This is a genomic window from Pseudomonas sp. 43(2021) (genome assembly GCF_017490805.1).
Classification (GTDB): domain Bacteria; phylum Pseudomonadota; class Gammaproteobacteria; order Pseudomonadales; family Pseudomonadaceae; genus Aquipseudomonas.
In genome coordinates this window covers 54980-167389 of the sequence record NZ_JAFGYJ010000007.1, presented here as the reverse complement: position 1 = coordinate 167389, position 112410 = coordinate 54980, and the positions used below count along the sequence as shown (strand labels likewise).

110 protein-coding genes and 2 pseudogenes (2 of these 112 only partly in view) are annotated in these 112410 nt (G+C 62.0%); 64 read left to right on the top strand and 48 right to left on the bottom strand.

The window, feature by feature from the left end:
• The 5 genes from J5M71_RS08595 to prlC all read right to left on the bottom strand — a co-directional run.
• A protein-coding gene (locus tag J5M71_RS08595) for a carbonic anhydrase (RefSeq protein ID WP_063912352.1) crosses the window boundary here: on the bottom strand, positions 1-71 show its start. It extends 649 nt beyond the left edge of the window; the window shows 71 of its 720 coding nt (coding positions 1-71); the start codon lies at positions 69-71; its stop codon lies off the left edge, out of view.
• A 325-nt stretch (positions 72-396) separates the two neighbouring features.
• Complete coding sequence (locus J5M71_RS08590) at positions 397-1455, bottom strand: PA0069 family radical SAM protein (protein ID WP_207831474.1); 1059 nt, start codon at positions 1453-1455, stop codon at positions 397-399.
• Positions 1456-1532: 77 nt separating this feature from the next.
• Positions 1533-3527, bottom strand: coding sequence for a M3 family metallopeptidase (locus J5M71_RS08585; protein WP_207831472.1), 1995 nt, complete (start codon positions 3525-3527; stop codon positions 1533-1535).
• Positions 3528-3651: 124 nt separating this feature from the next.
• Entirely contained in the window at positions 3652-3933 is a 282-nt protein-coding gene (locus tag J5M71_RS08580; RefSeq protein ID WP_207831470.1) for a YheV family putative zinc ribbon protein, read from the bottom strand.
• Positions 3930-6017, bottom strand: a complete 2088-nt coding sequence (gene prlC, locus J5M71_RS08575) for an oligopeptidase A (RefSeq protein WP_207831467.1) — start codon at positions 6015-6017, stop codon at positions 3930-3932. Before prlC ends, J5M71_RS08580 begins: the two co-directional genes overlap by 4 nt.
• Positions 6018-6083: 66 nt before the next feature.
• Here prlC and J5M71_RS08570 point away from each other — a divergent pair, with 66 nt between their 5' ends.
• Entirely contained in the window at positions 6084-6632 is a 549-nt protein-coding gene (locus tag J5M71_RS08570) for a gamma carbonic anhydrase family protein (RefSeq protein ID WP_207831465.1), read from the top strand.
• A gap of 121 nt (positions 6633-6753) precedes the next feature.
• Positions 6754-7404, top strand: a complete 651-nt coding sequence (locus J5M71_RS08565) for an HAD family hydrolase (RefSeq protein WP_207831463.1) — start codon at positions 6754-6756, stop codon at positions 7402-7404.
• Between the two features lie 52 nt (positions 7405-7456).
• On the opposite strand, the gene J5M71_RS08560 is transcribed toward J5M71_RS08565, so the two are convergent.
• The gene (locus tag J5M71_RS08560) at positions 7457-8530 is read right to left on the bottom strand and encodes an aminopeptidase (protein WP_207831461.1); all 1074 of its coding nucleotides are present in this window, start codon (positions 8528-8530) and stop codon (positions 7457-7459) included.
• Positions 8531-8615: 85 nt separating this feature from the next.
• On the opposite strand from J5M71_RS08560, the gene J5M71_RS08555 reads away from it, so the two are divergent.
• A complete protein-coding gene (locus J5M71_RS08555; RefSeq protein WP_063912324.1) occupies positions 8616-9029 on the top strand; it encodes a hypothetical protein in 414 nt (137 codons plus the stop codon).
• Between the two features lie 54 nt (positions 9030-9083).
• On the top strand, positions 9084-9497 hold the full coding sequence (locus J5M71_RS08550) for a hypothetical protein (RefSeq protein ID WP_063912323.1): 414 nt from the start codon (positions 9084-9086) through the stop codon (positions 9495-9497).
• 34 nt (positions 9498-9531) lie between these two features.
• Here J5M71_RS08550 and J5M71_RS08545 read toward each other — a convergent pair whose 3' ends face one another.
• Positions 9532-9765 (bottom strand): DUF1161 domain-containing protein, encoded by a 234-nt coding sequence (locus tag J5M71_RS08545; protein ID WP_207831459.1) that lies wholly within the window; start codon positions 9763-9765, stop codon positions 9532-9534.
• A gap of 194 nt (positions 9766-9959) precedes the next feature.
• Here J5M71_RS08545 and J5M71_RS08540 point away from each other — a divergent pair, with 194 nt between their 5' ends.
• Positions 9960-10964, top strand: coding sequence for an LLM class flavin-dependent oxidoreductase (locus J5M71_RS08540; RefSeq protein ID WP_207831457.1), 1005 nt, complete (start codon positions 9960-9962; stop codon positions 10962-10964).
• Positions 10965-11063: 99 nt separating this feature from the next.
• On the opposite strand, the gene J5M71_RS08535 is transcribed toward J5M71_RS08540, so the two are convergent.
• Both J5M71_RS08535 and J5M71_RS08530 read right to left on the bottom strand, forming a co-directional pair.
• On the bottom strand, positions 11064-11285 hold the full coding sequence (locus J5M71_RS08535) for a DUF1161 domain-containing protein (RefSeq protein ID WP_003261041.1): 222 nt from the start codon (positions 11283-11285) through the stop codon (positions 11064-11066).
• Between the two features lie 101 nt (positions 11286-11386).
• Entirely contained in the window at positions 11387-11602 is a 216-nt protein-coding gene (locus tag J5M71_RS08530; protein ID WP_013970282.1) for a dodecin, read from the bottom strand.
• A gap of 150 nt (positions 11603-11752) precedes the next feature.
• On the opposite strand from J5M71_RS08530, the gene J5M71_RS08525 reads away from it, so the two are divergent.
• Positions 11753-12076: a DUF883 family protein gene (locus J5M71_RS08525; protein ID WP_063912320.1), complete on the top strand. Its 324-nt coding sequence runs from the start codon at positions 11753-11755 to the stop codon at positions 12074-12076.
• A gap of 1 nt (position 12077) precedes the next feature.
• Here the strand turns inward: J5M71_RS08525 and J5M71_RS08520 are convergent, their stop codons facing one another.
• The gene (locus J5M71_RS08520) at positions 12078-12974 is read right to left on the bottom strand and encodes a LysR family transcriptional regulator (protein WP_063912319.1); all 897 of its coding nucleotides are present in this window, start codon (positions 12972-12974) and stop codon (positions 12078-12080) included.
• A gap of 110 nt (positions 12975-13084) precedes the next feature.
• On the opposite strand from J5M71_RS08520, the gene trpB reads away from it, so the two are divergent.
• Positions 13085-14302 carry a tryptophan synthase subunit beta gene (trpB, locus tag J5M71_RS08515; RefSeq protein ID WP_015268451.1) on the top strand — a complete coding sequence of 406 codons (1218 nt, stop codon included), beginning with the start codon at positions 13085-13087 and terminating at the stop codon, positions 14300-14302.
• On the top strand, positions 14299-15108 hold the full coding sequence (gene trpA / locus J5M71_RS08510) for a tryptophan synthase subunit alpha (RefSeq protein ID WP_207831455.1): 810 nt from the start codon (positions 14299-14301) through the stop codon (positions 15106-15108). The genes trpB and trpA overlap by 4 nt, the downstream gene beginning before the upstream one ends.
• A 120-nt stretch (positions 15109-15228) precedes the next feature.
• Here the strand turns inward: trpA and J5M71_RS08505 are convergent, their stop codons facing one another.
• Entirely contained in the window at positions 15229-15561 is a 333-nt protein-coding gene (locus J5M71_RS08505) for a DOPA 4,5-dioxygenase family protein (RefSeq protein WP_207831453.1), read from the bottom strand.
• Positions 15562-15613: 52 nt separating this feature from the next.
• Here J5M71_RS08505 and J5M71_RS08500 point away from each other — a divergent pair, with 52 nt between their 5' ends.
• Positions 15614-16231 carry an NAD(P)H-binding protein gene (locus tag J5M71_RS08500; protein ID WP_207831451.1) on the top strand — a complete coding sequence of 206 codons (618 nt, stop codon included), beginning with the start codon at positions 15614-15616 and terminating at the stop codon, positions 16229-16231.
• A gap of 37 nt (positions 16232-16268) precedes the next feature.
• Here J5M71_RS08500 and J5M71_RS08495 read toward each other — a convergent pair whose 3' ends face one another.
• A complete protein-coding gene (locus J5M71_RS08495) occupies positions 16269-17168 on the bottom strand; it encodes a LysR family transcriptional regulator (protein WP_207831449.1) in 900 nt (299 codons plus the stop codon).
• Positions 17169-17276: 108 nt separating this feature from the next.
• Here J5M71_RS08495 and betC point away from each other — a divergent pair, with 108 nt between their 5' ends.
• The 3 genes from betC to J5M71_RS08480 all read left to right on the top strand — a co-directional run bounded on the left by betC (position 17277) and on the right by J5M71_RS08480 (position 21433).
• Positions 17277-18794: a choline-sulfatase gene (betC, locus tag J5M71_RS08490; protein WP_207831447.1), complete on the top strand. Its 1518-nt coding sequence runs from the start codon at positions 17277-17279 to the stop codon at positions 18792-18794.
• Positions 18795-18808: 14 nt separating this feature from the next.
• Positions 18809-19738 carry a choline ABC transporter substrate-binding protein gene (gene choX / locus J5M71_RS08485; protein WP_207831444.1) on the top strand — a complete coding sequence of 310 codons (930 nt, stop codon included), beginning with the start codon at positions 18809-18811 and terminating at the stop codon, positions 19736-19738.
• 129 nt (positions 19739-19867) lie between these two features.
• A complete protein-coding gene (locus J5M71_RS08480; protein WP_207831442.1) occupies positions 19868-21433 on the top strand; it encodes a SulP family inorganic anion transporter in 1566 nt (521 codons plus the stop codon).
• A gap of 114 nt (positions 21434-21547) precedes the next feature.
• Here J5M71_RS08480 and aroE read toward each other — a convergent pair whose 3' ends face one another.
• Complete coding sequence (gene aroE, locus J5M71_RS08475; protein ID WP_207831440.1) at positions 21548-22372, bottom strand: shikimate dehydrogenase; 825 nt, start codon at positions 22370-22372, stop codon at positions 21548-21550.
• A 25-nt stretch (positions 22373-22397) separates the two neighbouring features.
• A complete protein-coding gene (gene hemF / locus J5M71_RS08470; RefSeq protein WP_014754944.1) occupies positions 22398-23309 on the bottom strand; it encodes an oxygen-dependent coproporphyrinogen oxidase in 912 nt (303 codons plus the stop codon).
• Between the two features lie 134 nt (positions 23310-23443).
• On the opposite strand from hemF, the gene J5M71_RS08465 reads away from it, so the two are divergent.
• Complete coding sequence (locus J5M71_RS08465; RefSeq protein WP_207831438.1) at positions 23444-24421, top strand: NADPH:quinone reductase; 978 nt, start codon at positions 23444-23446, stop codon at positions 24419-24421.
• Positions 24422-24582: 161 nt separating this feature from the next.
• On the opposite strand, the gene J5M71_RS08460 is transcribed toward J5M71_RS08465, so the two are convergent.
• From J5M71_RS08460 to dprA, 5 genes and pseudogenes are all read right to left on the bottom strand, one after another.
• Complete coding sequence (locus tag J5M71_RS08460) at positions 24583-24789, bottom strand: hypothetical protein (RefSeq protein ID WP_207831436.1); 207 nt, start codon at positions 24787-24789, stop codon at positions 24583-24585.
• A gap of 135 nt (positions 24790-24924) precedes the next feature.
• Positions 24925-25032 (bottom strand): annotated as a pseudogene (locus J5M71_RS08455) (IS5/IS1182 family transposase); the annotation flags it as partial.
• Between the two features lie 226 nt (positions 25033-25258).
• Positions 25259-25537, bottom strand: a pseudogene (locus J5M71_RS29240) (hypothetical protein).
• Positions 25538-25756: 219 nt separating this feature from the next.
• Entirely contained in the window at positions 25757-26314 is a 558-nt protein-coding gene (locus tag J5M71_RS08450) for an L-threonylcarbamoyladenylate synthase (RefSeq protein ID WP_023660948.1), read from the bottom strand.
• A gap of 42 nt (positions 26315-26356) precedes the next feature.
• The gene (gene dprA / locus J5M71_RS08445) at positions 26357-27454 is read right to left on the bottom strand and encodes a DNA-processing protein DprA (protein WP_207831433.1); all 1098 of its coding nucleotides are present in this window, start codon (positions 27452-27454) and stop codon (positions 26357-26359) included.
• Between the two features lie 207 nt (positions 27455-27661).
• Here dprA and def point away from each other — a divergent pair, with 207 nt between their 5' ends.
• Genes def through J5M71_RS08420 form a run of 5 tightly spaced genes read left to right on the top strand, consistent with a single transcriptional unit; the run spans position 27662 to position 32191 of the window.
• Positions 27662-28168 (top strand): peptide deformylase, encoded by a 507-nt coding sequence (gene def / locus J5M71_RS08440; RefSeq protein ID WP_051097836.1) that lies wholly within the window; start codon positions 27662-27664, stop codon positions 28166-28168.
• Between the two features lie 60 nt (positions 28169-28228).
• On the top strand, positions 28229-29161 hold the full coding sequence (gene fmt / locus J5M71_RS08435; protein ID WP_063912308.1) for a methionyl-tRNA formyltransferase: 933 nt from the start codon (positions 28229-28231) through the stop codon (positions 29159-29161).
• Positions 29158-30468, top strand: a complete 1311-nt coding sequence (gene rsmB, locus J5M71_RS08430) for a 16S rRNA (cytosine(967)-C(5))-methyltransferase RsmB (protein WP_207831431.1) — start codon at positions 29158-29160, stop codon at positions 30466-30468. The genes fmt and rsmB overlap by 4 nt, the downstream gene beginning before the upstream one ends.
• 23 nt (positions 30469-30491) lie before the next feature.
• Entirely contained in the window at positions 30492-31865 is a 1374-nt protein-coding gene (trkA, locus tag J5M71_RS08425; RefSeq protein WP_013970264.1) for a Trk system potassium transporter TrkA, read from the top strand.
• Between the two features lie 11 nt (positions 31866-31876).
• Positions 31877-32191 (top strand): tetratricopeptide repeat protein, encoded by a 315-nt coding sequence (locus J5M71_RS08420; protein WP_061550195.1) that lies wholly within the window; start codon positions 31877-31879, stop codon positions 32189-32191.
• A gap of 98 nt (positions 32192-32289) precedes the next feature.
• Here J5M71_RS08420 and J5M71_RS08415 read toward each other — a convergent pair whose 3' ends face one another.
• Together J5M71_RS08415 and J5M71_RS08410 are read right to left on the bottom strand one after the other, a co-directional pair.
• Positions 32290-33177: a lysophospholipid acyltransferase gene (locus tag J5M71_RS08415; RefSeq protein WP_063912307.1), complete on the bottom strand. Its 888-nt coding sequence runs from the start codon at positions 33175-33177 to the stop codon at positions 32290-32292.
• Between the two features lie 41 nt (positions 33178-33218).
• Positions 33219-33770: a DNA-3-methyladenine glycosylase I gene (locus J5M71_RS08410; protein ID WP_207831429.1), complete on the bottom strand. Its 552-nt coding sequence runs from the start codon at positions 33768-33770 to the stop codon at positions 33219-33221.
• A gap of 83 nt (positions 33771-33853) precedes the next feature.
• Here J5M71_RS08410 and glyQ point away from each other — a divergent pair, with 83 nt between their 5' ends.
• Genes glyQ through J5M71_RS08390 form a run of 4 tightly spaced genes read left to right on the top strand, consistent with a single transcriptional unit; the run spans position 33854 to position 38212 of the window.
• Positions 33854-34801: a glycine--tRNA ligase subunit alpha gene (gene glyQ / locus J5M71_RS08405; protein WP_023377955.1), complete on the top strand. Its 948-nt coding sequence runs from the start codon at positions 33854-33856 to the stop codon at positions 34799-34801.
• Positions 34798-36849, top strand: coding sequence for a glycine--tRNA ligase subunit beta (gene glyS, locus J5M71_RS08400; protein ID WP_063912305.1), 2052 nt, complete (start codon positions 34798-34800; stop codon positions 36847-36849). Before glyQ ends, glyS begins: the two co-directional genes overlap by 4 nt.
• A gap of 3 nt (positions 36850-36852) precedes the next feature.
• A complete protein-coding gene (gene gmhB / locus J5M71_RS08395) occupies positions 36853-37380 on the top strand; it encodes a D-glycero-beta-D-manno-heptose 1,7-bisphosphate 7-phosphatase (protein ID WP_085601056.1) in 528 nt (175 codons plus the stop codon).
• Positions 37381-37426: 46 nt separating this feature from the next.
• Complete coding sequence (locus J5M71_RS08390; RefSeq protein WP_207831427.1) at positions 37427-38212, top strand: lysophospholipid acyltransferase family protein; 786 nt, start codon at positions 37427-37429, stop codon at positions 38210-38212.
• A 364-nt stretch (positions 38213-38576) separates the two neighbouring features.
• On the opposite strand, the gene J5M71_RS08385 is transcribed toward J5M71_RS08390, so the two are convergent.
• The gene (locus tag J5M71_RS08385) at positions 38577-40196 is read right to left on the bottom strand and encodes an MFS transporter (RefSeq protein ID WP_207831426.1); all 1620 of its coding nucleotides are present in this window, start codon (positions 40194-40196) and stop codon (positions 38577-38579) included.
• A gap of 99 nt (positions 40197-40295) precedes the next feature.
• Entirely contained in the window at positions 40296-41942 is a 1647-nt protein-coding gene (locus J5M71_RS08380) for a GMC family oxidoreductase N-terminal domain-containing protein (RefSeq protein ID WP_207831424.1), read from the bottom strand.
• Between the two features lie 221 nt (positions 41943-42163).
• Between J5M71_RS08380 and J5M71_RS08375 the strand changes: the two genes are divergently transcribed.
• Positions 42164-43051, top strand: a complete 888-nt coding sequence (locus tag J5M71_RS08375) for a LysR family transcriptional regulator (RefSeq protein ID WP_063912301.1) — start codon at positions 42164-42166, stop codon at positions 43049-43051.
• Here J5M71_RS08375 and J5M71_RS08370 read toward each other — a convergent pair.
• From J5M71_RS08370 to J5M71_RS08360, 3 genes are read right to left on the bottom strand one after another with little or no spacing between them, the layout of a single operon-like run.
• Positions 43040-43858 (bottom strand): sulfite exporter TauE/SafE family protein, encoded by an 819-nt coding sequence (locus J5M71_RS08370; RefSeq protein ID WP_207831422.1) that lies wholly within the window; start codon positions 43856-43858, stop codon positions 43040-43042. The two genes, J5M71_RS08375 and J5M71_RS08370, sit on opposite strands and share 12 nt — an antisense overlap.
• Positions 43855-45123 carry an FAD/NAD(P)-binding oxidoreductase gene (locus J5M71_RS08365; protein ID WP_207831420.1) on the bottom strand — a complete coding sequence of 423 codons (1269 nt, stop codon included), beginning with the start codon at positions 45121-45123 and terminating at the stop codon, positions 43855-43857. The genes J5M71_RS08370 and J5M71_RS08365 overlap by 4 nt, the downstream gene beginning before the upstream one ends.
• A 39-nt stretch (positions 45124-45162) precedes the next feature.
• Positions 45163-46047: an MBL fold metallo-hydrolase gene (locus J5M71_RS08360; RefSeq protein WP_207831419.1), complete on the bottom strand. Its 885-nt coding sequence runs from the start codon at positions 46045-46047 to the stop codon at positions 45163-45165.
• Positions 46048-46269: 222 nt separating this feature from the next.
• Between J5M71_RS08360 and J5M71_RS08355 the strand changes: the two genes are divergently transcribed.
• Positions 46270-47562 (top strand): sigma 54-interacting transcriptional regulator, encoded by a 1293-nt coding sequence (locus tag J5M71_RS08355; protein ID WP_207831416.1) that lies wholly within the window; start codon positions 46270-46272, stop codon positions 47560-47562.
• A gap of 229 nt (positions 47563-47791) precedes the next feature.
• Positions 47792-48199: an RcnB family protein gene (locus J5M71_RS08350; RefSeq protein ID WP_207831414.1), complete on the top strand. Its 408-nt coding sequence runs from the start codon at positions 47792-47794 to the stop codon at positions 48197-48199.
• A 62-nt stretch (positions 48200-48261) separates the two neighbouring features.
• Here the strand turns inward: J5M71_RS08350 and gyrB are convergent, their stop codons facing one another.
• From gyrB to dnaA, 4 genes are read right to left on the bottom strand one after another with little or no spacing between them, the layout of a single operon-like run.
• A complete protein-coding gene (gene gyrB / locus J5M71_RS08345; protein WP_063912295.1) occupies positions 48262-50682 on the bottom strand; it encodes a DNA topoisomerase (ATP-hydrolyzing) subunit B in 2421 nt (806 codons plus the stop codon).
• Between the two features lie 4 nt (positions 50683-50686).
• Complete coding sequence (gene recF / locus J5M71_RS08340) at positions 50687-51790, bottom strand: DNA replication/repair protein RecF (RefSeq protein WP_112251663.1); 1104 nt, start codon at positions 51788-51790, stop codon at positions 50687-50689.
• Between the two features lie 14 nt (positions 51791-51804).
• Positions 51805-52908 (bottom strand): DNA polymerase III subunit beta, encoded by a 1104-nt coding sequence (gene dnaN / locus J5M71_RS08335; RefSeq protein ID WP_003260019.1) that lies wholly within the window; start codon positions 52906-52908, stop codon positions 51805-51807.
• 40 nt (positions 52909-52948) lie between these two features.
• Complete coding sequence (gene dnaA, locus J5M71_RS08330) at positions 52949-54487, bottom strand: chromosomal replication initiator protein DnaA (protein WP_207831412.1); 1539 nt, start codon at positions 54485-54487, stop codon at positions 52949-52951.
• 168 nt (positions 54488-54655) lie between these two features.
• Between dnaA and J5M71_RS08325 the strand changes: the two genes are divergently transcribed.
• The 22 genes from J5M71_RS08325 (at position 54656) to glmS (ending at position 75443) form a co-directional block, all read left to right on the top strand.
• Positions 54656-54997 carry a hypothetical protein gene (locus J5M71_RS08325; protein ID WP_207831410.1) on the top strand — a complete coding sequence of 114 codons (342 nt, stop codon included), beginning with the start codon at positions 54656-54658 and terminating at the stop codon, positions 54995-54997.
• Positions 54998-55082: 85 nt separating this feature from the next.
• On the top strand, positions 55083-55217 hold the full coding sequence (rpmH, locus tag J5M71_RS08320; protein WP_003253163.1) for a 50S ribosomal protein L34: 135 nt from the start codon (positions 55083-55085) through the stop codon (positions 55215-55217).
• 13 nt (positions 55218-55230) lie between these two features.
• The gene (gene rnpA / locus J5M71_RS08315) at positions 55231-55635 is read left to right on the top strand and encodes a ribonuclease P protein component (RefSeq protein WP_082888282.1); all 405 of its coding nucleotides are present in this window, start codon (positions 55231-55233) and stop codon (positions 55633-55635) included.
• Positions 55628-55873 carry a membrane protein insertion efficiency factor YidD gene (yidD, locus tag J5M71_RS08310; RefSeq protein ID WP_015268406.1) on the top strand — a complete coding sequence of 82 codons (246 nt, stop codon included), beginning with the start codon at positions 55628-55630 and terminating at the stop codon, positions 55871-55873. The genes rnpA and yidD overlap by 8 nt, the downstream gene beginning before the upstream one ends.
• A 2-nt stretch (positions 55874-55875) precedes the next feature.
• On the top strand, positions 55876-57558 hold the full coding sequence (gene yidC, locus J5M71_RS08305; protein ID WP_207831407.1) for a membrane protein insertase YidC: 1683 nt from the start codon (positions 55876-55878) through the stop codon (positions 57556-57558).
• Positions 57559-57645: 87 nt separating this feature from the next.
• Positions 57646-59016 (top strand): tRNA uridine-5-carboxymethylaminomethyl(34) synthesis GTPase MnmE, encoded by a 1371-nt coding sequence (gene mnmE / locus J5M71_RS08300; protein ID WP_207831405.1) that lies wholly within the window; start codon positions 57646-57648, stop codon positions 59014-59016.
• Positions 59017-59585: 569 nt separating this feature from the next.
• Positions 59586-61478 carry a tRNA uridine-5-carboxymethylaminomethyl(34) synthesis enzyme MnmG gene (gene mnmG, locus J5M71_RS08295; protein WP_207831403.1) on the top strand — a complete coding sequence of 631 codons (1893 nt, stop codon included), beginning with the start codon at positions 59586-59588 and terminating at the stop codon, positions 61476-61478.
• Positions 61475-62125, top strand: coding sequence for a 16S rRNA (guanine(527)-N(7))-methyltransferase RsmG (gene rsmG / locus J5M71_RS08290; protein WP_003260025.1), 651 nt, complete (start codon positions 61475-61477; stop codon positions 62123-62125). Before mnmG ends, rsmG begins: the two co-directional genes overlap by 4 nt.
• A gap of 18 nt (positions 62126-62143) precedes the next feature.
• Positions 62144-62935, top strand: a complete 792-nt coding sequence (locus J5M71_RS08285; protein WP_012274913.1) for a ParA family protein — start codon at positions 62144-62146, stop codon at positions 62933-62935.
• Between the two features lie 9 nt (positions 62936-62944).
• A complete protein-coding gene (locus tag J5M71_RS08280) occupies positions 62945-63817 on the top strand; it encodes a ParB/RepB/Spo0J family partition protein (protein WP_207831401.1) in 873 nt (290 codons plus the stop codon).
• 148 nt (positions 63818-63965) lie between these two features.
• A complete protein-coding gene (locus J5M71_RS08275) occupies positions 63966-64373 on the top strand; it encodes a F0F1 ATP synthase subunit I (RefSeq protein WP_008092225.1) in 408 nt (135 codons plus the stop codon).
• 16 nt (positions 64374-64389) lie between these two features.
• A complete protein-coding gene (atpB, locus tag J5M71_RS08270) occupies positions 64390-65259 on the top strand; it encodes a F0F1 ATP synthase subunit A (protein WP_023383137.1) in 870 nt (289 codons plus the stop codon).
• A 144-nt stretch (positions 65260-65403) separates the two neighbouring features.
• Complete coding sequence (atpE, locus tag J5M71_RS08265; RefSeq protein WP_003097235.1) at positions 65404-65661, top strand: F0F1 ATP synthase subunit C; 258 nt, start codon at positions 65404-65406, stop codon at positions 65659-65661.
• A gap of 57 nt (positions 65662-65718) precedes the next feature.
• Positions 65719-66189: a F0F1 ATP synthase subunit B gene (locus J5M71_RS08260; RefSeq protein WP_023383136.1), complete on the top strand. Its 471-nt coding sequence runs from the start codon at positions 65719-65721 to the stop codon at positions 66187-66189.
• A 12-nt stretch (positions 66190-66201) separates the two neighbouring features.
• A complete protein-coding gene (locus tag J5M71_RS08255; protein ID WP_043214190.1) occupies positions 66202-66738 on the top strand; it encodes a F0F1 ATP synthase subunit delta in 537 nt (178 codons plus the stop codon).
• Between the two features lie 21 nt (positions 66739-66759).
• Positions 66760-68304 carry a F0F1 ATP synthase subunit alpha gene (atpA, locus tag J5M71_RS08250; RefSeq protein WP_046615332.1) on the top strand — a complete coding sequence of 515 codons (1545 nt, stop codon included), beginning with the start codon at positions 66760-66762 and terminating at the stop codon, positions 68302-68304.
• Between the two features lie 48 nt (positions 68305-68352).
• Complete coding sequence (gene atpG / locus J5M71_RS08245) at positions 68353-69213, top strand: F0F1 ATP synthase subunit gamma (protein WP_023383133.1); 861 nt, start codon at positions 68353-68355, stop codon at positions 69211-69213.
• Between the two features lie 27 nt (positions 69214-69240).
• Positions 69241-70617, top strand: a complete 1377-nt coding sequence (atpD, locus tag J5M71_RS08240; protein ID WP_023383132.1) for a F0F1 ATP synthase subunit beta — start codon at positions 69241-69243, stop codon at positions 70615-70617.
• Positions 70618-70661: 44 nt separating this feature from the next.
• A complete protein-coding gene (locus J5M71_RS08235; RefSeq protein WP_023383131.1) occupies positions 70662-71087 on the top strand; it encodes a F0F1 ATP synthase subunit epsilon in 426 nt (141 codons plus the stop codon).
• Positions 71088-71201: 114 nt separating this feature from the next.
• Positions 71202-72569, top strand: coding sequence for a bifunctional UDP-N-acetylglucosamine diphosphorylase/glucosamine-1-phosphate N-acetyltransferase GlmU (glmU, locus tag J5M71_RS08230; RefSeq protein WP_207831400.1), 1368 nt, complete (start codon positions 71202-71204; stop codon positions 72567-72569).
• A gap of 258 nt (positions 72570-72827) precedes the next feature.
• Positions 72828-73604 (top strand): DeoR family transcriptional regulator, encoded by a 777-nt coding sequence (locus J5M71_RS08225; RefSeq protein WP_207831397.1) that lies wholly within the window; start codon positions 72828-72830, stop codon positions 73602-73604.
• A 3-nt stretch (positions 73605-73607) separates the two neighbouring features.
• The gene (gene glmS, locus J5M71_RS08220) at positions 73608-75443 is read left to right on the top strand and encodes a glutamine--fructose-6-phosphate transaminase (isomerizing) (protein ID WP_207831395.1); all 1836 of its coding nucleotides are present in this window, start codon (positions 73608-73610) and stop codon (positions 75441-75443) included.
• 124 nt (positions 75444-75567) lie between these two features.
• Here the strand turns inward: glmS and lpdA are convergent, their stop codons facing one another.
• Positions 75568-76968, bottom strand: a complete 1401-nt coding sequence (lpdA, locus tag J5M71_RS08215; RefSeq protein WP_207831393.1) for a dihydrolipoyl dehydrogenase — start codon at positions 76966-76968, stop codon at positions 75568-75570.
• Positions 76969-77175: 207 nt separating this feature from the next.
• Here lpdA and cfaB point away from each other — a divergent pair, with 207 nt between their 5' ends.
• Positions 77176-78360, top strand: coding sequence for a C17 cyclopropane fatty acid synthase CfaB (gene cfaB / locus J5M71_RS08210; protein ID WP_207831391.1), 1185 nt, complete (start codon positions 77176-77178; stop codon positions 78358-78360).
• Between the two features lie 141 nt (positions 78361-78501).
• Here the strand turns inward: cfaB and cls are convergent, their stop codons facing one another.
• On the bottom strand, positions 78502-79941 hold the full coding sequence (cls, locus tag J5M71_RS08205; protein ID WP_207831389.1) for a cardiolipin synthase: 1440 nt from the start codon (positions 79939-79941) through the stop codon (positions 78502-78504).
• 132 nt (positions 79942-80073) lie between these two features.
• Here cls and J5M71_RS08200 point away from each other — a divergent pair, with 132 nt between their 5' ends.
• Positions 80074-80601, top strand: coding sequence for a DUF3617 domain-containing protein (locus tag J5M71_RS08200; protein WP_015272374.1), 528 nt, complete (start codon positions 80074-80076; stop codon positions 80599-80601).
• Here J5M71_RS08200 and folE2 read toward each other — a convergent pair.
• Positions 80585-81490, bottom strand: coding sequence for a GTP cyclohydrolase FolE2 (gene folE2 / locus J5M71_RS08195; protein ID WP_207831387.1), 906 nt, complete (start codon positions 81488-81490; stop codon positions 80585-80587). The genes J5M71_RS08200 and folE2 overlap by 17 nt on opposite strands.
• A gap of 123 nt (positions 81491-81613) precedes the next feature.
• Here folE2 and zigA point away from each other — a divergent pair, with 123 nt between their 5' ends.
• The 3 genes from zigA to J5M71_RS08180 are packed head-to-tail and all read left to right on the top strand — an operon-like array spanning position 81614 to position 84456.
• Positions 81614-82822, top strand: coding sequence for a zinc metallochaperone GTPase ZigA (zigA, locus tag J5M71_RS08190; RefSeq protein WP_207831385.1), 1209 nt, complete (start codon positions 81614-81616; stop codon positions 82820-82822).
• Positions 82819-83445 (top strand): DUF1826 domain-containing protein, encoded by a 627-nt coding sequence (locus tag J5M71_RS08185; protein WP_207831383.1) that lies wholly within the window; start codon positions 82819-82821, stop codon positions 83443-83445. Before zigA ends, J5M71_RS08185 begins: the two co-directional genes overlap by 4 nt.
• Positions 83446-83484: 39 nt before the next feature.
• Positions 83485-84456, top strand: a complete 972-nt coding sequence (locus J5M71_RS08180; RefSeq protein WP_207831381.1) for a CobW family GTP-binding protein — start codon at positions 83485-83487, stop codon at positions 84454-84456.
• Here the strand turns inward: J5M71_RS08180 and J5M71_RS08175 are convergent, their stop codons facing one another.
• Entirely contained in the window at positions 84457-84849 is a 393-nt protein-coding gene (locus J5M71_RS08175; protein WP_013974846.1) for a DUF3301 domain-containing protein, read from the bottom strand. It lies immediately after the preceding gene.
• A gap of 120 nt (positions 84850-84969) precedes the next feature.
• Here J5M71_RS08175 and pdxY point away from each other — a divergent pair, with 120 nt between their 5' ends.
• Entirely contained in the window at positions 84970-85842 is an 873-nt protein-coding gene (gene pdxY, locus J5M71_RS08170; RefSeq protein WP_207831378.1) for a pyridoxal kinase PdxY, read from the top strand.
• On the opposite strand, the gene J5M71_RS08165 is transcribed toward pdxY, so the two are convergent.
• Positions 85839-86324 carry an acyl-CoA thioesterase gene (locus J5M71_RS08165; protein ID WP_009683536.1) on the bottom strand — a complete coding sequence of 162 codons (486 nt, stop codon included), beginning with the start codon at positions 86322-86324 and terminating at the stop codon, positions 85839-85841. The genes pdxY and J5M71_RS08165 overlap by 4 nt on opposite strands.
• A 344-nt stretch (positions 86325-86668) precedes the next feature.
• On the opposite strand from J5M71_RS08165, the gene J5M71_RS08160 reads away from it, so the two are divergent.
• Positions 86669-88429 carry a cation:proton antiporter gene (locus J5M71_RS08160; RefSeq protein WP_063912277.1) on the top strand — a complete coding sequence of 587 codons (1761 nt, stop codon included), beginning with the start codon at positions 86669-86671 and terminating at the stop codon, positions 88427-88429.
• Between the two features lie 249 nt (positions 88430-88678).
• On the opposite strand, the gene J5M71_RS08155 is transcribed toward J5M71_RS08160, so the two are convergent.
• From J5M71_RS08155 to zwf, 5 genes are all read right to left on the bottom strand, one after another.
• Positions 88679-89086, bottom strand: coding sequence for an SMI1/KNR4 family protein (locus J5M71_RS08155; protein ID WP_013974843.1), 408 nt, complete (start codon positions 89084-89086; stop codon positions 88679-88681).
• Positions 89087-89199: 113 nt separating this feature from the next.
• Positions 89200-90054 carry a TIM44-like domain-containing protein gene (locus J5M71_RS08150; protein WP_207831376.1) on the bottom strand — a complete coding sequence of 285 codons (855 nt, stop codon included), beginning with the start codon at positions 90052-90054 and terminating at the stop codon, positions 89200-89202.
• A 287-nt stretch (positions 90055-90341) separates the two neighbouring features.
• Positions 90342-92528, bottom strand: coding sequence for a DNA helicase II (gene uvrD / locus J5M71_RS08145; RefSeq protein ID WP_207831373.1), 2187 nt, complete (start codon positions 92526-92528; stop codon positions 90342-90344).
• A 130-nt stretch (positions 92529-92658) separates the two neighbouring features.
• Entirely contained in the window at positions 92659-92973 is a 315-nt protein-coding gene (locus tag J5M71_RS08140; RefSeq protein ID WP_063912274.1) for a hypothetical protein, read from the bottom strand.
• A gap of 88 nt (positions 92974-93061) precedes the next feature.
• Positions 93062-94504: a glucose-6-phosphate dehydrogenase gene (zwf, locus tag J5M71_RS08135; protein WP_207831372.1), complete on the bottom strand. Its 1443-nt coding sequence runs from the start codon at positions 94502-94504 to the stop codon at positions 93062-93064.
• Between the two features lie 103 nt (positions 94505-94607).
• Here zwf and hexR point away from each other — a divergent pair, with 103 nt between their 5' ends.
• A complete protein-coding gene (hexR, locus tag J5M71_RS08130; protein ID WP_011536461.1) occupies positions 94608-95474 on the top strand; it encodes a transcriptional regulator HexR in 867 nt (288 codons plus the stop codon).
• Between the two features lie 213 nt (positions 95475-95687).
• Positions 95688-95906, top strand: coding sequence for a hypothetical protein (locus J5M71_RS08125; RefSeq protein ID WP_082888281.1), 219 nt, complete (start codon positions 95688-95690; stop codon positions 95904-95906).
• Here J5M71_RS08125 and J5M71_RS08120 read toward each other — a convergent pair.
• Positions 95848-96810 (bottom strand): LysR family transcriptional regulator, encoded by a 963-nt coding sequence (locus tag J5M71_RS08120; RefSeq protein WP_272493160.1) that lies wholly within the window; start codon positions 96808-96810, stop codon positions 95848-95850. The two genes, J5M71_RS08125 and J5M71_RS08120, sit on opposite strands and share 59 nt — an antisense overlap.
• 189 nt (positions 96811-96999) lie before the next feature.
• Between J5M71_RS08120 and J5M71_RS08115 the strand changes: the two genes are divergently transcribed.
• The 4 genes from J5M71_RS08115 (at position 97000) to J5M71_RS08100 (ending at position 102052) form a co-directional block, all read left to right on the top strand.
• Positions 97000-98415: an acetyl-CoA carboxylase biotin carboxylase subunit gene (locus J5M71_RS08115; RefSeq protein ID WP_016712746.1), complete on the top strand. Its 1416-nt coding sequence runs from the start codon at positions 97000-97002 to the stop codon at positions 98413-98415.
• An 11-nt stretch (positions 98416-98426) separates the two neighbouring features.
• Positions 98427-100235: a sodium-extruding oxaloacetate decarboxylase subunit alpha gene (oadA, locus tag J5M71_RS08110; RefSeq protein ID WP_207831370.1), complete on the top strand. Its 1809-nt coding sequence runs from the start codon at positions 98427-98429 to the stop codon at positions 100233-100235.
• Between the two features lie 216 nt (positions 100236-100451).
• Positions 100452-101777: a HipA domain-containing protein gene (locus J5M71_RS08105; protein ID WP_207831368.1), complete on the top strand. Its 1326-nt coding sequence runs from the start codon at positions 100452-100454 to the stop codon at positions 101775-101777.
• Entirely contained in the window at positions 101774-102052 is a 279-nt protein-coding gene (locus J5M71_RS08100) for a helix-turn-helix transcriptional regulator (RefSeq protein WP_063912269.1), read from the top strand. The genes J5M71_RS08105 and J5M71_RS08100 overlap by 4 nt, the downstream gene beginning before the upstream one ends.
• 41 nt (positions 102053-102093) lie before the next feature.
• Here the strand turns inward: J5M71_RS08100 and J5M71_RS08095 are convergent, their stop codons facing one another.
• Genes J5M71_RS08095 through J5M71_RS08085 form a run of 3 tightly spaced genes read right to left on the bottom strand, consistent with a single transcriptional unit; the run spans position 102094 to position 103869 of the window.
• A complete protein-coding gene (locus tag J5M71_RS08095; RefSeq protein ID WP_207831366.1) occupies positions 102094-102774 on the bottom strand; it encodes a GNAT family protein in 681 nt (226 codons plus the stop codon).
• Between the two features lie 7 nt (positions 102775-102781).
• Positions 102782-103228 carry a GNAT family N-acetyltransferase gene (locus J5M71_RS08090; protein WP_063912267.1) on the bottom strand — a complete coding sequence of 149 codons (447 nt, stop codon included), beginning with the start codon at positions 103226-103228 and terminating at the stop codon, positions 102782-102784.
• Between the two features lie 11 nt (positions 103229-103239).
• The gene (locus J5M71_RS08085; RefSeq protein WP_207831363.1) at positions 103240-103869 is read right to left on the bottom strand and encodes an FMN-binding negative transcriptional regulator; all 630 of its coding nucleotides are present in this window, start codon (positions 103867-103869) and stop codon (positions 103240-103242) included.
• 90 nt (positions 103870-103959) lie between these two features.
• Here J5M71_RS08085 and J5M71_RS08080 point away from each other — a divergent pair, with 90 nt between their 5' ends.
• Positions 103960-105513, top strand: coding sequence for a PLP-dependent aminotransferase family protein (locus tag J5M71_RS08080; protein WP_207831361.1), 1554 nt, complete (start codon positions 103960-103962; stop codon positions 105511-105513).
• A gap of 80 nt (positions 105514-105593) precedes the next feature.
• On the opposite strand, the gene J5M71_RS08075 is transcribed toward J5M71_RS08080, so the two are convergent.
• The 4 genes from J5M71_RS08075 to aspA all read right to left on the bottom strand — a co-directional run bounded on the left by J5M71_RS08075 (position 105594) and on the right by aspA (position 110541).
• On the bottom strand, positions 105594-106697 hold the full coding sequence (locus J5M71_RS08075) for a polyamine ABC transporter substrate-binding protein (RefSeq protein ID WP_207831359.1): 1104 nt from the start codon (positions 106695-106697) through the stop codon (positions 105594-105596).
• On the bottom strand, positions 106697-107740 hold the full coding sequence (locus J5M71_RS08070) for a histone deacetylase family protein (protein WP_063912263.1): 1044 nt from the start codon (positions 107738-107740) through the stop codon (positions 106697-106699). Before J5M71_RS08070 ends, J5M71_RS08075 begins: the two co-directional genes overlap by 1 nt.
• A gap of 206 nt (positions 107741-107946) precedes the next feature.
• Positions 107947-108939, bottom strand: coding sequence for an AraC family transcriptional regulator (locus J5M71_RS08065; RefSeq protein WP_207831356.1), 993 nt, complete (start codon positions 108937-108939; stop codon positions 107947-107949).
• A 177-nt stretch (positions 108940-109116) separates the two neighbouring features.
• The gene (gene aspA / locus J5M71_RS08060) at positions 109117-110541 is read right to left on the bottom strand and encodes an aspartate ammonia-lyase (protein ID WP_207831354.1); all 1425 of its coding nucleotides are present in this window, start codon (positions 110539-110541) and stop codon (positions 109117-109119) included.
• A gap of 182 nt (positions 110542-110723) precedes the next feature.
• On the opposite strand from aspA, the gene J5M71_RS08055 reads away from it, so the two are divergent.
• From J5M71_RS08055 to J5M71_RS08045, 3 genes are all read left to right on the top strand, one after another.
• A complete protein-coding gene (locus tag J5M71_RS08055) occupies positions 110724-111656 on the top strand; it encodes a LysR substrate-binding domain-containing protein (protein ID WP_161797629.1) in 933 nt (310 codons plus the stop codon).
• 171 nt (positions 111657-111827) lie between these two features.
• Positions 111828-112319 carry a 5-(carboxyamino)imidazole ribonucleotide mutase gene (gene purE / locus J5M71_RS08050; protein WP_003253304.1) on the top strand — a complete coding sequence of 164 codons (492 nt, stop codon included), beginning with the start codon at positions 111828-111830 and terminating at the stop codon, positions 112317-112319.
• 10 nt (positions 112320-112329) lie between these two features.
• Positions 112330-112410, top strand: partial view of a 5-(carboxyamino)imidazole ribonucleotide synthase gene (locus J5M71_RS08045; RefSeq protein ID WP_025341133.1) — the beginning only. The gene runs 1002 nt beyond the window's last position; 81 of the gene's 1083 nt are visible here — the first part of the coding sequence; the start codon lies at positions 112330-112332; its stop codon lies off the right edge, out of view.

The window sequence follows — 112410 nt, the reverse complement described above, 5'->3', positions numbered from 1 at the left end:
TGCTTAAGGGCGGCATCGGCGCTCTCCGCGGGGACCTGCGGTACGACCTTGGATGGGTCCTTGATGGGCATGATTCATCCTCTTGACGGTGTATAGGTAAATCCATTTTACCGGTGAAAGATTCTGGCTATGCAGGGATTTAGATGACACGCACGGGCCATAGATCACAGTCGGTGTGGACTGATTTCCTACGCTAGCGAGGAAAACTTAACTGAAGCTTAATTCGAAGGCTCTAGAACGGGGGTTCCAGATGAAAGAGGCGGGAACTGGATAATAGCAAAAAAACATCAACTGCCAAGAGCCATTAGTCCAATTATCAACTTGGATTAGTTGTATTGATGGCTGGCATTGCGCCCCATGCAGGAACCCGGAACCTGGCCGTGCTCTGCTCAAGCATCAGAACAGCGCCATCTGCCCACCCGGCGGGCAAAACGCCGAACAATCCAGCGCCTGCGCTTCTCGCCCTTCGAAATCCAACCGCTTCATGGCCTTGGCAAAGCGCTGCGCCAGCAACTCGGCAAACACGCCTTCACCGCGCATGCGCACACCAAACCGGCTGTCATACAGCTCGCCACCGCGGCTCTGGCGGATCAGGCTCAACACATGCGCCGCCCGCTGCGGGTAATGGTCCTGCAGCCATTGCTCGAACAACGGCGCCACCTCCAGCGGCAGGCGCAACATCATGTAGGCCGCGCTCTGCGCGCCAGCCTCCCTGGCCGCCTCCAGCAGGCGCTCCAGTTCACTGTCGTTGATCATTGGAATCATCGGCGAACACAACACGCCCACTGGCACCCCCGCCTCGCGCAACACGCGGATCGCTCGCAAGCGCGCCTTGGGTGACGCCGCACGCGGTTCCAGCACCCGTTTCAGGTCATCGTCCAGCGTGGTCAGGCTGATCATCACCCGCGCCAGGCGCTGGCGGGCCATCTCGGCCAGCAGGTCAAGGTCGCGCAATACCAGCGAACCCTTGGTGACGATGGTCACCGGGTGGCGAAAACGCAGCAGCACTTCGAGCAGGCGCCGGGTCAGCAGTTGCTCCCGCTCGATCGGCTGGTACGGGTCGGTATTGGAGCCCAGGTTGATCGGTGCGCACACGTAACCCGGTTTGCTCAGTTGTTGCGCGAGCACCTCGGCGGCATTGGTCTTGGCTATCAGCTTGGTCTCGAAATCCAGGCCGGGGGAAAGGTCCCAGTAGGCGTGGGAAGGGCGGGCATAGCAGTAAATGCAACCATGCTCGCAGCCACGGTAAGGGTTGATGGAGCGGTCGAAGGGCAGGTCGGGCGAAGTGTTGCGGCTGATCACCGACTTGGCCGTCTCGACTCGCACCTCGGTGCCCTGGGTTTGCGGCACCTCCTGGCACCAGCCATCATCCTCCGCCACCGAATGGCTGGGGGCAAAGCGATTGTGCGGATTATGTGCCGTGCCACGGCCCTTTTGCGGTGCTGGAGGAATCATGGCCCACCCCGTATACTGTATTCATATACAGTATCGTGCGCGCCATAATCTTTCCAGCACCTCCGGTCAGCGTCCCCTCACTTCAGGCCATGCCAACGCAGGTAGGGCAGCTGGCTCGGCTGCCGGCCAAGGAACAGCTCGATGCCTTCCCGCAACGGGCGCGATGCCCCCGGGGCAAGCAATGTCTCCTGCAGCGCCCGGCCTGTGGCCCGATCCAGCAGGCCTTGGGCCTCGAAGCGGGTGAACAGGTCAAAGGCGTGCACATCCGACCACAGATAGGCGTAATAGCCGGCATCATAGCCGTTCACCAGATGGTCGAAGGCGTGCGCCGGGTGCTCGAAATCGGCAAGGGGCCAGTAGCCAGAATGCTCACGGGCATCGCTCAGGCGCTGTTCGAGGGACCGGCCATCGTTCGGCGTACCATGCAGGTCCAGGTCGAACAGCGCCAGGCTCAGATCGCGCGCGGTTTCCTCCACGCCTTGCTGCCGCATGCGGCGCAGGCACTCATCGACCCGCGCCCGGTCAAGCTGGCTGCCATCGTGCTGGTGCGACGAGATCGCCACCAGGTAATCAGCGTCCCAGACCCAGCGCTCGAACAGCTTGCCGAACAGCTCCACGCCATCGGTCCCGAGTTCGGTGACGTTGGACATCACGTGGTTGGTCGTGCGCACCAGCAAGTGGTGCAAGGCATGGCCAAACTCGTGGAACAGCTTGCGCAGTGACAGATGGCCCAGCAACGGCTGGCTACCCGGCAGCGCTGCTGGCACGTCGCTGTAGACCACCACCGAGGCCGCCTGGTAGATCCCCTCGGCATCGACCCGGCGGTTGCGAATGTAGGTGGTGAACACCGAGTCAGGCTGCTTGCCGGCATGCTGTACGGCGTCCAGGTAGAAGAAGCCGATCAAGGCGTTGTCCTGCCACACCTCGAACGGTTGCACGCTGTCATCCCAGGTTGCCAGCGGCCTGGCCTGCAGCGTCACGTCAAACAGCTTTTCCGCCAGTTGCTGCAATGCGCTGACCACAGCATTCAGCGGGAAGTATTCGCGCAAGGCTTCGGTGGGCAGCACCGTGCGCGACGAGGCCTGCAGGTAGGCAATGTCCCAGGGTTGAATATTCCCCAGCCCCTTGGCTGCGGCCTGGCGCTGCATGTCTGCGCGCCACTGCAGCATGGCCGGCCGCACATGCTCGGCCAGGTCATGAAGAAAGCCGCGCACATGGGTAACCGAACCCGCGCTCTTCACATGCAGGCTCTGCTCCAGATGGCTGGCAAAGCCGAGCAGGTGAGCCTTTTCTTCCAGCAGCCTCGCCAGTTGCTCCAGGAGCGAGCGATTGTCCTGCTGCAGGCCAAGGCCGACGCCTCGGGTGTTGTAAGCCCGGTACACGCGCTCACGCAGCTGCCGGTTGTCAGCATGTTTGAGCACGGCATCGGTGGTCACGCTTTCGCACGCAATCAACCAGCCTGGCTCTCCCGCCTCCTGTGCCCTTGTAGCCAGCTCATCACGGATGCGTTGAGGTATACCGCTCAGTTCGGATTCATCCGTGACGCTCAGCCCTGGCCGGTTGATGTTGCTGCGAAACGCCTCCCGCGCAGCGCTAATCTGTTTCAGGAGTTCGGCCAGGCGTACCTTGCCTGCAGGGGCGAGCGATGCACCACTGGCGCTGAACTTGTCCAGATGCCAGCGCAATGTGGCGCGTTTCTGGGCATCCAGCTGCTTGCCGATGTCGCTGTTGGCCAAGCGCTCATACAGGGCCTGCAGTGCGGCGTTGGTGAATTTCTGGTCGAACCGCTCCGTGGTCTTGGCAAAGAAGTCGATAATGGCCGCGGCCCAGGCTTCATCCCGGTCAACCAATGGCGAGGCAGCATACAACACCGCCAGCAGCTGGCTATCCAGCCCGTCAACCGCCAGCACCATGTCATCCCAGGTTGGCATGGCCTGCTGATCGAGGAGGATGCGTTCGATGCCTTGCTCGTGCGCCAACAGCACGTGTTCAAAGGCGACTTGCATGTTTTCGATGGTGATCGCCGGATAATCGACGGGGATATGGCTATTTTGCAGAAGTGGGTTGTCCATGGTGCAACACCTTGCTCGTAGAAAAGAGCAGGCGAGCTTGCATGGCCAGCGTACAGCAGGTGGCCTGACTATCTACCACCTGGGCATACCGGCCCGGGCACGGCGCCCGGGCGGCACGAAGGCTTTATTCAGCCGGTTTCTTCAGCTTCGGGTTGGGGAAGAACTGCACCGTCTGTACCTTGGCCGGCGCGGCTTTCGGTTGCAGATGGTTGACCCGGGTGCCGAGTTCCTTCGGCACCGACATGCCCTGCTCGTTGAGGGTGTCGGTAAAGCCGCAGGCCACGCACTCGCGGTGTGGTACGCCGTCTTCGTTCCACATCATCAACTTGTCGGTCTCGCTGCACGCCGGGCATACCGCCCCGGCAATGAAGCGTTTCTTGGTCTTGTTCACGCCTACCTCGCTCATGCTGCAGCGTCCTCGCTCAGGCCACTGTGGCGCAGCAAGGCATCGATGGAAGGCTCACGGCCACGGAAGTCGACGAACAGCTCCATCGGCTCGCGAGAGCCACCGCGTGCCAGTATCGCCTCGCGGAAGGCGCGACCGGTCTCGGCGTTCAGCACGCCTTCTTCCTCGAAGCGCGAGAAGGCGTCAGCCGACAGCACCTCGGCCCATTTGTAGCTGTAGTAGCCCGCCGCGTAACCACCCGCGAAGATGTGCGCAAAGCTGTTGGGGAAGCGGTTGTACGCCGGTGGGCGCATGACCGACACCTCGTCGCGTACGCCTTCGAGCACCTGCAGCACGCTGCGGCCGTCACCATGGGTGGCATGCAGCTCGAAGTCGAACAGCGAGAACTCCAGCTGACGCACCATCATCATGCCCGACTGGAAGTTCTTCGCCGCCAGCATCTTGTCCAGCAGGTCCTGGGGCAGGGGTGCACCGGTTTCGTAGTGGGCGGAGATCAGTGCCAGGCCTTCCGGCTCCCAGCACCAGTTTTCCATGAACTGGCTCGGCAGTTCGACCGCGTCCCAGGCCACGCCGTTGATGCCGGATACGCCGGCATGCTCGATGCGGGTCAGCATGTGGTGCAGGCCATGGCCGAACTCATGGAACAAGGTGGTGACTTCATCGTGGGTCAACAGCGCCGGCTTGCCAGGGGCGGCCGGGGTGAAGTTGCACACCAGGTTGGCCACCGGGCTCTGCAGCTGGCCAGCGGCGGTGCGGCGACGGTCACGCGCACCATCCATCCAGGCGCCGCCACGCTTGTTGGCGCGGGCATAGAGATCGAAGAAGAAGCGGCCGACGTGCTGGCCGTTTTCCTTGATCTCGAACAGGCGAACGTCCGGGTGCCAACTGTCGAAGCCCTTGAGTTCGGCGATTTCGATGCCGTACAGGCGCTGCACGATGCTGAACAGGCCGCCCAATACCTTGTCGATCGGGAAGTAGGCGCGCAGGGCTTCCTGCGAAACACTGTAACGCTGCTCGCGCAGCTTCTCGCCGAAGTAGCCGGCGTCCCAGCTGGCCAGCTCAGGGCAGCCCTGCTCAGCGGCGTAGGCCTTGAGCTGCTCCAGATCCTGGGCGGCGAACGGCTTGGAACGCTTGGCCAGGTCACGCAGGAAGCTCAGCACCTGGTCGCTGGACTCGGCCATCTTGGTGGCCAGGCTCAGCTCGGCGTAGTTCTTGTAGCCCAGCAGTTCGGCCAGCTCCTGGCGCAGGCCGAGGATTTCCTGCATCACCGGGCCGTTGTCGAACTGGCCAGCATTCGGGCCCTGGTCCGAAGCACGGGTGCAGTAGGCGGCGTACAACTCTTCGCGCAGGGCACGGTCGCTGGCGTAGGTCATTACCGCGTAGTAGCTGGGGAATTCCAGGGTGATCAGCCAGCCGTCGAGGCCCTTGGCCTGGGCGGCGGCGGCCATCTGCGCCTTGGCCGAATCGGTCAGGCCGGCCAGCGCGGCTTCGTCGGTAACGTGCTTGGTCCAGGCCTGGGTGGCGTCGAGCAGCTGGTTGGAGAAACGGCTGCCCAGCTCGCTGAGCTTGCTCTGCACTTCGGCGTAGCGCTGCTGTTTATCAGCAGGCAGGTCGATACCCGACAGGCGGAAGTCACGCAGGGCATGCTCGAGGATAGTCTTTTGCGCCACGTCGAAGCCGGCGGCCTCCGGGCTATCGATCAGCGCCTGGTAGGCTTCGAACAGCGCACGGTTCTGGCCCAGTTCGGTAGAGTAGGCGCTCAGCGCCGGCAGGCACGACTCGTAGGCTTCGCGCAGTTCCGCGCTGTTGCACACCGCATTGAGGTGGCTGACCGGGCTCCAGGCGGCGCCCAGGCGGTCGTTCAGTTCGTCCATGGCCAGCACCAGGCCGGCCCAGGTCGGGTTCTTGCCCTGCTTTTCGAGGATCTCGGCAATGGCTTTACGGTTGTCGGCCAGGATCGCTTCGATCGCCGGCAACACGTGTTCGGCACGGATTTGCGAGAAGGGCGGCAGATCGTAGGACTGCAGAAGCGGGTTGTTCGCACTCACGGTTTGGATACCTTGGCAGAAGAAACACTGCCCCATCTTAATTACAATCGACGCCGACCGCAGCAGGCAGCCTGCCTATCGGCACAGATGAGAGACGCTATCATGGCCATCCGAAGCTTCCAGCAACACACTCCGAAAGTTGGGCCCAGGGCCTTCGTCGACCGGTCGGCGGTAGTGCTGGGCGACGTGGAAATCGGTGAAGACAGCTCGGTCTGGCCGTTGACCGTGGTACGCGGCGACATGCACCGCATCCGCATCGGCGCTCGCACCAGCGTGCAGGACGGCAGCGTGCTGCACATCACCCACGCAGGTCCCTTCAACCCGGACGGTTTCCCGCTGATCATCGGCGACGAAGTGACCATCGGCCACAAGGTCATGCTGCATGGCTGCACCCTGGGCAACCGCATCCTGGTCGGCATGGGCAGCACCATCATGGACGGCGCCATCGTCGAGGACGAAGTGATCATTGGCGCCGGTAGCCTGGTGCCACCAGGCAAACGCCTGGTCAGTGGCTACCTGTACATGGGCAGCCCGGTGAAACAGGCCCGGCTGCTGAACGACCAGGAACACGCATTCTTCGCCTACAGCGCCAACAACTACGTGAAGCTCAAGGACCAGCACCTGGCCGAAGGCTACGACCAACCTGAATGACCGCATTCGCGGGTAAACCCGCTCCCACAGGTACGGCGCCGGCCTCAGGCCCTGTGATATCCCTGTGGGAGCGGGTTTACCCGCGAAGAAGACCACGCAGCACTCAAGTGGAACTCAGTAAATGCACCAGCAAAACATCCTGTTCGACCTCGACGGCACCCTGACCGACCCTCGCCTGGGCATCACCCGCTCGATCCAGTACGCACTGGCCAAACTGGGCATCGACGAGCCGGACCTCACCCGCCTCGAGCACTTCATCGGCCCACCCCTGCTGCAGGCCTTCATGCAGTTCTACAGCTTCGACAAAGCCAAGGCCTGGGATGCGGTGAACTTCTATAGGGAACGCTTCAGCGTCACCGGCCTGTACGAAAACCTGGTGTTCGACGGTGTACCGGAGCTGCTCGAGGCCCTGAACGGCCAGGGCCGCACGCTGTACATCGCCACCTCCAAGCCGTGGGAGTTCGCCCGTGAAATCGCCCGGCACTTCGCCTTTGACCACCACTTCAAGGTGATCTACGGCAGTGAGCTGGACGGCACGCGCACCAACAAGGTCGAGCTGATTCGCCATCTGCTTGATGAAGAAGGGCTGGACCCGGCGCAGACCCTGATGATCGGCGACCGCAAGCATGACCTGATCGGTGCGCGCAGCAATGGGTTGCAGGCAGTGGCGGTGGGGTATGGGTTTGGTAGCCAGGAGGAGTTGATGGCGGAAGAACCGGCATTCCACTTTGCTACCTTGGCCGAGATGCATCAGGCATTTCTCAAGGCTTGATGGCCATTGGGGCTGCCTTGCCGGCGATGGGCCGCAACGCGGCCCCAGAATCTCACCGGCTAACCATCAACCGCCGCAACGCCGCCTTCCGCTCTTCAATCGGCAACCGCCCCAACTGCTCCACCCTCTGATAAAACCGCGCCCAATCCCCACCCACTTCGCGGAACACCGCCGCAAACGCCGGCACCCACTGGTCATACAGCCCGAACGGCAACAACTTGGCATTGTTCATCGGCCCATACATCCAGGCGTCATAACGCTTGTCGCCACCCCACTGGCCATCCCGCAGCTGCCGGTATTCACGCCGCAAGCGCTCAAACTCCGCCTGCTTGGCCGCCCGCTTCTGCACATCATCCAGAGGCCCGGCATATATCGCCTGCAGCCGCTCGCGGCTGGCCAGCACCAAGCGGGTGAACTGCTCACGCTGCTGCCCCTGCTTCCCCCCAACCGCAGCAAGCCCACGCGCCATGCGCCATTGCCGCGTGCCTTCCTGCTCGACGAAGGAGGCAAACGACTCGTTGAACTCGGTATCGTCCTGCACATAGAAGCGCTGGTGGGCGAGCTCATGGAAGATCAGCGTGGCCAGGCGCTCTTCGCTCCAGCCCACCATCGACGACAGGATCGGGTCGTCGAACCAGCCCAGGGTCGAATAGGCCTCCACGCCACCCACGTATGCATCCATGCCTTCCTGGCGCATCAACGCCGCCGCCCCACGCGCCGCGCCTTGCTGGTAATAGCCGCGATAGGCCACACACCCCGCGATCGGGAAACAGTGAGTCACCGGCTGCAACGACAGCTCGGGGGTGGCGAACACATTCCACACCACGTAGGGCCGGCCAATGTCGGCATATACCCGGTAGCTGCGGTTGTCCGGCAGCTTCAGCTGCTGGCTGGCAAATACCCGTGCCTGACTGGCATGTTCCAGGCGCGCGCGCAGTTGCGCGGAGGTGGCCGGGTCGGCCACTACCTGCTCCACCGGCTGCCGTGCACGCAGCAACTGCCACTGGCCCTCGGCCAACTGCCCATAGTAGGCGGCACTGCTGCAACCGTTCAGCAGGAGCACCGCCAGCAGCGGAACCAAACGGGTGAAAAGAAGGTCGAGTGGCCCAGGACCTGAGCGCTGCATAAGAATAAGTCGAAGCATCCGGGACTGTCTGACTCGCTCAAGGCCGATTCACTCCAAGACTATCTCGCCAAGGGGGCGTTTCGCCATGCGTGCACTATTGGTCATCGGCTCACTGCTGCTGATATCCGCCTGTTCGACCTTGCCAGACCCAGACCCGAACCAGGCCTGGATCGACCTCACGCCCTACGACAACACCTCGCTGCACGCCGTGCAGGTAGATGAACGCGACTGGGCCGACAGCCGCTATTTCGAAGTACAGCCCGGCAGCCACGAGCTGACGGTGCGCTACCAGTTTCCGGTTACCCCCAGCAATATCGGCCCGGTCAAGGAGCCGTTGTGGCGTGATTGCCAGGTCAAGCTGACCTTCAAGGATTTCAGTGCCGGCCAGCGCTACCAGATGCAGGCTGGCAGCATCGGTTTCCGCCCCTGGATCAAACTCTACGACCATCAGCAGAAACTGGTTGGCCAGGGCTTGCCTGCAGGCTGCCAGCGCACCTGAACCGTACAAACGGCGCTATGCTTGTAGCGTGTAAACCGCAAGTGGAGACTTGCCATGCGCCAGCCCATGATGCTGATTGCCCTCAGTGCACTGGGGGCCTGCGCTAGCCCCTTGCCCCCCGTCGACCCCAAACAGGCCTGGGTCGACCTGTACACCATGACTCCCGGCAGGACGATCATGGCCGACCGCCTCGATGGCCAGCGCCTGGAGGATGGCCGTTACTTCCAGGTGACACCGGGCAAGCACGAACTGGTAGTGCGCTTCGATTATGAGATCTACGGGGGCGGCCCCATGACCCAACCCAGGGACCGTACCTGCTACCTGACCGTACGCTTTGACAACTTCCGGGCCGGTGAACGCTACCGCCTGGAGGCTCGGGCGCCGGTGATGGAGCCGCAGGTGCTGCTGTATGACGGCAGCCGCAAGGTAGTGGTGAACGAGCCTAGCGAGGTGTTCTGCATTCCGTGACCTGGGGCTGCCTTGCAGCCCCGGGCTCTAGAACTTACTGATCATTCTTCTGATAAATGATCTTCTTGGTTCCACCATCGCAGGTCCCGACGACCATGTTCTGGTCCTTGACCTCGCTGTTGGGCACGATTTCCAGGGTATAGGACGAAACCCCTTGGGCCTGGATCTTGGCCTCGATCTCGGCTTTGAGCTCCTCGCACGGCTTGACCGCCGCCAGCGCAGATGTGGCGACCAGGGAAGCCAACACGGCGAATGCTACGCGAATCATGAAACGGCTCCTGAAAGGGCAGCGTGCTGCCGACGCTGTTTAGACTACAGCAAACCGCTCTCATTGCACCGTTTCCCCAATAAGAGCCCAGCCGCCAACGGCAAGCTCATAATCGCAAGGCAAGCATTGAATCCATCGAATGTGCCCATACAGAGTTGAAAAGGCCTGTGGCCAAACACCTTTGCGGAGGCTCCATGACGCAGCTGCGTGACCTGAAGATTTCCACCCTCGACCTGGTACCGGTACGCGCCGACGCCGGCCCGGCGCAGTCGCTGCGCAACTCGCTGGACCTGGCGCAGCACGTCGAGCGCTTTGGCTACAACCGCTTCTGGGTGGCCGAGCACCACAACATGGACGGCATCGCCAGTTCGGCGACTGCGGTGCTGATCGGCTACCTGGCCGGTGGTACCTCGAGCATTCGCGTGGGCTCTGGCGGGGTCATGCTGCCCAACCATGCGCCGCTGGTGATCGCCGAGCAGTTCGGCACCCTGGCCAGCCTGTACCCGGGGCGCATCGACCTGGGCCTGGGCCGCGCGCCGGGTTCCGACCAGATGACCGCCTACGCCCTGCGCCGCGACCGCGCCGGCGGCCCGGATGACTTCCCGGACGATGTCGAGGAACTGTCACGCTACCTCGGCCCGCGTACTGATGACCAAAAAGTGATCGCAGTGCCAGGGCACGACACCGAGGTGCCGATGTGGCTGCTCGGCTCCAGCCTGTTCAGCGCCCAGCTGGCCGGCATGCGCGGCATGCCTTACGCCTTCGCCTCGCACTTTGCGCCGCGCTACATGCACGAGGCGATCCGCGTATACCGCAACCACTTCAAGCCCTCGACCACGCTGGACAAGCCGTATGTAATGCTGGGCATCCCCATGGTGGTGGCGCAAACCGATGAAAAGGCCGAGTACCTGGCCACTTCGGTGTACCAGCGCATCCTCGCGCTGATTCGCGGGCAGAGCCTGATGCAGAAGCCGCCGGTGGAAAGCATGGATGGGCTGTGGCTACCCCATGAGCGGGATGCGGTGGGCAGCTTCCTCGGCCTGGCGATGATCGGCAGCCCGCAGAAGGTGCGGGCCAAGGTGGAAGTGCTGCTGGAGCAGACCGGCGCCGATGAGCTGATCTTTACCTGTGATCTGTATGAGCATGCGGACCGGATCCGGTCCTATGAACTGATGGCGCAGGCTCTCAAGACTGAGTGACCTTCTTCGCGGGTAAACCCGCTCCCACAGGGGTATCACAGGGCCTGAGACCGGCACCGTACCTGTGGGAGCGGGTTTACCCGCGAAGAATCCAACCCGTTAACCGCGACGGTACACAATTTCCTTGGTACCAGCCTCGCAACTACCAATCACCTTGCCAGCCGGGTCGCCCTTGTCGACGATCTCCAGCTTGTAGCCGGTAACCCCCTTGGCATCCAGCTTCGCCGCAATCTCCGCCTTGAGCTCCTCGCACGGCTTGCCCGCTGCCAGTGCACCACCCGCCAGGGTCATAAGGCCCAGCGCCAGAATCAGTTTGTTCATCACTCGCTTTCCTTGTGCAGATGAAATCAGAAAGGGCGCCCGCCAAGGCGCCCCCTTCCTGAATACCCCATCATGCCGGGCTCATCCAGCCCGACGGTGTTTCAGCTGTTGGCAATACGGAAGCCGACCTTCAGCGTGACCTGGAAGTGCGCCGCCTTGTTGTCACGGATATGACCACGGGTATCTATCACCTCGAACCACTCCAGGTGCTTGATGCTCTTGCCGGCTTCGGCCAGGGCATTGTTGATCGCCTCTTCGATGCTGGTGGTCGACGACCCCACCAGTTCGATCTTCTTGTAAGTGTGATGGTCGGTCATGAGCGCTCTCCTTGGATAACGGTGAGATTCAGCCTAGCAGCGCAGGCCGGGTTTACCTGCGAGCTGTCACCGCAGGTGAAAGTTCGATCGCACTTTCGCTTCGCCAGGCAGTCGCAACTTCTACAGCCCACAACGCGAAGGAGAGTCAACATGCACCGCAATTCGCTGCGTAAAACGTCCCTGGAAAGCATGGAAGCCGAAATCGAGAGCCTTCTGAAGACCCTGGAGAACCTCAAGCATGATGCTTCCGAGGAATCCCAGAAGTCGGTGAAGGCCATCCGCAGCAACGCCGAAAGCGCCCTCCGCCATTCCCGTAGCCTGCTGAGCGATGCCTACGAAGAAGTGAAACACCGTACCCGCCAGACTGGCATCGCCACACGCGATTACGCTCAGGAACACCCCTACACCACGGCGGGCGTTGCTATTGGTGCACTGGGCCTGCTGGCAGCCTACCTGCTGTGCAAGCGCAACTAGACTAGGCGCCCTGCCGCGCCAGCTCCGCCCGTAACCACTGCGCCAGCTGCTCGGCGCGCCCGTCCGCGGCGCGCCGGGGCACCCACAATGCCAGCGCTGCAGGGGTTGGTGAAAAGCCCCACGGCGCACTCAAACGGCCCGCCCGCAGGTCATCGGCGACCAGCGGCTGCGGTGCAATCGCCACACCCAGCCCGGCCACGGCCGCTTCCAGCAGGTAATACAGGTGCTCGAAAGCCTGGCCATAGTGGAGGGCCGCCGGCTCCAGCCCCTGCTCCAGCGCCCAGGTCGGCCAGGCCTGCGGGCGCGAGGTGGTGTGTAGCAAGGCCTCGCCCAGCAAGGCCTTGGCCGGCGCACCCTGCAAGCGCTCGAAACCGGCGAAATGCGGGCTGAGCACCGGCCCGATGCGTTCCTCGGCCAGCACATGCACCTGCATGTCCGCCGGCCACGGTGGCTCGGCATATACCAGCAGCGCATCCAGCCCCGGCCGCCGCGGGTCGAGGTCGCCTTCGCCCGCCGACAGGTGCAGGCGCAGCTCTGGCAAGTCCGCCTGCAGCCGCCCCAACCGCGGGATGAACCAGCGCGCCAGCAGGCTGCCCGAGCAGCCCAGCACGAACGGCGCCTCGCTGACATCGTGGCTGAGCTCGGCACACACGCTGCGCAGCCGGTCGAAGGCTTCGCCACTGGCATCGCGCAGACGCACACCGGCATCTGTGAGTTTGATGCCGCGCCCGTCCTTGACAAACAGCGCTACGCCCAAGTGTTCCTCGAGCACCTTGATCTGCCGGCTGACGGCGCCATGGGTGACGTGCAGCGCTTCGGCCGCCTGGCTGACGCTATTGAGCCGTGCGGTGGCCTCAAAAGCCCGCAGGGCGTTGAGGGGAGGGAGGTCGTGGGCCATTTTACCTGTGAGTTTTTCTGACAAGTTTGCGCAATCTTATCGGTTTTCAGCCGGGCTTGCCGTGGTTAGAGTAAAGCCCATCACTCATTCATTACGCCCTGGAGCGCCCCATGACCCAGTCCCAATACCGCCCCGGCCCCGACGCCAACGGCCTGTTCGGCTCGTTCGGCGGCCGCTACGTGGCCGAAACCCTGATGCCACTGGTGCTGGACCTGGCCCGCGAATACGAAGCGGCCAAGGCGGACCCCAAGTTCCTCGAAGAGCTGGCCTACTTCCAGCGCGACTACATCGGCCGCCCCAACCCACTGTACTTCGCCGAGCGCCTGACCGAGCACTGCGGTGGCGCGAAGATCTTCTTCAAGCGTGAAGAGCTCAACCACACCGGCGCGCACAAGGTGAACAACTGCATCGGCCAGGTGCTGCTGGCCAAGCGCATGGGCAAGAAGCGCCTGATCGCCGAAACCGGCGCCGGCATGCACGGTGTGGCCACTGCCACCGTTGCCGCGCGCTTCGGCCTGCCTTGCGTGATCTACATGGGCGCCACCGACATCGAGCGCCAGCAGGCCAACGTGTTCCGCATGAAGCTGCTGGGCGCCGAGATCGTCCCGGTCACCGCCGGCACCGGCACCCTGAAGGACGCCATGAACGAAGCCCTGCGCGACTGGGTCACCAACGTCGAAGACACCTTCTACCTGATCGGCACCGTGGCCGGCCCGCACCCGTACCCGGCCATGGTCCGCGACTTCCAGTCGATCATCGGCAAGGAAACCCGCGCCCAGCTGCAGGAGAAGGAAGGCCGCCTGCCAGACAGCCTGGTTGCCTGCGTCGGTGGTGGCTCCAACGCCATGGGCCTGTTCCATGAGTTCCTCGAAGAGCCAAGCGTGCAGATCATCGGCGTCGAAGCCGGTGGCCACGGCGTGCACACCGACAAGCACGCCGCCAGCCTGAACGGCGGCGTGCCGGGCGTGCTGCACGGCAACCGCACCTACCTGCTGCAGGACGAAGACGGCCAGATCACCGACGCCCACTCGATTTCCGCCGGCCTGGACTACCCGGGCATCGGCCCGGAGCACGCCTACCTGCACGAAGTGAAGCGTGTCGAGTACGTCAGCATCACCGACGACGAAGCGCTGGATGCGTTCCACGCCACCTGCCGCCTGGAAGGCATCATCCCGGCCCTGGAAAGCTCCCACGCCCTAGCCGAGGCAATCAAGCGCGCACCGAAGCTGCCCAAGGACCACCTGATGGTCGTGTGCCTGTCGGGCCGCGGCGACAAAGACATGCAAACCGTCATGAACCACATGGCCGCCCAGGAGAAACAGGCATGAGCCGTCTTGAACAACGCTTCGCCGAGCTGAAGGCCGAAGGCCGCTCGGCACTGGTCACCTTCGTCACCGCGGGCGACCCGGGCTATGACGCCTCGCTGCAGATCCTCAAGGGCCTGCCGGCAGCCGGTGCCGACGTGATCGAACTGGGCATGCCGTTCACCGACCCGATGGCCGACGGCGTGGCCATCCAGCTGGCCACCCTGCGCGCCCTGGAAGCTGGCCAGACGCTGGCCAAGACCCTGCAGATGGTTCGCGAATTCCGTGTGGAAAACCAGACCACACCGATCGTACTGATGGGCTACTACAACCCGATCCACCGCTTTGGCGTGGAAAAGTTCGTGGCCGAAGCCAAGCAAGCCGGCGTCGATGGCCTGATCATCGTCGACCTGCCGCCCGAGCATGATGCCGAGCTGGCGGCCCCGGCCCAGGCCGCGGGTATCGACTTCATCCGCCTGACCACCCCGACCACCGACGACGCGCGCCTGCCGCGCGTGCTGGAGCGCAGCTCCGGGTTCGTCTACTACGTGTCGGTGGCCGGTGTGACCGGTGCTGGCTCGGCGACCACCGAGCACGTGACCGAAGCCATTGCCCGCCTGCGTCGGCATACCGACCTGCCGATCAGCGTTGGCTTTGGCATTCGTACGCCGGAGCAGGCTGCGGCCATTGCCCGCCTGTCGGACGGCGTGGTGGTGGGCTCGGCGCTGGTCGACAAGATTGCCCAGGCCAAAGATGCCGATCAGGCCGTGAACGATGTATTGAGCCTGTGCTCGGCACTGGCTGAAGGGGTGCGCGGCGCCCGCCGTTGAACCGCGTCGCCATCTTCGCGGGCACGCCCGCTCCCACAGGTCCTCCACAGTTTTCAGCATCTGTGTGGTCCCTGTGGGAGCGGGCGTGCCCGCGAAGAGGCCGGCACAGGCTATAGCGGCCTATCCCCCAAAAATCGACAGGTCCAAAGGCCGCACAGCCCCCATCCAGATCGCATGGTCCCGGTGGTCTGCCAGTTCATCCCCGGTCAGCGGGTGCATGAACACCACCAGCCCCTTGCGATACAACGCCAACCAAGGCAACACCACCCCCACCACCTCCGGCCCGAACGCCAGCTGGCAGCTCCAGTCCGGGTGCGGCCCGACCGGTTGCTGGTGCATGCGCCCCATGGTCACGGGGAATAACCGCGAGGCCTCCTCGCACAGTTCGCGGGCCTGCTCCATGGTCGCTGCGTCATAGTAGACGTGGGCGTGGTAACCCTTGATCCTCTGCACGATAACTCCTGATTGTGGTCCAATCATCACCACCAGCAAGGGGAGTGATGCCGTGAAAAACGCCGAAACCCCAGTGTTCAAACTGGTCCTGTTCGGGCCTGAAAGCAGCCTGGGTAATGCCCTGATGGTAGAGCTGCTGTCACGCCAGCACGAAGTCACCGCCGTGGTAGACGACCTGAACCGCCATGCGCCGCGCCCCGGCCTGCACTTCAAGATAGGCGGGCTGGGCGATGCCGACCAGGCGGAGCAGGGCGCGGCAGGCGGTTCGGCGGTCATTGCCCTGTTATCGACGCTGGCGCCGGGCGATCTGCCCGGGCAAGCCCGCATGAGCGAAGCGCTGGTGGCAGGGCTGAAGCGTACGACTATACGCCGGCTGTTGCTGGTGGGCGATTTCGATGTGCTGGATGAGCCAGGCAAATACAGCGAGGTAGAGCGGGAATGTGTGGATCAGGTGGTCGACGGGTTACAGCGCAGTGCGTTGCGCTGGACCCTGATCAATGCACCACACGAGGTCCCTGGGTTGGGGATGGAGCATTTTCGCAGCACCGAAGGTACGCTGGAGCCGGGGTTGGCTGAGCCGTTGCGGCGCCTGGCCAGGGTCGCGGCGGGGATGGTGGATATGCTGGAGCTGGATTTGCACCGGGGCGAGCATCTGACCTTCGTGGTCTAGATTGCCGGCGATGGGCCGCAAAGCGGCCCCGGGGATGTCACAGGCTGCGCTCGCGCTCCAGCCAATCCACAAACCGCTGGATCAACGCCCCACGCCGCTTGCGTGGCGGCAACACCGCGTAATACCCGCGCGCCGAACGCAAACTCCCCTCCAACGGCCGGCACAACAACCCTTGCTCCACCAACCCATCCACCAGGTGCCCCCAGCCAATCGCCACCCCTTGCCCGGCAATCGCCGCCTGGATCAGCAACGTATAATTATCGAACCGCAACTGCCCCGCCGGCGGCGGGCTGGCCACGCCAAACCCGCGGAACACCCCCGCCCAGTCAAACCAGCGGCTAGCCTGCTCGCCCTTCAAATGCAGCAAGGGCAATCGTTGCAAAGCCACGGCTGACAAGGGTTTGCCATGAATCAGCCGGGGGCTGCATACCGGGAAAACTTCCTCATCGAACAGCCAGCGACTCTCGCCCTGGTGAAAGCGCCCGTCGCCAAACAGCACCGCCACGTCGATGTCCGGGCGCAACATGCCCTGGCTGCGCTCACCGGTCACCAGGCTCACGTCCACTTGTGGATAAGCCTCGTGAAAACGCTGTAGCCGTGGCATCAGCCAGAACGCCGCAAAGGCGAAGTCGGTAGCCACCTGCAGCACTTCGCGCTGGCCACGCCCACTGACCTGGGCAATGCCGTCCTCCATGGCCTGCAAGCCCTGATGCACCTGTTCGAACAGCACCTGGCCAGCCTCGGTCAGTTCGATACCCCGGTAGATGCGGTCGAACAGGCGCGTGCCCAGCTGTGACTCCAGCCGTTTGACCTGCTGGCTCACCGCCGGCTGCGTGGTACCCAGCTCCAACGCCGCAGCGGTAAAACCACGCAGGCGTGCGGCGGCCTCGAACACGCGCAAGGTATCCAGCGACAGCTCGGCAAGGTGCTCAAACATAAGCTTGGCTAATCCCAGTCATTGCCCGCCATGGGCTTTACCCATGTTATCCACAGTCGCATCTTGATAGGCAAGCGGTTCGCATAACCCTCAACGATGGAAGCTACCATGACGCGCCCGAATATCCTGTTCATCATGGCCGACCAGATGGCAGCACCCTTGCTGCCGATCTACGCCCCTTCGCCGATCCAGATGCCGTACCTGAGCCGCCTTGCCGAACAGGCGGTGGTGTTCGACTCGGCCTACTGCAACAGCCCGTTGTGCGCGCCGTCGCGCTTCACCCTGGTCAGCGGCCAGCTGCCCAGCCGCATCGGCGCCTACGACAACGCCGCCGACTTCCCCGCCGACGTACCGACCTACGCCCATTACCTGCGCCGCCTGGGCTACCGCACCGCGCTGTCGGGCAAGATGCATTTCTGCGGCCCGGACCAGCTGCATGGCTACGAAGAACGCCTGACCAGCGACATCTACCCGGCCGACTACGGCTGGGCGGTGAACTGGGATGAGCCAGACGTGCGCCCTAGCTGGTACCACAACATGTCCTCGGTGCTGCAGGCCGGCCCGTGCGTACGCACCAACCAGCTGGATTTCGACGAGGAAGTGGTGTTCAAGGCGCGCCAGTACCTGTACGACCATGTGCGCGAAAACGATGGCCGGCCGTTCTGCCTGACCGTGTCGATGACCCACCCGCACGACCCGTACACCATCCCCAGGCGCTATTGGGATCGCTACGAGGGTGTGGATATCCCCATGCCCCGCGCCGAACCCGGCCAGGCAGAACTCGACCCGCACTCGCAGCGTCTGCTGAAGGTTTACGACCTGTGGGACAAGCCGCTGCCTGTGGACAAGGTCCGTGACGCCCGCCGTGCCTACTTCGGCGCCTGCAGCTACATCGACGACAACATCGGCCTGCTGCTGCAGACCCTGGAGGAATGCAACCTGGCCGAAGACACCCTGATCGTGTTCTCCGGTGACCACGGTGACATGCTTGGCGAGCGCGGCCTCTGGTACAAGATGCACTGGTTCGAGATGTCGGCACGGGTGCCGCTGCTGGTGCACGCGCCGAAGCGCTTCGTGCCAGCCCGGGTCAGCGCCTCGGTGTCGACCTGCGACCTGCTGCCAACCCTGGTCGAGCTGGCTGGCGGCGCTGTGGATAACCACCTGCACCTGGATGGCCGCTCACTGGTCGGCCACCTGCAAGGGCAGGGCGGCCATGACGAAGTGATCGGCGAGTACATGGCCGAAGGCACCGTCGGCCCGCTGATGATGATCCGCCGCGGGCCTTACAAGTTCGTGTACAGCGAAGACGACCCGTGCCTACTCTACGACCTGAGCCGCGACCCGCACGAGCGGGAGAACCTCACCGACAGCCCGGAGCACCAGGCGCTGCTGCAGGCATTTGTCGATGAAGCACAGCAGCGCTGGGATATCCCCAGCTTGCGCCAGCAGGTACTGACCAGCCAGCGGCGCCGCCGCCTGGTGGCCGAGGCGCTGGCCATCGGCAAGCTGAAAAGCTGGGACCACCAACCGCTGGTGGACGCCAGCCAACAGTACATGCGCAACCATATCGATCTCGACGACCTCGAGCGCAAGGCACGTTATCCACAGCCCGCCCCCCTGGATTGAGAAGAGAGGCCGCCATGCACAAGTTCTCCGCCGCCGTGTTCGCCCTGGCCCTGAGCCTGGGTACCGCCACGGCCCACGCCGCCGACAGCGACGCGCAATGCAGTACCGTGAAGATGGCCGACCCCGGCTGGAGCGATATCGCTTCCACCAACGCCGTGACCCGCCTGCTTCTGGAAAGCCTGGGTTACCAGGTAAAAATCGATAGCCTGGCCGTGCCGATCATCTACGGCGGCCTCAAGGATGGCCGGGTCGATGCCTTCCTCGGCAACTGGATGCCGGCGCAGCAGGGCTTTCATGACAAGTTCATCGCCAATGGCGATGTGCAGCAACTGGCGCGCAACCTGGAAGGAACCGAATTCACCCTGGCAGTGCCCGACTATGTGTGGAATGCCGGGGTGAAGGACTTCGCCGACCTGCAGAAACACGCCGATCAGTTCGACAAGAAGCTGTACGGGATTGGCTCCGGGGCACCCGCCAACCTGTCGTTGAAGGAAATCATCGACAAGAATGAGTTCAACCTTGGCCAGTGGAAGCTGGTGGAGTCCAGCGAGCAGGCGATGCTGGCGCAGGTCGACCGTGCGGTGAAGAAACAGCAGTTCATCACCTTCCTCGGCTGGACCCCGCACCCGATGAACGTAAAGCTGAAGATGCACTACCTGAGCGGCGGGGAGCAGTGGTTTGGCAGCAAGGGCGAGGTGTATACCCTGACCCGCAAGGGTTATCCACAAGCCTGCCCGAATGCGGCCAGGCTGCTAGGTAACCTGAAGTTCACGCTGGACATGGAAAACAGCATCATGGCCGAGGTTGTGGACAAGAAGATCAGCTTCGATGATGCGGCCAAGGCCTGGGTGAAGGCACATCCCGAGTTGCTGGAAGGGTGGCTGGCCGGGGTGACTACCAAGGCCGATGGCAATGCCCTGGAGGCTGTCAAAGCCAAACTGTAACCTGACAAGCAAACCTCTATCCCTGTGGGAGCGGGTTCACCCGCGAATGCGTCGGTAGATTCACTGCAGCATTCGCGGGTAAACCCGCTCCCACAGGGGACAGTGCAATTTCAGGATTGTGGATAACCCATGCATCGCCTCACTCACCTGCTGCCCTTCCTCACCTGGCTGCCCCGCCAATCGGGCCGTAGCCTGCGCCAGGACCTGCTGGTGGGCCTGAGCGGCGCAATCCTCGCCCTGCCGCAATCCATTGCCTACGCCCTGATCGCCGGCCTGCCCGCCGAATACGGCCTGTACGCCGCCATCGTGCCAGTGCTGATCGCCTGCCTGTGGGGCTCGTCCTGGCACCTGATCTGCGGCCCGACCGCTGCCATCTCCATCGTCCTCTATGCCAGCATCAGCCCGCTGGCCGTGGCCGGTAGCGCCGACTACGTCACCCTGGTGCTGCTGCTGACCTTCCTCGGCGGCATCTTCCAGTTGCTGCTGGGGCTTTTGCGCTTCGGTGCACTGGTCAATTTCGTCTCCCATTCCGTGGTGCTCGGCTTCACCTTGGGCGCCGCTGTCGTCATTGCCCTGGGCCAGCTGCCCAACCTGCTGGGCATGGACCTGCCCAGCCAGGCCACGGCGCTGAAGACCGTGCAGGACCTGGCCAGCCATGCCGGCGAGGTCGACCTGCCTTCCTTGATTCTGGGCCTGGCCACAGTAGCGATCGGCGTGGCCTTCAAAGCCTGGCGCCCACGCTGGCCCAGCCTGTTGATAAGTCTGATTTTGGTAAGCCTGCTGGCCTGGTTGCTGCCCGGGTTCTTTGGCCATGTGCCGCGTGTGCCGGCATTCACCGGGCAGCTGCCACCCTTCAGCCCGCTGCCCTTGCTGGATGTGGAACTGATCCTGCGCCTGCTGCCCAGCGCCGTGGCGGTGGGCATGCTCGGGCTGGTCACCAGTCTGTCGATCGCCCGCTCGTTGTCGGCACGTTCGGAGCAGTTGATCGACGCAGACCAGGAAATACGCGCACAGGGCCTGTCGAACATCGTCGGTGCGTTTTTCTCCGGTTACCTGTCTTCCGGCTCCTTCACCCGCTCCGGGCTGAGCTACGACGCCGGCGCCCGCTCGCCCATGGCCGGGGTATTCTCGGCGCTGTGGGTGGCGGTGTTCGCCGTTGCCGGGGCCGGGCTGATCGCGCACCTGCCAATTCCGGCCATGGCCGGCAGCATCCTGTTGATCTGCTGGGGATTGGTGGACCACCGGGGAATTCGCGCGCTGTTCCGGGTGAGCCGCTCGGAGTTTCTGGTAATGGCACTGACGGCGGCGGCGACCTTGTTGCTGGAATTGCAGACGGCGATCTATGCCGGGGTGCTGGCGTCGCTGTTCTTCTATCTGAAGCGAACGTCACGGCCACGGGTACAGCAGAGCCGTGAAGGTGATGCGGATGTATTGCGGGTGGGCGGTTCGATCTTCTTTGGTGCGGCGCATTACCTGCAGGTGCGCTTGCAGCGCTGCCAGGGGCCGCATGTGGTGATCGATGCGCGGCAGGTGAACTTCATCGATTACTCGGGTGTGGATATGTTGCACCGCGAGGCGCGGCGGTTGCGGCGGGCGGGGGGGAGTCTGACCCTGCATCGGGCCAGGCCGCAGGTGATCGAGGAATTGCAGAAGCTGGAAGGGGTGGAGATGTGTCCGATCCGGTTTGAGGAGTGATAGCTGAGATCCTGGGGCTGCTTTGCAGCCCATCGCGACACAAGGCCGCTCCCACAGATCCAATGTGGGAGCGGCCTTGTGTCGCGAAAGGGCCGCAAAGCGGCCCCGACAATCTCAGCCCCGAGCCAGCTGCCGGCGCAACTCTGCCAAAACCGGCGCCGTATCCGGCCGCACCCCACGCCAGATAAAGAAAGCCTCAGCCGCCTGCTCAGCCAGCATCCCCAGCCCATCCAGCACCTTGGCCGCCCCCAGCTTCTCTGCCCACTGGCAAAACGGCGTAGGCTCCTTGCCATACATCATGTCGTAGCAAACCGTGCGCCCGGCCTCGACCAGGCTGTCGGCAATCGGCGGCAACTCACCGGCCAGGCTCGCCGAAGTGGCATTGATGATCACATCCACCGGCTCTTGCAACCAGGCAAACCCGCTGGCCACCACCGGCCCCAGTTCATCGAACTCACGCGCCAGCTGCTCGGCCTTTTCCACGGTACGGTTGGCAATCACCAGCGACTGCGGCTTGTGCGACAGGATCGGCTCCAGCACGCCACGCACCGCACCACCAGCACCCAGGATCAGAATGCGTTTGCCCGCCAGCTCGACCCCGGCATTCACCGTCAGGTCGCGCACCAGGCCAGCGCCATCGGTATTGTCGCCCTGCAGGGTGCCGTCGGCCAGCTTGCTGAGTGTGTTCACCGCGCCAGCGCGCCGGGCACGCGGAGTCAGGCTGTCGCACAGGCGATAGGCCTCTTCCTTGAACGGCACGGTGACGTTGCCGCCGCGGCCTTGCTTGAAGAAGCCGCGTGCGCAGTCGCTGAACTCGTCCAGTGGCGCCAGCAGCGTGGCGTACTCCAGGTCCTGCCCGGTCTGTTCGGCGAACAGGCGATGGATCAGCGGCGACTTGCTGTGGCCGATGGGGTTACCAAAAACGACGTACTGGTCCATGACGGCTCCTAGGTTATCCACAGGCTTACTGACCGAGCCAGTCGCGGTCCTGCAGGAAGTATTCGGTCAGGCGCGCTTCTTCGCTGCCGGGCGCGGCCTTCCAGTCGTAGCCCCAGCGCACCTGCGGCGGCAGCGACATGAGGATGGACTCGGTGCGGCCACCGGACTGCAGGCCGAACAGGGTGCCACGGTCATAGACCAGATTGAACTCCACATAGCGGCCACGGCGGTATTCCTGGAACTCGCGCTGCTGCGGCGTGTAGGGCGTGTCCTTGCGGCGCTGGACAATTGGCAGGTAGGCATTGATGTAGGCATCGCCGATGGCGCGGATGAAGGCGAAGCAGGTGTCGAAGTCCCACTCGTTCAGGTCATCGAAGAACAGGCCACCAATGCCGCGTGGCTCGCCACGGTGCTTGAGGTGGAAGTAGCGGTCGCACCAGGCCTTGTAGCGCGGGTACACGTCGGCGCCGAACGGCGCGCAGGCCTGCTCGGCCACGCGGTGCCAGTGGATGCAGTCTTCTTCATTGCCGTAGTACGGGGTCAGGTCGAAGCCGCCGCCGAACCACCAGACAGCCTCTTCACCTTCCTTTTCGGCGATGAAGAAACGCACGTTGGCGTGGGAGGTGGGCACATGCGGGTTGTGCGGATGGATCACCAGCGACACGCCCAGGGCCTCGAAGCCACGGCCCGCCAGCTCGGGGCGGTGGGCACTGGCCGACGGCGGCAGGCCGGCGCCGAACACATGGGAGAAGTTGACCCCGCCTTTCTCGATCACCTTGCCGTCGCCGATCACCCGCGTGCGGCCCCCGCCACCGGCTTCGCGCACCCAGGCGTCCTCGACGAAGCGGGCGCCGCCGTCTTCTGTTTCGAGGGCAGAGCAGATGCGATCTTGCAGGTCGAGCAGGTAGGCTTTCACGGCCTCGGTGCGGCTAGTCATCGGGTCACCAGGAACGGGCAGGGAAGAATTCGCCGCGTAGCATACCACCGCCAACCCACGCGCCGCAGTTGACGGCGATCATGCAAAGGCGTCCGATAGAAGGCCTTTCCCGATCCCGACGACAGGAGTGCGAGATGGCCAAGCGTATCCAGTTCAGCCAGCATGGCGGCCCGGAAGTGCTGCAGTTTGTGGAATTCGAACCAGCCCCACCCGGGCCACAGCAGGTACGTGTGCGTAACCATGCGATCGGCCTGAACTTCATCGATACCTACTTCCGCAGCGGGCTGTATGCGCCGCCGTCCCTGCCTTCGGGGCTAGGCACTGAAGCGGCTGGCGTGGTCGAGGCCGTGGGCGAGGGCGTGACCCGGTTGAAAGTGGGTGACCGCGTGGCCCATGCCGGCGGCCCGCTGGGCGCGTACAGCGAAGTGCATACGCTGCCGGAAGCCAACCTGGTCAAGTTGCCCGACAACATCAGCTTCGAGCAGGCGGCGGCGGTGATGCTCAAGGGTTTGACCGTGCAGTACCTGCTGAAGCAGACCTATGAGGTGAAGGCGGGTGACGTGATCCTGTTCCACGCAGCAGCTGGCGGCGTGGGTTCGTTGGCGTGCCAGTGGGCCAAGGCCTTGGGCGCCAAGCTGATCGGGACCGTGAGTTCTGCCGAGAAGGCCGAGCGGGCCATGGCGCTAGGGGCGTGGGCGACCATCGACTACAGCCATGAGGACGTGGTCAAGCGGGTGCTGGAGCTGACCGACGGCAAGAAATGCCCGGTGGTGTATGACGGTGTGGGTGCCGATACCTGGCTGACCTCGCTGGACTGCCTGCAGCCTCGTGGGTTGATGGTGAGCTTTGGCAATGCCTCAGGCGCGGTGAGCGGGGTGAACCTGGGAATTCTGGCGCAGAAGGGTTCGCTGTATGTGACCCGGCCGACCCTGGCGAGCTATGCCAACAATGCCGAGAATACCCAGGCCATGGCCGATGACCTGTTTGCGATGATTGGTAGTGGGAAACTGGTAGTGGATATCCAGCAGCGGTATCCGCTGAGTGAGGCGGCCAAGGCACAGAGCGAGTTGTCGGCACGGCGTACGGTGGGGTCGACGGTTCTCTTACCTTGAGAGAAGTAGATCAAGCCTATACATAGAATAAGAATTTTGGCAGTGGTATTGCTGCGTTAGATCGTTAAAACAGGCGAGCGCAGCAATACCATTGCCATAATTCTTTGACAAGAAAACTTCATATCGATAATCAGGCGAAAGCAAATTTCAGATAATTGCCTTCAGACCTCTTTTACACCCAGGGCGCACTTATAAGTACTTCTCTCCCCAATCATTACAGTCTTACCAGAAACTACGTAATTTTTTCCAGAAACATGTAAGTTAGAGTCTTTCTCTAGATGCTTGAACAGGAATTCCGCATCATTGACCGGAAGCGGCGTTCCTGGTACTCCACCACTCAACACCAGCACACTATATTCATAATTCATTTCAAAACACCTCAGTTGTAAGTGCAGGTCAACGGTGCCTAATAAAACAAGACAAAACAACTGGTATTTCTAATAGTTTTGTATTTTCAAGTATTGTGTTAGCGCAGAGTCAATACAGTTGGCCGAAAACAGCTAGGGAGTCGGCGCGCGGTGCGTGAGTCGAGCAAATTGGCGCATAGGGGTGAACTCGTACAATGATTTTTCCATCGCCGGATCGGTCAGCGAAAACCAGTTCAAAGGATGTCTCCGGTCGTACACCGCGGTGAATGGTACGCGCAGGACTGTGGGGTCGACTGTACTGATCCCCTGAGCCTACTCCCACAGGTTTCCTATGAACTGGGGTCAACCACTATAACTGTGGGAGCGGGTTTACCCGCGAAGAAGACAACGCGGTTGATGGCACCGGCTTCGCCGGTGTTCGCGGGTAAACCCGCTCCCACAGGGATTTGCGTCGGCCTTGAGGGCAGCGCTATGCCTGTGAGGGTCGGCTTGTCGGTGGTAGGGCCGACTCGATGCCATCGAGTATCGCCTCCACCACACCCTCTGCCATTTCAATCGCATGCAGGTTCGACCAGAACATGCCACGGCCTTCTTCACGCATGTAGTCCAGGGCTTTGTAGCCGGTCTAGTAGGCGCTGCGCAGGTACAGGGCCACGTGGACCAGAGCGTCTTCGGCGGAAATGTTCGGGTTTACGGTGAACAGCGGTTCATGGCCGCGCCCATTCGTTACCACGCGAATAGGTGGCAGCTGTACGCGGGGTGGTGACGCGGCTCGTAGGATATTTCCCAATCCTCAAACCGGACAGCCATTCCGGACAAAATCAGAAAAATCTGGGGGGCTTGGCCCTGACCTGTGGGAGCGGGCATGCCCGCGAACACGGGCGCAGCCCGTGCCAGGCACCGCGTTGGATTCTTCGCGGGCTCGCCCGCTCCCACAGGAGGTCGCGACCAGGCCAGTGGATATGTATCAGCCTGGCCGAACGACTTCGCCAGTGGCCAGGTTGCGAATCACACTCGGGTTCTTCCTTCCACCCAACGCCCCGCCCAGCACCAGATCCAGCTGCCCATGGAAGTACTGCTCCACCCGCAACCGGGTCTTCGCCGCCGGGCGCCCGCCCGGGTTGCATGAAGTGGAAATCAACGGCCCCACCAGCGCGCACAGCTCACGCACCACCGGATGGTCGCTGACCCGCAACGCCACGGTGTCATGCTCCCCGGTCACCCACTCGGGCAACAGGTCCTGGTGCGGCACCAGCCAGGTATTCGGCCCCGGCCAGGTGCTGCCCATGCGATCAATCCAGTCCTCGGGGAAATCCTCGAACAAAAAGTCGAACTGGCGGATGTTGTCGGCGACCAGGATCAGGCCTTTATCCACAGGCCGGGACTTCAGCGCCAGCAGGCGATACACCGCGTCCTCGTTCCACGGGTCGCAGCCCAGGCCCCAGACCGCTTCCGTCGGGTAGGCAATCACTGCGCCCGCCCGGATCTCACGTGCGGCTTGTTGCACACGAAAACTGCTCACCATTTCTGTTACTCCGCCTAAATACCTTGCTGGTGAGCAGTGTACTTAGCCCGCGCGGGCAAACCAACGCCCGGCTTCATTGCTGACCCGGCCTTCCAGTTCAAGCTCGGTCAGCTGTGCCAGCACATCGGCCAACGGCTGCTCGCTGCAGTGGGCCAGGCTTTCGCTGGTCTGCGGCGCGGCATGCAGCAGGGCAAGCAGGGGATGGTCGAATTTGTCCACAACCGCAGGCGGCAGGTTCTGCCAGCCCTGCAGGCTTTCCAGGATCTGTTCCACGCTCTCCACCAGCAGCGCACCGTCACGAATCAACTGGTGGCAGCCCTTGGCCCCGGGGTGGTGAATGGAGCCCGGTATGGCATACACCTCACGGCCTTGCTCGGCGGCCAGGCGTGCGGTGATCAGCGAACCACTGGCCAGGCTGGCCTCGACCACCAGCACGCCCAGCGACAGGCCACTGATGATGCGATTGCGCCGCGGGAAGTTGCCGGGCAGTGGCCCGGCATCCAGCGGGTACTCGGAAACCAGCGCGCCGCCATTGTCGATCATCGCTTGCGCAAGCGACTTGTGGCGCTGTGGATAAAGTTTTTGCAACCCCGTGCCGAGCACGCCAATCGTGCCGCCACCCGCCTGCAGTGCGGCCCGATGAGCGGCACCGTCGATGCCCACGGCCAAGCCGCTGGTAATGGTGAAACCGGCCTGCGCCAGGTAACGGGAAAATGCCGCAGCGGTGTCGAGCGCCGGGGGTGAAGCACGTCTGCTGCCCACAATTGCCAGCTGTGGGCGCTCGAGCAAGGCCGGCTCGCCAGCGATGAAAAGCAGCGGTGGGGCATCGTCGATTTCCGCCAATAGTGGCGGGTAGCCAGGGTCGTCCCACATCAGTAAATGCTGGCCCGGGCGCTCTAGCCAGGCCATTGCGGCCAGTGCACCTTCACGTACTTCGGCACTGCGGCGGGCATCGATGGTGGCCTGTGGTATGCCCAATGCGCGCCAGGCGCCGGCCGGTGCGCACAGTGCCGACGAAGCACTGCCAAAGGCTTCCAGCAAGGTGTTAAAGCGACGCAATCCTGTTTCCGGCAGCCGGTGCAGGCGCAATCGCGCCTCCAGTTCGGCAGGCGGAAGAGGCGACAAATGGTAGCTCTGCATATGGATCATCCTTGATCGAAATAGGGCCATCGACGTGGCACAAGCTGTGGATAACTTTGTTGATAACGCTTTGACAACCTGTCCATCGAATGGGCTATAAGCAGCCCTTGGAAACCCTAGCCGAGCTTTGCCAGGTGCTGAAATCCCCGTTTCCCTTTATTATGTGTGCTCAGTTTTCAACCGAACGCACAGTGACTGCCTGACCTTATGGCCATCTTGAACATTCTCGAATTCCCGGACCCGCGCCTGCGCACCATCGCCAAACCGGTGACGGAGTTCGACGACGCCCTGCGTCAGCTGATCGACGACATGTTTGAAACCATGTACGAAGCCCCTGGCATCGGCCTGGCTGCCACCCAGGTCAACGTGCACAAGCAGGTCGTGGTCATGGACCTCAGTGAAGACCGCAGCGAGCCGCGCGTCTTCATCAACCCCACGGTCGAAGAGCTGACCCACGACATGGGCCAGTACCAGGAAGGCTGCCTGTCGGTACCTGGCTTCTACGAGAACGTCGACCGCCCGCTGCGTGTGCGGGTCAAGGCCCAGGACCGCGACGGCAAGCCGTACGAGCTGGAATGCGAAGGCCTGCTGGCGGTGTGCGTGCAGCACGAATTCGATCACCTCAACGGCAAGCTGTTCGTCGACTACCTGTCGCAACTCAAGCGCGACCGGATCAAGAAGAAGCTGGAAAAGCAGCACCGCCAGCAAGCCTGATCCCCACCTTCCAGAAGGCTTGCTCCGGCAAGCCTTTTTCTTTTTTGAAGCGAGAACTCCATGCGCATCGTCTTTGCAGGCACTCCAGAGTTTGCCGCCGAACACCTCAAGGCCTTGCTCGACAGCCCCTACGAGATCGTGGCCGTCTACACCCAGCCCGACCGCCCAGCCGGCCGCGGCCAAAAGCTGATGCCGAGCCCGGTCAAGCAACTGGCTGTGGCCCATGACATCCCGGTGTTCCAGCCGCCGACCCTGCGCAACGCCGAAGCCCAGGCCGAACTGGCCGCGCTGCAGCCGGACCTGATGGTGGTGGTCGCCTATGGCCTGATCCTGCCGCAAGTGGTGCTGGATATCCCGCGCCTGGGCTGCATCAACAGCCACGCCTCGCTGCTGCCACGCTGGCGCGGTGCCGCACCGATCCAGCGCGCCGTGGAAGCCGGCGACGCCGAGAGCGGTGTGACCGTGATGCGCATGGAAGCAGGCCTGGACACCGGCCCGATGCTGCTCAAGGTAGCCACCCCGATCAGCGCCGAAGACACCGGCGGCAGCCTGCACGACCGCCTCGCACAAATGGGCCCGCCGGCTGTAGTCCAGGCCATCGCCGGCCTGGCCGACGGTTCGCTGCACGGTGAAGTGCAGGACGATACCCTGGCCACCTATGCGCACAAGCTGAACAAGGACGAGGCGCGTATCGACTGGAGCCGCCCGGCCGTCGAACTGGAGCGCTTGATCCGTGCCTTCAACCCGTGGCCGGTGTGCCACAGCACCCTCGATGGCGAAAGCGTGAAAGTGCTGGCCGCCAACTTGTCCACAGCGGCAGGGGCCCCTGGCGAGATCCTCTCCGCCAGCAAGGACGGCCTGGTGGTCGCCTGCGGTGACCAGGCGCTGAGCCTGACCCGCCTGCAACTGCCTGGCGGCAAGGCGCTGAACTTCAGTGACCTGTTCAACAGCCGCCGCGAGAAATTCGCCAGCGGCAAGGTGCTGGGCCAATGAACCCTCGCCTCGCCGCCGCCCGTGCCCTTGCCGCTGTGCTCAGCGGCAAGGCCTCGCTGAACAGCTCGCTGCCGGCGCAACTGGACAAGGTCGATGAACGCGACCGCGGCCTGACCCAGGACCTGGCGTTCGGCACCGCGCGCTGGCAACCCCGCCTCGACCTGCTGGCCGCGCAACTGCTGCAGAAGCCGTTCAAGGCCGCCGATGCCGATGTGCAGGCGCTGCTGCTGGTCGGCCTGTACCAGCTGTTCTACAGCCGTATCCCGGCCCACGCCGCCATCGGCGAGACCGTTGGCTGCGCCGACAAGCTGAAGAAACCATGGGCCAAGGGCCTGCTCAATGCCGTGCTGCGTCGCGCCCAACGCGAGGGCGAAGAGTTGCTGGCCGGCATGGAGCGCGACCCGGTGGTACGCACTGCCCACCCGCGCTGGCTACAGAAGTCGCTCAAAGCCTTCTGGCCGGAGCAATGGGAGGCCATCTGCGCCGCCAACAATGCCCACCCGCCGATGATCCTGCGGGTCAACCGCCGCCACCACAGTCGCGACGCCTACCTGGCACTGCTGACCGAAGCGGGCGTTGGCGCCAGCGCCTGCCAGTACAGCCGTGACGGCATCGTGCTGGCCGAAGCCTGCGACGTGCGCGGCCTGCCAGGCTTTGCCGAAGGCTGGGTGAGCGTGCAGGACGAAGCCGCGCAGCTGTCCGCCGACCTGCTGGAACTGGCCCCCGGCCAGCGCGTGCTCGACGCCTGCTGTGCACCGGGCGGCAAGACCTGCCACCTGCTGGAAGCCGAAGCCGGCCTGGCCCACGTGGTGGCCATCGACCTCGAAGCCAAGCGCCTGACCCGTGTGCGCGAGAACCTCGACCGCCTGCGGCTGGACGCCGAGCTGATTGCCTGCGATGCCCGTGACACCGCCAGCTGGTGGGACGGCAAGCCGTTCCAGCGCATCCTCCTCGACGCACCATGCTCGGCCACTGGCGTGATCCGCCGCCACCCGGACATCAAGCTGACCCGTCAGGCCGACGACATCCCGGCCCTGGCCACGCTGCAAGGCGAGCTGCTCGATGCCCTGTGGCCGACCCTGGAAGTGGGCGGCATGCTGCTGTATGCCACCTGCTCCAGCCTGCCGACCGAGAACACCGAAGTGATCGACGCTTTCCTCGCCCGCACCCCGGGCGCCCGTGAGCTGGACCTGGCCACCGAAGCCGGCCTGCGCCAGCCCCACGGCCGCCAGTTGCTGGCCCAGGAGGGCGGCCACGACGGTTTCTACTATGCCAAGCTGATCAAGATCGCCGCCTCGCGCGGATAAGAACAAAAGGTAGGGAGTAGCGGATGAAGATCATCATCCTCGGCGCAGGCCAGGTAGGCGGTACGCTGGCTGAGCACCTGGCCAGCGAAGCCAACGACATCACCGTGGTCGACACTGATGGCGACCGCCTGCGCGACCTGGGCGACCGCCTGGACATTCGCACCGTGCAAGGCCGCGGCTCGCTGCCTACGGTGCTGCGCCAGGCCGGTGCCGACGACGCCGACATGCTGGTGGCAGTAACCAACAGTGACGAGACCAACATGGTCGCCTGCCAGGTGGCCTATTCGCTGTTCCACACCCCGACCAAGATCGCCCGGGTGCGCGAGTCGGCCTACCTGACCCGCGAAGAGCTGTTCGACAACGACCATATCCCGGTCGATGTGCTGATCAGCCCCGAGCAGGTGGTGACCAACTACATCAAGCGCCTGATCGAGCACCCGGGCTCGCTGCAGGTGATCGACTTCGCCGAAGGCAAGGCCCAGCTGGTGGCAGTGAAGGCGTACTACGGTGGCCCGCTGGTGGGCCAGCAACTTCGCCAGATCCGCGCGCACATGCCCAACGTCGACACCCGCGTGGCGGCCATCTTCCGCCGCGACCGTCCCATCACCCCGCGGGGCGACACGGTGATCGAAGCCGACGACGAAGTGTTCTTCATCGCCGCGAAGAAGGACATCCGCGCGGTGATGGGCGAGCTGCGCCGTATCGACGAAACCAACAAGCGTGTGGTCATCGCCGGTGGCGGGCAGATCGGCGAACGCCTGGCCGAGGCCATCGAAAGCCGTTACCAGGTGAAGATCATCGAGATGAGCCCGGCCCGTTGCCGACACCTCTCCGACACCCTGGAAAGCACCGTGGTGCTGCAGGGCAGCGCCTCGGACAAGGACCTGATGCTCGAGGAGAACATCGCCGACGCCGACATCTTCCTGGCCCTGACCAACGACGACGAAGCCAACATCATGTCGTCGCTGCTGGCCAAGCGCCTGGGTGCGCGCAAGGTGATGACCATCATCAACAACCCGGCCTATGTCGACCTGGTGCAGGGTGGTGACATCGACATCGCCATCAGCCCGCAGCTGGCGACCATCGGCACCCTGCTGGCGCACGTACGCCGTGGCGACATCGTCAGCGTGCACTCGCTGCGCCGCGGCGCGGCCGAGGCTATCGAAGCGGTGGCGCACGGCGATTCGAAATCGAGCAAGGTGGTCGGCAAGGCGATCGAAGACATCGCCCTGCCGCCAGGCACTACCATCGGCGCGATCATCCGTGATGAAGAGGTGATGATCGCCCACGATGACACCATGATCGAGTCGGGCGACCATGTGATCCTGTTCGTTGTGGATAAAAAGCATATTCGGGATGTGGAGAAGCTGTTCCACGTCGGCTTGAGTTTCTTCTAGGAGCACAGGGCATGCGCGAATCGCTGGAGAAAATGCTGGCCAAGGGTGTGGATAACCCGTTGCTGAGGTTCGGGCTGGGCAAGGCCTGGCTGGATGAAGGCAATGGCGCTGAAGCGGCGGTACACCTGGCGCGCTGCGTGGAACAGGACCCGAAGTACTCGGCGGCGTGGAAGCTGCTGGGCAAGGCGCATCAGCTGCAGGGTGACCTGGCGGCGGCGCGCAAGGCCTGGGAGGAGGGGATCGTCGCGGCGCAGGCCCATGGCGACAAGCAGGCCGAGAAAGAGATGACCGTGTTCCTGAAGAAACTCAACAAGACATCAGGTTGACGCGATCCCTGTGGGAGCGGGTTCACCCGCGAATGCGATGCTGGATTCACCGACGCATTCGCGGGTAAACCCGCTCCCACAGGGGGACAGTGAAACAATCAATACCAGCGTGGCTCGCCGGCCGGGCGCTTCTTGAAGCGCTTCATGCTCCACATGTACTGGCTGGGGTACTCGCGCACATAGCGCTCGACCACCTTGCTCATTGCCGCCGCCGACACCGTCACGTCGGTGCTGTACATCTCTTCCGGCGCCGCCTCCAGGAACACCTTGAAGCCCGAACCATCCGGCAGCCGCAGGGCATGCAGGAACACCCCCACCGCCTTGCCCCCGGCCAGCATGTTCGGCACGAACTTGCTGGTCAGCGCCTGGGTGCCCAGGAACGGTACGAACACCCCCGCCGACTCCGCCGGCTCCGGGTCGGCAGGAATACCCACCTGGCCACCACGGCGCACTTCCTTGATCACGCTGAGGATGCCTTCCTTGGTCGAAGGCGCCACGCGGTTGCCCATCTGCACGCGCTGCTCGCGCAGCAGGTCATCCACCGCCTTCAGCTTCGGCGGGCGGTAGAAGATGATCGGTTTGCACTGGTTGCAGTAGAAGTGGTTCAGCACCTCCCAGTTGCCCAGGTGGCTGGTGATACCGACCACACCCTTGCCCGAAGCCAGGGCCTGCTCCAGCACTTCCAGGCCGTGCACTTCCTTGACCAGCTCCAGCGAGCGCTGCGGCGGCCAGATCCAGGCACAGGCACTTTCGACGAAGGATTTACCGATATCCTTCAACGCGCGACCCACCAGTTGCTCGCGTTCGACCGGGTCCATCTCCGGGAAGCATTTGGCCAGGTTGATACGCACGACATTGCGCGAGCCGTTGGGGATCTTCCACATCAGCCAGCCGATACCGGCGCCAACGCGCTGCACAGCGCCCCAGGGCAGCTTGGCAAACAGACGCAGCACCCCGACCATCAGGGCGCCCTTGAACTTTTCCACAGGCGAATTCCTTATTTCAGCAAGGCGCGCATTGTAACCCCTCAACGCAACAAGGCGGCGTAGCGATCGCAATCGGTGGTGTGGTCCATGACCATGCCGGTGGCCTGCATGAAGGCATAGCAGATGGTCGGGCCAACGAAGGTGAAGCCGGCTTTCTGCAGGGCTTTGCTCATTACCTTGGCTTCATCGGTAACCGCTGGTACCTCGCTGCGCCCCGTGAAGTGGTTGATCTTCGGCGCCCCACCAACAAACGACCACAGCCATTCGGCGGGGTTATCCACAGCCAGCCAGGCCTGCGCGTTACGCCTGGCAGCCTTGAGCTTGAGGCGGTTGCGGATGATACCGGCATCCTGCATCAGCTCCTCGATGCGTTCGTCGCTCATGACGGCGAGTTTCACCGGATCGAAGCCGTGCATCACCTCGCGATAACGCTCGCGTTTGCGCAATACGGTGATCCACGACAGCCCCGCCTGGAACCCTTCGAGCAAAAGCATCTCGAACAGCAACGCCGGGTCACGCTGTGGCGTTCCCCATTCCTGGTCATGGTAGGCCTGGTACAACGGATCGTCGGTACACCAAAAGCAGCGTGGCATAAGGCTCCAATGAGTAGAGGGCGAGGCGAATCAGGTTATACTCCCGCTCTTTACATCCGCATCCCCAGATACAGGTGAATTTCGTGAGCCAGCCTACGCCAGCCGTGCGTACCTTCCAAGACCTGATCCTCGCCCTGCAGAACTACTGGGCCGAGCAAGGTTGTGTGGTGCTTCAGCCCTACGATATGGAAGTAGGCGCCGGCACTTTCCACACCGCTACATTCCTGCGCGCCGTGGGTCCAGAAACCTGGAACGCCGCCTATGTGCAGCCTAGCCGTCGCCCTGCCGACGGGCGGTATGGCGAAAACCCCAACCGCCTGCAGCACTACTACCAGTTCCAGGTGGTACTCAAGCCCAACCCGGCCAACTTCCAGGAGCTGTACCTCGGCTCGCTGAAAGCCATCGGCCTGGACCCGCTGGTCCACGACATTCGCTTCGTCGAAGACAACTGGGAATCGCCGACCCTCGGCGCCTGGGGCCTGGGTTGGGAAATCTGGCTCAACGGCATGGAAGTCACCCAGTTCACCTACTTCCAGCAGGTAGGCGGCATCGAGTGCTACCCGGTCACCGGTGAAATCACCTACGGCCTCGAGCGCCTGGCCATGTACATCCAGGGCGTCGACTCGGTGTACGACCTGGTGTGGGCCGACGGCCCGTTCGGCAAGGTCACCTACGGTGACGTGTTCCACCAGAACGAAGTGGAGCAGTCGACCTACAACTTCGAACACGCCAACGTCGAGAAGCTGTTCGAACTGTTCGACTTCTACGAAAGCGAAGCCAACCGCCTGATCAAGCTTGAGCTGCCGCTGCCGACTTATGAAATGGTCCTGAAGGCCTCGCACACCTTCAACCTGCTGGACGCCCGCCGCGCCATCTCGGTAACCGAGCGCCAGCGCTACATCCTGCGTGTACGTACCCTGGCCCGGGACGTGGCGCAAAGCTATCTGCAAGCCCGTGCACGCCTGGGCTTCCCGATGGCTACCCCTGAACTGCGTGACGAAGTGTTGGCTAAGCTGGAGGCTGCACAATGAGTGCTCAAGATTTCCTGGTAGAACTGGGCACCGAAGAGCTGCCGCCGAAGGCCCTCGCCAGCCTCGGCGAAGCTTTCCTGGCCGGTATCGAGAAAGGCCTGCAGGCCGCTGGCCTGAACTACACCGGCAAGCAGGTATACGCCGCGCCGCGTCGCCTGGCCGTGCTGATCCGCCAGCTGGACGTGCAGCAGCCTGACCGCAGCATCAACATCGACGGCCCGCCCCTGCAGGCTGCTTTCAAAGACGGCGAGCCGACCCAGGCTGCCTTGGGCTTTGCCAAGAAATGCGGTGTGGAGCTGTCGGAAATCGACCAGAGCGGCCCCAAGCTGCGCTTCTCCCAGCACATCCCGGGCAAGGCCACCGCTGGCCTGCTGCCGACCATCGTCGAAGATTCGCTCAACGACCTGCCGATCCCCAAGCGCATGCGCTGGGCGGCCAGCCGTGAAGAGTTCGTGCGCCCGACCCAATGGCTGGTGATGCTGCTGGGCGACCAGGTGGTCGACTGCACCATCCTGTCGCAGAAGGCCGGCCGTGAATCCCGTGGCCATCGCTTCCACCACCCGGAAAACGTGGTCATCACCACCCCGGCCAACTACGTCGAAGACCTGCGCAAAGCGTACGTGCTGGCCGACTTCGCCGAGCGCCGCGAGCTGATCAGCAAGCGTACCGCCGAGCTGGCCATGCAGCAGGAAGGCACAGCCATCGTGCCACCGGCGCTGCTGGACGAAGTGACCGCTCTGGTGGAGTGGCCAGTGCCGCTGGTGTGCTCGTTCGAGGAGCGTTTCCTCGAAGTGCCGCAGGAAGCCCTGATCACCACCATGCAGGACAACCAGAAGTACTTCTGCCTGCTGGACAGCGAAGGCAAGCTGCTGCCGCGCTTCATCACCGTGGCCAACGTCGAAAGCCGTGACCCGAAGCAGATCGTGCAAGGCAACGAGAAGGTCGTGCGCCCACGCCTGACCGATGCCGAGTTCTTCTTCAAGCAGGACAAGAAGCAGCCGCTGGAAACCTTCAACGAGCGCCTGAAGAACGTGGTGTTCCAGGCTCAGCTGGGCACCGTGTACGACAAGGCCGAGCGCGTTTCCCGGCTGGCCGCCTTCATCGCCCCGCTGATTGGCGGCGACGCCCAGCGCGCCGGCCGTGCCGGCCTGCTGTCGAAGTGCGACCTGGCCACCGAGATGGTCGGCGAATTCCCTGAGATGCAGGGGGTTGCCGGTTACTACTACGCGCTCAACGACGGTGAGCCGGAAGACGTGGCCCTGGCCCTGAACGAGCAGTACATGCCGCGCGGTGCTGGCGCCGAGCTGCCGCAGACCCTCACCGGTGCTGCCGTGGCCATCGCCGACAAGCTCGACACCCTGGTCGGCATCTTCGGCATCGGCATGCTGCCGACCGGCAGCAAGGACCCGTACGCCCTGCGCCGTGCTGCCCTGGGCGTGCTGCGTATCCTGATCGAGAAGCAGCTGGACCTGGACCTGACCGGCGCGGTCGAGTTCGCAGTCAAGCAGTTCGGCGCCAAGGTCAAGGCCGCCGGCCTGGCCGAGCAGGTACTGGAGTTCATTTTCGACCGCCTGCGTGCACGCTACGAAGACGAAGGCATCGACGTGGCCACCTACCTGTCGGTACGTGCCCTGCAGCCAGGTTCTGCCCTGGACTTCGACCAGCGTGTGCAGGCTGTACAAGCCTTCCGCAAGCTGCCGGAAGCCGAGGCCCTGGCGGCGGTGAACAAGCGCGTGTCGAACCTGCTGAGCAAGGCCGAAGGCGCCATCGCCGATCACGTCGAGCCGAAGTACTTCGACAATGCCAACGAGTTCTCCCTGTACTCGGCCATCCAGCAGGCCGACCAGGCCGTGCAACCGATGGCAGCTGCACGCCAGTACAGCGAATCGCTGGCCCGCCTGGCGGCCCTGCGTGACCCGGTCGACGCCTTCTTCGAGGCAGTGATGGTCAACGCCGAGGACGCCAAGGTACGCGCCAACCGTTATGCCCTGCTCAGCCGCCTGCGCGGCCTGTTCCTGGGCGTGGCCGACATTTCGCTGCTGGGGTAAGCCTTGAAACTGCTGATTCTCGACCGTGACGGAGTCATCAACCACGACTCCGACGCCTACATCAAGACGCTGGACGAGTGGGTGCCGATCCCTGGCTCGGTCGAAGCGATCGCGCAGTTGAGCAAGGCGGGCTGGACGGTGGCCGTTGCCACCAACCAGTCCGGCATTGCCCGTGGCTACTATGCGCTGGCAACCCTCGAGGCCATGCACGCGCGCCTGCGCGCGCTGGTGGCCGAGCAGGGTGGCGAGGTGGGCCACATCGTGTATTGCCCGCACGGGCCGGACGAAGGCTGCGATTGCCGCAAGCCCAAGCCTGGCATGCTGCGGGCGATCGCCGAGCATTACCAGGTCGGCCTGGAAGGCGTCTGGTTCGTTGGCGACAGCAAAGGTGACCTGGAGGCCGCCCTGGCCGTCGGTGCACAACCCGTGCTGGTGAAAACCGGCAAGGGCGAGCGGACCCTGGAAAAAGGCGTCCCGGAAACTACACTGATTTTCGACGATCTGGCAGCTATCGCCAGAGAACTAATTTAAACAGTGCGCCTTCGGGCGCATTTTTCTCAGGCGGGCATGCCCCGCAATGGTACAAGCCACTATGTCGATCCTGCAGGCGATCAGAATCTTTCTTTTTTACCTGCTGCTGGGCACCAGTTCGCTGCTGTGGTGCTCGCTGAGCTTCTTCGTCGCGCCGTTCCTGTCGTTCCCCAAGCGCTACAAGTTCATCAACGTGTACTGGTGCCGTTGCGCGTTGTTCCTGGTGCGCACCATCCTGGGTATCGACTACAAGGTCACTGGCGCCGAGAACGTGCCTGATGAGCCTTGCGTGATCCTGTCCAACCACCAGAGCACCTGGGAAACCTTCTTCCTTTCCCAGTACTTTTCGCCGCTGAGCCAGGTGCTCAAGCGCGAGTTGCTGTACGTGCCGTTCTTCGGTTGGGCCATGGCCATGCTGCGGCCGATCGCGATCAACCGTGACAACCCCAAGGAAGCCCTGCGCCAGGTAGCCAGCAAGGGTGATGAGTTGCTCAAGCAGAAGATCTGGGTGCTGATCTTCCCGGAAGGGACCCGTGTGCCGTTCGGCACCATGGGCAAGTTCTCCCGTGGCGGTACCGCGCTGGCGGTGAATGCCGGGCTGCCAGTGCTGCCGATTGCCCACAACGCCGGCAAGTTCTGGCCGAAAACCGGTTGGGGCAAGCGCGCTGGCACCATCGAGGTGGTGATTGGCAAGCCGATGTACGCCAACGGCACCGGGCCACGGGCCATTGCCGAGCTCAACGACCGCGCCGCGGCGTGGAACGAAGCGACCCAGCGGGCCATGGGTTCGCTGCCGCCAGCAGAGGAAAAACCCCAGGAGCAGATGGCCTGACCATCTGTGGATAACTTGTGAACTGTTTTTGGATTAAATGCCTGAAGTGATAGCTAAGTGTTTGAATTAGCTGTTTATTTCTGTGTATGACATTTTTCTGAAAATCGTGCATAAGTTTTTTTGGGGCATAAGAAAACCGGCTTTTACAGCCGGTTTTTTTATGGGCTCGGTAGCAGGATTGCACCCTCTGTGGGAGAAGACTGTGGGAGCGGCCTTGCGTCGCGAAAGGGCCGCAAGGCGGCCCCGGCAATTCATGCATCACAGCTGAAATCCTGGGGCCGCTGGGCAGCCCAATCGCGACACAAGGCCGCTCCCACAACAAGCGCTTCAGCGCCTGAGCATTTGGTGCAGGCCTTGAGCTGCGTCAGATCTTGTCGATATCCACATCCTTGGTTTCTTTCAGGCAGAAGATCCCCACCACCAGGCTGACCCCGGTCACCAGCACCGGGTACCACAGCCCGTAGAAGATATCCCCCGTATACACCACCAGCGCGAACGACACCGTTGGCAGGAAGCCACCGAACCAGCCGTTGCCAATGTGGTAGGGCAGCGACATCGAGGTGTAGCGGATACGGGTCGGGAACAGCTCGACCATTACCGCCGCCAGCGGCCCATAGGTCATCGTCGCGATCAGGATCATCGCCACGATCAGCACCACCACCATCACCTGGTTGACCTGAGCAGGGTCGGCCTTGGCCGGGTAGCCGGCCTGTTCCACCGCTGCACGCATGGCCGCTTCGTCGAAGCCGTTGATGGTCTTGTCACCGATGTTCACCACCACATCGCTACCGGCCACATCCACCGAGCTATAGGGCAGGCCCTGCTTGACCAGGAAAGTCTTGACCTTGTCGCACGGGCTGTCGAAACGCGCCTTGCCCACCGGGTCGAACTGGAAGGTACAGCCTTGTGGGTCGGCAGTGACCACGATCGGCGCCTGGCGGCTGGCCGCGTCGATCTGTGGGTTGGCGTAGTGGCTCAGCGCCTTGAACAGCGGGAAGTACAGCAACGTGGCCAGCAGCAGGCCGAGCATCAGGATCGGCTTGCGGCCAATACGGTCGGACAACCAGCCGAAGAACACAAAGAACGGCGCACCAATGACCACGCTGATGATCAGCAAGGTATTGGCCTGTGCCGGGTCCATCTTCAGCATCTGGGTCATGAAGAACAGCACGTAGAACTGCGCCGTGTAGAAGGTCACGGCTTGCCCGGCGTTAATGCTGAACAAGGCGGTAAGCACCACTTTCAGGTTCGGCCAGGAGGTGAACGACTCACGGATCGGCGACTTGCTGACCTTGCCTTGGGCCTTCATTTTCACGAAGGCCGGCGACTCGTGCATGCTCATGCGGATCCAGGTGGAAATCGCCAGCAGCACGATCGACAGCAGGAACGGCAGGCGCCAGCCCCAGGTTTCGAACTGGTCACCACTGATATAGCGGCTGCCCAGCACCACTACCAGAGACAGCAGCAGGCCGAGGGTGGCGGTGGACTGAATGAAGCCCGTGTGGAAGCCGCGCTTGCCGGGCGGCGCATGCTCTGCCACATAGGTGGCCGCACCGCCGTACTCACCGCCCAGCGCCAGCCCCTGCAGCATGCGCAGGACCACCAGAATGATCGGTGCTGCGATGCCAATGCTGGCGTAGGTGGGCAACAGCCCCACCGCGAAGGTGGACAGGCCCATCAGCACGATGGTGACCAGGAAGGTGTACTTGCGCCCGATCATGTCGCCCAGGCGGCCGAACACCAGCGCGCCGAACGGCCGCACCAGAAAGCCGGCGGCAAAGGCCATGAGGGCGAAGATGAAGGCGGTGGTATCGTTCACGCCAGCGAAGAACTGCTTGCTGATGACCGCTGCCAACGCACCATAGAGAAAAAAGTCATACCACTCGAAAACTGTCCCGAGGGATGACGCGAAAATGATCTTGCGTTCTTCACGGCCGCTGGCGCTGCTGGCCGCCGCACCCTGCTCTTGGATGTAATCCGACATCGTTGCTGTCCTCGGCCCGCAGGCCACAGTGATTATTCTTGTTGTTCCACTGTCGGCAGCTTCTGACCGCTAGCTGCCGGTACTGCACGCACCCCGGGGTCAGGGCGTCGGTATCGCGTCTTCGTTCAGATAGGTCTGGGTAGCAGCTCCTTTGAGAATCAGTTGCGCCGCTTTCTCGGCGATCATCAGGGTGGGTGAACAGGTATTGCCGGAGGTGATCTGCGGCATGATCGAGGCGTCAGCCACGCGCAGGCCGGGGATGCCGTGCACGCGCAACTGGTTATCCACAACGTCCAGTTCGCCATTGCCCATGCGACAGGTGCCGACCGGGTGAAAGATGGTGGTGCCGATCTTGCCGGCGGCTTCGAACAGCTCTTCCTCGGTTTGCAGGGCTGGGCCCGGCAGGTATTCCCTTGGGTCGAACGCAGCGAGGGCAGGGGCCTGGACGATGCGCCGGGTAAGGCGAATGGCATCGGCGGCGACGCGCAGGTCCTGGGGGTCGCTGAGGTAGTTGGGGTCGATCAGCGGCGTGCTGTTCATGTCGCTGCTGCGGATATCGATACGCCCGCGGCTGGCCGGGCGCAGGTTGCACACCGAAGCAGTAAAGGCCGGGAACCTGTGCAGTGGCTCGCCGAAGCGTTCAAGTGACAGCGGCTGCACGTGGTACTGCAGGTTGGCGGTGGCCTGCTCCGGGCTGGAACGCACGAACGCGCCCAGTTGGCTCGGCGCCATGGCCAGCGGGCCACTGCGGTCATAGAGGTAGCGCAGGCCCATGCCCATCTTGCCCCACAGGCTGTTGGCCATCTGGTTCAAGGTGCGGGTATTGCGGATCTGGTAGATCAGGCGCAGTTGCAGGTGATCCTGCAGGTTGCCGCCAACGCCTGGCATGTCGTGACGCACGCCAATGCCCAGGCTTTCCAGCAACTGGCGCGGGCCGATGCCGGAGCGCTGCAGGATACCGGGTGAGCCCACCGCACCCGCACAGAGGATGATCTCGCGACGCGCCGCAAACTCGTGCCAGGCACCTTGCCAGAACGCCTTCACCGCCCGTGCTCGGGTGTTGTTGAGCAGCACCTGGTCAACCTGGACGCTGGTCAGCACAGTGAGGTTGGGGCGGTCCTTGATCGGCCTCAGGAAGGCCTTGGAGGCGTTCCAGCGCACACCACCGCGCTGGTTGACCTGGAAATATCCACAACCCTGGTTGTCGCCGGTATTGAAGTCATCGACCTTGCCGATACCACTTTGTTCGGCGGCATCGCGGAAAGCATCGAGGATCGGCCAACTGTAACGCTGGCGCTCGACCCGCCATTCGCCGTCACCGCCGTGGTGCTCACTGGCGCCGGCAAAGTGGCTTTCGCTGGCCTTGAACAGTGGCAGGACATCCTTCCAGGCCCAGCCGTCGTTGCCTTGCTCGGCCCAACGGTCATAGTCGGCGGCCTGGCCGCGCATGTAGATCATGCCGTTGATCGAGGAGCAGCCACCCAGCACCTTGCCCCGTGGATAGCCCAGCGCACGACCGCCCAGGCCAGGCTGCGCCTCGGTCTTGAAGCACCAGTCGGTGCGCGGGTTGCCGATGCAATAGAGATAACCGACGGGGATATGGATCCAGGGATAGTTGTCACGGCCACCCGCTTCCAGCAGCAGCACGCGGCAGGAAGGGTCGGCGGACAAACGATTGGCCAGCAGGCAACCGGCGGGACCGGCCCCTACGACCACGTAGTCGAAGACAGAATCGGCTGATGGCATGTGCAACCTCGGGCCTGATTATTATTCTTGTCCCGATCCATCTTAGTGAGTAATTTCGTGGAGGAAACACGAGATTTCGCGCAGCCGCTGTGCGTTTTAGCACAGGGGTAAGCCTGTACCGCCCTCTTCGCGGGCACGCCCGCTCCCACAGGGATCGCGTTACCTTGTGGGAGCGGGCGTGCCCGCGAAGAGGCCGGAACGAACTGCCAAAAAGGATCAGCATGTTCGACTGGAACGATCTGCGGTTTTTCCTCGAGTTGCAGCGCAGCGGCCGCTTGCTTACCGCCGCCAAGCGCCTCAACACCACCCACAGCACCGTGGCCCGGCACATCGAGAGCATCGAGCAAAGCCTGGGTACTGCGCTGTTCGTGCAGCATGCCCAGGGCTATGAACTGACCCCCTCGGGCCAGGCTCTGCTCAAGCACGCCGAGGCCATGGAAAACGTCGCCCTGCTGGCGCAGGAAGAAATCACCCAGGCCATCACGCCGCTGGGCAAGATTCGCCTGGGGGTGACCGAAGGCATCGGCATCATGTTCTTCACCCCGCGCATGAATGCGCTGTTCGACCGCTACCCCGGCCTGGAAGTGGAGCTGGTGGCGGTGCCGCGCTTCGTCAGCATCCTCAACCGCGAGGCAGAGATCAGCATCCACCTGGAACGGCCCAACGCCGACCTGCTGATCACCCGCAAGCTCACCGACTATCGCCTGGCCCTGTACGCCAGCCAGGCCTACCTGGACCGCGCGCCACCGCTGCGCAACCGCGAGGACCTGGCCCGGCACAGCTGGATCGGCTACGTCGACGACTTGCTGTTCAGCCAGGAACTGCTGTTTCTCAACAGCTTCTGCCGGGCCCCCAACGTGGTGTTTCGCAGTACCAGCGTAATCGCCCAGCAAACCGCCGCCCGCGCCGGGCTGGGCATTGCCGTACTGCCCAACTACATGGCCCGCCACGACCCGACGCTGGTGCGCGTGCTGCCTGGCGAAACCATCCAGCGTAGCTACTGGATCTGCACCCGCCGCGAACTGCACAAGTCGGTGCGCCTGCGGGTAGTGTGGGACTACCTGCTGGCGCTGTGTGCGGCAGAACAGGGCGAGCTGTTAGCCCAGTAGCGCCTTGCCGGCCAGCAGCAAGGCCGCAGCCCAACCGGCCACGGCAAACATCTGCTGCAAGCGCGGCCCGGCCAGCCTGGCCGCCAATGGCCGCGCCAGCAGCAGGCCGAGCACCGCGCCGCCGGCGAACGGGGCGCCAACCTGCCAGTGCATCACCCCTGCCAGGCTGGCGCTGACCACACTGCCGGTGGACACCAGGGCGATCACCGCCAGCGAGGTGGAGACGATGCTGGTCATGCGCAGGTTGGTGTAGCGGTTCAGGGCCGGGATGATGACAAAACCACCACCCACGCCCAGCAAGCCGGACAGCAGCCCGGACAATGCGCCGGTGAAGGCCAGGGCGCGCGCGCAGGGCAGGGTCCAGCGCAAACGGCCCTGCAGCGGGTTCAACACACAGGGCTCGATGTAGCGATGGGCGTCATTGCCTGCGCCGCGCAGTTCCTTGGCCGCCTTGCGCCAGATACGCACGCAGGCGTACACCAGCACCCCGGCGAACACCAATTGCAGTGGCGTGTTCGGCAGGCGGTGCGCCAGCATCAGCCCGAACGGCGCCGCTGCCACACCGATCAATGCGATGAACAGCGCCGCCCGGTAGCGCACCAGCCCCTGACGCAAGCCCAGCACAGCCCCCACCGCCGCTGCCATGCCTACGGCCAGCAGGCCGACCGGTGCCGCCTCGACCATCGACAGGCCCAGGCCGAACACCAGCAAAGGGACAGCGAGAATGCCACCGCCGGCACCGGTCAACGCCAGCACGGCACCGATGATCGCGCCCAGGCCCGCGCCTAATAATTGATGTTCGATCACTGCCCACCCTCGGCGACCAACTGCGGGCGCGCCAGCCACTCGCGGCCCTTGAGCATGCCTTTCCAGTACAAGGGTGGCAGCGCCTGTGCCTTGAGCAACCAGGCCAGACGCGTCGGTTTACGGCCATCCAGCAACCAGCTGGGGAAGCTCGGTGCCAGCTTGCCGCCATAGGTGAATTCGGCCAGGACAATCTTGCCGCGCTCGACGGTGAGCGGGCACGAGCCATAGCCATCGTATCGGGCCAGGGTGGGTAGCCTGCCCAGGGCCACCAGCACATTGTTGGCCACGACCGGCGCCTGCTTGCGGGCAGCGGCGGCGGTCTTGGCATTGCTGGTGTTGGCCACGTCCCCCAAGGCATGGACATTGGTGAAGTGGCGATGGCGCAGGGTGTGCGGATCGACATCGACCCAGCCGGCGCTGTCGGCCAATGGGCTTTCACGAATGAAGTCCGGTGCCACCTGCGGCGGTACCACGTGCAGCATGTCGAACGCCTCGATACGGGTTTCGCTGCTGCCATCGGCCAAGGTACGCGCGAAGGTGGCGCGCTTGTTCGGGCCATCCACGGCTACCAGGCGGTGGGAAAAATTGAGGTCCACAGCGTACTTCTCGATGTACTTCATCAAGGCGGGCACGTAGTCCGCCACACCGAACAACACCGCGCCGGCATTGAAGAAGCTGGCTTTTACGGCCCCCAGGTGACCGTGCCGCAGCCAGTGGTCGCAAGACAGGTACAGCGCCTTCTGCGGCGCGCCCGCGCACTTGATCGGCATGGGTGGCTGGCAGAACAGGGCGCGACCTTGCTTGAGCTTCTGCACCAGCTCCCAGGTATAGGGCGCCAGGTCGTAGCGGTAGTTGGAGGTGACGCCGTTGCGGCCCAAGGTCTCGCTGAGGCCATCAATGGCCGCCCAATCCAGCTTGAGGCCAGGGCAGACCACCAGCTGTTCATAACTGATGGCGCGGCCGCCTTCGAGGAGGACCAGTTGGCCCAGCGGGTCGAACCCCTGCACCCGTGCCTTTATCCAGCGCACACCCCGCGGGATGATCGAGGCCATGGTACGAGCAGTGCTGGGTGCCTTGAACACGCCGGCACCGACCATGGTCCAACCAGGCTGGTAGTAGTGCACCTCGGCGGGGTCGATCAAGGTCACATCCAGCGACGGGTCACGGCTGATCAGGCTGGAAGCAGTGGCGATGCCGGCGGCACCGGCACCGACGATGACCACTTTGTGGTGGTCGGTATTGGCAGGGGACAACAAGGCAGACATGGCGGTAAATCCTGGAAATCTGGTTATGGGGCAGGGCGGTCACAGCTTGTTCAGCGGAATCTTCAGGTAGCTCACACCGTTCTCTTCCGGCGCGGGGAACTGGCCGCTGCGCATGTTCACCTGCACCGAAGGCAGGATCAGCACGGGCATGTCGAGAGTCTTGTCGCGGGCTTCACGCATGGCGACGAAGCTGTCCTCATCGACACCCTGATGGATATGAATATTGCTGGCGCGCTGCTCGGCCACGGTGGTGACGTACTGCATGTCGCGGCCACCTGGCAGGTAGTCGTGGCACATGAACAGCCGGGTCTGGTCGGGGAAGGCCAGCAAGCGACGGATCGAGCGGTACAGGGTGCGAGCATCGGCCCCCGGGAAGTCACAGCGAGCAGTACCGTAATCGGGCATGAACAAGGTGTCGCCGACGAACACCGCGGTCTCGCCGGCGTCCTCGATCATGAAGCTCATGCACGCAGGCGTGTGCCCTGGGGTGTGCAGCGCGCGGGCATGCAGGTTGCCAATGCGAAAACCTTCCTCGTCTTCGAACAGCACATCGAACTGGCTGCCATCGCGGGCGAAGCCAGGCTCGGCATTGAACAAGGCGCCGAACACTTTCTGTACCTGGGTGATGTGGGCGCCGATGGCGGTATGGCCGCCGAGCTTTTCCTTCAAATAAGCCGCTGCCGAAAGGTGGTCGGCATGCACATGGGTTTCCAGCACCCACTGCACGCTGGCTTCAAGCTCGGCCACTCGCTGGATCAGGCGGTCGGCCGAGGCAGTGCAGGTGCGCCCGGACTTGGGGTCGTAATCCAGCACACTGTCAATCAATGCGCACTGGTGGGTTTCAAGGTCCATGACCAGGTAGCTGATGGTCGAGGTCGCCTGGTCGTAAAAGGCGTCCACGTGCAGGTTGTTGCCGATGATCATCACGTTCTCCAATTTATCCACCCGGCCTTGTACAGGCGCAGGCAGTGCCAGGAGGTTTATCAAGATGCATGCCAGGCATTTTCTCGCGAGCGGGCCAATGAAACCGGCCCGTTGCTGACAGTTGCCGATGACAGTGGCAGCGCGGCTGGCAGTCGACTGTCAGCCAATGGCAGTGTTTGGCAGTCCTTGTTACCCTGCGCCGGTCATCCAATCGGTGCCGTCATGCCTGAAGCCCATCCCCTCATCCTAGCCCTGGTTTCCTACCTTGAGCACGATGCCCTGCCAACCATCGTGCTGGATACCGACTACAACATCCTGGCCGCCAACGCTGCCTATCGCCGCCAGTTCGGTCGCCATGAGCAGGCGCCGCTGGGCGAAAAATGCCACAGGGTCTCGCACCACTATGCCGTACCTTGCGACCAGGCCGGCGAGCATTGCCCGATGCGCAAGGCATGGCACAGCAAGATACCGGAGCGGGTGCTGCACATTCATCACACGCCACGCGGCCCCGAGCATGTGGATGTCGAGCTGCGGCCGATCCTGGATGAACAGGGCAGGGTGGTGGCCTTTGTCGAACGCCTGACCAGCATCACCCTCGCATCGGCGCAGCCCCAGGAGCAAGGGCTGGTCGGCCGGGCGCCAGCGTTCAAGGCGGCCCTGGCCAGCCTGCAGCGTGCTGCGCCGGCGCAGATCCCGGTGTTGCTGCAGGGTGAGTCGGGTACCGGCAAGGAACTGTTCGCCCGCGCGGTGCACATGGGCAGCCCAAGGGCCAACGGCCCATTGGTGGTGGTCGACTGTACCGGCCTGACCGAGTCGTTGTTCGAGAGCGAGCTGTTCGGCTACGAGAAGGGCGCGTTCACTGGCGCCAACCAGCGCAAGATCGGCCTCGCCGAAGCGGCGCATGGCGGCACCCTGTTCCTCGATGAAATTGGCGAAGTACCGCTGGCGATGCAGGTGAAGCTGCTGCGCCTGATCGAGTCCGGCAGCTTCCGCCCGGTGGGTAGCCTGCGCACGGTGCATTCGGATTTTCGTCTTGTTTCAGCGACGCACAAACCCCTCCGGCAAATGGTGGCGGATGGTACCTTCCGCGAAGACCTGTATTACCGCATCAGCGGCTTCCCGATCCGCCTGCCGGCATTGCGCGAACGTGTGGAAGATTTACCCCTGCTAGCGCAGAGCCTGTTGCAACGCATGGCAGGCAAGCCGACGCCCAGGCTGAGCGACGATGCCTTGCAGCAGCTTGGCCTGCATCCATTCCCGGGCAACATTCGCGAGCTGCGCAACATTCTGGAAAGGGCACGCCTGTTTGCCGATGACGGGCTGATCCGGCCGGAGCATTTGCCGGAGGATATCGGACCGGCGGGGGCGATCAAGGCAGGTGGCCGGCGCAATCACCTGGGTGAACTGGCGCAGGCACTGGAACAGTTCAAGGGCTCGCGCAGTGAACTGGCCCGTCACCTTGGCCTGAGTGAGCGCACGCTGTATCGCCGGTTGAAGGAACTTGGCCTGAATTGACGCGTGGGCTGCGCCGGCCCTATCGCCGGCAAGCCGGCTCCCACAGGTACGTCACAGGACCTGAATACAGCACCACACCCGCTCCCATAGGGATGGCGCTTCACGGACCTTTACCGGACCTTTACCTCTGCACTGACATTAAGCGGGAAGGATTGTGGTCTGATCAGTTAACCGAACCTGGCAACCTGTCAGCTCCCGCCAGGCGTTAACATGCAGAGGACCGCATCAAATGAAAAAGACCCTAACCGTGATCTGCGCCGCGCTCATGCTCAGCGCCCCCTTGGCCAGCTTCGCGCAGCCGGGCCCACCTGATCGGCATGATGGCGGCCCTGCACACCAAGGCAACCCGCCCCATGGTCAGCCACAGCACCAAGGCCGCCATGACAATGGCCGCGGTCCCGCCTACCGCGACCCGAACTTCCGCCCACAACCGGGCATGCCGGTTCCGCATCAACAGTGGCATCGCGGTCATGTGGTTGACCCGCATTACCGTGGCGACCGTTACTGGGTGACCGACTGGAAAGCACGCCACCTGTATGCTCCACCCCGTGATCACCGCTGGTTGTATGTGAACGGGGACTATGTGCTGGTGGCTATTGCCAGTGGTGTGATCGTCAACGTCCTAAGCGGTTACTGATTTCTACAGGCACTAAAAAGCCCGCTTTCGCGGGCTTTTTAGTGCCTGTAGATCTACGCGAATCAGAAGTCCAGGTTCGACACCGACAACGCGTTGCTTTCAATGAAGTCACGACGCGGCTCGACTGCATCACCCATCAGGGTGTTGAAGATCTGGTCGGCAGCGATCGCATCCTCGATGGTGACCTTGAGCATACGGCGAACGGTCGGGTCCATGGTGGTTTCCCACAGCTGGTCCGGGTTCATCTCACCCAGCCCTTTGTATCGCTGAATCGTGTGTCGCTTGGTGGTCTCGTTCATCAGCCAATCCAGGCCTTCCTTGAACTCGACGATTGCCTTGCGGCGCTCACCGCGCTGCACGTAAGCACCTTCGCCCAACAAGCTGGAAAGCTTGGCACCAATGTTGACTACGGTACGGTAGTCATTGCTGCCGAAGAAGTCCCGGTTGAAGGTGACATAGCTGGCCAGGCCGTGGGAGGTAATTTCCACTTCTGGCAACCATACGTTGCGCTCTTTGTCTTCGCGCAGGCTGGCTTTGTAAACCAGGCCGGACTTCTGGCTGTTGTTCAGACGCTCCTGGAACTGGGCCAACCAGGCTTGCATCACAGCGTGGTCACCCAGCTGCTCCAGGCTCACCTCCGGCAGGTAGATGAAGTGCTCGGTCAGCTCTTCCGGGTACAAGCGCGACAGGCGCTTGAGGGTCTTCATGACGCTACGGAATTCATTCACCAGTGCTTCCAGCTGCACACCGGAAACCGCTGGCGCCGACTCGTCCAGGTGCAGGCTGGCATCTTCCAGGGCCGACTGGGTCATGTACTCTTCCATGGCCTCGTCGTCCTTGATGTACTGCTCCTGCTTGCCTTTCTTCACCTTGTACAGCGGTGGCTGGGCAATGTAGATGTAGCCACGCTCGACCAGCTCCGGCAGCTGACGGAAGAAGAAGGTCAGCAGCAGTGTACGGATGTGCGAACCGTCAACGTCAGCATCGGTCATGATGATGATGTTGTGATAACGCAGCTTGTCGATGTTGTACTCTTCGCGGCCGATACCACAGCCCAGCGCAGTGATCAGCGTGCCCACTTCCTGGGACGAGATCATCTTGTCGAAGCGCGCTTTCTCGACGTTGAGGATTTTACCCTTCAACGGCAGGATCGCCTGAGTACGACGGTTGCGGCCTTGCTTCGCCGAGCCACCCGCGGAGTCACCCTCCACCAGGTACAGTTCGGAAAGGGCAGGGTCCTTTTCCTGGCAGTCCGCCAGTTTGCCTGGCAAGCCGGCGATATCCAGCGCACCTTTGCGGCGAGTCATCTCACGAGCTTTACGTGCCGCTTCACGGGCACGTGCCGCGTCGATCATCTTGCCAACGACGGCCTTGGCCTCGTTCGGGTTTTCCAGCAGGAAGTCGGCGAAGTACTTGTTCATCTCCTGTTCCACGGCGGTTTTCACCTCCGAGGAGACCAGCTTGTCTTTGGTCTGCGAGCTGAACTTAGGGTCCGGTACCTTCACCGAGATGATCGCGGTCAGGCCTTCACGGGCGTCGTCGCCAGTAGTCGCGACCTTGTTTTTCTTGGCCAGGCCTTCCTGTTCGATGTAGCTGTTCAGGCTACGGGTCAGCGAGGAACGGAAGCCCACCAGGTGAGTACCGCCGTCGCGCTGCGGAATGTTGTTGGTGAAACACAGCAGGTTTTCGTTGAAGCTGTCGTTCCACTGTAGGGCGACTTCAACACCCACGCCATCGTCACGCTGGACGTTGAAGTGGAATACCTGGGAGTTGACCGGGGTCTTGTTGGTGTTCAGGTATTCGACGAATGCACGCAGGCCGCCTTCGTACTTGAAGAATTCTTCTTTACCACTGCGCTCATCCTTCAGCAGGATGCCAACGCCCGAGTTGAGGAACGACAGCTCGCGGATACGCTTGGCCAGGATGTCCCAGCTGAAGTGGATGTTCTTGAAGGTTTCAGCCGATGGTTTGAAGTGGATGTGGGTACCAGTGCTTTCGCTGTCACCGACAACCGCCATCGGCGCCTGTGGAACACCGTGAACATAGGTCTGTTCCCAGATCTTGCCGCTACGGCGAACGGTCAGTACCAGTTTCTCGGACAGGGCGTTCACAACAGAAACACCTACGCCGTGCAGACCACCGGATACCTTGTAGGAGTTGTCGTCGAACTTACCGCCAGCGTGCAGCACGGTCATGATGACCTCGGCTGCCGAAACGCCTTCTTCTTTATGCACGTCGACCGGAATGCCGCGACCGTTGTCGCGCACACTGATGGATTCGTCCGGGTGGATGATGACGGTGATGTCATCGCAGTGACCGGCGAGGGCTTCGTCGATCGAGTTGTCGACCACCTCGAAGACCATGTGGTGCAGGCCGCTGCCATCATCGGTGTCGCCAATGTACATGCCGGGGCGCTTGCGCACGGCATCCAAACCTTTCAGCACCTTGATGCTGGAGGAGTCGTACGTTTGATTTTCGCTCATGCATTCACTCCCGATGGTCGTGGGTCTGGGTGATACGGCCTTGTTCCACGTGGAACAAAGCAACTGGCGTTTCCGTCTGCCAGCCTTCCCTCAGTAATTCGTGATCTACACAGGTGATGAACACCTGGCAGCGTAATTCTTCAAGCAAGCGACACAGCGCGCGGCGATGCTGGTCGTCCAGCTCGGACGGCAAGTCATCCACGAGATAAATACAGTGACCGCGGCGAGCCTGACTAACGAGGTGGCCTTGGGCAATGCGCAATGCACACACCACCAGCTTTTGCTGACCACGCGACAGGATGTCGGCTGCGTTGTTGGCAGCCAGACGAAGACGCAGATCAGCACGCTGCGGACCGGCCTGGGTATGGCCCATCTGCTGATCGCGAAGGAGAGAGGAGGCGAGTACTTCTTGCAGTTCCCGGTCCTTGTCCCAGCCTCGGTAGTAGCTCAGGGTCAACCCGTCCAGCTCGACCAGTTCGCTCAGGGTTCGCTCGAAGACGGGCTTCAAGGCCTTGATGTAGTTGCGACGGTATTCATCTATTTCCGCGCTGGCCAGGCACAATTCCCGGTCCCAGGCGGCTTGCGAAGCTGGGTCAAGTGTACCATGCCGCAACCATGAGTTCCGCTGCCGCAGTGCCTTCTGCAGCCGTTGCCAGGCAGGCAGGAAACGAGGTTCCACGTGGAACACTCCCCAATCCAGGAACTGGCGGCGTATTTTCGGAGCACCTTCCAACAGGCGGAAACTGTCTGGGTTGATGAGCTGGAGCGGTAGCAACTCAGCCAGCTGCGCCGCGCTGCGCGCGTTCTGCCCATCGATGCGAATAGTGAACTCCCCTTGCCGCTCCCGGGATACACCCAGGTTGCTGCTGCCACCCTCGGCTAATTGCACTTCGCCGAACACGGTACAGGCAGGCTGTTCGTACTGGATAACCGGGTTCAGGCGGGTGCTGCGGAATGAGCGCGCCAGCCCGAGCAAGTGCACGGCTTCAAGCACGCTGGTCTTGCCGCTGCCGTTGGCGCCGTAAAGGATGTTGATGCGGGGGGAGGGTGAGAGTGTCACCGGGTGCAAGTTGCGCACCGCGGTGACAATGATACGTCGAAGGGACATTTCGCCTGCTACGGTTACAGGCGCATCGGCATGACAACGTAGGAAGAATCGTCATTGCCGGCTTCCTGCAGCAGGGCACTGCTGTTGGAGTCGGACAGGATCAGACGAACTTGCTCGGTAGTCATCACGCCCAGCACGTCCAGCAGGTAGCTGACGTTGAATCCGATTTCCAGCGAGCTACCTTCGTAGTCCACGCTGATTTCTTCTTCAGCTTCTTCCTGCTCGGGGTTGTTGGCCTGGATCTTCAGTTGGCCAGCAGCCAGTTGCAGGCGGATACCGCGGTACTTTTCGTTGGAAAGAATCGCAGTACGGCTGAAGGCTTCACGCAGCGCCTGGCGGTCGCCGACCACCAGCTTGTCACCACCCTTGGGCAGTACACGCTCGTAGTCCGGGAACTTGCCGTCCACCAGCTTGGAGGTGAAGGTGAACTCACCGGTGGTGGCGCGGATGTGGTGCTGGCCCAGGACGATGCTCACCATGCCTTCCGGGTCGGTCAGCAGGCGCGCCAGTTCGAGGATACCTTTGCGTGGCACGATGACCTGATGGCGATCATCCTGCTCGATGGGCGCGCTCATGGAGCACAGCGCCAGGCGGTGGCCGTCGGTGGACACAGCACGCAGGGTGTTGCGGGAAACCTCCAGCAGCATACCGTTGAGGTAGTAGCGCACATCCTGCTGGGCCATGGCGAAACTGGTGCGCTCGATCAGGCGGCGCAGCTTGCTCTGTTCCAGGTTGCAGGTCAGCGAGCCCGGGCCTTCTTCCACGGTCGGGAAGTCATTGGCTGGCAGGGTCGACAGGGTAAAGCGGCTGCGACCGGCCTTGACCAACAGTTTCTGCTCGTCAACCTTGATATCGATCAGGGCATCGTTCGGCAGGCTTTTGCAAATGTCCATCAGCTTGCGCGCCGGGACAGTGATTTCGCCAGGCTCGGCCGGCTCTTCCAGTTGCACGCGGCCTACCAGCTCGACTTCCAGGTCGGTACCAGTCAACGACAGTTGCTGGCCTTGCACGACCAGCAATACGTTGGACAGGACCGGCAAGGTCTGACGGCGCTCGACGACACCGGCGACCAGTTGCAGGGGTTTCAACAGGGCTTCGCGTTGAATGGTGAAATGCATGGTCTAGTCCCTTGCCTTCAATTAGCTGCGCAGACGGCCATCAGGTCGTCAGCGTCCGCAGCAGGTTCTTGTAGTCCTCGCGGATGTCCGCGTCGGATTCCTTAAGTTCGTTGATCTTGCGGCAGGCATGCAGCACGGTCGTATGGTCGCGCCCACCGAACATGTCGCCGATTTCCGGCAGACTGTGGTTGGTCAGCTCCTTGGACAGGGCCATGGCCACCTGACGTGGACGCGCCACGGAACGCGAACGACGCTTGGACAACAGATCGGAGATCTTGATCTTGTAGTACTCGGCGACGGTACGCTGAATGTTATCCACACTGACCAGCTTGTCTTGCAGCGCCAGCAGGTCCTTGAGCGACTCACGGATCAGCTCGATGGTGATGTCGCGGCCCATGAAGTGCGAGTGAGCGATCACCCGCTTCAATGCACCTTCCAGTTCGCGGACGTTGGAACGGATACGCTGGGCAATGAAGAAGGCTGCGTCATGCGGAAGTTCGACCTTGGCCTGGTCGGCCTTCTTCATCAGGATCGCCACGCGAGTTTCCAGCTCTGGTGGCTCGACGGCCACCGTCAGGCCCCAACCAAAGCGCGACTTCAGGCGCTCTTCCAGGCCTTCGATCTCCTTGGGGTAGCGGTCAGAGGTAAGGATTACCTGCTGGCCGCCCTCGAGCAAGGCGTTGAAGGTGTGGAAAAACTCTTCCTGCGAGCGCTCTTTACGGGCGAAGAACTGGATATCGTCGATCAGCAACGCATCCACAGAACGGTAGAAGCGCTTGAATTCGTTGATGGCGTTGAGCTGCAGCGCCTTGACCATGTCCGCGACGAAGCGCTCCGAATGCAGGTACACGACCTTGGCGTTCGGGTTCTTCTTCAGCAGGTGGTTACCCACAGCATGCATGAGGTGGGTCTTACCCAGGCCCACACCACCATAAAGGAAGAGCGGGTTGTAGCCATGCTTGGGGTTGTCGGCCACCTGCCAGGCAGCCGCGCGCGCCAGCTGGTTCGACTTACCTTCGACGAAGGTGTCGAAGGTGAAGGTGCGGTTCAGGTAGCTGGTGTGCTTGAGCGCGCCTTCAACTTGCACGGTGCGCTGTTCTGTCCGGGCACTGCCGGCCGTCGCCGGAGCCGGCTCGGCCATGGCATCGAAGCTGTCACGCGAAGATGGCTCGGCCAGTTCATCGACCAGCACAGGCTCGGCCGCTGCCACAGCTACCGGTTCGACCACTGCCGGCACTGCCTTCTGTGTCTGGCTCTGCGCCTGGGTGTGCGCCAGCGAAGCGGCCACGGCGGCACTCACAGGTGCGTTGGGCGCCGCACGTGGTGCCGAGCTGCGGCGGCTGCCGATCAACAAGGAAAGGGCAGGCGCAATACCGCTGCCGTTTTCGCCCAACAGCTCGAGCAAGCGACCCAGGTACTTTTCATTGACCCAATCGAGAACGAAACGGTTAGGCGCATAGACGCGCAACTCGTCGCCTTCGGCTTCGACCTGTAGCGGACGGATCCAGGTGTTGAATTGCTGGGCAGGCAGTTCATCGCGCAGAAGCTCCACGCACTGCTGCCAAAGTTCCACTGACACGGATATCCCCTGAGTTTGAAAGCCGGATGAGGCAAAAACAAACCGCCATTGTACCGGTCGAGCGTTCAGTTATCCACATGTGGACACGCTAGGAACCATGACAAAACAGCCATTTATCGACCGAAACGGCTTCGCGGCGCTGTGAATAAGCCCTGTGGATAAGCGACCATGAGCGCTATGCACAACCCTGGGGTCAGCCCTGTTGATAACTCAACTGTGGATAAGCGTTGTTTTCATCCACAGCTTTTGACCATGAAGGAAACAAGCGCAGCACCGGTTGAGAACACAGTTGTAAAACTCTGTACAGCGCGTATTTTATGGCCTCAAGAAGGTTATCCACAGAAGGTTATCCACTTAAGATTTATAGATTCTTCAGAAAAGCTTTTTATATGTCTCTTCTTTTTTTTCATGTTGTCCCCAATTCGTGTGTCCGATCAAGCACCCCGTGGTGATGGACAAGCACGCACCGTCCATCACGTGCTCTATATGGAAAGACTGGTTGGAAATTGACCTACGGGCTTGCTTTCTCTAGAATCGCCGGTCTCTTAAAAAGGGGGCCATCCCGGCCCGTCGTCGACAAACCAGGTAATACGCCATGAAACGTACTTTCCAACCAAGCACCATCAAGCGCGCGCGCACCCACGGCTTCCGTGCCCGTATGGCTACCAAGAACGGCCGCGCTGTTCTGTCGCGTCGTCGTGCCAAAGGCCGTAAGCGTCTGGCCATTTGATTTTTCGGCACAGGTGGTGAGTCAGGACTTCAGTCGGGAAAAGCGACTGCTTACACCCCGACATTTCAAAGCGGTCTTCGACTCCCCAACCGGCAAGGTTCCAGGGAAAAACCTGCTGATCCTTGCTCGCGAGAACGGCCTCGATCACCCACGCCTTGGCCTGGTGATCGGCAAGAAGAGCGTCAAGCTCGCCGTTCAACGCAACCGCCTCAAGCGCTTGATGCGCGATTCCTTTCGTCTGAACCAGCAATTGCTTGCCGGGTTGGACATCGTGATCGTCGCGCGCAAGGGATTGGGTGAGATAGAAAACCCGGAATTGCACCAACACTTTGGCAAACTCTGGAAACGCCTGGCGCGCAGCCGGCCCGCTCCAGCAGCGACTGCCAATTCCGCAGGGGTAGACAGTCAAGATGCGTAAACTGGCGCTCGTTCCGATCCAGTTTTACCGTTATGCCATTAGTCCTCTGATGGCCAATCACTGTCGTTTCTTCCCCAGTTGCTCCTGTTACGCTTATGAAGCCATCGAAAACCACGGCCTCTGGCGTGGTGGGTGGCTAGCCGTTCGTCGCCTGGGGCGTTGTCATCCGTGGAACGACGGCGGTTTCGATCCCGTTCCTCCCGCTCCTTCCTCCCGAACTTCTTCGATAGCCGAGTAATCATGGATATTAAACGCACGATCCTGATCGTCGCCCTGGCAATCGTGTCCTACGTCATGGTCCTCAAGTGGAACCAGGACTACGGCCAGGCTGCCCTGCCGACTCAGAATACTGCTGCCAGCACTGTTGCCCCGGGCTTGCCGGACGGCGTACCGGCCGGTAATGCCGGCGCCAGCGCCGATGTACCAAGTGCCAACGCCGAAACCAGCGCAGCCGAACTGGCGCCGGTCGCGGTCAGCAAGGACCTGATCCGGGTCAAGACCGATGTTCTGGAACTGGCTATCGATCCGGTCGGTGGTGACATCGTCCAGCTGAACCTGCCGCAGTACCCACGTCGCCAGGATCATCCGGACATTCCGTTCCAGCTGTTCGACAACGGTGGCGAACGTGTCTACCTGGCACAAAGCGGCCTGACCGGCACCAACGGTCCGGATGCCCGTCCTGCCGGTCGCCCGCTGTACGCTGCCGACAAGAAGGCTTACCAGTTGGCCGATGGCCAGCAGCAACTGGTGGTCGACCTGAAGTTCAGCGATAACGGCGTCAACTACATCAAGCGCTTCAGCTTCAAGCGCGGCGAGTACGACCTGACCGTCAGCTACCTGATCGACAACCAGAGCGGCCAGGCCTGGAGCGGCAACATGTTTGCCCAGCTCAAGCGTGACGCCAGCTCCGATCCGTCGTCGAGCACCGCCACCGGCACCGCTACCTACCTGGGCGCCGCCCTGTGGACAGCTTCCGAGCCTTACAAAAAGGTCTCGATGAAGGACATCGACAAAGGTAGTTTGAAAGAAAATGTGTCCGGCGGCTGGGTTGCCTGGTTGCAGCACTACTTCGTGACCGCCTGGATTCCGGCCAAGTCGGACAACAATGTTGTTCAGACCCGCAAGGACAGCCAGGGCAACTACATCATCGGCTACACCGGCCCGGCCATCAGCGTGCCTGCTGGCGGCAAGGTCGAAACCAGTGCCATGCTGTACGCCGGCCCGAAAATCCAGTCCAAGCTGAAAGAGTTGTCCCCAGGCCTGGAACTGACCGTCGACTACGGCTTCCTGTGGTTCATTGCCCAGCCGATCTTCTGGCTGCTGCAACATATCCACAGCCTGCTGGGTAACTGGGGCTGGTCGATCATCGTGCTGACCATGCTGATCAAAGGCCTGTTCTTCCCGCTGTCGGCTGCCAGCTACCGTTCGATGGCGCGCATGCGTGCCGTTGCGCCGAAGCTCGCTGCACTGAAGGAACGCTTCGGTGACGATCGCCAGAAGATGTCCCAGGCGATGATGGAGCTGTACAAGAAAGAGAAGATCAACCCGCTGGGCGGCTGCCTGCCGATCCTGGTGCAGATGCCGGTGTTCCTGGCCCTGTACTGGGTACTGCTGGAAAGCGTGGAAATGCGCCAGGCCCCATGGATGCTGTGGATTACCGACCTGTCGATCAAGGATCCGTTCTTCATCCTGCCGATCATCATGGGCGCCACCATGTTCATCCAGCAACGCCTGAACCCGACGCCGCCAGATCCGATGCAGGCCAAGGTGATGAAAATGATGCCGATCATCTTCACCTTCTTCTTCCTGTGGTTCCCGGCTGGTCTGGTGCTGTACTGGGTTGTGAACAACTGCCTGTCGATTGCACAGCAGTGGTACATCACCCGCAGCATCGAAGCAGCCAGCAAAAAAGCTGCTGCTTGACAGGCTGCTACGCTAGCCTGTGAATAAAAACGCCCCCTAGTGGGGCGTTTTTGCTATCTGTCGTTTTTGTCGTAGAGGCTTTCGAGCATGAACACTGTGCGTGAAACCATCGCCGCCATCGCCACCGCCCAGGGCCGCGGCGGTGTGGGTATTGTCAGGTTGTCCGGCCCTCTGGCTGCCCAGGCCGGCCAGTTGATCACCGGCCGTACGCTTACCCCGCGCCACGCCCATTACGGCCCGTTCCGCGACGAGGAAGGGCTGGTGCTGGACGAAGGGATTGCGCTGTTCTTCCCCGGGCCGAACTCGTTCACCGGCGAGGACGTGCTGGAACTGCAGGGCCACGGCGGCCCGGTGGTGCTGGATATGCTGCTGCAGCGCTGTGTACAAGTGGGTTGCCGGCTGGCCCGCCCGGGGGAGTTCAGCGAGCGTGCGTTCCTCAACGACAAGCTCGACCTGGCCCAGGCCGAAGCCATTGCCGACCTGATCGAGGCCAGTTCCAGCCAGGCCGCGCGCAATGCCCTGCGTTCGCTACAGGGGGAGTTCTCCAAGCGCGTGCATTTCCTGACCGAGGCGTTGATTGCGCTGCGCATCTACGTCGAGGCGGCGATCGACTTCCCTGAGGAGGAAATCGACTTCCTCGCCGATGGCCACGTGCTGGCGATGCTCGATACAGTGCGGGGAGATTTGTCCAGAGTACAGCGTGAAGCCGGGCAGGGGGCCTTGCTGCGTGATGGCATGACCGTGGTCATCGCCGGCCGGCCGAATGCAGGCAAGTCGAGCCTGCTGAACCAGCTGGCCGGGCGGGAAGCAGCCATCGTCACCGATATTGCCGGTACCACCCGGGACATCCTGCGCGAACATATCCACATCGACGGCATGCCGCTGCACGTGGTCGATACTGCCGGCCTGCGCGATACCGATGACCATGTGGAAAAGATCGGCGTGGAACGCGCGCTGAAGGCCATTGGCGAGGCAGACCGCGTGCTGTTGGTGGTGGACTCCACCGCGCCCGAGGCCAGCGACCCGTTTGCCCTGTGGCCGGAATTTCTCGACCAGCGGCCGGACCCGGGCAAGGTCACGCTGATTCGCAACAAGGCCGACCTGAGTGGTGAGCGGGTCGCGCTGGAACAGTGTGATGACGGCCATGTGACGATCACTCTCAGCGCCAAAGGGGATGACGCAGGGCTGCAGCTGCTGCGCGACCACCTGAAGGCCTGCATGGGTTATGAACAGACCGCTGAGAGTGGTTTCAGCGCCCGCCGGCGCCATCTGGATGCCCTGCGCCAGGCCAGCGAGCACCTGGAGCACGGCCGTGCACAACTGACCCTGGCTGGTGCGGGTGAACTGTTGGCGGAAGACCTGCGCCAGGCGCAGCAGGCCCTGGGGGAGATTACCGGGGCATTCAGCTCGGATGACCTGCTGGGGCGGATTTTCTCCAGCTTCTGCATCGGCAAGTAATCCACAGCCAGGCAAGGCCGAGCGCCGCTCCTTCGGGAGCGGCTTTTTTTTGCCTCAAATTTCACAGCTCCTACGGAAATCGCGCCGCACCTGAAGGCTGTGCAGAACCCTGTGGGAGCGGGTTCACCTGCGAAGAGGCCGGTGCAGGTTCACATTTTTTCATTCGCCTACACCAATCTGCTCTCAGGAGCCCTGTGGAAAACTCGCATTGAGCTCCGTTGATAAGCAGGCTTTTTTGCTGAGGACAAACCCGCTTGTGGGTAAACAGCCATTTAATCCACAGGCTAAATCATGTTATCCATAGCCCTCATGGCACTCCAGCCACAGGGTTTAATTTTTCTCTATGCAGCATGGATAAAGGGCTGCATAACCTTATCCACAGACAGGCATGTGCATAAGAATAAACATAAAAACAAAGCTTTTTTAAATTTTTCCTCTTTGATTTCTGTTGTCTGCCATTCATCCACAGACTGGTCAAATTTTGCTCAGACGGTTTCTTTAAAGGGGCTGAAGTCCCTATACTTGTCCGCTTACCTTCTCTATTCGCAAAAACAGGCACGAGGTGCGTGGTGGATTTCCCTTCCCGTTTTGAAGTGATCGTCATCGGCGGCGGCCATGCCGGTACCGAGGCTGCGCTTGCGTCTGCACGCATGGGTGTGAAAACCCTGCTGCTGACCCATAACGTGGAAACCCTCGGTCACATGAGCTGCAACCCCGCCATCGGCGGTATTGGCAAAAGCCATCTGGTCAAAGAGATCGATGCCCTCGGCGGCGCCATGGCGCTGGCCACCGACAAGAGCGGCATCCAGTTCCGCGTTCTGAACAACCGCAAGGGCCCGGCCGTACGCGCCACCCGTGCACAGGCCGACCGCGCCATCTACAAGGCCGTGGTCCGTGAAATCCTGGAAAACCAGCCGAACCTGTGGATATTCCAGCAGTCCTGCGACGACCTGATCGTCGAGCAGGACCAGGTCAAAGGCGTGGTAACCCAGATGGGCCTGCGTTTCTTCGCCGAATCGGTGGTTCTGACCACCGGTACCTTCCTCGGCGGGCTTATCCACATTGGTCTGCAAAACCATTCCGGTGGTCGCGCCGGTGATCCACCTTCGATCGCCCTGGCCCACCGCATGCGTGAACTGCCGCTGCGCGTCGGCCGCCTGAAAACCGGTACCCCGCCACGCATCGACGGCCGTTCGGTGGACTTCTCGGTGATGACCGAGCAGCCAGGTGATACGCCTATCCCGGTCATGTCGTTCATGGGCAATGCGCAGATGCACCCGCGCCAGGTAAGCTGCTGGATTACCCACACCAACGCGCGCACCCACGAGATCATTGCCTCGAACCTCGACCGTTCGCCGATGTACTCGGGTGTGATCGAAGGTGTCGGCCCGCGCTACTGCCCGTCGATCGAAGACAAGATCCACCGCTTCGCCGACAAGGAAAGCCACCAGGTGTTCATCGAGCCGGAAGGCCTGACCACCCATGAGCTGTACCCCAACGGTATTTCCACTTCGCTGCCGTTCGACGTGCAGCTGGAACTGGTGCGTTCGATCCGCGGCATGGAAAATGCCCACATCGTGCGCCCGGGCTATGCCATCGAATACGACTATTTCGACCCGCGCGACCTCAAGTACAGCCTCGAAACCAAAGTCATCGGTGGCCTGTTCTTCGCCGGCCAGATCAACGGCACCACCGGTTACGAAGAAGCCGGCGCCCAGGGCTTGCTGGCCGGGACCAACGCTGCCCTGCGGGCGCAGGGCCGTGACAGCTGGTGCCCGCGCCGCGACGAGGCGTACATCGGCGTACTGGTCGACGACCTGATTACCCTGGGTACCCAGGAGCCGTACCGCATGTTCACTTCGCGTGCCGAGTACCGCCTGATCCTGCGCGAAGACAACGCCGACCTGCGCCTGACCGAAAAGGGCCGCGAACTCGGCCTGGTCGACGACCAGCGCTGGGCCGCTTTCTGCGCCAAGCGCGACGGCATCGAGCGCGAGGAACAGCGCCTGAAGTCGACCTGGGTACGCCCGAACACCGAGCAAGGCCAGGCCATTGTGGATAAGTTCGGCACCCCGCTCAGCCACGAGTACAGCCTGCTCAACCTGCTGGCACGTCCGGAAATCGACTACGCCGGGCTGATCGAGGCAACCGGCGGCGAAGCGATCGATCCACAGGTCGCCGAGCAGGTCGAGATCCGCACCAAGTACGCCGGTTACATCGACCGCCAGCAGGATGAAATCGCCCGCCTGCGTGCCAGCGAAGACACCCGTCTGCCTGTGGATATCGATTACTCGACGATTTCCGGCCTGTCCAAGGAAATCCAGGGCAAGCTGGGCCAGACCCGTCCGGAAACCCTGGGTCAGGCTTCGCGCATCCCGGGCGTGACCCCGGCGGCGATTTCCCTGTTGCTGATTCACTTGAAAAAACGCGGCGCTGGCCGCGAATTGGAGCAAAGCGCTTGAGTTCCCTGGTCACCCCGCAACACGCTGAAGAGTTGTCCACAGGTGCGCGCCAGCTCGGTGTCGAGCTGAGCGCCGAGCATCACGAAAAGCTGCTCGGCTATCTGGCCCTGTTGATCAAATGGAACAAAGCCTACAACCTCACCGCCGTGCGCGACCCTGACGAGATGGTGTCGCGCCACCTGCTCGACAGCCTCAGTGTCATGCCGTTTATCCACAGCGAGCGTGACAACTGGCTGGATGTCGGCAGTGGCGGTGGCATGCCCGGTATCCCGTTGGCTATCCTGCATCCGCACAAGCGCGTGACAGTGCTGGACGCCAATGGCAAGAAGACCCGCTTCCTGACCCAGGTGAAAATGGAGCTCAAGCTGGACAACCTCACGGTTATCCACAGCCGGGTCGAAGCCTTCCAGCCGGCACAACCGTTCAGCGGAATCATCTCTCGCGCCTTCAGCAGCATGGAGAACTTCACCAACTGGACCCGCCACCTGGGCGACACCGGGACGCAATGGCTTGCAATGAAGGGGCTGCATCCTGCCGATGAACTGGTAGCATTGCCCGCAGACTTCACAGTGGAAAGCGAGCAGGCCCTGACCGTTCCAGGTTGCCAGGGCCAGCGCCATCTGCTGATACTGCGCCGCAAGGCATGACTGGGAACACACGCAACAATGGCTAAGGTATTCGCAATCGCGAACCAGAAAGGTGGTGTGGGCAAGACAACCACCTGTATCAATCTCGCCGCCTCGCTGGCCGCGACCAAGCGTCGTGTGCTGCTGATCGACCTCGATCCGCAGGGCAACGCCACCATGGGCAGCGGTGTGGACAAGCACGAGCTCGAGCACTCGGTCTACGACCTGTTGATCGGGGAATGCGACCTGGCCCAGGCCATGCATTACTCCGAGCACGGTGGTTTCCAGTTGCTGCCGGCCAACCGTGACCTGACCGCCGCCGAAGTGGTGCTGCTGGAAATGCAGGTCAAGGAAAGCCGCCTGCGCAACGCCCTGGCGCCGATTCGCGAGAACTACGACTACATCCTCATCGACTGCCCGCCGTCGCTGTCGATGCTCACGCTAAACGCCCTGGTCGCCTCTGATGGCGTGATCATCCCGATGCAGTGCGAGTACTACGCACTGGAAGGTCTCAGCGACCTTGTGGATAACATCAAGCGTATCGCTGCCCGGTTGAACCCGGAGCTGAAGATCGAAGGCCTGCTGCGGACCATGTACGATCCGCGCCTGAGCCTGAACAACGATGTTTCTGCGCAGCTTAAGGAGCACTTTGGCCCGCAGCTGTACGACACGGTCATTCCGCGCAACATTCGCCTGGCCGAGGCCCCGAGCTTCGGCATGCCGGCCCTGGCCTACGACAAGCAATCGCGCGGCGCACTGGCTTATCTGGCCCTGGCTGGGGAACTGGTACGCCGTCAACGTCGTCAATCCCGCACTGCACAAACAACTTAAGGAATCCGTATGGCCGTCAAGAAACGGGGTCTCGGACGTGGGTTGGATGCACTGCTCAGTGGTCCTTCCGTCAGCGCGCTCGAAGAGCAGGCTGTGAAGATCGACCAGAAAGAACTGCAACACCTGCCGGTCGAGCTGATCCAGCGTGGCAAGTACCAGCCACGCCGGGACATGGACCCGCAGGCGCTGGAAGAGCTCGCGCACTCGATTCGCAACCATGGCGTGATGCAGCCGATCGTGGTGCGCCCGGTCGATGGCAACCGCTACGAGATCATCGCCGGTGAGCGCCGCTGGCGTGCCACCCAGCAGGCTGGCCTGGACAAGATCCCGGCCATGGTCCGCGAAGTGCCCGACGAAGCCGCCATCGCCATGGCGCTGATCGAGAACATCCAGCGCGAAGACCTCAACCCGCTGGAAGAAGCCCTGGCCCTGCAGCGCTTGCAGCAGGAGTTCGAGCTCACCCAGCAACAGGTGGCCGATGCCGTGGGCAAGTCGCGGGTAACCGTGGCCAACCTGCTGCGCCTGATCACCCTGCCCGATGCGATCAAGACCATGCTCGCCCATGGCGACCTGGAGATGGGCCACGCCCGTGCATTGCTTGGCCTGGAAGAACACCGTCAGGAGGAGGGGGCGCGTCATGTTGTCGCACGTGGCCTCACCGTGCGCCAAACCGAGGCACTGGTCCGTCAGTGGCTCAGCGACAAGCCTGATCCGGTCGAACCGAGCAAACCTGATCCGGATATCGCACGCCTTGAACAGCGGCTCGCAGAGCGTCTGGGCTCGGCCGTGCAGATCCGTCATGGCAACAAGGGCAAAGGCCAGTTGGTTATTCGCTACAACTCGCTTGACGAGTTGCAAGGCGTGCTTGCTCACATCCGTTGAAACAATTCCCGTTGTAGCGCGCAGTCGGAAATCACTACGAAGAGTTGAATAGGGGTTAATCCACCCCTATACTCTGCGCGCATTTTGTCGGCACAAATTATGCCAAGTCATAACTGACTTGTTGGTCGACTTCCGAGGAGCAGTTGTGATGGAAATCCGCACGCCAAACCGCCTGCCTTTCCATCGCTGGGCGGTTTTCCCGGTACTGCTGGCTCAATTCGTCGTACTGCTGCTGGCAACGTTGGTGTTGTGGCAGTGGAAAGGGGCGGTCAGTGGATATTCAGGCCTTTGCGGAGGTTTGATTGCCTGGCTACCCAATGTGTATTTCGCCTGGAAGGCTTTTCGCTTCAGCGGGGCCCGGGCGGCACAAGCCATCGTCAAGTCGTTCTACGCTGGCGAGGCAGGCAAGATGATTTTGACGGCAGTGCTTTTTGCACTGACCTTCGCAGGAGTGAAGCCACTGGCGCCGTTAGCAGTATTCGGCGTCTTCGTGTTGACCCTTTTGGTCAGCTGGTTCGCGCCCCTGCTGATGAATAAAAGACTTTCGAGACCTTAGGGCGTTTGAGGCAACCATGGCAGCAGAAACCGCTTCGGGCTATATCCAGCACCACTTGCAGAACCTGACCTACGGTCAACTACCAGACGGCAGCTGGGGCTTCGCCCATTCGGCTGCAGAAGCCAAGGCAATGGGCTTCTGGGCGTTCCACCTGGACACCCTGGGTTGGTCCGTCGCGCTGGGTCTGATCTTCCTGTTCATCTTCCGCATGGCGGCCAAGAAGGCGACTTCCGGCCAACCTGGCGGCCTGCAGAACTTCGTTGAAGTGCTGGTGGACTTCGTCAACGGCAGCGTGAAGGACTCCTTCCACGGCCGTAGCCCGGTAATCGCCCCGCTGGCGCTGACCATTTTCGTCTGGGTGTTCCTGATGAACGCCATCGACCTGGTACCGGTCGACTGGATTCCTCAGCTGGCCATCCTGATCTCCGGTGACCCGCACATTCCGTTCCGCGCCGTGTCGACCACCGACCCGAACGCGACCCTGGCCATGGCCTTCTGTGTGTTCGCCCTGATCATCTTCTACAGCATCAAGGTCAAGGGCCTGGGCGGCTTCATCGGTGAGCTGACCCTGCACCCGTTCGGCAGCAAGAACATCTTCGTGCAGATCCTGCTGATTCCGGTCAACTTCCTGCTGGAATTCGTCACCCTGATCGCCAAGCCGATCTCGCTGGCACTGCGTCTGTTCGGCAACATGTACGCCGGCGAGCTGGTGTTCATCCTGATCGCCGTGATGTTCGGCGCCGGCATCCTCTGGCTCAGCGGCCTGGGTGTGGTGCTGCAGTGGGCGTGGGCTGTGTTCCACATCCTGATCATCACCCTGCAAGCCTTCATCTTCATGATGCTTACCATCGTCTACCTGTCGATGGCTCACGAAGATAACCATTAAGACCGCCTGGCGTGTCTGATAGCCTTCCCCGCTCGTTTGGGGGGAGGGCTTAAAAAGTCCGCAAGGGCATGCTGTACCAAACGATTTGTTTTACCGCTTCAAACTAAAAACCTAACCAATACGACGTAAAAGTCGGGAGGAAAGATGGAAACTGTAGTTGGTCTGACCGCTATCGCTGTTGCTCTGCTGATCGGCCTGGGTGCTCTGGGTACCGCCATTGGTTTCGGCCTGCTGGGCGGCAAGTTCCTGGAAGGCGCTGCTCGTCAACCAGAAATGGTTCCGATGCTGCAGGTGAAAATGTTCATCGTTGCCGGTCTGCTCGACGCCGTAACCATGATCGGTGTTGGTATCGCTCTGTTCTTCACCTTCGCGAACCCCTTCGTTGGTCAGATCGCCGGCTAATCACTCGTTTCTACGAGTTGATTGATGTGATGGACAAAGACCGAGCGAGGTGTTGGCGTGAACATTAATGCAACCCTGATTGGCCAATCCGTTGCTTTTCTGATTTTTGTACTCTTCTGCATGAAGTATGTATGGCCTCCGGTCATCACTGCCCTGCAAGAGCGCCAAAAGAAGATTGCCGACGGCTTGGACGCTGCCAACCGCGCAGCTCGCGACCTGGAGCTGGCCCAAGAGAAAGCGGGTCAGCAACTGCGTGAAGCGAAGGCACAGGCAGCCGAAATCATTGAGCAAAGCAAGAAACGCGCTGCTCAGCTTGTCGAGGAAGCCCGTGAACAGGCTCGCGTCGAAGCTGACCGTGTGAAGGCTCAGGCTCAAGCCGAGATCGAACAGGAACTGAACAGCGTCAAAGACGCCCTGCGTGCCCAAGTGGGTGCCCTGGCTGTTGGCGGTGCTGAAAAGATCCTTGGCGCCACAATCGATCAAAACGCGCATGCGGAGCTGGTTAACAAACTGGCCGCTGAAATTTAAGCGAGGGCGATCATGGCAGAACTGACCACGTTGGCCCGACCTTACGCTAAGGCTGCCTTTGAGCATGCCCAGGCCCATCAGCAACTGGCCAATTGGTCAGCCATGCTCGGCCTGGCTGCTGCGGTGTCGGAAGACGACACCATGCAGCGCCTGCTCAAGGCCCCGCGACTGACAAGCGCAGAAAAGGCCGCCGCATTCATTGAAGTGTGCGGTGACAAGTTCGATGCACAGGCACAGAATTTCATTCATGTTGCCGCGGAAAACGACCGTCTCCTGCTCCTGCCGGAGATTGCCGCCCTGTTCGACCTGTACAAGGCCGAGCAAGAAAAATCCGTGGACGTGGAAGTCACCAGTGCTTTTGCGTTGAACCAAGAACAGCAAGACAAACTCGCCAAGGTTCTCAGTGCACGGCTCAGCCGGGAAGTGCGCCTGCACGCGTCGGAGGATGCCAGCCTGATCGGCGGCGTCGTCATCCGCGCCGGCGACCTGGTAATCGATGGCTCGGTTCGCGGCAAGATCGCGAAACTGGCCGAAGCATTGAAATCTTGAGTTTGAAGGGGCAGCAGAGCAATGCAGCAACTCAATCCTTCCGAAATTAGTGAAATCATCAAGGGTCGCATCGAGAAGCTCGATGTCGGCTCCCAAGCCCGTAACGAAGGTACCGTCGTAAGCGTTTCCGACGGTATCGTACGGATCCACGGTCTGGCCGACGCTATGTACGGCGAAATGATCGAGTTCCCGGGCGGCGTATACGGTATGGCACTGAACCTGGAGCAAGACTCCGTAGGTGCGGTGGTACTGGGTGCGTACACCTCCCTCGCCGAGGGCATGAGCGCCAAGTGCACCGGTCGCATCCTGGAAGTTCCGGTTGGCAAAGGCCTGCTGGGCCGCGTCGTCGACGCTCTGGGTAACCCGATCGATGGCAAAGGTCCTCTGGCCACCACCGAAACCGACGCGGTCGAAAAGGTCGCTCCGGGTGTTATCTGGCGTAAGTCGGTAGACCAGCCTGTACAGACTGGCTACAAGTCGGTTGACGCCATGATCCCGGTTGGCCGTGGCCAGCGCGAGCTGATCATCGGTGACCGTCAGATCGGTAAGACCGCCATGGCGGTCGACGCGATCATCAACCAGAAAAACAGCGGTATCTTCTGCGTATACGTGGCCGTAGGCCAGAAGCAGTCGACCATCGCCAACGTAGTGCGCAAGCTGGAAGAAGCCGGCGCCCTGGCCAACACCATCGTTGTTGCCGCCAGCGCCTCGGAATCGGCCGCGCTGCAGTTCCTGGCTCCTTACGCCGGCTGCACCATGGGCGAATACTTCCGTGACCGCGGTGAAGACGCCCTGATCGTTTACGATGACCTGTCCAAGCAGGCCGTTGCCTACCGTCAGATTTCCCTGCTGCTGCGCCGTCCGCCAGGACGTGAAGCGTACCCAGGTGACGTGTTCTATCTCCACTCCCGTCTGCTGGAGCGTGCATCGCGCGTTTCGGAAGAGTACGTCGAGAAGTTCACCAACGGCGCAGTCACTGGCAAGACCGGTTCCCTGACCGCCCTGCCGATCATCGAAACCCAGGCTGGCGACGTTTCCGCGTTCGTTCCGACCAACGTGATTTCCATCACCGACGGTCAGATCTTCCTGGAATCGGCCATGTTCAACTCGGGCATCCGCCCTGCAGTGAACGCCGGTGTTTCGGTATCCCGCGTAGGTGGTGCCGCTCAGACCAAGATCATCAAGAAGCTGTCCGGTGGTATCCGTACCGCTCTGGCTCAGTACCGTGAACTGGCTGCATTCGCCCAGTTCGCTTCCGATCTGGACGAAGCGACCCGCAAGCAGCTGGAGCATGGTCAGCGCGTTACCGAGCTGATGAAGCAGAAGCAGTACGCGCCGATGTCCATCGCGGACATGGCTCTGTCGCTGTACGCCGCTGAGCGTGGTTTCCTGACTGACGTGGAAGTCAACAAGGTCGGTAGCTTCGAGCAAGCACTGATCGCCTACTTCAACCGTGATCACGCCGAACTGATGGCGAAGATCAACGTGAAGGGTGACTTCAACGACGAAATCGACGCTGGCATGAAAGCCGGTATCGAGAAGTTCAAGGCCACCCAGACCTGGTAAGCCGCAGCGGGGGCTGCGGCCCCCGCTTGCTAACCTGATAGGTGATACATGGCAGGCGCAAAAGAGATTCGCAGTAAGATTGCGAGCATCAAAAGCACGCAAAAGATTACCAGCGCCATGGAGAAAGTGGCGGTCAGCAAGATGCGCAAGGCACAACTGCGCATGGCTGCTAGCCGTCCTTACGCGGAGCGTATCCGCCAGGTGATCGGTCATCTGGCCAACGCCAACCCGGAATACCGCCACCCGTTCATGATCGAGCGCCCTGTAAAGCGCGCCGGTTATATCGTGGTGAGCAGTGACCGTGGTCTGTGCGGTGGCTTGAACACCAACCTGTTCAAGGCCCTGGTCAAGGACATGAACGAAAACCGCGAACAGGGCGTGGAAATCGACCTGTGCGTGATCGGCAGCAAGGGTGCGACTTTCTTCCGCATCTTTGGCGGCAACGTCGTAGCCGCGATCAGCCACCTGGGCGAAGAGCCATCGATCAACGATCTGATCGGCTCCGTCAAAGTGATGCTGGACGCCTACCTGGACGGCCGTATCGATCGCCTCTCGGTGGTTTCGAACAAGTTCATCAACACCATGACCCAAAAACCGACGGTCGAGCAATTGGTACCGTTGGTGGCAACCCCGGATCAGGATCTCAAGCACCACTGGGACTACCTGTACGAACCCGACGCAAAAGAGCTGCTGGACGGCTTGATGGTGCGTTACGTGGAGTCGCAGGTGTACCAGGCGGTGGTCGAGAACAACGCTGCTGAACAAGCGGCCCGGATGATCGCCATGAAGAACGCCACAGACAACGCCGGTGATTTGATCAGCGAACTCCAGCTGATCTACAACAAGGCGCGTCAGGCTGCGATCACCCAGGAGATCTCGGAAATCGTCGGCGGCGCTGCCGCGGTTTAACGGTTCAAATATTCAGAGGATCCAGCTATGAGTAGCGGACGTATCGTTCAAATCATCGGCGCCGTCATCGACGTGGAATTCCCACGTGACGTCGTGCCGAGTGTTTACAACGCGCTGAAAGTACAAGGCGCGGAAACCACCCTGGAAGTTCAGCAGCAGCTGGGCGACGGCGTGGTTCGTACCATTGCGATGGGCTCGACCGAAGGCCTGAAGCGCGGTCTGGATGTCGTCGACACCGGCGCTGCCATTTCCGTTCCTGTTGGTAAGGCCACTCTGGGCCGTATCATGGACGTACTGGGCAACCCGATCGACGAAGCCGGCCCGATCGGCGAAGAAGAGCGTCGTGGTATCCACCAGAAGGCTCCTTCCTTCGCTGACCAGGCAGGCGGCAACGACCTGCTGGAAACCGGCATCAAGGTTATCGACCTGGTTTGCCCGTTCGCCAAGGGTGGTAAGGTTGGTCTGTTCGGTGGTGCCGGCGTCGGCAAGACCGTTAACATGATGGAACTGATCCGTAACATCGCCATCGAGCACAGCGGTTACTCCGTGTTCGCCGGTGTGGGTGAGCGTACTCGTGAGGGTAACGACTTCTACCACGAGATGAAGGATTCCAACGTTCTCGACAAGGTAGCACTGGTCTACGGTCAGATGAACGAGCCACCAGGAAACCGTCTGCGCGTAGCGCTGACCGGCCTGACCATGGCCGAGAAGTTCCGTGACGAAGGTAACGACGTTCTGCTGTTCGTCGACAACATCTATCGTTACACCCTGGCCGGTACCGAAGTATCCGCACTGCTGGGCCGTATGCCTTCCGCAGTAGGTTATCAGCCGACCCTGGCCGAAGAGATGGGCGTTCTGCAAGAACGTATTACTTCGACCAAAGAAGGTTCGATCACCTCGATCCAGGCCGTATACGTACCTGCGGACGACCTGACCGACCCGTCGCCAGCCACCACCTTCGCCCACCTGGACGCCACCGTCGTTCTGTCCCGTGACATCGCCTCCCTGGGTATCTACCCGGCGGTCGACCCACTGGACTCGACTTCGCGCCAGCTGGACCCGAACGTGATCGGCAACGAGCACTACGAAACTGCTCGCCAGGTTCAGTATGTTCTGCAGCGCTACAAAGAGCTGAAAGACATCATCGCGATCCTGGGTATGGACGAACTGTCCGAAGCCGACAAGCAACTGGTAGCCCGCGCTCGTAAGATCCAGCGCTTCCTGTCGCAGCCGTTCTTCGTGGCCGAAGTCTTCACCGGTTCGCCAGGCAAGTACGTTTCCCTGAAAGACACCATCGCTGGCTTCAGCGGCATCCTCAAAGGTGACTACGACCACCTGCCAGAACAAGCGTTCTACATGGTCGGCAGCATCGACGAAGCGATCGAGAAAGCCAAGAAACTGTAATCCCGGCGCCCCGAAAGGGGCGCTAATCAGGTTGAGGCAAGCAGATGGCTATGACAGTCCATTGCGATATCGTCAGCGCGGAAGGAGAGATCTTCTCCGGCCTGGTCGAGATGGTAGTTGCGCACGGTAACCTGGGTGATCTTGGTATCGCTCCGGGCCACGCGCCGCTGATCACCAATCTCAAGCCTGGTCCGATCACGCTGACCAAGCAGGGTGGCGAGCGCGAGGTGTTCTACATCTCCGGTGGCTTCCTGGAAGTGCAGCCGAACATGGTCAAGGTACTCGCCGACACCGTGCAGCGTGCAGCCGACCTGGACGAAGCCTCCGCTCAGGATGCCGTCAAGGCAGCTGAGAAGGCCCTGCATGAGAAAGGCGCGGATTTCGACTACAGTGCCGCATCCGCACGTCTGGCCGAGGCCGCAGCCCAGCTGCGTACCGTCCAGCAGATCCGCAAGAAGTTCGGCGGTTAATTCCGCAAGCTTCATGTAGATTGAGAACAAGGGTAGCCATCGGCTACCCTTTTTCTTTTTTTGTAACCTATGAAACCGGTCATTTCACTGACCGCCCAGGATTGGTAGCCAGTAATGTCACTCGATATCGTTATTCTCGCCGCCGGCCAAGGCACCCGCATGCGCTCGGCGCTGCCCAAGGTGCTGCATCCGGTAGCCGGCAATTCCATGCTCGGCCATGTTATCCACAGCGCGCGCCAGTTGCAGCCGCAAGGTATTCACGTGGTCATTGGCCATGGTGCCGAGCTGGTTCGCGAGCGCCTTGCCGCTGACGACTTGAACTTCGTCATGCAGGACAAGCAGCTGGGTACCGGCCATGCGGTTGCCCAGGCATTGCCGGCGCTGACCGCCGACACCGTGCTGGTGCTGTACGGTGACGTGCCGTTGATCGAAGTAGAGACCCTGCAGCGTCTGCTGGCCAAGGCCAACGAGCAGCAGCTGGGCCTGCTCACGGTGACCCTCGACGACCCGACCGGCTATGGCCGCATCGTGCGCGACGAGCAGGGCAAGGTGACTGCCATCGTTGAGCACAAGGACGCCAACGATGCGCAGAAAGCGATCAAGGAAGGCAACACCGGTATTCTGGCCCTGCCAGCCGCGCGCCTGGCCGACTGGATGGGCCGCCTGTCGAATAACAACGCCCAGGGCGAGTATTACCTGACCGACGTCATCGCCATGGCTGTGGCCGATGGCCTGGTGGTGGCTACCGAACAGCCCCACGACCCGATGGAAGTGCAAGGCGCCAACGACCGTCGCCAGCTGTCCGAGCTGGAGCGCCACTACCAGTTGCGCGAAGGCCGTCGCCTGATGGCCCAGGGCGTGACCCTGCGCGACCCGGCGCGCTTCGATGTGCGCGGTGAAGTGACCGTTGGCCGTGACGTGCTGATCGACATCAACGTGATTCTCGAAGGCAAGGTGGTCATCGAGGACGATGTGCAGATCGGCCCTAACTGCGTGATCAAGAATACCACCCTGCGCAAAGGCGCAGTGGTCAAGGCCAACAGCCACCTCGAAGGCGCCGTGATGGGCGAGGGCAGCGATGCCGGCCCGTTCGCCCGCCTGCGCCCGGGCAGCGTGCTGGACGCCAAGGCCCATGTGGGTAACTTCGTCGAACTGAAAAACGCCCACCTGGGTGAGGGCGCCAAGGCCGGTCACCTGACTTACCTGGGCGATGCCGAAATCGGTGCGCGCACCAACATCGGCGCCGGCACCATCACCTGCAACTACGATGGCGCCAACAAGTTCAAGACCGTGATGGGCGAGGACGTGTTCATCGGCTCCAACAACTCGTTGGTAGCGCCTGTGGAAATCAAGGCTGGTGCGACCACTGCTGCCGGCTCGACCATCACCCAGAGCGTGGAGGCAGGCGACCTGGCGGTGGCTCGTGCGCGTCAACGCAACATCTCGGGTTGGAAGCGGCCGGAAAAGATCAAGAAGAGCTGAGTTATACACAGCTGTTTCGATCGAAAGCCGACTTATGTGAATAAGTCGGCTTTTTTATTGGCAGGTCGCACTCAATTGCAGTCCGGCGCAATCCCTGTGGGAGCGGGTTCACCCGCGAACACCGTGTCTCTTTCTTCGCGGGTAAACCCGCTCCCACAGGGCGCCAATTTGCCGTGACGATTTATCCACAGCTTGACGAATCGTTCATCTTAGGTTTTGATTGCCACCATTATCTTTCGAAACGAAACTTAAGCGCTCATGTCGAAACGAAACACCCCGCAGCGGCGGCACAACATCCTGGCTTTGCTCAGCGAGCAGGGCGAGGTGAGTGTGGACGCTTTGGCCAAGCGTTTCGCAACCTCGGAAGTCACCATCCGCAAGGACCTTGCTGCCCTCGAAACCAATGGCCTGTTGCTACGGCGCTACGGTGGCGCGGTCCCGGTGCCGCAAGAGCTGCTGGGTGAGCCCGCCCAGCCCGTGTCTTCCTATAAAAAGGCCATCGCCCGCGCCGCCGTCGCGCGTATCCGCGAGCATGCGCGCATCATCATCGACAGCGGCAGCACCACGGCAGCCATGATCCCCGAGCTGGGGCGCCAGCCTGGCCTGGTGGTAATGACCAATTCGATGAACGTGGCCCGCGCCATCTGCGAGCTCGAACACGAGCCGGTGCTGCTGATGACTGGTGGCACCTGGGACCCGCATTCCGAGTCGTTCCAGGGCCAGGTGGCCGAGCAGGTGTTGCGCTCCTACGATTTCGACCAGCTGTTCATCGGCGCTGACGGTATCGACCTCGGCCGCGGCACCACCACCTTCAACGAACTTCTCGGGCTGAGCCGGGTCATGGCCGAAGTCGCCCGTGAAGTGATCGTGATGGTCGAATCGGACAAGGTCGGGCGCAAGATCCCCAACCTCGAGCTGCCCTGGGGCAGCGTGCACACCCTTATTACTGACGAACGCCTGCCCGCAGCGGCACGCGAACAAATTCAAGCCCGCGGCATCAACCTGATCTGCGCCGCGATCAGCCAGGAGCAATAAACCATGTGTGGAATCGTTGGTGCCGTCGCCGAGCGCAACATCACAGCCATCTTGATCGAAGGCCTCAAGCGTCTTGAGTACCGTGGGTACGACAGCGCTGGCCTGGCCGTCCTCACCCAGAACGGTGAACTGCAACGCCGCCGTCGTATCGGCAAGGTCAGCGAGCTGCAAGCCGCTGTTGCCGCCGAGCCACTGGCCGGCCAGCTGGGCATCGCCCACACCCGCTGGGCCACCCACGGTGCGCCGACCGAAGGTAACGCCCACCCGCACTTCTCGGGCAGTGAAGTGGCCGTGGTGCACAACGGCATCATCGAGAACCACGAAGAACTGCGCGAAGAGCTGAAAGACCTTGGCTATGTCTTCACTTCGCAGACCGATACCGAAGTCATCGTCCACCTGATCCACCACACCCTGAAGAGCATCCCGGACCTGACCGATGCCCTGAAGGCTGCGGTGAAGCGCCTGCATGGCGCTTATGGCCTGGCGCTGATCAGCGCCAAGCAGCCCGACCGCCTGGTAGCCGCACGCAGCGGCAGCCCGCTGGTCATCGGCCTGGGTCTGGGCGAGAACTTCCTGGCTTCCGACCAGCTGGCCCTGCGTCAGGTCACCGACCGCTTCATGTACCTGGAAGAAGGCGACATCGCCGAGATCCGCCGCGACCAGGTCTCCATCTGGGATCAGGACGGGCACAAGGTCCAGCGTGAAACCGTGCAGTACCACGAAGGTGCTGAAGCCGCCGACAAGGGCGCCTACCGCCACTTCATGCTCAAGGAAATCCACGAGCAGCCAAGCGTGGTGCAGCGCACCCTGGAAGGCCGTCTGGGCAAGGACAACGTGATGGTCCAGGCTTTCGGCCCGAAGGCTGCCGAACTGTTCGCCAAGGTGCGCAACGTGCAGATCGTTGCCTGCGGCACCAGCTACCACGCCGGCATGGTCGCCCGTTACTGGCTGGAAAGCCTGGCCGGCATCCCGTGCCAGGTGGAAGTGGCCAGTGAGTTCCGTTACCGCAAAGTAGTGGTGCAGTCGGACACCCTGTTCGTCTCCATCTCGCAGTCTGGCGAAACTGCCGATACCCTGGCCGCGCTGCGCAACGCCAAGGAACTGGGCTTCCTCGGCAGCCTGGCGATTTGCAACGTCGGTATCAGCTCGCTGGTACGTGAGTCGGACCTGACCCTGCTGACCCTGGCCGGCCCGGAAATCGGTGTGGCCTCGACCAAGGCCTTCACCACCCAGCTGGTATCGCTGATGCTGCTGACCCTGGCCCTGGGCCAGGTGCGCGGTACCCTGGAAGCCGGCGTCGAAGCCGAGCTGGTTGAAGAACTGCGCCGCCTGCCGGCCCGCCTGGGCGAAGCCCTGGCCATGGACGCCACCGTCGAGAAAATCGCCGAGCTGTTCGCCGACAAGCACCACACCCTGTTCCTCGGCCGTGGTGCGCAGTACCCGGTGGCGATGGAAGGTGCACTCAAGCTCAAGGAAATCTCCTACATCCACGCCGAAGCCTACCCGGCAGGCGAGCTGAAGCACGGCCCGCTGGCGCTGGTGGACAACGACATGCCGGTGGTTACCGTTGCGCCGAACAACGAGCTGCTGGAGAAGCTGAAGTCCAACCTGCAGGAAGTGCGTGCCCGTGGTGGCGAGCTGGTGGTGTTCGCCGACGAGCAGGCCGGAATGACCAATGGCGAAGGTACCCATGTGATCAAGGTGCCACACATTGCCGACGCCCTGGCGCCGATCCTGTACACCATCCCGCTGCAGTTGCTGTCGTACTACGTGGCCGTGCTCAAGGGCACCGACGTGGACCAGCCGCGTAACCTGGCCAAGTCGGTTACGGTCGAGTAAGCCAGAAGCCGGGGCCCTTCGCGTCCCATCGCGATACAAGGCCGCTCCTACAGGAAATCGCGTTCTCCTGTAGGAGCGGCCTTGTGTCGCGATGGGCTGCAAAGCAGCCCACGGCTATCTCGCATCAGATCTGCATCGCCATCCCGTCCACATTCATCGCTGCCTGGCGCAAGGCCTCGGAGCGGGTGGGGTGGGGGTGGCAGGTGAGGGCGATGTCTTCCGCCGAGGCCGAGAACTCCATGGCCACGCAGAACTCACCAATCATCTCGCTGACACTTGGGCCCACCAGGTGCACACCCAGCACTTCATCGGTCTCGGCATCGGCGATGACCTTGGCGAAGCCTTCGGTCTCGTGGTTGATCTTGGCGCGGCTGTTGGCCGTGAACGGGAACTTGCCGACTTTATAGGCACGCCCTTCGGCCTTGAGCTGCTCTTCGGTCTTGCCCACGGTGGCCAGCTCCGGGCGGGTGTAGATCACACCAGGGATAAGGTTGTAGTTGACCTCATGGGGCTTGCCGGCGATGCGTTCGATGCAGGCCACCGCTTCGTCTTCGGCTTTGTGCGCCAGCATCGGGCCGGAGGTGACGTCGCCAATCACCCAGATACCCGGCACGGCAGTGCGGTGGTGGTCGTTGCCGAGCATGCCGCGCTTGTCGGTCTCCAGGCCCACGCTTTCCAGGTTCAGCCCTTTGGTATAGGGGCGGCGACCGATGGCGACCAGTACGTAGTCAGCCTGCAGCGTTTCTGCGGTACCGCCAGCGGCTGGCTCCAGGGTCAGGCTCACGCCATCGGCGCTGGCGTTGGCCTGGGTCACCTTGCTGCCCAGCTTGAATACCATGCCTTGCTTGGCCAAGGCCTTCTGCAAGGTCCTGGCGGTTTCTTCATCGGTGCCTGGGCAGATGCGGTCGAGGTATTCGATGACCGTGACCTGGCTGCCCAGGCGACGCCATACCGAACCCAGCTCGAGGCCGATCACGCCGGCGCCGATGACGACCAGGTGCTTGGGCACCTGTGGCAGCGACAGCGCGCCGGTCGAGTCGATGATGCGCTGGTTGTCGATGGTCACGCCCGGCAGCGGGGTAGGCTCGGAGCCGGTGGCAATGACGATGTCCTTGGCCTGCAATGCGGTTTCGCTGCCGTCCTCAGCCTTGACCACGACCTTGCCGACACCATCCAGGCGGCCCCAGCCCTTGATCCAGTCGACCTTGTTCTTGCGGAACAGGTACTCGATGCCCTTGGTCAGGCCGGTCACGCTCTCGTCCTTCTGTTTCATCATCTGGGCGAGGTTTAGGGTAGGTTTGACTTCGATACCGAGGTGGGCGAACTCGTCACCGCTGGCGGCTTCGTACAGCTCGGAAGCATGCAGCAACGCCTTGGAGGGCATGCAGCCCACGTTCAGGCAGGTGCCACCCAAGGTCGAGCGGCCCTCCACGCAGGCTACGCTCAGGCCCAGCTGGCCGGCACGGATGGCTGCGTTGTAGCCGCCAGGGCCACCGCCGATGATCACCACGTCATAGGATTTCATGGGTTCAACTCCAGGATGAAGAAGCGCAAGAGGGGCACAAGGTTAAGCTGAGATGCAAAAATTGTATACAATCTGCTGTGTGGATAAGATCAGTCGGTTCTAGACCATGGTCTGGTTTAGAGGAAACATCCCACGAATGAACTACTCTGATCCGGCGACGTTCGAAATATAAGGCGTCGTGGCCAAATACGGACAGGAGGGTCGTTCATGCTTGCGCAACTTCCACCGGCACTGCAGAGCCTGCATCTGCCGCTGCGGCTGAAACTGTGGGACGGTAACCAGTTCGATCTGGGGCCTAGCCCGCAGGTCACCATCCTGGTCAAGGAGCCGCAGCTGATCAGCCAGTTGAGCCACCCGAGCATGGACCAGCTGGGCACGGCATTTGTCGAAGGCAAGCTGGAGCTGGAAGGCGACATTGGTGAAGCCATCCGCGTATGTGATGAGCTGAGCGAAGCGCTACTGACCGACGAGGACAACGTCCCACCGCAACGGCGGGCCCATGACAAGAGCACCGACGCTGAAGCCATTTCCTACCATTACGATGTTTCCAACGCGTTCTACCAGCTCTGGCTGGATCAGGACATGGCCTACTCCTGCGCCTACTTCCGCGAGCCGGACAACACGCTGGATCAGGCACAGCAGGACAAATTCGATCACCTGTGCCGCAAGCTGCGGCTGGACGCCGGTGACTACCTGCTCGACGTTGGTTGTGGCTGGGGTGGGCTGGCGCGTTTCGCTGCTCGCGAATATGGCGCCAAGGTGTTTGGTATCACCTTGAGCAAGGAGCAGCTCAAGCTCGGCCGCGAGCGGGTCAAGGCCGAGGGGCTGGCCGACAGGGTCGACCTGCAGATTCTCGACTACCGCGATCTGCCTCAGGATGGCCGCTTCGACAAGGTTGTCAGCGTTGGCATGTTCGAGCATGTCGGGCATGCCAACCTGGCGCTGTATAGCCAGAAACTGTTCGGAGCCGTGAGGGAAGGGGGCCTGGTGATGAACCACGGTATCACCGCCAAGCATGTGGATGGCCGCCCGGTCGGGCGTGGCGCTGGCGAGTTCATCGACCGCTACGTGTTCCCCCATGGCGAGCTGCCGCACCTGTCAATGATCAGCGCCAGCATCTGTGAAGCGGGGCTGGAGGTGGTGGACGTGGAAAGCCTGCGTTTGCACTACGCCAAGACTTTGCACCACTGGAGCGAGAACCTGGAGAACCAGTTGCACAAGGCAGCGGCGCTGGTGCCCGAGAAGACCTTGCGCATCTGGCGCCTGTACCTGGCCGGGTGTGCCTATGCCTTCCAGAAGGGCTGGATCAACCTGCACCAGATACTGGCCGTGAAGCCCTACGCCGATGGGCACCATGATCTACCCTGGACGCGTGAAGACTTGTATCGCTGAATTGCAACCAAGCACGCAAGCGCGACACCATACCCTGTGGGAGCGGGTTTACCCGCGAATGCGTCGGTACAGCCACTGACGTCTTCGCGGGTAAACCCGCTCCCACAAGGGCCGCGATACCTTGCGAGGTGCGCAGACGCATCACAGAATCGGCGAAATCAGCCGCGCAATCCGCATCCCCAGTTGCTGCAGCCGATGGGTATCGCGGCTGTCCTCTGCAGTAATTTCCCGTGCCTGTTCAAAGTCATTGATCAGCATGTTCTCGACCTGGTCGGCGAAGCCGCGGTCGACCGTCAGCAGGGTGATCTCGAAGTTCAGGCGGAACGAGCGGTTGTCCAGGTTGGCACTGCCGATCGCACTGACATCGTCATCCACCAGCACCACCTTCTGGTGCAGGAAGCCCGGTTGATAGCGGAACATGCGTACACCCGCACGTACTGCTTCGAAGGCGAACAGACTGGAGGCGGCATAGACGATGCGATGGTCTGGACGTGACGGGATCAGCACGCGCACATCGACCCCACGCAGTACCGCCAGGCGCAGGGCGGCAAACACCGCCTCGTCGGGGATGAAGTACGGGCTGGTGATCCACACGCGCCGGGTGGCTGAATGAATAGCCTCAAGAAAGAACAGCGAGCAGGTTTCCTGTGGGTCGGCCGGGCCGCTGGCCAAGGCTTGGCACAGCACGCCGTTGTCCGGGTAGGCGTCCGGCAGGATCAGCGGCGGTAGCTGGCGCGCGGCCCAATACCAGTCCTCGGCGAACGACTCCTGCAGGCAGGCCAGCACCGGCCCGCTGATCTGCACATGGGTGTCGCGCCAGGGTGAGAGCTGCGGGTCGCCACCAAGGTACTCATCGCCCACGTTATGCCCGCCGATGAAACCGAGCAGGCCATCCACCACCACGATCTTGCGGTGGTTGCGGAAGTTCACCTGGAAGCGGTTGAACCAGCCACGACGGGTAGCGAAGGCATGGATCTGTACACCACCGTCGCGCAGTAGCTGGCTGTAGCTGGCCGGCAAGGCATGGCTGCCGACGCGGTCGTACAGCACGAACACCTGCACCCCCTCGGCGGCTTTGCGCAGCAGCAGTTGCTGCAACGCCTTGCCCAGGCTGTCGTCATGGATGATGAAGAACTGCACCAGCACCACGGCGCGGGCTTTTTCGATGGCGGCGAAGATGGCATCGAATGTCGCCTTGCCATCGATCAGCAGCTTCACCTGGTTGCTGGCCAGGCAGGGCATGCGCCCGAGCTTGGGCATGGCGCGCAGGGCCGCATAGCTTTCCGACTCGCGGGCGGTGAGGGCTTCTTCTACCCAAGGCCGCCAGTTGAGGTTGGCCATGGCCACGTGCATTTCCTGGTTGGCCTGTCGCCGGGCCTTGATATAGGCGTAGAACGAGCGGGCACCGAAGATCAGGTAAGGGATCAGGGTGAGGTAGGGGATGAAGAACAACGGCATCGCCCAGGCGATTGCGCCCTGGGCAGTGCGCACGGTGAACAGTGCGTGCAGTGCGGCGACGATACCCAGCAGATGAACCAGGCCGAGTAGATAACCGAAGAAGTAGGGGCTGTGGTAGTCCATATGCATCCTGCTGGCCGAGTACACTTGAGTAACAGAACACGTTCCCGGTCCGTCTTGCAACCTGCGGGTGGATTTGGCGTCTAAGGCTCAGCCCGGCCCGCTTGGCCGGCTTTTTTCCAGGAGCGTTCGTCCATGAAGATTCGTCTGCCACTGTTGGCGTTGGCCCTAGGTGTGAGCAGCCCGCTGGTGCATGCCCAGATGCTGCAGCCAGGTTTGTGGGAGCTGACCACCAGCAACATGCAGGTCGATGGCAAGCCGTTACCCGACATGGAGTTCATGCTCGGCCAGTTGAAGAACCTGCCGCCGGAGCAGCGTGCGATGATGGAAGGGGTGCTGGCCAAACAGGGGGTGACTGTTGGGGGCAAGGGGGTGCGCTCGTGCCTGACGCCAGAACAGGTGGCAACCAACGATATCCCGCTGCAGGACCCGAAGTCAGGTTGTACCCAGAAGATCACCGACCGCACCGGCAATGTGTGGAAATTCCAGTTCAGTTGCCCCAAGGCACAGGGCAGTGGCCAGGCGACTTTCCTCAGTGACCGGGAGTTCACCACACAGGTCAATGGCACCTTCAACGCCTCGGGTGTTCAGCAGCAAGGCAGCATGAACACCCGTGCCGTGTGGCTGGGTAATGATTGCGGTTCGGTCAAGCCGCGCAGCTGACATCCCATTGCCACTGGCTGGTCGCGACAGCGTCGTGGGCATGCAGGCTTTCTGCATGTTCCACGCGCAGCTTGAAGGCCGTGCTCCACTCTATTTGCCGTAGCGCCTTGTGCAGGCGTCGTGCGGCGTCTTCGCAGAACATCAGGTTCTGGCCGTTGGCCAAGGCAAAGGCTTGCTCGTCTGCGCGCTTTACCGCGGTCTGTACCGCTGTCCCCAGGCTGGCTTCTATGCGGTCGATCAGCTCGGTAATTGGCAGTACCTGCTGATTGCTGCGCAGCCTTACCCGGATTTGTGCGCTACTGCGTTGGCTATGGGGCGTCGCTACGATGCCTTCGGCGCTGCCAAGCCACTGCAGCACTGCAGATTTTTCGACCTGCTCAGCGCCGAAATGCGCCTGGAACTGCTGCTGAATCAGCTGCCGTGCAAGTGCAGCCGAGCATGGGCAGGTCGACGAGTAAGGCACGGAAACGGATAGTTCCACGTGGAACATTTCGTTTTCCATCCTTGCGTCGACTGTTACCGCATAGCTTTTCCAACCATCCAATGGGCTGACCAGGGCTGGCCTTTTCAGCAGATGGTCGAAGTGCAGGCGCAGATAAGCCGCAGAAGAAAGGCCTTCGTGGCTGCTCAGAAAGTGAGCCAGCAGTTGGTGCATGGCGAGCGGCGTCAGGGGCTGATGCTCCAGGGAAGCCAGGGCAAGGTAAAGCCGAGACATATGGATACCCCGTGAGCTGCCGTCTACCAGGCTTACACCGGCATCGATGGTTGCAGCCGCCGTGCGCCCTTCGAACTGCACAGGCAGGGCGATCCCGCACATACCCACCCAGTTCAACGGCAAGGCATATTCCTGGGATTGGGCGGCAATGTCGGGGAGCTTGAGCTGGTTCATTTGGCATTCCAAACAGAAGGGGAGCACGCGTCCGTCGAGAACGGGCTTGGCGAAATTGTATTGTTACTTTATAACATTGTGCAATGCATCGTTTCGAATGCGCTCGCCTGAAGAGGTTTCGCCATGTCCAACCGTCTCCCTGTCACCGTGCTGTCCGGCTTCCTTGGTGCCGGCAAGAGCACTTTGCTCAACCATGTGCTGCGTAACCGCGACAACCTGCGGGTCGCGGTCATCGTCAACGACATGAGCGAAATCAACATCGACGCCAGCGAGGTGCAGCGCAACGTCAGCCTCAACCGTGCCGAGGAAAAGCTGGTGGAGATGAGCAATGGCTGCATCTGCTGCACGCTGCGAGAAGACCTGCTCGAGGAAGTGGCACGGTTGGCCGAAGAAGGGCGTTTCGATTATTTGCTGATCGAGTCCACCGGGATCTCGGAGCCGCTGCCGGTGGCCGAGACCTTCACCTTTCGTGACGAACAGGGCCGCAGCCTGTCCGACATGGCGCGGCTGGACACCATGGTCACCGTGGTCGATGGCCTGAACTTCCTGCGTGATTACCAGGCAGCAGACAGTCTGGCCAGCCGTGGCGAAACCCTGGGTGAGGAGGACGAGCGCTCGATCAGTGACTTGTTGATCGAGCAGGTCGAGTTCGCCGATGTGCTGTTGCTGAGCAAGATCGACCTGATCAGCCAGCACGAGCGCGAAGAGCTCATGGCCATTCTGCGCAGCCTCAATGCCCGGGCGCAGATCGTGCCCATGGTCATGGGCCAGGTGCCGCTGGCGCGCATTCTCGATACCGGCCTGTTCGACTTCGACCAGGCTGCCCAGGCACCGGGCTGGCTGCAGGAGCTACGTGGCGAGCATGTGCCGGAGACCGAAGAGTACGGCATTGCCGCCACCACCTGGCAGGCCCGGCGTCCGCTTCATCCACAGCGCTTCTTCGATTTTATCCACACGCCCTGGAGCAATGGCCGACTGCTGCGTTCGAAAGGTTTTTTCTGGTTGGCCAGCAAGTACCAGGAGGCCGGAAGCTGGTCGCAGGCGGGCGGCATGATGCGCCATGGCCTGGCGGGCCGCTGGTGGCGTTTTGTGCCGCGCGAGCAGTGGCCACAGGATGTGGATAACACTGCGGCGATCATGAAAAACTGGGCTGCCGAGAGTGGTGACTGCCGCCAGGAACTGGTGTTCATCGGGCAGAACATCGACTTCGTAAAATTATCCACAGCACTTGATGCATGCCTGTTGACCGATCAGGAAATGGACTTGGGGCACATGGGCTGGTTGCGTCTGCCCGATCCGTTCGGCCCATGGCATGAGGAGGCGGCAGCATGAACCCCGCACGCAAGCCTGTGGATATCTTCCAGATGTTCGGCGAGACACCGCAGGTGCTGACCGAAGTGCTGCAGGACGGCGTGAACCTGGCGGTATGGCGCCGGCGTTTGCCGCCGCAGCTGGAGGACTTTGCCACGCTGGTAGTCGGCCTTGGCCAGCCCTTGGCAGACCAGCGCGTCATCGATGTGGACGAGCAGCACATGCCGGTACTGACCGAGTTGTTGCGCGAAGCGGCGGACTTGCACGGCTACGAGGCATTCGTGGCCGATGTGACCTGGCTGGTGGCAGCTTATACCTGCCTGGTGGGTGCGCGGCGGGTCGGTTTGCGCCTGCGGGTACTGGCTGGCCCCATGTGCCCGCGCTTTCATGTGGATAACGTGCCGCTGCGTCTGCTCACCACCTATACCGGTCCGGGCAGCGAGTGGTTGCAAGAGCACAGGAGTCAACGCGGTGAGTTACACGCAGCCCTACCTTCTGTGGATAACATCCAGCACCTGCAAGCTGGTGATGTGGCGGTGCTCAAAGGTGAGAAGTGGCAGGGCAACGAAGGTGCGGGCCTGGTGCACCGTTCGCCCTCGGGCCAGCAGGGGCGCCTGTTGCTCAGCCTTGACTGGCTGGCATGACGGCGCATAGTGAGGCATCACTATTGCCCGAAGCCACCCATGCTGCAGAACATTCCCACCCACGTGATTGCCGGCCCGTTGGGGGCCGGCAAGACCACCCTGATCCGTCATCTGCTGGCCCAGCGCCCGGCCAATGAGCGCTGGGCTGTATTGATCAACGAATTCGGCCTGGTAGGCCTGGATGCCGCCTTGCTCAGCCGTGACGAAGACGGCATCGCCATCGGCGAGGTCGCAGGTGGCTGCCTGTGCTGCGTCAATGGCATGCCGTTCCAGGTGGGCCTGGGCCGGCTGCTGCGCAAATCCCGGCCTGACCGGTTGTTTATCGAGCCGTCCGGGCTGGGTCATCCCTTGCAGTTACTTGCCCAGTTACAACAGGCTCCTTGGGCTGGAGTGCTGACAATACAGCCATTGCTGATGGTCGTGGATGCGCAGTCGATGGTCCGCAACGAGCAGCTTCCGGAGGCTCAACAGCAGGCGTTCGATGCTTCTGAAAGCATTGTTTTCAACAAATCAGAGGCTGTGAATGAAGATTATAAGTTGTTGATAAATAACAGATTATATGGAAAGAAAATATTCTGGACCGTCCAAGGGAAGCTGCCCTTTTCGGACCTTCCAACTATACCCAAGGGCATTGTCGACAGCTCGTTTGTGGATAACAGGATTGTCGACAATCCTGTAGATCCACCGGCAGCGCTATGGGCGGACCCCGGCCAGCCGATCTGTCTTGCCCAGCAGGGAGAGGGGGGTTGGAGCATCGGCTGGCGCTGGCACCCCGGGCAGCAGTTTTATCCACAGCGGCTGCAGGCGTTCCTGCGTGCCTGGCCGTGGCGACGCGCCAAAGGGGTTATCCACAGTGTGGAGGGTTGGCAATCATTCAATGGCCTGAATGGAGACATGCCCACCTGGCAGCCCAGCGACTGGCGCAGGGATACTCGCATCGAGCTGATTTTCGATCAGCCGCAATCGCAACCCGCGTTGCAAGCCGGGTTGAGCGAATGCCGCGTCAGCTGATCAGTTGCGCCAGCGGTTGTGCTCCTGGCGCCACTGCTGCATCTCGATGACATTGTCGGCGCGGGGCGGGGTCTTGATCTCGAACGGGTAGGGCGCCAGTTCGATCTGCACGCTGTGGGCGCCGAACTGGGTCACGGTACCGGGGTGGCGCTGCTCGCCGGTGACGGTGAATTCGAAGGCGTAGACGCGCGCCAGGCGCTTGCGGCCGTTGGCGTCACGGACAAAGGCGATACGCTTGAGTGCGACCGCATCGTCGAGCAGTTCGAGGTCGAGTTTGGCGCAATGCTGTTTGACCCGCTCCAGGGCTTTTTCGCGCAACCCGTGGTTGTGCCACAACCAGGCGCCTGCCGTGGCGACCAGCATCAGGACGAAGAGGTTTTCCAGGGTCAACATTTGCATATGCTCCAAACAGGTCGATCCAGCTTAACTGCGTCCCTGGCCTGTCGTACAGGTGGCAATCGAGTTCATACTGCGCTGCGCACAATCCCTGAAACAGCTTTGGAAACCTCCCGCATGAAACGTACCCCGCACCTGCTCGCCATCCAGTCCCATGTGGTGTTCGGCCACGCCGGCAACAGCGCCGCGGTGTTTCCCATGCAGCGTATCGGGGTCAATGTGTGGCCGCTCAATACCGTGCAGTTCTCCAATCACACACAGTATGGCCAGTGGGCGGGTGAAGTGCTTGCCCCGGCGCAAATTCCTGCGTTGGTGGAAGGCATTTCCAACATCGGCGAGCTGGGCCACTGCGACGCGGTGCTGTCCGGCTACCTGGGCAGTGCCGAACAAGGGCGGGCGATTCTGGCCGGCGTCGAGCGGATCAAGGCAGTAAACCCAAAGGCCTTGTACCTGTGCGACCCGGTCATGGGGCACCCGGAGAAGGGCTGTATCGTGCCAGCGGAAGTCAGCGAGTTCCTGCTCGACGAGGCGGCCGCCACGGCTGACATCCTGTGCCCCAACCAGCTGGAGCTGGACAGCTTCTGTGGGCGCCGGGCGCAGTCGCTGGAGGACTGTGTGAACATGGCCCGTAGCCTGCTGCAGCGCGGGCCGCAGGTGGTGCTGGTCAAGCACCTGGCTTACCCCGGGCGTGCCGAGGACCAGTTCGAGATGCTGCTGGTGACTGCCGAGCACAGCTGGCACCTGCGTCGCCCGCTGCTGGCGTTCCCACGGCAGCCGGTGGGGGTGGGTGACCTGACCTCAGGCCTGTTCCTGGCCCGCGTGCTGCTCGGCGACAGCTGGGTGCAGGCGTTCGAGTTCACCGCTGCAGCCGTGCACGAAGTGCTGCTGGAAACCCAGGCCTGCGCCAGCTACGAGCTGCAACTGGTGCGGGCCCAGGACCGCATCGCGCACCCACGGGTGCGCTTCGAGGCACAGCTGCTGGCGCTTTAAATGGCGTCGGTTTTCAGGTCCTGGTAGCGCTTTTCCAGTTCCTGGCGGATCTGCCGGCGCTGCTGGCCCTGCAGGAAGCGGCGCTTTTCTTCGCTGCTTTGCGGCTGGCGTGGCGGCACCGGCACCGGGCGACGGTTGTCGTCGACCGCGACCATGGTGAAGAAGCAGCTGTTGGAATGGCGTACCGAGCGCTCGCGGATGTTCTCGGTCACCACCTTGATGCCTACCTCCATCGAGGTGTTGCCGGTGTAGTTGACCGACGCCAGGAAGGTCACCAGTTCGCCCACGTGCACCGGCTCGCGGAAGATCACCTGGTCGACCGACAAGGTGACCACATAACTGCCGGCATAGCGGCTGGCGCACGCATAGGCCACTTCGTCGAGGTACTTGAGCAGGGTGCCGCCATGTACGTTGCCAGAAAAGTTGGCCATGTCCGGGGTCATCAGGACGGTCATGCTCAGCTGGGCGTTTCCAGGTTCCATAGTGTGCTCACGGTGAGGTTGCGCTGAATCGGGCGAATGGGGGGTATTATCTGCAGACACTTCTGTTCCCCTCTTTTGAATTTGCCTTCCTGATACGGGACGTTGGCTGACGCTCCATCGTCACGCCGATCATGCCATCAGCGGCGCTTTTCCAGCCGATCTGTTTCTGCATATTGCACCGCCTTTTTGCGGCGGGGTGCGATGTTAACCTGACTACGCCCATGCAACATGGGCCTTTCCTGCATTCAAAACAGTATGTACTTGCTGCTCGCTCAGGGTTGCCTTGGCAGAGGAGCGGTCTGCCCAGGCATCCAGCAACGGACGAGAAAAAGGAGTATCACGCCATGCATGCCATCAGCTTCATCCAGGACCTGGCTGTCATCATGCTGGTTGCCGGCGTGGTCACCGTACTCTTTCACCGCCTCAAGCAACCCGTGGTGCTGGGCTACATCGTCGCCGGCTTCATCATCGGCCCGCACACCCCACCGTTCGGCCTGATCCACGACGAAGACACCATCAAGACCCTCGCCGAACTGGGGGTGATCTTCCTGATGTTCTGCCTGGGGCTCGAGTTCAGCCTGCGCAAGCTGTTCAAGGTAGGCGCCACGGCGTTCATCGCGGCGTTCCTGGAAATCGTGCTGATGATCTGGATCGGCTTCGAGATCGGCCGCTGGTTCGGCTGGAACACCATGGATTCGCTGTTCCTCGGTGCCATCCTGGCAATTTCCTCGACCACCATCATCGTCAAGGCGCTCAACGACCTGAAGATGAAGAACGAGCGTTTCGCCCAGCTTATCTTCGGCGTGCTGATCGTCGAGGACATTCTCGGCATCGGTATCATCGCTCTGCTGTCGGGCATTGCCGTCAGTGGCACGGTCAGCTCGGGCGAGGTGTTCTCCACTGTTGGCAAGCTGTCGCTGTTCATGATCGTCGCGCTGGTCATCGGCATCCTGCTGGTGCCGCGGCTGCTGGCCTACGTGGCCAAATTCGAAAGCAACGAGATGTTGCTGATTACCGTACTGGGCCTGTGCTTCGGCTTCTGCCTGCTGGTAGTGAAGCTGGAATACAGCATGGTGCTGGGTGCCTTCCTGATTGGCGCGATCATGGCCGAATCGCGCCAGCTGCTGAAGATCGAGAGCCTGATCGAACCGGTACGCGACCTGTTCAGCGCCATCTTCTTCGTCGCCATCGGCCTGATGATCGACCCCCAGGTGCTGATCGACTACGCCTGGCCGATCGTGGTCATTACCTTGGCAGTGGTGTTGGGCAAGATGCTGTCATGCGGCATGGGCGCGTTCATTGCCGGCAATGACGGGCGCACATCGCTGCGGGTGGGCATGGGGCTTTCGCAGATTGGCGAGTTTTCCTTCATCATCGCCGCGCTGGGCATGACCCTGCAGGTGACCAGCGACTTCCTCTACCCGGTGGCTGTGGCGGTATCGGCAATCACCACGCTGCTGACACCCTACCTGATCCGCGCCGCCGACCCGCTGTCGCTGAAGCTGGGCAAGGTAGTGCCCAGCCGTCTGGCGCGGGTGCTGTCGTTGTATGGCGAATGGTTGCGCAGCATCCAGCCGCAGGGCGAGAGCGCCATGCTGGCGGCGATGATCCGGCGCATCCTGTTGCAGGTGGGGGTGAACCTGGCGCTGGTGATCGCCATCTTCTTCAGTGGTGGCTACTTCGCCGGGCGTATCGGCAACTGGCTCAGTGAGTGGGTCAGCGATGCCAGCCAGCAGAAAGCGCTGATCTGGGGGGCGGCGTTGTTGCTGTCGCTGCCGTTCCTGATTGCTGCCTATCGCAAGCTCAAGGCGCTGTCGATGCTGTTGGCAGAGATGGGCGTCAAGCCCGAAATGGCCGGGCGGCATACCCAGCGTGTGCGCCGAGTGATTGCCGAGGTGATCCCGCTGTTGTCGCTACTGGTGATTTTCCTGCTGCTGTCGGCGCTGTCGGCAAGCATTCTGCCGACCAGCGAGTTGCTGCTGGTGATTGCCGTGGTGGCTGCGGTGGTGGTGGCCTTGCTGTGGCGCTGGTTTATCCGCGTGCATACGCGCATGCAGATTGCCTTGCTGGAGACGCTGGAGAACAGCCGCGAGAATACGCACTGAAGGGGGCATGCTTCCTGCGCAAGATTTCACCGTCGTCCGAGGGGATGGAGCGGTAGCGATGTCGCCAGGCGCAGAAAGCCTGGCGATTTTAACTACATTGATGGCACTGGGCCATAGATTTTCCTATTCCTGTGCCGGCCTCTTCGCGGGTAAACCCGCTCCCACAGGGACTGCACAGGTGTTGAACATTGTGCAGTCCCTGTGGGAGCGGGGAGGCCGGCACAGTCAGCATCAAATCAGAGGTTGGAATCAGCTCTCCAGCCAGACATCCCGCGCCCAGTGCCACACCGATTCCCAGCTGTCTTCGCCGACGATTTCCTCTTCGGCATCCCACAGCACCACGGTCCCGTCTTCTTCGACGCAGTAGTAGTTGTCGCCGTCCTGGCACAGCGGAATCAGGTCACGGGGTACGCCGGCATCCCAGGCATTGGCGGCGACGTCGGGCAGGTAGGTATGCGACTGTGGGTCGGTAACTGTCACTGGTTCCAGAGAGCCATACACCACGTCACTGACGGTCAGCAGGAACTCTTTGAACACGAACGGAATGTTGATGAACAGCTCTTCTTCGATCTCGACCAGCAGGTCCTCGTCGGGAAGCTCAAGGGGCACCGGCACTGGCTCGTTGGCTTCACGGAGTTGTTCGATCACTTCTTCCACGGTTCGCTTCCTCTGACCTAGATGACAACGCTGCGCGTTATACCCTAGTAGGCCACTCCGGCAAAAGCAAAACCCCGGGACAGGCCCGGGGTTTTTTGTGCAGCACGCAGCGATTAGCCGTTTTGACGGATACCGGCCACCAGCCAAGGCTGGTTTTCGCCCTGGGCGCGGACCATGTGCCAGCTTTCGCTGAACACTTCGCCCTGGTCGAAGCGCGAGTTCTTCGACACGCCACGGAAGGTCAGGGTGGCGTCGGTACGGTCGGCGCGGTCGTCGACACCGTCCAGCTGCACATCGAGGTTGTCGATGTAGGTGGACTGGAAGCCATCACCCAGTTCAGCGCGCTCGCGCTTGAGGAACTCGAGCATCTGCGGGGTGACGAACTCGGCGATCTTGTCCATCTCGTTGGCGTCCCAGTGCTGCTGCAGCGCCTGGAAGTGGTTGCGGGCGGCAGCCAGGAAGTTCTGCTCGTTGAACCAGGCCGGGGCGTTGATCACCGGGGCGGCTGCGGCAGCAGGTGCGGCCGAACCACCGAAGATCGACGGCTGGGCAGGCTGGGCGTGAGCTTCACGGTGCATTGGTGCATGGCCCGGCATGGCCATTTGCGGCTGCTGCTGGCGACGGCGCGCGGCGATGAAGCGGAACACCAGGAAGGCGATCAGCGCCACGATCAGGAAGTCCATGATCTGGAAGCCTTCGAAACCGTCGCCCATGAACATGGAAGCCAGCAGGCCACCGGCGGCGAGGCCGGCCAGTGGGCCCAACCAGCGCGAAGCACCGCTGGCGGCCGGAGCTGCACGGCCAGGTGCGGTCGGCGCGGCGGCAGGCGTGGTTGGCGTGGCCTGGCGGGTCTGGTGAATAGGCGCGGAGCCCGAGCTCTTGCCGCCGCCAAAGCGCTTGGCGTTGGCGTCCAGGCTCAGCGTCAGGCCGACGCAGAGCGCCAGAGCGATGCTAAGAAAACGTTGCATAAGTGGGATATCCCCTGTTGTGGATTGCACGCGCGTCATGGTGCACAGGTTCCCGGGCACATGACCAGCGACATAATGTTTCGAGCTTTTGCCTGAATGTTACAAACCTGCCACGACCGGCCCTCTGAATGCTGGCGCAATACCTGTAGGAGCGGGCATGCCCGCGAACACCGGCGAAGCCGGTGCCATACACCGAGTTGCCGGCTTCGCGGGCATGCCCGCTCCCACAGGTATTGCGCAGGCTTCTAAAACTTTGGGCAAGCCTCAACCAGGGCATGCGCAGGCTTTTAGATGGCCTCGAGCTTGGCGTACCCCAGCATCAACCATTTGCTGCCCTCGGCAAAATTCACCTGCACCCGCGCCTGGGCGCCGGAGCCCTCGAAGTTGAGGATCACACCTTCGCCGAACACCGCATGCTGCACACGCTGGCCCAGGTTGAACGCGGTCTGCGGAATGCTGGCATTGGCGAACAGGTTGCTGTTCGTGGCCGTCTTGGCCCCGCCGAACGGGCGGCTGACACTGTTGGACAGACGCACCTCCTGAATCAGGCCCGTCGGAATTTCGCGTACGAAACGTGACACCTTGTTGTAGGTTTCGCTGCCATACAGGCGACGCGTTTCGGCGTAGGTCATGACCAGCTGGCGCATGGCGCGGGTGATGCCCACATAAGCCAGGCGGCGTTCCTCTTCCAGGCGGCCGGGCTCTTCCAGGCTCATCTTGTGCGGGAACAGGCCTTCTTCCATGCCCACCAGGAACACATACGGGAACTCCAGGCCCTTGGCGCTGTGCAAGGTCATCAGCTGGACGCTGTCTTCGTGCTCGTCGGCCTGGGCATCACCTGCCTCGAGCGAGGCGTGGCCGAGGAACGCCGAGAGTGGCGAGAGGTCGGCGTCTTCGTCGGTGGACTCGAAGTTGCGCGCTGCGCTGACCAGTTCCTCAAGGTTTTCTACCCGTGCCTGGCCCTTTTCACCCTTTTCTTCCTGGTGATAGATGATCAGCCCGGACTGCTCGATGGTGGTCTGGGTCATGGTATGCAGTGGCATGTCCACGACCTTGGCAGCCAACCCCTCGATAAGCTCGATGAACGCACCCAGGGCACTGGCGGCGCGGCCTTTCAGGGCCTTGGCAGCGAGCAACTGGCACATGGCCTCCCACATCGACAGCTGGCTGTGGCGGGCGTGCTCGCGGATGGCTTCGACGGTTTTCTCGCCAATGCCACGTGGCGGTACGTTGATCACCCGCTCCAGGGCGGCATCGTTGCCACGGCCTTCGATCAGGCGCAGGTAAGCCATGGCGTTCTTGATTTCGGCGCGCTCGAAGAAGCGCTGGCCACCGTAGATGCGGTAGGGGATGCGCTCGCGCAGCAGGGCTTCTTCCAGCACCCGTGACTGGGCGTTGGAACGGTACAGGATGGCGATCTCGTTGCGCGCATTGCCCTGCTTGACCAGGCTCTCGATGGTTTCCACCACGTAGCGCGCTTCGTCGTGCTCGTTGTAGGCCGCGTACAGGGTCAGCGGCTCTCCTTCGCCCATGTCGGTCCACAGCTCCTTGCCCAGGCGCCCGCTGTTGTTGGCGATCAGCGCGTTGGCTGCCTTGAGGATGCCGCCGGTGGAGCGGTAGTTCTGCTCCAGGCGGATCATTTCGGCGTCGGGGAAGTCGGCAGTGTACTGGTGGATGTTCTCGATCTTGGCGCCGCGCCAGCCGTAGATCGACTGGTCGTCATCACCCACCGCCATCAGGCTGTCACCGCCGCGCGCCAGCAGGCGCAGCCAGGCGTACTGCACGGCGTTGGTATCCTGGAACTCGTCCACCAGCACGTGGCGGAAGCGCCGCTGGTAGTGCTCCAGCAGGCCCGGGTGGTCGCGCCACAGGTCCAGACCGCGCAGCAGCAACTCGGAGAAGTCGATGACCCCGGCGCGCTCGCAGGCCTGCTCGTACGCGGTATATACGTCGCGCATGGTCGACAGGAACAGGTCGCCCCCGGCCTGGATATGCTGCGGGCGCAGGCCTTCGTCCTTTTGCCCGTTGATGAACCACTGGGCCTGGCGTGCCGGCCATTTCTGCTCGTCCAGGCCCAGCTCGCGCATCACCCGCTTGATCAGGCGCTGCTGGTCGTCGCTGTCGAGGATCTGGAAGTTCTGCACCAGCCGTGCTTCCTGCCAGTGGGCCCGCAGCAGGCGATGGGCCAGGCCGTGGAAGGTGCCGACCCACATGCCCGCCGGGTTGATGCCCAGCAGTTGCTCGATCCGCTGGCGCATTTCTGCCGCGGCCTTGTTGGTGAAGGTCACCGACAGGATCGAGTGTGGCGATGCCTGCTCCACCTGGATCAGCCAGGCAATGCGGTGCACCAGCACGCGGGTTTTACCGGAACCGGCGCCAGCAAGCACCAGTTGACGCCCGAGCGTGGCCGCTACGGCCTGGCGTTGGGCATCGTTGAGGGAATTCAGCAGGAGGGAGAGGTCGTCTGTGTGCATCGGGCCATTCTAGGGCGCGGCAGGAAATGGGGCAAACTTCTACTGTATGAATATTCACCTGCCACATGCCCGTTCATCGAGCCGATGGCAGGTGCCAGGTCGCCGCTCGGGCGACCTGGCCGTCAGCGGCTCAGTCGACCGTCTCTATGTTGCGTATTTCGCAGCGCTGCGAACCGTCGCCATGAATGATTTCCACGGTTTTCCAGGGCGTGCCGCCTGCACGTTCGAACACCACGGTTTTTTCCGTCACCACCTGCGGGGTGATTGCGCCGCTATCCTGCAGTTGAAGCTCCAGCACCTCCCAGCCGCCCTTGTGGCGCACCTTGGGTTCGACCAGCACCGGTTCGATGGCCGGGCAGCCGACCATAACGGTGCCGTGAACCCTGAAAACCTGCTCGCCGTTGGCGATGTCATTGATTGCAACGAGGTTGGCGATAGTAGCCATTGTCTGCTCCTGTCTCGGGTTGAAAGTAGCGCCAGTGCGCGGGGGCTACTTTCTGCCCTTTCACCTGCCACAGGAGCAGGGCAGTGCTTCAGCTATGCCAGTGCCTGCCATGCCTGGCGAGCAGGCTGTTGGCTTGCTCCGGCCCGTTGCTGCCTGCCGGGTACGGTCGCGGCGCCTGGAAGTGCTCTTCACAGCCCTTGATGATCGGGTCGATCCAGGCCCAGGCCGCTTCCACTTCATCGCGGCGCATGAACAGCGTCGAGTCGCCCTCCAGCACATCCAGCAGCAGCCGCTCGTAGGCTTCCCAGCGGCGGGTCTGGCTGAACACCTGGGCCAGGTTCAGGTCCAGGTCCACCGGCTCCAGGCGCATGCCTTTGCCCGGGCTCTTGGTCATCATGCGCAGGCTGATGCGTTCGTCCGGTTGCAGCTGGATCAGCAACTGGTTGACCTGGCCACCCTTGAACAGCTCGTGGGGCACTGGCTTGAACTGGATGACGATCTGCGATGAGCGCCGTGCCATGCGCTTGCCGGTGCGCAGGTAGAAGGGCACGCCCGCCCAGCGCCAATTGTCGATGTGCGCCTCGATGGCGATGAAGGTTTCGGTGTCGCTGTCGTTGTCGACGTCCTTTTCGAAGTAATAGGCCGGCACGTCCTGGCCGCCGATGTACCCGGCGCCATACTGGCCGCGTACGGTCTTGTCCTGAACGTCCTGGCCAGTGATGGGTTTGAGGGCCCGCAGGATCTTCACTTTTTCGTCACGCACCGCTTCGGCCTCGAACTGTGCGGGGGGCTCCATGGCCACCAGGCATAGCAGCTGTAGCAGGTGGTTCTGCAGCATGTCGCGGGTCGCCCCGGCGCGGTCGTAGTAGGCGCCGCGGTTCTCTACTCCCAGGGTCTCGCAAACGCTGATCTGCACGTGGTCGACCTGGTTGTTGCGCCATACCGGCTCCAGCAGCGCGTTGGCAAAGCGCAGGGCCATCAGGTTCTGCACGGTTTCCTTGCCCAGGTAGTGGTCGATGCGGAATACCTGGTTTTCCTCCAGCACTGCGCCAATCGCTTCGTTGATGGCGGTAGCCGATTCCAGCGAGTGGCCGATCGGCTTTTCCAGCACGATGCGCGCTTCGGCGTCGGCCAGGCCGGCGTTATGCAGGTGTTTGGCAATCGGCACGAACAGGTTGGGGGCGGTGGCCAGGTAGAAGATGCGCGTCAAGCCGCCGGGCTCGCCCAGGTAGCGTGCCAGGCGGCCGAAGTCGGCGCTTTGCGAAGCATCCATGGCGAAATAGTCGATCCGCGCGGAAAACCGCTGCCAGACCTCTTCTTCGAAATCGTTGCGGGCGATCTGTGCCCGGCAATGGCGCTCGGCGAGCTTGAGATAATCGTTACGTGGCAGGTTGCGGCGCGCCAGCGCGATGATCCGCACGGCAGGGTCAAGACGGGCCTCGCGAAACAGGTGGTAGAGCGCCGGAAGCAATTTGTGCAGGGCCAGATCGCCGGTGCCACCGAAGACCAGAATGTCGCAAGGAATAGTCAAACCACCACTCTCCACGTTCGTTTAACTGGGCGGGTTGGCGTCCATGTAGTATAACTACAAGAAAGCTACAACCCGGCCAGCCGATCATAACCGAGTCCAGCCCGTGAATCTGTTGCAACATATCGCCCAATCGCGCCACCTGCTGCGCAAATCGGAACTGAAAGTGGCCGACCACGTGCTACTCGACCCGGCTGCCGTCATGCACAGTTCCATGGCCGACCTGGCGCACAGCGTGGGTATCAGCGAACCGACCATCGTGCGTTTCTGCCGCGCGATCGGTTGCTCGGGCTTCCAGGACTTGAAGCTGAAGCTGGCGCAGAGCCTGGCCGCGGGGGCCAGTTTCGGTCAGTTCGCCATCCATGAAGACGATTCGGTCGCCGACTACAGCCTGAAGATCTTCGACACCACGCTGCATACCCTGATGGAAGTGCGCGAGCACCTCGACCCGCAAGCGCTGCAGCAGGCGGTGACCGCCATGGCCCAGGCGCAGCGTGTGGAGTTCTATGGCTTTGGTGCTTCCGGTGCGGTGGCGGCCGATGCCCAGCACAAGTTCTTCCGTCTGCTGCTCAGCGCGGCAGCCTATTCCGACCCGCACATGCAGGCGATGTCGGCGGTGACCCTGAAGCCGGGCGATGTGGCAGTGTGCATTTCCCAGTCGGGCCGTTCCAAGGACTTGCTGATCACCGCCAACCTGGTCCGTGAGAGCGGTGCCAACCTGATTACCCTGTGCCCCAGCCAGACACCGCTGGCAGAGCTGTCGACGGTCAACCTGGCGATCGACGTGCATGAAGACACCGAAATCTATACCCCGCTGACCTCGCGTATCGCCCACCTGGTGGTGATCGACGTGCTGGCCATGGGCGTGGCCATGGCGCGCGGGCCGAGCCTGGTCAACCACCTGAAGAGCGTGAAGCGCAGCTTGCGCAGCCTGCGTTTGTCGCCCAAGTCGATCAAGGCTACCGACGACTGATTGTCGTTGCCTGTGCCGGCCCTTTCGCGGGTGAACCCGCTCCCACAGGTACTGCACCGTCCTGAGGCTGGTGAGCACCTGTGGGAGCGGGTTTACCCGCGAAGAGGCCGGCACAGGTGCTATAAATTTCACTGTTTTGTCACCATTCCACAGCCAAACCGTAAACCATCAAGGCCAGTCTGAAACTCCCGCATCCTATCAGGGAGACAGGCAATGGCTCGTGACTTCGACGGTACGTACCAACCCAGCGCCAAGGCTCGCAAGCAGCAGGAAAAAGATCAGCGCCGCATGGAATACCGCCGCGCGATCGAAAGCTATTGCGACCAACGTCAACTGCTCCGCGACCTGGTGGACTACCCCGAGTTGCAAGAGCTCACGGTCTGGCAGGTGTCGGCGGCAACTTCCCCGAAAAACGCTCAACCAGCGCGCTGATCAACGCACGTTCGCTGCGGATGAACGCCAGAAAGGCCAAGGCTACCGGCGACTGCCGTTTGGCCTTGGACTGCACCACGCACCAGCTGCGGTACAGCGGCAGTTCCTCCACCGGCAGCTCCTTCAGCACACCGGTGGCCAGCTCCAGGTTGACCGCATGGCGGGTCAGCAGGGCAATGCCCAGGCCGGCGATCACGCACTCGCGCTGGGCGTCGGCCGAGGCCACTTCCAGGGTCTGGGTGAAGTGCACGCGTTTGTCCTTGAAGTATTCCTCGCAAGCCTTGCGCGTGCCTGAACCTTGTTCGCGGACCAGCAGGGTATGAGGCTCCAGGTCCTGCAGGCGCAGCTGTTCCAGCTTGCACAGCGGGTGCTCGGGCGGCGCCACAGCGATGATCGGGTTGTTGAGGAACGGCAGGAACTCCAGCCCCATGTCCTGCGGCACCATGGACATGATGATGAGGTCGTCGCGATTGTCCGACAGGCGGCGGATGGCCTGGGCCCGGTTGACCACAGTCAGGGTCAGGTTGACCTCCGGGTGACGCTGCTTGAAGGCCGCGAACAGGTGTGGCACGAAGTACTTGGCACTGGACTCGATTGCCAGTTTCAACTGCCCCTGCAGTGAACCCTGCATGTCCGACAGCTGCATGTCCAGGCTCTCCAGGCGCCCGAAGATATCGCGACTGGCGCGTTGCAGGGCCTCGGCAGCTTCGGTCAGGTAGAGCTTCTTGCCCACGTACTCGAACAGAGGCTGGCCGATCAGTTCTTCGAGCTGGCGGATTTGTAGACTAACGGCGGGTTGCGTCAGCGCCATCTCTTCCGCCGCACGGCTGTACGAACGCAAATCGCACACCTCGTTGAAGATCTGCAATTGACGCAAAGTCATACGCATCAAGGACTTACGCATTTTTATCCGCCCTTCGGCAACACCTTGTTACCGCACTATAAGCTTTTGCTAATACAGCCCCTAACAAATATTGATTTTTGTTTATCAACCTACAGCGCTAGGGTGAATGTGCGACTGGCCAGCAACGTCTGGTCACGCGCCGACCGGGAGAACCGGCTCGACTGTTCCTACGGCTTTGGGAAGACTCCAGTGATAAAAAAAATCCTGATCGCCAACCGAGGTGAAATTGCAGTTCGGATCGTGCGTGCTTGCGCCGAGATGGGCATTCGCTCGGTAGCGATCTATTCCGACGCCGACCGCCACGCCTTGCACGTCAAGCGCGCCGACGAAGCCCACAGCATTGGTGCCGAGCCGCTGGCCGGTTACCTGAACCCGCGCAAGCTGGTGAACCTGGCTGTGGAAACCGGCTGTGATGCCCTGCACCCGGGTTATGGTTTCCTGTCGGAAAACGCTGAACTGGCGGAGATCTGCGCCGAGCGCGGTATCAAGTTCATCGGCCCGGCCGCCGATGTCATTCGCCGCATGGGCGACAAGACAGAAGCGCGCCGCACCATGATCGCCGCCGGTGTGCCGGTAACCCCGGGCACCGAAGGCAACGTTGCCGATATTCACGAAGCCCTGAGCGAAGGTGACCGCATCGGTTACCCGGTCATGCTCAAGGCCACCTCGGGTGGTGGTGGCCGTGGTATTCGCCGTTGCAACAGCCGCGAAGAACTGGAACAGAACTTCCCCCGCGTCATCTCCGAGGCTACCAAGGCCTTTGGTTCCGCGGAAGTGTTCCTGGAAAAGTGCATCGTCAACCCCAAGCACATCGAGGCGCAGATCCTGGGTGACAGCTTTGGCAACGTCGTACACCTGTTCGAGCGCGACTGCTCGATCCAGCGCCGCAACCAGAAGCTCATCGAAATCGCCCCGAGCCCCCAGCTCACCCCTGAACAGCGCGCCTACATCGGCGACCTGGCGGTGCGTGCGGCCAAGGCGGTGAACTACGAGAACGCCGGTACCGTGGAGTTCCTGCTCGCCGATGGCGAGGTGTACTTCATGGAAATGAACACCCGGGTGCAGGTGGAGCACACCATCACCGAGGAAATCACCGGTATCGACATCGTCCGTGAGCAGATCCGCATTGCCTCGGGCCTGCCGCTGTCGGTCAAGCAGGAAGATATCCAGCACCGCGGTTACGCGCTGCAGTTCCGCATCAACGCCGAAGACCCGAAGAACAACTTCCTGCCCAGCTTCGGCAAGATCACCCGTTACTACGCCCCCGGTGGCCCTGGCGTGCGTACCGACACGGCGATCTACACCGGCTACACCATTCCGCCGTTCTACGACTCCATGTGCCTGAAACTGGTGGTGTGGGCGTTGACCTGGGAAGAAGCCATGGACCGCGGCCTGCGTGCCCTGGACGACATGCGCGTGCAAGGGGTGAAGACCACCGCCGCGTACTACCAGGAAATCCTGCGCAATCCGGAATTCCGTAGCGGCCAGTTCAACACCAGCTTCGTCGAAAGCCACCCGGAACTGACCAACTACTCGATCAAGCGCAAACCCGAAGAGCTGGCCTTGGCCATCGCCGCCGCCATCGCCGCCCACGCAGGCCTGTGAGGAACCCCATAATGTCCAAGAAAATTCACGTAACCGACACGATCCTGCGCGACGCCCACCAGTCCCTGCTGGCCACCCGCATGCGTACCGAAGACATGCTGCCGATCTGCGACAAGCTCGACAAAGTCGGCTACTGGTCGCTGGAAGTCTGGGGTGGCGCCACCTTCGACGCCTGCGTGCGCTTCCTCAAGGAAGACCCGTGGGAGCGCCTGCGCAAGCTGCGCGCGGCGCTGCCCAACACCCGCCTGCAAATGCTGCTGCGCGGCCAGAACCTGCTGGGCTACCGTCACTACAGCGACGACGTGGTCAAGGCCTTCGTCGCCAAGGCCGCGGTCAACGGTATCGATGTGTTCCGCATCTTCGACGCGATGAACGACGTGCGTAACCTGCGCGTGGCCATTGAAGCGGTCAAGGCCGCCGGCAAGCACGCCCAGGGTACCATCGCCTACACCACCAGCCCCGTGCACACCATCGACGCCTTTGTTAACCAGGCCAAGCAGATGGAAGCCATGGGTTGCGACTCGATCGCGATCAAGGACATGGCCGGCCTGCTGACCCCGTTCGCTACTGGCGAACTGGTCAAGGCACTGAAGGCCGAGCAGTCGCTGCCGGTGTTCATCCACTCCCATGACACTGCCGGCCTGGCCGCCATGTGCCAGCTCAAGGCTGTGGAAAACGGTGCCGATCACATCGACACCGCCATCTCCAGCTTCGCCTGGGGCACCAGCCACCCGGGTACCGAGTCGATGGTTGCCGCGCTCAAGGGCAGCGAATTCGACACCGGCCTGGACCTGGAGCTGCTGCAGGAAATCGGCCTGTACTTCTATGCCGTGCGCAAGAAGTACCACCAGTTCGAAAGCGAGTTCACTGCCGTGGACACCCGCGTGCAGGTCAACCAGGTGCCGGGCGGCATGATTTCCAACCTGGCCAACCAGCTCAAGGAGCAGGGCGCCCTCAACCGCATGAATGAAGTGCTGGCAGAGATCCCGCGCGTGCGTGAAGACCTCGGCTTCCCGCCGCTGGTGACCCCGACTTCGCAGATCGTCGGCACCCAGGCGTTCTTCAACGTGCTGGCCGGTGAGCGCTACAAGACCATCACCAACGAGGTGAAGCTGTACCTGCAAGGCGGTTACGGCAAGGCCCCGGGCGTGGTCAACGAGCAGCTGCGCCGTCAGGCGATCGGCAGCGAAGAAGTGATCGACGTACGCCCGGCCGACCTGCTGAAGCCGGAAATGGCCAAGCTGCGTGCCGACATCGGCTCCCTGGCCCGTTGCGAAGAAGACGTGCTGACCTTCGCCATGTTCCCGGACATTGGCCGCAAGTTCCTCGAAGAACGCGAAGCCGGCACCCTGACCCCTGAAGTCCTGCTGCCAATTCCTGAAGCCGGCGCAGTGGCGTCCCATAGCGGCGAAGGCGTACCGACCGAGTTCGTCATCGACGTGCACGGCGAAACCTACCGCGTCGACATCACCGGCGTGGGCGTGAAGGCTGAAGGCAAGCGCCACTTCTACCTGTCCATCGACGGCATGCCGGAAGAAGTGGTGTTCGAGCCGCTCAACGAATTCGTCGGCGGCGGCAGCAGCAAGCGCAAGCAGGCCAGCGCCCCGGGCCATGTCAGCACCACCATGCCAGGCAACATCGTCGATGTGCTGGTCAAGGAAGGCGACATGGTCAAGACCGGCCAGGCCGTGCTGATCACCGAAGCCATGAAGATGGAGACCGAAGTGCAGGCGGGTATCGCCGGCAAGGTCGTGGCCATCCACGTGGCCAAGGGCGACCGTGTGACACCGGGCGAAATCCTGATCGAGATCGAAGGCTGAGATAAGCCTTCATCTACAAGCGGTTAACCTCTGGGGAGCGGAATGCTCCCCTTTTTTTATGGAACGATATGCAATTTAATGCAGATTATAGGCGCAAAAGCCGCCATATCTGCACTAAAATGCATAAACTGGGTGTGGTTCAGAAATACATCTGCACTATACTGCAGGCTGACGGCTGAGGCTGATCGAAGATATGCAGTAAATTGCAGGTGGCCAATGTACCGACTCACGCTCCAATTACATGACCAAGGTAAATGGCATGATGCTATTGCCATCGCCTTCGCCGAACCGGAAAGAAGCCTCTCCAGCCCTTGCAAGTTCGGATACACATCCAACTACGTCAAGGCCAATCTGCATGCTTACGACAGCCTGTTCAGCCTGGCGGCCAGTGCCAAGCTCCCGGTGGACTTTGGCTCTCATCGTCTACCGCATGCTCCTGCATTCCTTTACGACATAGCGCCTGCAGGGGCTGCGAAGCGTTTTCTGCTGAGGCATATCGGTCGTGAAAGACCGGCAGGCATGGGGGAAGACTTGTTTCTGCTAGGGCGCTCCACCCCAGCTCCGATTGGCAATATGCGCATCAGGGAGTCGGCTGAATTACTGGACCTTGCGGACCCCATCGGTTTTGCTCGCCAGGACGTCATCGTTCGCGATCAGCGTTTTCTGGAGTACGCCTACGAGCAGGGCGCGGCCATAGGTGGCGCGACAGGCGCCGGTGGAGAGGCGCCAAAGCTGCTGATGACCGAAGATGAAAACGGCCAGCTTTACCCGGACGCGGTGCTTGCGGATGAGGGGGCCTGTCGCCATTGGTTCATCAAGTTCGCCAGGCACCCGGCCTTGGCCGATGATCAGGAGATCCTGCGGGCCGAGTACCTCTATTACAGGGCGTTGCAGCAGCTTGGCATCGAGACGGTGGCCAGTGAACACATGGCGCTGGAAGAGGGAGCCAAGCCCAGCCTGTGGATGGAACGCTTCGACCGTCAGGTTACCGATCAGGGAGTACAGCGGTTTGCCGTGGAATCGATGTATTCCTTGTGTGGTGTAACCGAACCCGGTAGCCGGATGGGGCATTTGGAGGTGATCGAGACGCTCGTTGGCTTGTGGAAGATGGCCGGGCAGGGTAAAGAGGTGCCTGATCTGATCGCGGATTACCTGCGGCGCGACCTGATCAACAAGATCCTGGGTAACGCCGATAATCATGGACGCAATACAGCGATCATTCGTACCCGCGACACGGTGCGTCTTGCACCCATTTACGACTTGGCACCGATGGTGATGGATCAGGAGGGTGTAACCAGAACGACGAAGTGGCCCGCTTTGATCGAAAGAGCAGGCGAAATCGACTGGCACGCAGCCTGTGTTGCGCTGGCCGAATTCATCGATCCGGATGAGGCTTACCAGCGTCTGCGCCAGGAGGCCCGGCACCTATTGGCATTGCCCGATATCTTGTCCGGCCTTGGGCTCCCGGAGGCAGTGATGAATCACCCGGCGATTGCGCTGGGCAAGCTTGAGCGCCGGATGGCGGAGTGGGGGTTGGCATGACGGTTTCCATCGATGCCCGAGGTCTGATGATCGATGGCGTGCGCGAAGGTATTGCCGACGGCACAATCGAGTTGGGTACTGCTGTTCGCCGCCTGCGCGTAGAAGTAGCAAAGATGCAGCAGACCCAGTTTGCGCTGATGTGCAAGATTTCCGTGCGAACGCTCATTCAGATCGAGCAGGGGGACGGTAACCCCACGCTCAAATCGTTGAACGCAGTATTCAAACCGTTCGGTTTGCAGATGGGCGTCGTCAGGCGTGTGAGCCCGATCAGATAACCGGGCTTGCACCGATCGCGGGCCTGCCGGCCCGTGATCGGTTATGCCGATCCCCCCCTACGGCAGTCCTCAAGTGTCCGCACCTGGCCTTGCGGCCGCTGGTTCTCTTCACTCAACCAGCGCTCGAACGCGGCCGCCAGCGCCGGCCACTCATCATCGGTAATCGAATACCACGCCGTATCCCGATTGTGGTCCTTCACCACCAGGTGCTTGCGGAAAACTCCCTCGAACACAAAGCCAAACCGCTCCGCGGCACGCCTGGAGCGGGCGTTGGCGTTGTTGCACTTCCACTCCAGCCGGCGGTTGCCCAGTTCGAAGGCCGCCTTGCCCAGCAGGTACACCGCCTCGGTGCTCTTGGGCGTGCGCTGCATGGCGGCGCCGAAGGCGACGTGGCCGATTTCGATGCGGCCGTGGTCGGGCACGATCGACATCAGGCTGAGGATGCCCTGGGCCTGGCCGCTGGGGCGGTCGATCACGGTGTAGAACAGCGGGTCGCGGCCGGCGGCGTTGCCTTCCAGCCAGCGATCGAAGGCGGCACGTTCGGCGAACGGGCCATAGGGCAGGTAGTCCCACAGCAGCGGGTCGGCAGCCGGGCCTTGCAGCGCCTCCCAGAGGTCGTCGCCATGGCGCGCCGGGTCGAGCTTTTCCAGGCGGATGAAGCGGCCGTCGATGGGCTCGGCCTTGGGTGCTGCAGCGGGTTTCCAGTTCAATACGTCGGTCATGTTCGGCTTAGAACTCTTTGCGGAATTGAATGAAGCCCGAGCGCTCGGCAACCTGCTGGTACAGGCTGATGGCGGTGGCGTTGGTCTCGTGGGTCACCCAGTACACCTTGCTGCAGTTGTCGGCCTTGGCTCTGGCGTAGACGTGCTCGATCAGCTGGCGGCCAATTCCCAGGCCGCGCTGCGCGCTGTCCACGTACAGGTCCTGCAGGTAGCAGGCGTTGCCGATGCTCCAGTTGGAACGATGGTAGATGAAGTTGACCATGCCCACCGCCTTGCCATCGACCCAGGCCAGGGCTGAATGGGTCGGTTCACTCGGGTCGAGCAGGCGTTGCCAGGTGCTGAGGCTGACCTCTTCGGCCAGTTCGGATTCATAAAAATGCAAGTAGGCCTGCCACAGGGCGTGCCAGGCAGCGTGATCTTCGGGGGTGACAGGACGCAGGGTAACGCTGGACATGGGCTGTTCCTTCAGAGTTGGCGCATATGCGCCGCGAGTTGGTTATCCAGGTAATCGGGGCTGGCGCTCAGGCCTTCACGCACGCCGGCAATGTCTTGCTCAGAGCGGTTCTGGCTGAGCTTGCGCGCGCCTTGCAGGCGAGCGATGGGCAGGCGGATGCCGACGATGGCGCGGAGCATGCCGTCGAGGTAGTCACGCGGGGCGTCGGTGACTTTCCACGGTTCGCTGCGGCCTTGTTCGTGGCGCTCGGTGAGGCGACTGACAATGGCCAGCAGAGGCTCGGCGTCGTGGATCACTTCTGCCGGGCCATAGGCGTGCACGGCCAGGTAGTTCCAGGTTGGCACCACCTTGGGGTTGTCGGCCTTGCTCGGGTAGTAGCCGGGGCTGACATAGGCATCGGCGCCGGGAAACACCAGCAGGGCTTCGCCACCTTGCTCCAGGTCGTGCCACTGGCGGTTGACCCGCGCCAGGTGGGCATAGACGGTGCCGAATTCGCCTTCGGCGATATCGACCAGCACCGGCAGGTGCGTGGCCAGCAGGCCTTGCTCGCCCTGGCTGACCAGGATGGCCAGTCGGGTGTCGAGCATGTGCTGGTGCAGACGCCCGAGGTCGTGTTCCTGATGGGGTTTGCTGTTGTACATGCTCGGTTTCCTTGTGCGATGGCGCCATCCTAGGCAGGCTATTGGTTCATAGTAAGATCCATTCAAAGCTGATTTCATAGGTCCAATGCCATGAGCGAGCGCCCCCTCGTATTGCCTTTCGACCCTGCCGGGATCGCCCTCGATCGCCGCCGCGGGCTCAGCCAGCAGTTGTACCAGGCGCTGCGTGCGCGGGTGCTGGACGGGCGCCTGAGCAGTGGCACGCGGCTGCCGGCCACCCGAGATCTGGCTGCCATGCTGGCGCTGTCACGCAACAGCGTGGTGCGGGCCTATGACCAGCTGTATGCGGAGGGCTACATCGAAAGCCGGGTAGGCGACGGCACCTATGTCAGCCAGCTACCGAAACTTTCCGCCGCAAAACTATCCACACAAGTATCCACAGGGTTATCCCGGCTGTTATCAACAGACTTATCCACATTTCCTTCCGAAAATACTGAGGATTTATCCAGCAGCCGACGTACCAGTGAGCCTTTGCTGCGCCTGAAAAGTAACCATTTGCCGCCGCCAAGAAGCGGTGCACCGCGTGCTTTTCGCGTCGGTATTCCGGCGTTCGATCTGTTCCCGTTCGACGTCTGGGCCAAGCTGCAGGCGGGTTTCTGGCGCAACCCGGCTCCGGCGCAATTGGGCTATGGCGACCCGGCAGGAGAGCCGCTGCTGCGCGAACTGATCGCGGCCTACCTGCGTCGCTCGCGTGGACTGACTTGTACGGCTGAACAAATTGTGATCACCAGTGGTGCGCAGCAGGCCATCAGCCTTTGTGCACAGTTGCTGTTGCAGCCGGGCGACGGCGTGGCTGTGGAAAACCCGGGTTACCGCGCAGCTGGGCATGCCTTTGCGCTGGCCGGTGGCAGGTTGCATGGCGTGCCAGTGGACGAGGACGGCATGGACTGTCGCCGGCTCGGGCAGCTGGCGGATTGCCGGCTGGTCTATGTCACGCCGGCCCACCAGTACCCGACCGGGGTGACCATGAGCCTGGCGCGACGCCTGGAATTGCTGGCCTGGGCCGAGCGCAGCGATGGCTGGATCATCGAAGACGACTACGACGGCGAATACCGTTACAGCGGTGCGCCCTTGGCCCCGCTTGCTGCGCTCGACCGCCACGGGCGGGTGCTGTACGTCGGTACCTTCGGCAAGATCGCCTTTCCGGCGTTGCGCCTGGGCTACCTGGTATTGCCGGCGCAACTGGCGCAGGCGTTCAGCCAGGCCAGGGCGCTGGCGGTGCGGCATTCGGAGGTCAGTAGCCAGTGCGTGATGGCCGAGTTCATGGCACGGGGGCATTTCCAGCGGCATATCCGGCGCATGCGCAAGGCGGCGTTGAGCCGGCGAAATGTGCTCAAGGCCGGCTGGCCTGTGGATATTCCGGGGTTGGGCGGCATGCCGGAAGTGGCGGCCGGGCTGCATGTGAAAGTCGATGTGGATAACTTTGCGCGGGAGCAGGAACTGGTGGCCAAGGCTGAAGCGGTGGGGGTGGAGGTGACGCCGCTGAGCAATTTCTGGCTGGCGGACAGCGAGGTACCTGTGGATAAAAGGGCAGGGCTGGTGCTGGGGTTTGCGGCGGTGCCGGAGGGGGAGATTGCCGAGGCGTTGATGAAATTGCGCAAGGCTTGGCGGCCTATTCGCGGGTAAACCCGCTCCCACAGGTACAGCGCTGGCCTTGAGTGTGGCGCAGATCCTGTGGGAGCGGGCGTGCCCGCGAAGCAGGCGACTCAGGTACCGGACTTGATCCGCGTCCAGGCCCGGGTCCGCGCCCGCTCTGCATCTCGCGCCAGGGGCTTGAGGGTATACAGCTTGGCCATCGCCTCCGCCGTCGGGTACAGGTTGGGGTTGTTGCGAATCGCCGGGCTCACCTTGTCGGTCGCATCCTTGTTCGGGTTCGGGTAGCCGACAAAGTCGCTGATCGGTGCAATTACCTCGGGCTGCAGCAGGTAGTTGATGAATGCATGGGCATCTTCCGGGTTGGCCGCGTTCTTCGGAATCGCCAGCATGTCGAACCAGATCGGCGCACCTTCCTTGGGCAGGCGCATGTCCACCACCACGCCATTCTTCGCATCGCGGGCGCGGTTGGCGGCCTGCGAGAAGCTGCCGCTGTAGCCCACAGCCACGCAGATATCGCCATTGGCGATGTCGGCCATGTATTTCGAGGAATGGAAGTAGGTGATGTGCGGGCGGATCTTCAGCATCAGCGCTTCGGCTTTCTTGTAATCAGCCGGCTTGTCGCTGTTCGGTGGCAGGCCCAGGTACTGCAATGCCAGTGGCAGAATCTCCGAGGGCGAGTCGAGCAGGGCCACGCCGCACTGCTTGAGCTTGGCGATGTTCTCTTCCTTGAAGATCAGATCCCAGCTGTCCACCGGGGCGTTGTCGCCGAGCGCAGCTTTGACCTTGGCCGGGTTGAAGCCGATCAGTACGGTGCCGTACATGTAGGGCACGGCAAACTTGTTGCCGGGGTCGTTGGCCTCGATCAGCTTCATCAGTGCCGGGTCCAGGTGCTGCCAGTTCGGCAGCTTGCTGCGGTCAAGCGGCTGGAACACCCCCGCTTCGATCTGCTTGGCGAGGAACACGTTGGACGGCACCACCACGTCATACCCGGAGTTGCCGGTCAGCAGCTTGGCTTCCAGCGCCTCGTTGGTGTCGAAGATGTCATACACCAGCTTCACCCCGCTGTCCTTCTTGAACTCGGTGAGGGTTTGCGGGGTGATGTAGTCGAACCAGTTGTACACCCGCAGGGTGCGCTGTTCGGCCTGGGCCTGCAGGGCACCGGTGAACAGGCTCGCGGCGATGAACGGGGCGAGCAGGCGCTTGAGTCGGACCATTATCGGGCTCCTGGCTGGGCGCGCTGGAAGCCTTCCAGCACATTGACTGCGTTGATACCGATTTCTTCCACAGCGTAGCCGCCTTCCATCACGAACAGGGTCGGCTTGCCGAGCCGGGCGATGCGCTTGCCCATTTCCAGGTAGTCCGGGCTGTCCAGCTTGAACTGCGAGATCGGGTCGTCCTTGAAGGTGTCGACGCCCAGGGAGATCACCAGCACGTCGGCGTCATAGGCGGCGATACGCTGGCAAGCGTCCTCCAGGGCGTCGCTCCAGGCGGCCCAGTCGCTGCCGGCCGGCAGTGGGTAGTTGATGTTGCAGCCTTGGCCGGCACCCTCGCCGGTTTCGTCGGCATAGCCGAGGAAGAACGGGAACTCGTCGCGCGGATCGCCGTGGATCGAGGCGAAGAACACATCGTTGCGGTTGTAGAAGATGTCCTGGGTGCCGTTGCCGTGATGGTAATCGACGTCGAGGATGGCGACCTTGCGCCGGCCCTGGTCGAGGAAGGCCTGGGCGGCGATGGCGGCGTTGTTCAGGTAGCAATAGCCGCCCATGACTTCGCCAGCCGCGTGGTGCCCTGGCGGGCGGCACAGGGCAAAGGCGGAATGTGCGCCTTGCTGAATCGCCGCCTGGGCGGTGAGGGCGACCTGGGCGGCACTGTAGGCGGCCTGCCAGGTGCCGGCGGTGATCGGTGCACCGGCATCGAAGCTGTAATAACCCAGTTCACCGTGCAGGCCGGTGGGTTTTACCTGGCGCAGGGTGCGTGCGGGCCAGGTGAACGGCAGCAGGTCGCCTTCCTGGCCCAGTGCGGCCCAGCGCGCCCAGGCGCCTTCGAAGAAGTTCAGGTAATCGGCGCTGTGGATGCGCAGCAAAGGGGCGCGGCCGAAGTCGGTGGGGCCCTGGATGTCGCCGAGGTTGCGCTTTTTGACCTGGTCGAGCACATGGTCGGCGCGTGACGGCATTTCGAAGCAGGGCATCAGCTTGCCGTCGATCAGCTCGCAGCGGCCGTGGTGCAGGCGGTGGTCATCGGAATAGATCGTCAGCATTGTTGTTCTCCGGTGGGTACTGGCGTGGGTCCATTTTCATGGGCGGGCCAGTGGGGGAGAACGACGCAAGTGGCCAAAAGGGGATCGATGTGGCCAAGCTCTTTTGGCTGGATTGTTGGTGGCCTGTACCGGACCTTTCGCGGGTGAACCCGCTCCCACAGGTACAGTGTTGCACCTGAGTGGGTGCAATCCCTGTGGGAGCGGGTTCACCCGCGAAAGTGACTGGGTGCCACTCCACTCCAACGCTGGAAGGCATGCCGGAAACTGGCGGTCTCGCTGAAGCCCAGGGACTCGGCAATCCGGTAGATCGGCATCTGCTCATCGGCCAGCAACTGCTTGGCCCGCTCGAACCTCAGTTCATCCAGCAGCTGTTGATAACTGCTGCCCAGCGCCTGCAAATGCCGGCGCAGGGTGCGCGATGAGCAGTTCATCTGCCGCGCCAGCCCTTCCAGCCCGGGCGCTGCATCCAGTTGCTGCGCCAGCAGTTGGCGAATCCGCCCCAGCCAGGCCTGGCGGCCGGTGAACTCCAGGTTAAGGCGCCGGCAGCGTTCGCTCATGGCCTTGTGGGTAATCGGGTCGGCCAGTGGCAGTGGCGTGTCCAGCCAGCGCCGTTCGAAGGCAAAGGCATTGTCCTCGGCGTCGAAACGGACCGGGCCCTGGAACGCCCCGGCATAGAGCGCGTGGTAGCCAGGCCGCGGGTGCTCGAAACGGGCGCCCAGCAGGGGCAACGGGCGACCGAGCAGGTCGTCGCAGATGACCTTCAGCGACACCAGGCAGAACTCGGCGTTGAAGGCGGTCAGCGCCGGGCTGTCGTGGTAATCGCTGGCGCTGAACCAGACGCGCTGGCCGTCGTCGAGCAAACGCAGCTTGAAGACTGTTCCCAGCAGTGCCGGATACTGCAGCGCCAGGCGCAAGGCGTCACCCAAAGTGGCACTGGAGAGCAGGGCGTAACCGAGCATGCCGTAGCACGACACATGCATGCGCCGGCCCAGTTCCAGGCCGATATCCTCGCGCCGGGCAACGGCGTTGGCACACACCTGCAGTTCCTGCTGGGTGGTGATGCGCGCATCGGCATGGCCCAGGTCTGCCGGGCCGATGCCGCTGCCGGCCAGCAGCGCCGACGCCTCGCAGCCGTCTGCCTGGAAGACGTTGAGGATCAGCGAAACCGCGTTGAGGGTGGTGAGGTGGCTGTGCAGCATGCTGGGTAATCCCGTTGGGCTGGGACGCATTATCGAGCAAGTTGTGTGCCGATAGGGCTGCAAGGCAGCCGCAAAATCCTGCAGGCAAAAAAAAGGCCCGAAGCATAGGCTCGGGCCTTGGAAAGGTTGAGAGGTGTCTAGTCCCTCGACCTGGTGAGACTGTTTACAGCGGCCTGGTTACGCCTTCAGCGGAACCAGACGGGGAGCGATCATGTTTTCCGGACGCAGGATGTCGTCGAGCATCGCGTCGTCCAGCAGCTTCTCTTCGCGCACCAGTTCCAGCACGCCGCGGCCGGTTTCCAGGGCAACGCGGGCGATACGGGTGGCGTTTTCGTAGCCGATGTACGGGTTCAGGGCGGTGACCAGGCCGATCGAGTGCTCGACCAGTTCACGGCAGCGCTGTTCGTTGGCGGTAATGCCGACGATGCAGTGCTCGCGCAGCATGTCCATGGCGCGTTGCAGCAGGCGGATCGAGTCGAAGATCTTGTAGGCGATCAGCGGCTCCATCACGTTCAACTGCAGCTGGCCACCTTCGGCGGCGACGGTCAGGGCCAGGTCGTTGCCCATGATGGCGAAGGCCACCTGGTTGACGGCTTCCGGGATAACCGGGTTGACCTTGCCTGGCATGATCGAGCTGCCTGGCTGACGCGCTGGCAGGTTGATCTCGTTGATGCCGGTGCGTGGGCCGCTGGACAGCAGGCGCAGGTCGTTGCAGATCTTCGACAGCTTGACGGCGGTACGCTTGAGCATGCCGGAGAACAGCACGAAGGCGCCCATGTCGGAGGTGGCTTCGATCAGGTCGGCAGCCGGTACCAGCGGCTGGCCGCTGATGGCAGCCAGGCGCTGCACGGCCAGGGCCTGGTAGCCAGGGTCGGCGTTGATGCCGGTGCCGATGGCGGTACCGCCCAGGTTGATTTCGGTCAGCAGTTCCGGGGCCAGCGAGCGCAGGCGCTGCAGGTCTTCGGTCATGGTGGTGGCGAAGGCGCGGAATTCCTGGCCCAGGGTCATCGGTACGGCGTCCTGCAGCTGGGTACGGCCCATCTTCAGTACGTGATCGAACTCTTTACCCTTGGCAGCGAAGGCCTGGATCAGGCTGTCGAGGCTGGCCAGCAGGGTGTCGTGGCCCAGCAGCAGGCCCAGGCGGATGGCCGTCGGGTAGGCGTCGTTGGTCGACTGCGCCATGTTCACGTCGTTGTTCGGGTGCAGGTACTGGTACTCACCCTTCTGGTGGCCCATGGCCTCCAGCGCGACGTTGGCGATGACTTCGTTGGCGTTCATGTTGGTAGAAGTACCAGCACCGCCCTGGATCATGTCCACCACGAACTGGTCGTGGTAATCGCCTTTGATCAGGCGGGCGCAGGCTGCGGTGATGGCAGCGTGCTTGGCATCGCTCAGGTGACCCAGCTCACGGTTGGCGTCGGCAGCAGCCTGCTTGACCATGGCCAGGGCCACGACCAGCTTCGGGTAGTGCGACAGCGGAACACCGGAGAGGTGGAAGTTGTTGGCAGCGCGCAGGGTCTGGATGCCGTAGTAGGCATCTGCAGGAACTTCAAGGGTGCCCAACAAGTCTTTTTCGACGCGGAACGATGCAGCGGAGGACATGATGTATATCATCTCGATTTTGACCCGGCACATGCCGGAATGGCGCCAATCCTAGGCCTGAAGGTGATTTTGCGGCCAATGCTGTTGCACGCTAACCTATGCACAAACGGCATAGTGTTTCATGTGACGCCAATTGACATTCGAGCGTGTTCCATTTTGGTGCACGCCAGGAGATGTGCTTCGTGAACCTTGAAAGCAAATGGCTGGAAGACTTCAGCGCGCTGGCCGCCACCCGCAGTTTTTCCCAGGCGGCAGAGCGGCGTTTCGTCACCCAACCGGCCTTCAGCCGACGTATTCGCAGCCTGGAAGCCGCCTTGGGCCTGCAGTTGGTGAACCGTTCCCGCACGCCGATCGAACTGACCGAGGCCGGCCAGCTGTTTCTCGTCACGGCGCGTACTGTTGTCGACCAGTTGAGCGAAATTCTCCGCCATTTGCATCATCTGGAAGGTGGCCAGGGCGAGGTGGTGCAGGTGGCCGCGGCACACTCCTTGGCATCGGGCTTTTTCCCACGTTGGGTGGCCCAGTTGCGCAACGACGGGTTGAACATCGCCACCCGCCTGGTTGCGACCAACGTCGGAGATGCCGTGCATGCATTGCGCGAAGGTGGCTGCGACCTGATGCTGGCCTTCTATGACCCGGATGCCGCCCTGCAGATGGATGCCGAAATCTTCCCGTCGCTGCACATGGGTACCACTGAAATGTTGCCGGTATGCGCCGTGGATGCCGACGGCAAGCCGTTGTTCGACCTGGAAGGCGAGGGTAGCGTGCCGCTGCTGGCCTATACCGCCGGCGCTTTCCTCGGTCGCTCGGTCAATTTGCTGCTGCGCCAGCGCAACCTGCGCTATACCACCGTCTATGAAACCGCCATGGCAGACAGTCTCAAGAGCATGGCGCTGGAAGGCATGGGCATTGCCTGGGTGCCGCGGCTGTCGATGCGCGGCGAACTGGAGCGGGGCGAACTGGCGATCTGTGGCGGTAGCCAGTGGCATGTGCCGCTGGAAATTCGCCTGTACCGCTGCGCACTGGTGCGCAAGGCCAATGTCAGGCTGTTGTGGCGCAAGCTCGAAGGGGCGGCAATGGTTGACCCGAAAGTCAGCCAAAGCCCCGAAAAATAAGGGGCGACAGTTGGTCGCCGGGGTGCCTTAAACGCACCACCTTACGGTATACTGCGCGGCCTTTCGACCGGATGCGTCCGGTCCTGATCAGCAAACAAGCCACGCCGGTCGTCCCGCGTGGCTTGTTGTTTTTTGACGCGCCCAAGGGCGCACAAGCGAAGAGGCTCGACGATGAGTGCACTGGTTGGCGTGATCATGGGCTCCAAGTCCGATTGGTCCACCCTTAGCCACACCGCCGATATGCTGGAAAAACTCGGCATTCCCTACGAAGTGAAGGTGGTTTCCGCCCACCGCACCCCGGATCTGCTGTTCCAGTATGCCGAGGAGGCTGAGGGCCGTGGCATCGAGGTGATCATCGCCGGCGCCGGTGGTGCAGCCCACCTGCCAGGCATGTGCGCCGCCAAGACCCACCTGCCGGTGCTGGGCGTGCCCGTGCAATCGTCGATGCTGTCGGGTGTCGATTCGCTGTTGTCGATCGTGCAGATGCCAGCCGGCGTACCGGTAGCCACCCTGGCCATCGGCCGTGCCGGTGCGGTCAACGCCGCGCTGCTGTCGGCCAGCATCCTTGGCGCCAAGTACCCGCAGTACCACGCGGCGCTCAAGCAGTTCCGCACGGAACAGACCGACACCGTGCTGGACAACCCAGACCCGCGCCAGGCTTGAGGCTCAACCCATGAAGATCGGTGTAATCGGTGGCGGCCAGCTGGGCCGCATGCTGGCTCTGGCGGGTACCCCGCTGGGCATGAACTTCGCC

Bases quoted from the DNA above. Each gene is read 5' to 3' on its own strand.
- J5M71_RS08590 (WP_207831474.1), bottom strand. From the start codon at position 1,455: ATGATTCCTCCAGCACCGCAAAAGGGCCGTGGCACGGCACATAATCCG.
- J5M71_RS08585 (WP_207831472.1), bottom strand. From the start codon at position 3,527: ATGGACAACCCACTTCTGCAAAATAGCCATATCCCCGTCGATTATCCG.
- J5M71_RS08580 (WP_207831470.1), bottom strand. From the start codon at position 3,933: ATGAGCGAGGTAGGCGTGAACAAGACCAAGAAACGCTTCATTGCCGGG.
- prlC (WP_207831467.1), bottom strand. From the start codon at position 6,017: ATGGGGCAGTGTTTCTTCTGCCAAGGTATCCAAACCGTGAGTGCGAAC.
- J5M71_RS08570 (WP_207831465.1), top strand. From the start codon at position 6,084: ATGGCCATCCGAAGCTTCCAGCAACACACTCCGAAAGTTGGGCCCAGG.
- J5M71_RS08565 (WP_207831463.1), top strand. From the start codon at position 6,754: ATGCACCAGCAAAACATCCTGTTCGACCTCGACGGCACCCTGACCGAC.
- J5M71_RS08560 (WP_207831461.1), bottom strand. From the start codon at position 8,530: ATGCAGCGCTCAGGTCCTGGGCCACTCGACCTTCTTTTCACCCGTTTG.
- J5M71_RS08555 (WP_063912324.1), top strand. From the start codon at position 8,616: ATGCGTGCACTATTGGTCATCGGCTCACTGCTGCTGATATCCGCCTGT.
- J5M71_RS08550 (WP_063912323.1), top strand. From the start codon at position 9,084: ATGCGCCAGCCCATGATGCTGATTGCCCTCAGTGCACTGGGGGCCTGC.
- J5M71_RS08545 (WP_207831459.1), bottom strand. From the start codon at position 9,765: ATGATTCGCGTAGCATTCGCCGTGTTGGCTTCCCTGGTCGCCACATCT.
- J5M71_RS08540 (WP_207831457.1), top strand. From the start codon at position 9,960: ATGACGCAGCTGCGTGACCTGAAGATTTCCACCCTCGACCTGGTACCG.
- J5M71_RS08535 (WP_003261041.1), bottom strand. From the start codon at position 11,285: ATGAACAAACTGATTCTGGCGCTGGGCCTTATGACCCTGGCGGGTGGT.
- J5M71_RS08530 (WP_013970282.1), bottom strand. From the start codon at position 11,602: ATGACCGACCATCACACTTACAAGAAGATCGAACTGGTGGGGTCGTCG.
- J5M71_RS08525 (WP_063912320.1), top strand. From the start codon at position 11,753: ATGCACCGCAATTCGCTGCGTAAAACGTCCCTGGAAAGCATGGAAGCC.
- J5M71_RS08520 (WP_063912319.1), bottom strand. From the start codon at position 12,974: ATGGCCCACGACCTCCCTCCCCTCAACGCCCTGCGGGCTTTTGAGGCC.
- trpB (WP_015268451.1), top strand. From the start codon at position 13,085: ATGACCCAGTCCCAATACCGCCCCGGCCCCGACGCCAACGGCCTGTTC.
- trpA (WP_207831455.1), top strand. From the start codon at position 14,299: ATGAGCCGTCTTGAACAACGCTTCGCCGAGCTGAAGGCCGAAGGCCGC.
- J5M71_RS08495 (WP_207831449.1), bottom strand. From the start codon at position 17,168: ATGTTTGAGCACCTTGCCGAGCTGTCGCTGGATACCTTGCGCGTGTTC.
- betC (WP_207831447.1), top strand. From the start codon at position 17,277: ATGACGCGCCCGAATATCCTGTTCATCATGGCCGACCAGATGGCAGCA.
- choX (WP_207831444.1), top strand. From the start codon at position 18,809: ATGCACAAGTTCTCCGCCGCCGTGTTCGCCCTGGCCCTGAGCCTGGGT.
- J5M71_RS08480 (WP_207831442.1), top strand. From the start codon at position 19,868: ATGCATCGCCTCACTCACCTGCTGCCCTTCCTCACCTGGCTGCCCCGC.
- aroE (WP_207831440.1), bottom strand. From the start codon at position 22,372: ATGGACCAGTACGTCGTTTTTGGTAACCCCATCGGCCACAGCAAGTCG.
- hemF (WP_014754944.1), bottom strand. From the start codon at position 23,309: ATGACTAGCCGCACCGAGGCCGTGAAAGCCTACCTGCTCGACCTGCAA.
- J5M71_RS08465 (WP_207831438.1), top strand. From the start codon at position 23,444: ATGGCCAAGCGTATCCAGTTCAGCCAGCATGGCGGCCCGGAAGTGCTG.
- J5M71_RS08460 (WP_207831436.1), bottom strand. From the start codon at position 24,789: ATGAATTATGAATATAGTGTGCTGGTGTTGAGTGGTGGAGTACCAGGA.
- J5M71_RS08450 (WP_023660948.1), bottom strand. From the start codon at position 26,314: ATGGTGAGCAGTTTTCGTGTGCAACAAGCCGCACGTGAGATCCGGGCG.
- dprA (WP_207831433.1), bottom strand. From the start codon at position 27,454: ATGCAGAGCTACCATTTGTCGCCTCTTCCGCCTGCCGAACTGGAGGCG.
- def (WP_051097836.1), top strand. From the start codon at position 27,662: ATGGCCATCTTGAACATTCTCGAATTCCCGGACCCGCGCCTGCGCACC.
- fmt (WP_063912308.1), top strand. From the start codon at position 28,229: ATGCGCATCGTCTTTGCAGGCACTCCAGAGTTTGCCGCCGAACACCTC.
- rsmB (WP_207831431.1), top strand. From the start codon at position 29,158: ATGAACCCTCGCCTCGCCGCCGCCCGTGCCCTTGCCGCTGTGCTCAGC.
- trkA (WP_013970264.1), top strand. From the start codon at position 30,492: ATGAAGATCATCATCCTCGGCGCAGGCCAGGTAGGCGGTACGCTGGCT.
- J5M71_RS08420 (WP_061550195.1), top strand. From the start codon at position 31,877: ATGCGCGAATCGCTGGAGAAAATGCTGGCCAAGGGTGTGGATAACCCG.
- J5M71_RS08410 (WP_207831429.1), bottom strand. From the start codon at position 33,770: ATGCCACGCTGCTTTTGGTGTACCGACGATCCGTTGTACCAGGCCTAC.
- glyS (WP_063912305.1), top strand. From the start codon at position 34,798: ATGAGTGCTCAAGATTTCCTGGTAGAACTGGGCACCGAAGAGCTGCCG.
- J5M71_RS08390 (WP_207831427.1), top strand. From the start codon at position 37,427: ATGGTACAAGCCACTATGTCGATCCTGCAGGCGATCAGAATCTTTCTT.
- J5M71_RS08385 (WP_207831426.1), bottom strand. From the start codon at position 40,196: ATGTCGGATTACATCCAAGAGCAGGGTGCGGCGGCCAGCAGCGCCAGC.
- J5M71_RS08380 (WP_207831424.1), bottom strand. From the start codon at position 41,942: ATGCCATCAGCCGATTCTGTCTTCGACTACGTGGTCGTAGGGGCCGGT.
- J5M71_RS08375 (WP_063912301.1), top strand. From the start codon at position 42,164: ATGTTCGACTGGAACGATCTGCGGTTTTTCCTCGAGTTGCAGCGCAGC.
- J5M71_RS08365 (WP_207831420.1), bottom strand. From the start codon at position 45,123: ATGTCTGCCTTGTTGTCCCCTGCCAATACCGACCACCACAAAGTGGTC.
- J5M71_RS08360 (WP_207831419.1), bottom strand. From the start codon at position 46,047: ATGATCATCGGCAACAACCTGCACGTGGACGCCTTTTACGACCAGGCG.
- J5M71_RS08355 (WP_207831416.1), top strand. From the start codon at position 46,270: ATGCCTGAAGCCCATCCCCTCATCCTAGCCCTGGTTTCCTACCTTGAG.
- J5M71_RS08350 (WP_207831414.1), top strand. From the start codon at position 47,792: ATGAAAAAGACCCTAACCGTGATCTGCGCCGCGCTCATGCTCAGCGCC.
- gyrB (WP_063912295.1), bottom strand. From the start codon at position 50,682: ATGAGCGAAAATCAAACGTACGACTCCTCCAGCATCAAGGTGCTGAAA.
- recF (WP_112251663.1), bottom strand. From the start codon at position 51,790: ATGTCCCTTCGACGTATCATTGTCACCGCGGTGCGCAACTTGCACCCG.
- dnaN (WP_003260019.1), bottom strand. From the start codon at position 52,908: ATGCATTTCACCATTCAACGCGAAGCCCTGTTGAAACCCCTGCAACTG.
- J5M71_RS08325 (WP_207831410.1), top strand. From the start codon at position 54,656: ATGAGCGCTATGCACAACCCTGGGGTCAGCCCTGTTGATAACTCAACT.
- rpmH (WP_003253163.1), top strand. From the start codon at position 55,083: ATGAAACGTACTTTCCAACCAAGCACCATCAAGCGCGCGCGCACCCAC.
- yidD (WP_015268406.1), top strand. From the start codon at position 55,628: ATGCGTAAACTGGCGCTCGTTCCGATCCAGTTTTACCGTTATGCCATT.
- yidC (WP_207831407.1), top strand. From the start codon at position 55,876: ATGGATATTAAACGCACGATCCTGATCGTCGCCCTGGCAATCGTGTCC.
- mnmE (WP_207831405.1), top strand. From the start codon at position 57,646: ATGAACACTGTGCGTGAAACCATCGCCGCCATCGCCACCGCCCAGGGC.
- J5M71_RS08285 (WP_012274913.1), top strand. From the start codon at position 62,144: ATGGCTAAGGTATTCGCAATCGCGAACCAGAAAGGTGGTGTGGGCAAG.
- J5M71_RS08280 (WP_207831401.1), top strand. From the start codon at position 62,945: ATGGCCGTCAAGAAACGGGGTCTCGGACGTGGGTTGGATGCACTGCTC.
- J5M71_RS08275 (WP_008092225.1), top strand. From the start codon at position 63,966: ATGGAAATCCGCACGCCAAACCGCCTGCCTTTCCATCGCTGGGCGGTT.
- atpB (WP_023383137.1), top strand. From the start codon at position 64,390: ATGGCAGCAGAAACCGCTTCGGGCTATATCCAGCACCACTTGCAGAAC.
- atpE (WP_003097235.1), top strand. From the start codon at position 65,404: ATGGAAACTGTAGTTGGTCTGACCGCTATCGCTGTTGCTCTGCTGATC.
- J5M71_RS08255 (WP_043214190.1), top strand. From the start codon at position 66,202: ATGGCAGAACTGACCACGTTGGCCCGACCTTACGCTAAGGCTGCCTTT.
- atpA (WP_046615332.1), top strand. From the start codon at position 66,760: ATGCAGCAACTCAATCCTTCCGAAATTAGTGAAATCATCAAGGGTCGC.
- atpG (WP_023383133.1), top strand. From the start codon at position 68,353: ATGGCAGGCGCAAAAGAGATTCGCAGTAAGATTGCGAGCATCAAAAGC.
- atpD (WP_023383132.1), top strand. From the start codon at position 69,241: ATGAGTAGCGGACGTATCGTTCAAATCATCGGCGCCGTCATCGACGTG.
- J5M71_RS08235 (WP_023383131.1), top strand. From the start codon at position 70,662: ATGGCTATGACAGTCCATTGCGATATCGTCAGCGCGGAAGGAGAGATC.
- glmU (WP_207831400.1), top strand. From the start codon at position 71,202: ATGTCACTCGATATCGTTATTCTCGCCGCCGGCCAAGGCACCCGCATG.
- J5M71_RS08225 (WP_207831397.1), top strand. From the start codon at position 72,828: ATGTCGAAACGAAACACCCCGCAGCGGCGGCACAACATCCTGGCTTTG.
- glmS (WP_207831395.1), top strand. From the start codon at position 73,608: ATGTGTGGAATCGTTGGTGCCGTCGCCGAGCGCAACATCACAGCCATC.
- lpdA (WP_207831393.1), bottom strand. From the start codon at position 76,968: ATGAAATCCTATGACGTGGTGATCATCGGCGGTGGCCCTGGCGGCTAC.
- cfaB (WP_207831391.1), top strand. From the start codon at position 77,176: ATGCTTGCGCAACTTCCACCGGCACTGCAGAGCCTGCATCTGCCGCTG.
- cls (WP_207831389.1), bottom strand. From the start codon at position 79,941: ATGGACTACCACAGCCCCTACTTCTTCGGTTATCTACTCGGCCTGGTT.
- J5M71_RS08200 (WP_015272374.1), top strand. From the start codon at position 80,074: ATGAAGATTCGTCTGCCACTGTTGGCGTTGGCCCTAGGTGTGAGCAGC.
- folE2 (WP_207831387.1), bottom strand. From the start codon at position 81,490: ATGAACCAGCTCAAGCTCCCCGACATTGCCGCCCAATCCCAGGAATAT.
- zigA (WP_207831385.1), top strand. From the start codon at position 81,614: ATGTCCAACCGTCTCCCTGTCACCGTGCTGTCCGGCTTCCTTGGTGCC.
- J5M71_RS08185 (WP_207831383.1), top strand. From the start codon at position 82,819: ATGAACCCCGCACGCAAGCCTGTGGATATCTTCCAGATGTTCGGCGAG.
- J5M71_RS08180 (WP_207831381.1), top strand. From the start codon at position 83,485: ATGCTGCAGAACATTCCCACCCACGTGATTGCCGGCCCGTTGGGGGCC.
- J5M71_RS08175 (WP_013974846.1), bottom strand. From the start codon at position 84,849: ATGTTGACCCTGGAAAACCTCTTCGTCCTGATGCTGGTCGCCACGGCA.
- pdxY (WP_207831378.1), top strand. From the start codon at position 84,970: ATGAAACGTACCCCGCACCTGCTCGCCATCCAGTCCCATGTGGTGTTC.
- J5M71_RS08165 (WP_009683536.1), bottom strand. From the start codon at position 86,324: ATGGAACCTGGAAACGCCCAGCTGAGCATGACCGTCCTGATGACCCCG.
- J5M71_RS08160 (WP_063912277.1), top strand. From the start codon at position 86,669: ATGCATGCCATCAGCTTCATCCAGGACCTGGCTGTCATCATGCTGGTT.
- J5M71_RS08150 (WP_207831376.1), bottom strand. From the start codon at position 90,054: ATGCAACGTTTTCTTAGCATCGCTCTGGCGCTCTGCGTCGGCCTGACG.
- uvrD (WP_207831373.1), bottom strand. From the start codon at position 92,528: ATGCACACAGACGACCTCTCCCTCCTGCTGAATTCCCTCAACGATGCC.
- J5M71_RS08140 (WP_063912274.1), bottom strand. From the start codon at position 92,973: ATGGCTACTATCGCCAACCTCGTTGCAATCAATGACATCGCCAACGGC.
- J5M71_RS08125 (WP_082888281.1), top strand. From the start codon at position 95,688: ATGGCTCGTGACTTCGACGGTACGTACCAACCCAGCGCCAAGGCTCGC.
- J5M71_RS08120 (WP_272493160.1), bottom strand. From the start codon at position 96,810: ATGCGTAAGTCCTTGATGCGTATGACTTTGCGTCAATTGCAGATCTTC.
- oadA (WP_207831370.1), top strand. From the start codon at position 98,427: ATGTCCAAGAAAATTCACGTAACCGACACGATCCTGCGCGACGCCCAC.
- J5M71_RS08105 (WP_207831368.1), top strand. From the start codon at position 100,452: ATGTACCGACTCACGCTCCAATTACATGACCAAGGTAAATGGCATGAT.
- J5M71_RS08100 (WP_063912269.1), top strand. From the start codon at position 101,774: ATGACGGTTTCCATCGATGCCCGAGGTCTGATGATCGATGGCGTGCGC.
- J5M71_RS08095 (WP_207831366.1), bottom strand. From the start codon at position 102,774: ATGACCGACGTATTGAACTGGAAACCCGCTGCAGCACCCAAGGCCGAG.
- J5M71_RS08090 (WP_063912267.1), bottom strand. From the start codon at position 103,228: ATGTCCAGCGTTACCCTGCGTCCTGTCACCCCCGAAGATCACGCTGCC.
- J5M71_RS08085 (WP_207831363.1), bottom strand. From the start codon at position 103,869: ATGTACAACAGCAAACCCCATCAGGAACACGACCTCGGGCGTCTGCAC.
- J5M71_RS08080 (WP_207831361.1), top strand. From the start codon at position 103,960: ATGAGCGAGCGCCCCCTCGTATTGCCTTTCGACCCTGCCGGGATCGCC.
- J5M71_RS08075 (WP_207831359.1), bottom strand. From the start codon at position 106,697: ATGGTCCGACTCAAGCGCCTGCTCGCCCCGTTCATCGCCGCGAGCCTG.
- J5M71_RS08070 (WP_063912263.1), bottom strand. From the start codon at position 107,740: ATGCTGACGATCTATTCCGATGACCACCGCCTGCACCACGGCCGCTGC.
- J5M71_RS08065 (WP_207831356.1), bottom strand. From the start codon at position 108,939: ATGCTGCACAGCCACCTCACCACCCTCAACGCGGTTTCGCTGATCCTC.
- aspA (WP_207831354.1), bottom strand. From the start codon at position 110,541: ATGTCCTCCGCTGCATCGTTCCGCGTCGAAAAAGACTTGTTGGGCACC.
- purE (WP_003253304.1), top strand. From the start codon at position 111,828: ATGAGTGCACTGGTTGGCGTGATCATGGGCTCCAAGTCCGATTGGTCC.